Source organism: Ensifer sp. D2-11 (assembly GCF_054161295.1).
The window spans coordinates 7,501-121,187 of sequence record NZ_CP096433.1; the positions used below are offsets into that span (position 1 = coordinate 7,501).

At 63.3% G+C, this 113,687-nt stretch carries 105 protein-coding genes, 1 tRNA gene, 2 rRNA genes and 1 pseudogene (2 of these 109 only partly in view); 61 read left to right on the forward strand and 48 right to left on the reverse strand.

Going from position 1 to position 113,687, the window contains the following annotated elements; translation table 11 throughout:
- From M1D34_RS00035 to M1D34_RS00045, 3 genes are all read left to right on the forward strand, one after another.
- Nucleotides 1–1,529, forward strand: a 23S ribosomal RNA gene (locus tag M1D34_RS00035) (it extends 1,277 nt beyond the left edge of the window).
- A gap of 222 nt (nt 1,530–1,751) precedes the next feature.
- A 5S ribosomal RNA gene (rrf, locus tag M1D34_RS00040) occupies nt 1,752–1,866 on the forward strand.
- 124 nt (nt 1,867–1,990) lie between these two features.
- Nucleotides 1,991–2,067: transfer RNA gene (locus M1D34_RS00045), tRNA-Met, on the forward strand.
- Between the two features lie 109 nt (nt 2,068–2,176).
- Here the strand turns inward: M1D34_RS00045 and M1D34_RS00050 are convergent.
- Complete coding sequence (locus M1D34_RS00050; protein ID WP_498780077.1) at nt 2,177–3,124, reverse strand: sugar-binding transcriptional regulator; 948 nt, start codon at nt 3,122–3,124, stop codon at nt 2,177–2,179.
- A 381-nt stretch (nt 3,125–3,505) separates the two neighbouring features.
- Between M1D34_RS00050 and M1D34_RS00055 the strand changes: the two are divergent.
- From M1D34_RS00055 to M1D34_RS00120, 14 genes and pseudogenes are all read left to right on the forward strand, one after another.
- Nucleotides 3,506–5,133 (forward strand): annotated as a pseudogene (locus M1D34_RS00055) (ABC transporter substrate-binding protein).
- A gap of 93 nt (nt 5,134–5,226) precedes the next feature.
- The gene (locus tag M1D34_RS00060) at nt 5,227–6,240 is read left to right on the forward strand and encodes an ABC transporter ATP-binding protein (protein ID WP_153320524.1); all 1,014 of its coding nucleotides are present in this window, start codon (nt 5,227–5,229) and stop codon (nt 6,238–6,240) included.
- The gene (locus tag M1D34_RS00065) at nt 6,237–7,235 is read left to right on the forward strand and encodes an ABC transporter ATP-binding protein (protein WP_498780079.1); all 999 of its coding nucleotides are present in this window, start codon (nt 6,237–6,239) and stop codon (nt 7,233–7,235) included. Before M1D34_RS00060 ends, M1D34_RS00065 begins: the two co-directional genes overlap by 4 nt.
- A complete protein-coding gene (locus M1D34_RS00070) occupies nt 7,232–8,158 on the forward strand; it encodes an ABC transporter permease (protein ID WP_003535733.1) in 927 nt (308 codons plus the stop codon). Before M1D34_RS00065 ends, M1D34_RS00070 begins: the two co-directional genes overlap by 4 nt.
- A gap of 17 nt (nt 8,159–8,175) precedes the next feature.
- Complete coding sequence (locus M1D34_RS00075) at nt 8,176–9,057, forward strand: ABC transporter permease (protein ID WP_498780082.1); 882 nt, start codon at nt 8,176–8,178, stop codon at nt 9,055–9,057.
- Between the two features lie 11 nt (nt 9,058–9,068).
- Nucleotides 9,069–9,836 carry a glycerophosphodiester phosphodiesterase family protein gene (locus M1D34_RS00080; protein WP_498780084.1) on the forward strand — a complete coding sequence of 256 codons (768 nt, stop codon included), beginning with the start codon at nt 9,069–9,071 and terminating at the stop codon, nt 9,834–9,836.
- Nucleotides 9,837–9,903: 67 nt separating this feature from the next.
- Nucleotides 9,904–10,812: a TIM barrel protein gene (locus M1D34_RS00085; protein WP_028011466.1), complete on the forward strand. Its 909-nt coding sequence runs from the start codon at nt 9,904–9,906 to the stop codon at nt 10,810–10,812.
- Between the two features lie 390 nt (nt 10,813–11,202).
- Nucleotides 11,203–12,030, forward strand: a complete 828-nt coding sequence (locus tag M1D34_RS00090; RefSeq protein ID WP_010970318.1) for a transporter substrate-binding domain-containing protein — start codon at nt 11,203–11,205, stop codon at nt 12,028–12,030.
- A 66-nt stretch (nt 12,031–12,096) separates the two neighbouring features.
- On the forward strand, nt 12,097–13,377 hold the full coding sequence (locus M1D34_RS00095) for an NAD(P)/FAD-dependent oxidoreductase (protein WP_498780087.1): 1,281 nt from the start codon (nt 12,097–12,099) through the stop codon (nt 13,375–13,377).
- Nucleotides 13,378–13,394: 17 nt separating this feature from the next.
- A complete protein-coding gene (locus M1D34_RS00100; RefSeq protein WP_010970316.1) occupies nt 13,395–14,366 on the forward strand; it encodes an amino acid ABC transporter permease in 972 nt (323 codons plus the stop codon).
- Nucleotides 14,356–15,237 (forward strand): DMT family transporter, encoded by an 882-nt coding sequence (locus tag M1D34_RS00105; protein WP_498780089.1) that lies wholly within the window; start codon nt 14,356–14,358, stop codon nt 15,235–15,237. The genes M1D34_RS00100 and M1D34_RS00105 overlap by 11 nt, the downstream gene beginning before the upstream one ends.
- 14 nt (nt 15,238–15,251) lie before the next feature.
- On the forward strand, nt 15,252–16,007 hold the full coding sequence (locus tag M1D34_RS00110; protein ID WP_498780091.1) for an amino acid ABC transporter ATP-binding protein: 756 nt from the start codon (nt 15,252–15,254) through the stop codon (nt 16,005–16,007).
- Nucleotides 16,008–16,155: 148 nt separating this feature from the next.
- Nucleotides 16,156–16,401 (forward strand): type II toxin-antitoxin system Phd/YefM family antitoxin, encoded by a 246-nt coding sequence (locus M1D34_RS00115; RefSeq protein ID WP_498780093.1) that lies wholly within the window; start codon nt 16,156–16,158, stop codon nt 16,399–16,401.
- On the forward strand, nt 16,398–16,853 hold the full coding sequence (locus tag M1D34_RS00120) for a PIN domain-containing protein (protein WP_003535709.1): 456 nt from the start codon (nt 16,398–16,400) through the stop codon (nt 16,851–16,853). Before M1D34_RS00115 ends, M1D34_RS00120 begins: the two co-directional genes overlap by 4 nt.
- Nucleotides 16,854–16,880: 27 nt before the next feature.
- On the opposite strand, the gene M1D34_RS00125 is transcribed toward M1D34_RS00120, so the two are convergent.
- The gene (locus tag M1D34_RS00125; RefSeq protein ID WP_107608452.1) at nt 16,881–17,693 is read right to left on the reverse strand and encodes a fructoselysine 6-kinase; all 813 of its coding nucleotides are present in this window, start codon (nt 17,691–17,693) and stop codon (nt 16,881–16,883) included.
- Nucleotides 17,694–17,772: 79 nt separating this feature from the next.
- Nucleotides 17,773–18,786, reverse strand: a complete 1,014-nt coding sequence (locus tag M1D34_RS00130; protein ID WP_003535705.1) for an SIS domain-containing protein — start codon at nt 18,784–18,786, stop codon at nt 17,773–17,775.
- A gap of 218 nt (nt 18,787–19,004) precedes the next feature.
- Here M1D34_RS00130 and M1D34_RS00135 point away from each other — a divergent pair, with 218 nt between their 5' ends.
- Nucleotides 19,005–19,736 carry a GntR family transcriptional regulator gene (locus tag M1D34_RS00135; protein ID WP_003535703.1) on the forward strand — a complete coding sequence of 244 codons (732 nt, stop codon included), beginning with the start codon at nt 19,005–19,007 and terminating at the stop codon, nt 19,734–19,736.
- A gap of 191 nt (nt 19,737–19,927) precedes the next feature.
- On the opposite strand, the gene M1D34_RS00140 is transcribed toward M1D34_RS00135, so the two are convergent.
- Nucleotides 19,928–21,922 (reverse strand): putative bifunctional diguanylate cyclase/phosphodiesterase, encoded by a 1,995-nt coding sequence (locus tag M1D34_RS00140; protein ID WP_013844880.1) that lies wholly within the window; start codon nt 21,920–21,922, stop codon nt 19,928–19,930.
- Nucleotides 21,923–22,348: 426 nt separating this feature from the next.
- Here M1D34_RS00140 and M1D34_RS00145 point away from each other — a divergent pair, with 426 nt between their 5' ends.
- Nucleotides 22,349–23,392, forward strand: a complete 1,044-nt coding sequence (locus tag M1D34_RS00145; protein WP_003535701.1) for a class I SAM-dependent methyltransferase — start codon at nt 22,349–22,351, stop codon at nt 23,390–23,392.
- A 125-nt stretch (nt 23,393–23,517) separates the two neighbouring features.
- Here M1D34_RS00145 and M1D34_RS00150 read toward each other — a convergent pair whose 3' ends face one another.
- The 6 genes from M1D34_RS00150 to M1D34_RS00175 form a co-directional block, all read right to left on the reverse strand.
- Nucleotides 23,518–24,726 carry a tetratricopeptide repeat protein gene (locus M1D34_RS00150; RefSeq protein ID WP_127595857.1) on the reverse strand — a complete coding sequence of 403 codons (1,209 nt, stop codon included), beginning with the start codon at nt 24,724–24,726 and terminating at the stop codon, nt 23,518–23,520.
- Nucleotides 24,727–24,867: 141 nt separating this feature from the next.
- A complete protein-coding gene (locus M1D34_RS00155; RefSeq protein WP_003536777.1) occupies nt 24,868–25,362 on the reverse strand; it encodes a hypothetical protein in 495 nt (164 codons plus the stop codon).
- A 98-nt stretch (nt 25,363–25,460) separates the two neighbouring features.
- The gene (locus tag M1D34_RS00160) at nt 25,461–26,813 is read right to left on the reverse strand and encodes an HlyD family type I secretion periplasmic adaptor subunit (protein WP_498780098.1); all 1,353 of its coding nucleotides are present in this window, start codon (nt 26,811–26,813) and stop codon (nt 25,461–25,463) included.
- A gap of 2 nt (nt 26,814–26,815) precedes the next feature.
- Nucleotides 26,816–28,903 carry a type I secretion system permease/ATPase gene (locus M1D34_RS00165; RefSeq protein ID WP_164835152.1) on the reverse strand — a complete coding sequence of 696 codons (2,088 nt, stop codon included), beginning with the start codon at nt 28,901–28,903 and terminating at the stop codon, nt 26,816–26,818.
- A gap of 103 nt (nt 28,904–29,006) precedes the next feature.
- Nucleotides 29,007–31,061, reverse strand: coding sequence for a hypothetical protein (locus M1D34_RS00170; RefSeq protein WP_498780100.1), 2,055 nt, complete (start codon nt 31,059–31,061; stop codon nt 29,007–29,009).
- A 133-nt stretch (nt 31,062–31,194) separates the two neighbouring features.
- Nucleotides 31,195–31,746: a hypothetical protein gene (locus tag M1D34_RS00175; protein ID WP_498780102.1), complete on the reverse strand. Its 552-nt coding sequence runs from the start codon at nt 31,744–31,746 to the stop codon at nt 31,195–31,197.
- 1,009 nt (nt 31,747–32,755) lie between these two features.
- On the opposite strand from M1D34_RS00175, the gene M1D34_RS00180 reads away from it, so the two are divergent.
- Entirely contained in the window at nt 32,756–33,544 is a 789-nt protein-coding gene (locus tag M1D34_RS00180; RefSeq protein ID WP_498781670.1) for a helix-turn-helix transcriptional regulator, read from the forward strand.
- Between the two features lie 92 nt (nt 33,545–33,636).
- Here the strand turns inward: M1D34_RS00180 and hppD are convergent, their stop codons facing one another.
- A complete protein-coding gene (gene hppD, locus M1D34_RS00185) occupies nt 33,637–34,749 on the reverse strand; it encodes a 4-hydroxyphenylpyruvate dioxygenase (protein WP_498780104.1) in 1,113 nt (370 codons plus the stop codon).
- A gap of 130 nt (nt 34,750–34,879) precedes the next feature.
- Here hppD and M1D34_RS00190 point away from each other — a divergent pair, with 130 nt between their 5' ends.
- Nucleotides 34,880–35,359: an Lrp/AsnC family transcriptional regulator gene (locus tag M1D34_RS00190; protein WP_003536762.1), complete on the forward strand. Its 480-nt coding sequence runs from the start codon at nt 34,880–34,882 to the stop codon at nt 35,357–35,359.
- A 22-nt stretch (nt 35,360–35,381) separates the two neighbouring features.
- Here M1D34_RS00190 and M1D34_RS00195 read toward each other — a convergent pair whose 3' ends face one another.
- Nucleotides 35,382–35,828, reverse strand: a complete 447-nt coding sequence (locus M1D34_RS00195) for a MarR family winged helix-turn-helix transcriptional regulator (protein ID WP_028011455.1) — start codon at nt 35,826–35,828, stop codon at nt 35,382–35,384.
- 79 nt (nt 35,829–35,907) lie between these two features.
- Here M1D34_RS00195 and hmgA point away from each other — a divergent pair, with 79 nt between their 5' ends.
- The 4 genes from hmgA to purU all read left to right on the forward strand — a co-directional run bounded on the left by hmgA (nt 35,908) and on the right by purU (nt 40,079).
- Complete coding sequence (gene hmgA / locus M1D34_RS00200) at nt 35,908–37,269, forward strand: homogentisate 1,2-dioxygenase (protein ID WP_010970302.1); 1,362 nt, start codon at nt 35,908–35,910, stop codon at nt 37,267–37,269.
- An 80-nt stretch (nt 37,270–37,349) separates the two neighbouring features.
- Nucleotides 37,350–38,366 (forward strand): fumarylacetoacetate hydrolase family protein, encoded by a 1,017-nt coding sequence (locus M1D34_RS00205; RefSeq protein ID WP_003536759.1) that lies wholly within the window; start codon nt 37,350–37,352, stop codon nt 38,364–38,366.
- A gap of 11 nt (nt 38,367–38,377) precedes the next feature.
- Nucleotides 38,378–39,031 carry a maleylacetoacetate isomerase gene (gene maiA, locus M1D34_RS00210; RefSeq protein ID WP_010970301.1) on the forward strand — a complete coding sequence of 218 codons (654 nt, stop codon included), beginning with the start codon at nt 38,378–38,380 and terminating at the stop codon, nt 39,029–39,031.
- Between the two features lie 163 nt (nt 39,032–39,194).
- Nucleotides 39,195–40,079, forward strand: a complete 885-nt coding sequence (gene purU / locus M1D34_RS00215) for a formyltetrahydrofolate deformylase (protein ID WP_003536756.1) — start codon at nt 39,195–39,197, stop codon at nt 40,077–40,079.
- 375 nt (nt 40,080–40,454) lie between these two features.
- Here purU and lpdA read toward each other — a convergent pair whose 3' ends face one another.
- The 4 genes from lpdA to M1D34_RS00235 are packed head-to-tail and all read right to left on the reverse strand — an operon-like array spanning nt 40,455 to nt 45,387.
- Nucleotides 40,455–41,849, reverse strand: a complete 1,395-nt coding sequence (lpdA, locus tag M1D34_RS00220; protein ID WP_498780109.1) for a dihydrolipoyl dehydrogenase — start codon at nt 41,847–41,849, stop codon at nt 40,455–40,457.
- A 6-nt stretch (nt 41,850–41,855) separates the two neighbouring features.
- Nucleotides 41,856–43,136 carry a dihydrolipoamide acetyltransferase family protein gene (locus tag M1D34_RS00225; protein ID WP_498780111.1) on the reverse strand — a complete coding sequence of 427 codons (1,281 nt, stop codon included), beginning with the start codon at nt 43,134–43,136 and terminating at the stop codon, nt 41,856–41,858.
- Between the two features lie 3 nt (nt 43,137–43,139).
- Complete coding sequence (locus M1D34_RS00230) at nt 43,140–44,153, reverse strand: alpha-ketoacid dehydrogenase subunit beta (RefSeq protein WP_028009879.1); 1,014 nt, start codon at nt 44,151–44,153, stop codon at nt 43,140–43,142.
- 1 nt (nt 44,154) lies between these two features.
- Complete coding sequence (locus M1D34_RS00235; RefSeq protein ID WP_010970297.1) at nt 44,155–45,387, reverse strand: 3-methyl-2-oxobutanoate dehydrogenase (2-methylpropanoyl-transferring) subunit alpha; 1,233 nt, start codon at nt 45,385–45,387, stop codon at nt 44,155–44,157.
- A 180-nt stretch (nt 45,388–45,567) separates the two neighbouring features.
- On the opposite strand from M1D34_RS00235, the gene M1D34_RS00240 reads away from it, so the two are divergent.
- Nucleotides 45,568–45,690, forward strand: a complete 123-nt coding sequence (locus tag M1D34_RS00240; RefSeq protein WP_013844872.1) for a hypothetical protein — start codon at nt 45,568–45,570, stop codon at nt 45,688–45,690.
- 21 nt (nt 45,691–45,711) lie between these two features.
- On the opposite strand, the gene M1D34_RS00245 is transcribed toward M1D34_RS00240, so the two are convergent.
- Nucleotides 45,712–47,049 carry an NAD(P)/FAD-dependent oxidoreductase gene (locus tag M1D34_RS00245; RefSeq protein ID WP_498780114.1) on the reverse strand — a complete coding sequence of 446 codons (1,338 nt, stop codon included), beginning with the start codon at nt 47,047–47,049 and terminating at the stop codon, nt 45,712–45,714.
- A 170-nt stretch (nt 47,050–47,219) separates the two neighbouring features.
- On the opposite strand from M1D34_RS00245, the gene M1D34_RS00250 reads away from it, so the two are divergent.
- The gene (locus tag M1D34_RS00250; protein ID WP_498781672.1) at nt 47,220–47,615 is read left to right on the forward strand and encodes a winged helix-turn-helix domain-containing protein; all 396 of its coding nucleotides are present in this window, start codon (nt 47,220–47,222) and stop codon (nt 47,613–47,615) included.
- Between the two features lie 12 nt (nt 47,616–47,627).
- On the opposite strand, the gene modC is transcribed toward M1D34_RS00250, so the two are convergent.
- From modC to modA, 3 genes are all read right to left on the reverse strand, one after another.
- Entirely contained in the window at nt 47,628–48,701 is a 1,074-nt protein-coding gene (gene modC, locus M1D34_RS00255) for a molybdenum ABC transporter ATP-binding protein (protein ID WP_498780116.1), read from the reverse strand.
- The gene (modB, locus tag M1D34_RS00260) at nt 48,698–49,390 is read right to left on the reverse strand and encodes a molybdate ABC transporter permease subunit (RefSeq protein WP_498781674.1); all 693 of its coding nucleotides are present in this window, start codon (nt 49,388–49,390) and stop codon (nt 48,698–48,700) included. Before modB ends, modC begins: the two co-directional genes overlap by 4 nt.
- A gap of 178 nt (nt 49,391–49,568) precedes the next feature.
- Nucleotides 49,569–50,354 (reverse strand): molybdate ABC transporter substrate-binding protein, encoded by a 786-nt coding sequence (modA, locus tag M1D34_RS00265; RefSeq protein WP_027992197.1) that lies wholly within the window; start codon nt 50,352–50,354, stop codon nt 49,569–49,571.
- 202 nt (nt 50,355–50,556) lie between these two features.
- Between modA and ung the strand changes: the two genes are divergently transcribed.
- The 6 genes from ung to M1D34_RS00295 all read left to right on the forward strand — a co-directional run bounded on the left by ung (nt 50,557) and on the right by M1D34_RS00295 (nt 55,791).
- Nucleotides 50,557–51,282, forward strand: a complete 726-nt coding sequence (ung, locus tag M1D34_RS00270; protein ID WP_003528805.1) for a uracil-DNA glycosylase — start codon at nt 50,557–50,559, stop codon at nt 51,280–51,282.
- A 98-nt stretch (nt 51,283–51,380) separates the two neighbouring features.
- Nucleotides 51,381–52,151 (forward strand): precorrin-6A synthase (deacetylating), encoded by a 771-nt coding sequence (gene cobF, locus M1D34_RS00275; protein ID WP_498781676.1) that lies wholly within the window; start codon nt 51,381–51,383, stop codon nt 52,149–52,151.
- Nucleotides 52,152–52,275: 124 nt separating this feature from the next.
- Nucleotides 52,276–53,643: a precorrin-3B synthase gene (gene cobG / locus M1D34_RS00280; RefSeq protein ID WP_498780119.1), complete on the forward strand. Its 1,368-nt coding sequence runs from the start codon at nt 52,276–52,278 to the stop codon at nt 53,641–53,643.
- A gap of 2 nt (nt 53,644–53,645) precedes the next feature.
- Nucleotides 53,646–54,278, forward strand: coding sequence for a precorrin-8X methylmutase (locus M1D34_RS00285; protein ID WP_003528811.1), 633 nt, complete (start codon nt 53,646–53,648; stop codon nt 54,276–54,278).
- A complete protein-coding gene (locus tag M1D34_RS00290; RefSeq protein ID WP_107608425.1) occupies nt 54,275–55,030 on the forward strand; it encodes a precorrin-2 C(20)-methyltransferase in 756 nt (251 codons plus the stop codon). Before M1D34_RS00285 ends, M1D34_RS00290 begins: the two co-directional genes overlap by 4 nt.
- Nucleotides 55,027–55,791, forward strand: a complete 765-nt coding sequence (locus tag M1D34_RS00295; RefSeq protein ID WP_003528817.1) for a precorrin-3B C(17)-methyltransferase — start codon at nt 55,027–55,029, stop codon at nt 55,789–55,791. Before M1D34_RS00290 ends, M1D34_RS00295 begins: the two co-directional genes overlap by 4 nt.
- On the opposite strand, the gene M1D34_RS00300 is transcribed toward M1D34_RS00295, so the two are convergent.
- Nucleotides 55,755–56,555: a cobalt-precorrin-6A reductase gene (locus tag M1D34_RS00300; RefSeq protein WP_127595813.1), complete on the reverse strand. Its 801-nt coding sequence runs from the start codon at nt 56,553–56,555 to the stop codon at nt 55,755–55,757. The genes M1D34_RS00295 and M1D34_RS00300 overlap by 37 nt on opposite strands.
- On the opposite strand from M1D34_RS00300, the gene cbiE reads away from it, so the two are divergent.
- Together cbiE and cobM are read left to right on the forward strand one after the other, a co-directional pair.
- Nucleotides 56,533–57,765 (forward strand): precorrin-6y C5,15-methyltransferase (decarboxylating) subunit CbiE, encoded by a 1,233-nt coding sequence (gene cbiE, locus M1D34_RS00305; protein WP_498781678.1) that lies wholly within the window; start codon nt 56,533–56,535, stop codon nt 57,763–57,765. The genes M1D34_RS00300 and cbiE overlap by 23 nt on opposite strands.
- 38 nt (nt 57,766–57,803) lie before the next feature.
- The gene (gene cobM / locus M1D34_RS00310; protein ID WP_010970288.1) at nt 57,804–58,562 is read left to right on the forward strand and encodes a precorrin-4 C(11)-methyltransferase; all 759 of its coding nucleotides are present in this window, start codon (nt 57,804–57,806) and stop codon (nt 58,560–58,562) included.
- A gap of 44 nt (nt 58,563–58,606) precedes the next feature.
- On the opposite strand, the gene M1D34_RS00315 is transcribed toward cobM, so the two are convergent.
- The gene (locus M1D34_RS00315) at nt 58,607–59,539 is read right to left on the reverse strand and encodes a LysR family transcriptional regulator (RefSeq protein WP_498780123.1); all 933 of its coding nucleotides are present in this window, start codon (nt 59,537–59,539) and stop codon (nt 58,607–58,609) included.
- Between the two features lie 92 nt (nt 59,540–59,631).
- Between M1D34_RS00315 and M1D34_RS00320 the strand changes: the two genes are divergently transcribed.
- The gene (locus tag M1D34_RS00320) at nt 59,632–60,444 is read left to right on the forward strand and encodes an NAD(P)H-dependent oxidoreductase (protein ID WP_498780125.1); all 813 of its coding nucleotides are present in this window, start codon (nt 59,632–59,634) and stop codon (nt 60,442–60,444) included.
- On the opposite strand, the gene mnhG is transcribed toward M1D34_RS00320, so the two are convergent.
- From mnhG to M1D34_RS00370, 10 genes are all read right to left on the reverse strand, one after another.
- Nucleotides 60,445–60,810: a monovalent cation/H(+) antiporter subunit G gene (gene mnhG / locus M1D34_RS00325; protein WP_003528830.1), complete on the reverse strand. Its 366-nt coding sequence runs from the start codon at nt 60,808–60,810 to the stop codon at nt 60,445–60,447.
- Entirely contained in the window at nt 60,807–61,088 is a 282-nt protein-coding gene (locus tag M1D34_RS00330) for a K+/H+ antiporter subunit F (RefSeq protein ID WP_003528834.1), read from the reverse strand. Before M1D34_RS00330 ends, mnhG begins: the two co-directional genes overlap by 4 nt.
- A complete protein-coding gene (locus M1D34_RS00335; protein WP_003528836.1) occupies nt 61,085–61,570 on the reverse strand; it encodes a Na+/H+ antiporter subunit E in 486 nt (161 codons plus the stop codon). The genes M1D34_RS00330 and M1D34_RS00335 overlap by 4 nt, the downstream gene beginning before the upstream one ends.
- A gap of 2 nt (nt 61,571–61,572) precedes the next feature.
- Nucleotides 61,573–63,216 carry a monovalent cation/H+ antiporter subunit D gene (locus M1D34_RS00340; RefSeq protein ID WP_013844865.1) on the reverse strand — a complete coding sequence of 548 codons (1,644 nt, stop codon included), beginning with the start codon at nt 63,214–63,216 and terminating at the stop codon, nt 61,573–61,575.
- Nucleotides 63,185–63,532 carry a Na+/H+ antiporter subunit C gene (locus M1D34_RS00345; RefSeq protein ID WP_003528841.1) on the reverse strand — a complete coding sequence of 116 codons (348 nt, stop codon included), beginning with the start codon at nt 63,530–63,532 and terminating at the stop codon, nt 63,185–63,187. Before M1D34_RS00345 ends, M1D34_RS00340 begins: the two co-directional genes overlap by 32 nt.
- Nucleotides 63,532–66,441 carry a monovalent cation/H+ antiporter subunit A gene (locus M1D34_RS00350; RefSeq protein WP_498780129.1) on the reverse strand — a complete coding sequence of 970 codons (2,910 nt, stop codon included), beginning with the start codon at nt 66,439–66,441 and terminating at the stop codon, nt 63,532–63,534. The genes M1D34_RS00345 and M1D34_RS00350 overlap by 1 nt, the downstream gene beginning before the upstream one ends.
- 230 nt (nt 66,442–66,671) lie before the next feature.
- Nucleotides 66,672–69,308, reverse strand: coding sequence for a bifunctional diguanylate cyclase/phosphodiesterase (locus tag M1D34_RS00355; RefSeq protein ID WP_498780131.1), 2,637 nt, complete (start codon nt 69,306–69,308; stop codon nt 66,672–66,674).
- 157 nt (nt 69,309–69,465) lie between these two features.
- Nucleotides 69,466–71,079: a cisplatin damage response ATP-dependent DNA ligase gene (locus M1D34_RS00360; protein ID WP_498780133.1), complete on the reverse strand. Its 1,614-nt coding sequence runs from the start codon at nt 71,077–71,079 to the stop codon at nt 69,466–69,468.
- A gap of 3 nt (nt 71,080–71,082) precedes the next feature.
- Nucleotides 71,083–72,093, reverse strand: coding sequence for a ligase-associated DNA damage response exonuclease (locus M1D34_RS00365; RefSeq protein ID WP_003528849.1), 1,011 nt, complete (start codon nt 72,091–72,093; stop codon nt 71,083–71,085).
- A gap of 260 nt (nt 72,094–72,353) precedes the next feature.
- A complete protein-coding gene (locus M1D34_RS00370) occupies nt 72,354–73,307 on the reverse strand; it encodes a nucleoside hydrolase (protein ID WP_498780135.1) in 954 nt (317 codons plus the stop codon).
- A 200-nt stretch (nt 73,308–73,507) separates the two neighbouring features.
- Between M1D34_RS00370 and M1D34_RS00375 the strand changes: the two genes are divergently transcribed.
- A complete protein-coding gene (locus tag M1D34_RS00375; RefSeq protein WP_003528853.1) occupies nt 73,508–74,128 on the forward strand; it encodes a hypothetical protein in 621 nt (206 codons plus the stop codon).
- 168 nt (nt 74,129–74,296) lie between these two features.
- Here the strand turns inward: M1D34_RS00375 and lysS are convergent, their stop codons facing one another.
- From lysS to M1D34_RS00400, 5 genes are all read right to left on the reverse strand, one after another.
- Entirely contained in the window at nt 74,297–75,793 is a 1,497-nt protein-coding gene (gene lysS, locus M1D34_RS00380) for a lysine--tRNA ligase (RefSeq protein WP_003528855.1), read from the reverse strand.
- Between the two features lie 10 nt (nt 75,794–75,803).
- Nucleotides 75,804–77,261, reverse strand: coding sequence for a glutamate--tRNA ligase (gene gltX, locus M1D34_RS00385; protein WP_498780137.1), 1,458 nt, complete (start codon nt 77,259–77,261; stop codon nt 75,804–75,806).
- A 268-nt stretch (nt 77,262–77,529) separates the two neighbouring features.
- Nucleotides 77,530–78,282: a TerC family protein gene (locus M1D34_RS00390; protein ID WP_003528859.1), complete on the reverse strand. Its 753-nt coding sequence runs from the start codon at nt 78,280–78,282 to the stop codon at nt 77,530–77,532.
- Between the two features lie 166 nt (nt 78,283–78,448).
- Complete coding sequence (locus M1D34_RS00395; protein ID WP_003528861.1) at nt 78,449–79,288, reverse strand: AraC family transcriptional regulator; 840 nt, start codon at nt 79,286–79,288, stop codon at nt 78,449–78,451.
- A gap of 119 nt (nt 79,289–79,407) precedes the next feature.
- On the reverse strand, nt 79,408–80,118 hold the full coding sequence (locus M1D34_RS00400) for a TetR/AcrR family transcriptional regulator (protein ID WP_498780140.1): 711 nt from the start codon (nt 80,116–80,118) through the stop codon (nt 79,408–79,410).
- A 242-nt stretch (nt 80,119–80,360) separates the two neighbouring features.
- Between M1D34_RS00400 and M1D34_RS00405 the strand changes: the two genes are divergently transcribed.
- From M1D34_RS00405 to M1D34_RS00460, 12 genes are all read left to right on the forward strand, one after another.
- Entirely contained in the window at nt 80,361–81,572 is a 1,212-nt protein-coding gene (locus tag M1D34_RS00405) for an HlyD family secretion protein (RefSeq protein WP_498780142.1), read from the forward strand.
- Nucleotides 81,573–81,600: 28 nt separating this feature from the next.
- Nucleotides 81,601–83,190: a DHA2 family efflux MFS transporter permease subunit gene (locus tag M1D34_RS00410; RefSeq protein WP_498780144.1), complete on the forward strand. Its 1,590-nt coding sequence runs from the start codon at nt 81,601–81,603 to the stop codon at nt 83,188–83,190.
- 169 nt (nt 83,191–83,359) lie between these two features.
- On the forward strand, nt 83,360–84,445 hold the full coding sequence (locus M1D34_RS00415) for a metallophosphoesterase (RefSeq protein ID WP_498781679.1): 1,086 nt from the start codon (nt 83,360–83,362) through the stop codon (nt 84,443–84,445).
- A gap of 95 nt (nt 84,446–84,540) precedes the next feature.
- Nucleotides 84,541–85,578, forward strand: a complete 1,038-nt coding sequence (locus tag M1D34_RS00420; protein WP_153313055.1) for a LacI family DNA-binding transcriptional regulator — start codon at nt 84,541–84,543, stop codon at nt 85,576–85,578.
- A gap of 9 nt (nt 85,579–85,587) precedes the next feature.
- On the forward strand, nt 85,588–87,042 hold the full coding sequence (gene xylB / locus M1D34_RS00425) for a xylulokinase (protein WP_498780147.1): 1,455 nt from the start codon (nt 85,588–85,590) through the stop codon (nt 87,040–87,042).
- A gap of 94 nt (nt 87,043–87,136) precedes the next feature.
- On the forward strand, nt 87,137–88,447 hold the full coding sequence (gene xylA / locus M1D34_RS00430; RefSeq protein WP_498780149.1) for a xylose isomerase: 1,311 nt from the start codon (nt 87,137–87,139) through the stop codon (nt 88,445–88,447).
- 192 nt (nt 88,448–88,639) lie between these two features.
- Entirely contained in the window at nt 88,640–89,692 is a 1,053-nt protein-coding gene (locus tag M1D34_RS00435) for a sugar phosphate isomerase/epimerase family protein (protein ID WP_013844859.1), read from the forward strand.
- Between the two features lie 207 nt (nt 89,693–89,899).
- Nucleotides 89,900–91,084, forward strand: coding sequence for a Gfo/Idh/MocA family protein (locus tag M1D34_RS00440; protein WP_498780152.1), 1,185 nt, complete (start codon nt 89,900–89,902; stop codon nt 91,082–91,084).
- 323 nt (nt 91,085–91,407) lie between these two features.
- On the forward strand, nt 91,408–92,784 hold the full coding sequence (locus M1D34_RS00445; RefSeq protein ID WP_498780154.1) for a GH1 family beta-glucosidase: 1,377 nt from the start codon (nt 91,408–91,410) through the stop codon (nt 92,782–92,784).
- Between the two features lie 338 nt (nt 92,785–93,122).
- A complete protein-coding gene (locus M1D34_RS00450) occupies nt 93,123–94,199 on the forward strand; it encodes a methionine ABC transporter ATP-binding protein (protein WP_010970269.1) in 1,077 nt (358 codons plus the stop codon).
- Nucleotides 94,189–94,854, forward strand: a complete 666-nt coding sequence (locus M1D34_RS00455) for a methionine ABC transporter permease (RefSeq protein ID WP_003528883.1) — start codon at nt 94,189–94,191, stop codon at nt 94,852–94,854. Before M1D34_RS00450 ends, M1D34_RS00455 begins: the two co-directional genes overlap by 11 nt.
- A 38-nt stretch (nt 94,855–94,892) precedes the next feature.
- Complete coding sequence (locus M1D34_RS00460) at nt 94,893–95,669, forward strand: MetQ/NlpA family ABC transporter substrate-binding protein (RefSeq protein ID WP_003528884.1); 777 nt, start codon at nt 94,893–94,895, stop codon at nt 95,667–95,669.
- Between the two features lie 139 nt (nt 95,670–95,808).
- Here M1D34_RS00460 and trhO read toward each other — a convergent pair whose 3' ends face one another.
- The 3 genes from trhO to M1D34_RS00475 form a co-directional block, all read right to left on the reverse strand.
- Nucleotides 95,809–96,756 carry an oxygen-dependent tRNA uridine(34) hydroxylase TrhO gene (trhO, locus tag M1D34_RS00465; protein WP_498780157.1) on the reverse strand — a complete coding sequence of 316 codons (948 nt, stop codon included), beginning with the start codon at nt 96,754–96,756 and terminating at the stop codon, nt 95,809–95,811.
- Between the two features lie 78 nt (nt 96,757–96,834).
- Nucleotides 96,835–97,737 carry a CHAD domain-containing protein gene (locus M1D34_RS00470; RefSeq protein ID WP_107608406.1) on the reverse strand — a complete coding sequence of 301 codons (903 nt, stop codon included), beginning with the start codon at nt 97,735–97,737 and terminating at the stop codon, nt 96,835–96,837.
- Nucleotides 97,734–98,207, reverse strand: a complete 474-nt coding sequence (locus tag M1D34_RS00475; RefSeq protein ID WP_010970265.1) for a CYTH domain-containing protein — start codon at nt 98,205–98,207, stop codon at nt 97,734–97,736. Before M1D34_RS00475 ends, M1D34_RS00470 begins: the two co-directional genes overlap by 4 nt.
- 294 nt (nt 98,208–98,501) lie before the next feature.
- Here M1D34_RS00475 and M1D34_RS00480 point away from each other — a divergent pair, with 294 nt between their 5' ends.
- The 6 genes from M1D34_RS00480 (at nt 98,502) to M1D34_RS00505 (ending at nt 102,008) form a co-directional block, all read left to right on the forward strand.
- Entirely contained in the window at nt 98,502–99,140 is a 639-nt protein-coding gene (locus M1D34_RS00480; protein WP_027992175.1) for a 2-dehydro-3-deoxy-phosphogluconate aldolase, read from the forward strand.
- Between the two features lie 284 nt (nt 99,141–99,424).
- The gene (locus M1D34_RS00485; RefSeq protein WP_003528889.1) at nt 99,425–100,129 is read left to right on the forward strand and encodes a tellurite resistance TerB family protein; all 705 of its coding nucleotides are present in this window, start codon (nt 99,425–99,427) and stop codon (nt 100,127–100,129) included.
- A gap of 117 nt (nt 100,130–100,246) precedes the next feature.
- On the forward strand, nt 100,247–100,945 hold the full coding sequence (locus tag M1D34_RS00490) for a GNAT family N-acetyltransferase (protein ID WP_498780161.1): 699 nt from the start codon (nt 100,247–100,249) through the stop codon (nt 100,943–100,945).
- Nucleotides 100,942–101,154, forward strand: a complete 213-nt coding sequence (locus M1D34_RS00495) for a hypothetical protein (protein WP_003528892.1) — start codon at nt 100,942–100,944, stop codon at nt 101,152–101,154. Before M1D34_RS00490 ends, M1D34_RS00495 begins: the two co-directional genes overlap by 4 nt.
- A gap of 171 nt (nt 101,155–101,325) precedes the next feature.
- Nucleotides 101,326–101,565 (forward strand): type II toxin-antitoxin system VapB family antitoxin, encoded by a 240-nt coding sequence (locus M1D34_RS00500; protein WP_003528894.1) that lies wholly within the window; start codon nt 101,326–101,328, stop codon nt 101,563–101,565.
- Nucleotides 101,565–102,008 (forward strand): type II toxin-antitoxin system VapC family toxin, encoded by a 444-nt coding sequence (locus tag M1D34_RS00505; RefSeq protein WP_498780164.1) that lies wholly within the window; start codon nt 101,565–101,567, stop codon nt 102,006–102,008. Before M1D34_RS00500 ends, M1D34_RS00505 begins: the two co-directional genes overlap by 1 nt.
- 124 nt (nt 102,009–102,132) lie before the next feature.
- Here the strand turns inward: M1D34_RS00505 and M1D34_RS00510 are convergent, their stop codons facing one another.
- The 3 genes from M1D34_RS00510 to M1D34_RS00520 form a co-directional block, all read right to left on the reverse strand.
- Nucleotides 102,133–103,155: a nickel/cobalt transporter gene (locus M1D34_RS00510; RefSeq protein ID WP_038439279.1), complete on the reverse strand. Its 1,023-nt coding sequence runs from the start codon at nt 103,153–103,155 to the stop codon at nt 102,133–102,135.
- A complete protein-coding gene (locus M1D34_RS00515; protein ID WP_003528900.1) occupies nt 103,149–103,793 on the reverse strand; it encodes a DUF1007 family protein in 645 nt (214 codons plus the stop codon). The genes M1D34_RS00510 and M1D34_RS00515 overlap by 7 nt, the downstream gene beginning before the upstream one ends.
- Before the next feature lie 119 nt (nt 103,794–103,912).
- The gene (locus M1D34_RS00520) at nt 103,913–104,806 is read right to left on the reverse strand and encodes a LysR family transcriptional regulator (RefSeq protein WP_003528902.1); all 894 of its coding nucleotides are present in this window, start codon (nt 104,804–104,806) and stop codon (nt 103,913–103,915) included.
- A 586-nt stretch (nt 104,807–105,392) separates the two neighbouring features.
- Here M1D34_RS00520 and odc2 point away from each other — a divergent pair.
- Both odc2 and M1D34_RS00530 read left to right on the forward strand, forming a co-directional pair.
- Entirely contained in the window at nt 105,393–106,532 is a 1,140-nt protein-coding gene (gene odc2, locus M1D34_RS00525; protein ID WP_010970259.1) for an ornithine/lysine decarboxylase, read from the forward strand.
- A gap of 85 nt (nt 106,533–106,617) precedes the next feature.
- Nucleotides 106,618–107,208: a GNAT family N-acetyltransferase gene (locus tag M1D34_RS00530; protein WP_027992172.1), complete on the forward strand. Its 591-nt coding sequence runs from the start codon at nt 106,618–106,620 to the stop codon at nt 107,206–107,208.
- A gap of 96 nt (nt 107,209–107,304) precedes the next feature.
- Here the strand turns inward: M1D34_RS00530 and M1D34_RS00535 are convergent, their stop codons facing one another.
- Together M1D34_RS00535 and M1D34_RS00540 are read right to left on the reverse strand one after the other, a co-directional pair.
- Complete coding sequence (locus M1D34_RS00535; protein ID WP_013844857.1) at nt 107,305–107,940, reverse strand: LysE family translocator; 636 nt, start codon at nt 107,938–107,940, stop codon at nt 107,305–107,307.
- Nucleotides 107,941–108,070: 130 nt separating this feature from the next.
- On the reverse strand, nt 108,071–108,226 hold the full coding sequence (locus M1D34_RS00540; protein ID WP_014529910.1) for a hypothetical protein: 156 nt from the start codon (nt 108,224–108,226) through the stop codon (nt 108,071–108,073).
- Between M1D34_RS00540 and M1D34_RS00545 the strand changes: the two genes are divergently transcribed.
- A complete protein-coding gene (locus M1D34_RS00545; RefSeq protein ID WP_003528909.1) occupies nt 108,218–108,664 on the forward strand; it encodes a glyoxalase superfamily protein in 447 nt (148 codons plus the stop codon). The two genes, M1D34_RS00540 and M1D34_RS00545, sit on opposite strands and share 9 nt — an antisense overlap.
- 78 nt (nt 108,665–108,742) lie before the next feature.
- Here M1D34_RS00545 and M1D34_RS00550 read toward each other — a convergent pair whose 3' ends face one another.
- The 3 genes from M1D34_RS00550 to M1D34_RS00560 form a co-directional block, all read right to left on the reverse strand.
- Nucleotides 108,743–109,732, reverse strand: a complete 990-nt coding sequence (locus M1D34_RS00550; RefSeq protein ID WP_010970256.1) for a WD40 repeat domain-containing protein — start codon at nt 109,730–109,732, stop codon at nt 108,743–108,745.
- A 64-nt stretch (nt 109,733–109,796) separates the two neighbouring features.
- A complete protein-coding gene (locus tag M1D34_RS00555; protein ID WP_017276041.1) occupies nt 109,797–110,903 on the reverse strand; it encodes a CobW family GTP-binding protein in 1,107 nt (368 codons plus the stop codon).
- A 116-nt stretch (nt 110,904–111,019) separates the two neighbouring features.
- On the reverse strand, nt 111,020–111,811 hold the full coding sequence (locus M1D34_RS00560; RefSeq protein WP_027992168.1) for a creatininase family protein: 792 nt from the start codon (nt 111,809–111,811) through the stop codon (nt 111,020–111,022).
- A gap of 113 nt (nt 111,812–111,924) precedes the next feature.
- Here M1D34_RS00560 and M1D34_RS00565 point away from each other — a divergent pair, with 113 nt between their 5' ends.
- From M1D34_RS00565 to M1D34_RS00575, 3 genes are all read left to right on the forward strand, one after another.
- Nucleotides 111,925–112,428 (forward strand): MarR family winged helix-turn-helix transcriptional regulator, encoded by a 504-nt coding sequence (locus M1D34_RS00565; RefSeq protein WP_003528917.1) that lies wholly within the window; start codon nt 111,925–111,927, stop codon nt 112,426–112,428.
- A 108-nt stretch (nt 112,429–112,536) separates the two neighbouring features.
- Complete coding sequence (locus M1D34_RS00570; protein ID WP_003528919.1) at nt 112,537–113,559, forward strand: LacI family DNA-binding transcriptional regulator; 1,023 nt, start codon at nt 112,537–112,539, stop codon at nt 113,557–113,559.
- A gap of 73 nt (nt 113,560–113,632) precedes the next feature.
- Nucleotides 113,633–113,687: the beginning of a 2-hydroxyacid dehydrogenase gene (locus M1D34_RS00575; protein WP_498780172.1), read on the forward strand. It continues 914 nt past the right edge of the window; the window shows 55 of its 969 coding nt (coding positions 1–55); it begins with the start codon at nt 113,633–113,635; its stop codon lies beyond the right edge, outside the window.

Sequence of the window (113,687 nt, forward strand, 5' to 3'; positions counted from 1 at the left end):
GTCCTGGAGGTATCGGAAGTGCGAATGTTGACATGAGTAACGATAAAGAGGGTGAGAGACCCTCTCGCCGAAAGACCAAGGGTTCCTGCTTAAAGTTAATCTGAGCAGGGTTAGCCGGCCCCTAAGACGAGGCGGACACGCGTAGTCGATGGGAACCACGTTAATATTCGTGGGCCTGGTGGTAGTGACGGATTGCTCAACTTGTCCGGACTTATTGGATTGTCCGGGCGGGGACGCGGTTCCAGGAAATAGCTCCACCGTATAGACCGTACCCGAAACCGACACAGGTGGTCAGGTAGAGTATACCAAGGCGCTTGAGAGAACTATGTTGAAGGAACTCGGCAAATTGCACGCGTAACTTCGGAAGAAGCGTGACCCTTTTCTACGCAAGTAGGATGGGGTGGCACAGACCAGGGGGTAGCGACTGTTTATCAAAAACACAGGGCTCTGCGAAGTCGCAAGACGACGTATAGGGTCTGACGCCTGCCCGGTGCTGGAAGGTTAAGAGGAGGGGTGCAAGCTCTGAATCGAAGCCCCAGTAAACGGCGGCCGTAACTATAACGGTCCTAAGGTAGCGAAATTCCTTGTCGGGTAAGTTCCGACCTGCACGAATGGCGTAACGACTTCCCCGCTGTCTCCAACATAGACTCAGTGAAATTGAATTCCCCGTGAAGATGCGGGGTTCCTGCGGTCAGACGGAAAGACCCCGTGCACCTTTACTATAGCTTTACACTGGCATTCGTGTCGGCATGTGTAGGATAGGTGGTAGGCTTTGAAGCGGGGACGCCAGTTCTCGTGGAGCCATCCTTGAAATACCACCCTTATCGTCATGGATGTCTAACCGCGGTCCGTCATCCGGATCCGGGACAGTGTATGGTGGGTAGTTTGACTGGGGCGGTCGCCTCCGAAAGAGTAACGGAGGCGCGCGATGGTGGGCTCAGAGCGGTCGGAAATCGCTCGTCGAGTGCAATGGCATAAGCCCGCCTGACTGCGAGACTGACAAGTCGAGCAGAGACGAAAGTCGGTCATAGTGATCCGGTGGTCCCGCGTGGAAGGGCCATCGCTCAACGGATAAAAGGTACGCCGGGGATAACAGGCTGATGACCCCCAAGAGTCCATATCGACGGGGTTGTTTGGCACCTCGATGTCGGCTCATCGCATCCTGGGGCTGGAGCAGGTCCCAAGGGTTTGGCTGTTCGCCAATTAAAGCGGTACGTGAGCTGGGTTCAGAACGTCGTGAGACAGTTCGGTCCCTATCTGCCGTGGGTGTAGGAATATTGACAGGATCTGTCCCTAGTACGAGAGGACCGGGATGGACATATCTCTGGTGGACCTGTTGTCCTGCCAAGGGCATAGCAGGGTAGCTATATATGGAAGGGATAACCGCTGAAGGCATCTAAGCGGGAAACCCACCTGAAAACGAGTATTCCCTTGAGAACCGTGGAAGACGACCACGTTGATAGGCCGGGTGTGGAAGTGCGGCAACGCATGAAGCTTACCGGTACTAATCGTTCGATTGGCTTGATCGTTCCCATTGCTTATGCTCATCGAAGATGAGCATCGCAACTTTCTTTGTCCTCACGCGCGTAGCGCTGCGGACGGCGCGCGCCACAAGGCGCGACGCGCTCTGCGCTTGCGGCCTCACGGCCGCGGCGACAGACAGAAGACGTGTTCAAAACGAAGCAATCGCTTCACCAGCTTCTCAAATCGGTTCGAGCCTGCAGCGCAGGCTCAATCTTGCGCTTTGCCGACCTGGTGGTTCTGGCGGGGTGGCTGCACCCGTTCCCATTCCGAACACGGCCGTGAAACGCCCCAGCGCCGATGGTACTTCGTCTTAAGACGCGGGAGAGTAGGTCGCTGCCAGGTCTGCAAAACGCAGGATAAACAAAACCGATCATCTTCTCTCATGCATTCGGCCGATACACCGGCCGCCGACAAGCGGCCTTTCGATCGCCAGACCGAACGGAACAGACGAGATTTACTCGGATAACGCGGGGTGGAGCAGCCCGGTAGCTCGTCAGGCTCATAACCTGAAGGCCGCAGGTTCAAATCCTGCCCCCGCAACCAAACACATACACATACACGCCAAAAGGCCCGCAGCAGCGGGCCTTTTGGCGTTTGAGGGCTACCCAGCGCCGATAGGGCGGCCGTTTTGCAGCGTCGTTTCCAGTCGATATCACCTTTCCTCCGCGCGCTGCAGCATCGCCATGGCGGTCTGGGCGTCGGTGATCAAGATCGTGGGCAGCCTTGCCCGTGCCAGGGCCAGGAGAATGTCGTGCTTGTGCGAACCGCCCGAGGCAATGATGCGGCAGGGGATGCGGCGGTAGTCGTCGAACTCGGGCGAGAGCACCTGACGGTTGAGCGGGTGATCGACGGGGTTGCCTTCGGCGTCGATATACCGGCCGAGGAGATCGCCGACCGCACCGCGGGCTATGAGTTCGCTCACCTTCGTCCCTTCCGGAAGGCCATAGCGCACCTGCAGGGAGTGCTGCGACATGTCGCCGGCGCTGAGATAGGATATGTCGACGTCGCAGATCTGGCGGAAGGTCTTGCGGAACACCGACTGCGCAATCAGGGCCTCGCGCGATTGCGGAGTTTCGGCATAGATAGGCGCGACGAAGTAGTGGCATTGCGCCTTCAGCACCTCCGCGAAGCCGCGGACGATCTCGAAGGTGTTGATCTCCGAACCATGCGTCAGCCCGCCCATCATCGATCGGACATCGATCCGGGGTTCGTTGGCGGGCGTCATATGCTGCATCGTCTCGCGTAAGGTCGCTCCCCAGCCAACTCCAATGGAGTGTGGTTTCCGCGTCTGGATCAGGCGATCGAGATAGGCGGCGGCGCCGCGCCCGATGACCGCGTGGAGAAGGCGCGGATCGGCCGGGGTGGGCATGACCACGGCATCATCCAATCCGAAACGGTCGCGCAGCCGCGATTCCAGCTCGACACTCTCGACAAGGGGTGAACTAAAGTTGATCCGGACGATGCCCTGCTCCAGCGCCGCGGCAAGAAGCTCGTTCACCCTCCGGCGTGTGAGACTCATGCGCTCGCCGATCTCGGCCTGCGTCAGTCCTTCCACGTGGTAGAGCCAAGCGGCCTTGGCCATCAGTCTCTGCTGCCCCATGCACCCCCCCTGCAACGCTGCGCGTCTGGTCAGACGCATGTCATCCTTAATCGGGCAAGGCGACATGGAGAAGAGTTACATACGTCACATCAGTGTTACACATGTGAACTAATTGGCGTCTGACGACATTCGGTTGGACGCTTACCCCCAATGACTGCAGCTTCATTCATCATCGCTTTCCACTGCACGCCGACAGGGCGCGGAGTTGCGCAAGCGATGTCTCCTAGGGACCTCTGTCGGCAAGACCGTCCACAGTTTGGTCGTCGAGCCCCTGTCACGAAAGTTTCACCCAAACATCAGGAAGACGACGTCTGGCGGAACTACACCCGACGCTGAACAGCATCCGCGCGGGTGCTCGATTCCATCCAAAAGGAGAGTCTCATGCTTTCAATCAACCGCCGCGCCGCGCTGGGCCTCATGGGCGCGACTGCGGGCAGCTTGGTCCTGCCGCGCTTCGCGTTCAGCCAAGGCAAGCGCCCATCCGTCACCATCGCCGTGCAGAAGATCACCATCAACAATACACTCGACGTCTGGAACGAGCAGTCGAATGTCGGTGAGCGCGTGTTCTTCCCAAACCTCTGGGAGGGTCTGATCCTGCGCGACTGGATGGGCAATCAGGGTCCGGTTCCCGGCCTTGCGACGGAATGGAAGCGTATCGACGACAAGACCCTCGAGCTCAAGCTGCGCCAGGGTGTGAAGTTCCACAATGGCGACGAGCTCACGGCCGACGACGTCGTGTTCAGCTTCTCCGCGCAGCGCGTGTTCGGGGACACCCAGCCCGCAGGCGGCAAGACGGTCTTCGAGGATGAGCACAAGCCGGCCACCGCCAAGGAACTGCCGGCAGTCGTGCCGGGCACCGGGCGCCGCCTCTGGCCGGCGCTTGCCGGCGTCGAGGCCGTCGACAAACATACCGTTCGCTTCCACAACGCGACGCCGGACGTCACCATCGAGGGCCGCCTTTATGCCTTCGGCAGCCAGATTGCCAACCGTCGCGCCTGGGACGAGGCGGCGACCTATATGGACTGGGCACGCAAGCCGATCACCACCGGCCCCTATAGGTCGGCGAACATAAACCGGACGTTTCCTTGACGCTCGTCGCCTTCGACGACTACTGGGGCGGCCGCCCGCCGCTGGAGCAGATTCGCTTCGTCGAGGTTCCGGAGGTTTCGTCGCGCGTCAACGGCCTGCTCTCCGGCGAATACGACTTCGCCTGCGACCTCCCGCCGGACCAGATCGCTGCGGTTCAGGCCGCACCCGGATATGAGGTCCAGGGCTCGACGATCCACAACCACCGCATTTCCGTCTTCAATGTCCAGAATCCGACGCTTCAGGACCCGCTCGTCCGCCGGGCGATGACCCATTCGATCGACCGCCAGGCGATCGTCGATGCGCTCTGGTCCGGTCAGACGACCGTGCCGGCCGGCCTGCAGTTCCCCTTCTACGGTGACATGTTCGTCGAAGGCTGGGCGGTTCCGGAATATAATCCGCAGCTCGCCAAGGATCTCCTGAAGCAGGCCAATTACAAGGGCGATGCGATCCCGTTCCGACTTCTCAACAATTACTACACGAACCAGACTGCGAACGGCCAGATCATGGTCGAGATGTGGAAGCAGGTCGGCCTCAATGTCGAAATCCAGATGAAGGAAAACTGGGGTCAGATCCACGACCCGTCCGGCGCGAAGGGCGTGCGCGACTGGTCGGCCGGCGCCGCCTTCAGCGATCCGGTCTCCTCGATCGTCGCCCAGTTCGGGCCTAACGGCGAGGTTCAGCAGAAGAAGGACTGGGCAAATGCCGAGGCCAACCAGATGGCCCAGATCCTCGAAACGGAAACCGATCATGCGAAACGCAAGAAGGCATTCGCCCGCATGCTCGAGATCTGCGAGCGCGAGGACCCGGTCTACCAGGTGCTTCACCAGAACGCGGTCTTCACCGGCATGAAGTCTTCGTTGAACTGGAAGGCGGCGCCCGCCTTCGCCATGGACTTCCGCGCCGCCAACTGGGCCAGCTGAATTCGACTACGCCGTGTTCCGGCAGCCCGGCGGCTGCCGGAATCCTTTGAGGACCGGGCGGCGATGCCGCGGTCGAAACACCGGGAATGAGAAATGGGCGCTGCCAAGCCGGATCTCGTAGCATTGCGGGACCTGAAGGTCGCTTTCGATGGCGTTCAGGTTCTGCATGGCATCGATCTCAATGTTGCCAAGGGAGAGGCTGTCGGCCTCGTCGGCGAGTCGGGATGCGGCAAGTCCGTGACCTGGCTCGCGGCGCTCGGGCTGCTTCCGGGCAAGGCGGCTGTCACGGGTTCTGTCCGGATCGACGGCCGGGAACTGTGCGGGGCACGCCGCGCCGCTCTCGAGGAGGTCCGCGGCGGGCGGATCGCAATGATTTTCCAGGACCCTTCGAGCTCTCTCAATCCCGTATTGCGCATCGGCCGCCAGATCGTCGAGGCGCTTTACATTCACCGCGGTCTTCGCGGAGATGCGGCGCGCGTCGAGGCCCTGCGGTTGATGGACATGGTCGGCATTCCCGATGCGGCGCGGCGCTTCGATCTTTATCCGCACGAATTTTCCGGTGGGCAGTGCCAGCGCCTGATGATCGCGATGGCGCTCGCGGGCGAGCCGGACCTGCTGATCGCCGACGAGCCGACCACGGCGCTCGACGCGACCATCCAGGCGCAGATCCTCGATCTTCTGAACACGCTTCGGGCCGAGACCGGCATGGCGCTCGTCTTCATCAGCCATGATCTGGGCGCGGTCTCGCAGGTTTGCGATCGCGTATGCGTCATGTATGCCGGCCGGATCGTCGAAGAGGGAAGCGTGGCGCAACTCTTCTCGGAGCCGCGGCATCCCTATACGCGGGGACTGTTCGATGCCATTCCGCGGATCGACGGGCCGCGCGACCGGCTGATCCCTATCCCGGGGACCGTACCGAGCCCGAAACATCTGCCTGCGGGCTGTTCCTTCTCGCCCCGGTGCCCCCGCGCCGTCGATGCCTGCGGGAGCGACTACCCGCATCTCGAGCCCCAAGGCGACGGACGCCGCCTTGCCTGCATGCGCCCCGTGCCAGCGGTCACGCGCGGCGACGCTGAGAGAAGAGTTCCCGAAGGGCTGATGTCGTGACTGCGCTGATCGAAGCGGACGAACTCGTGCGCATCTACGAAGTCCGGCGCGGGCTCTTCGGCCGCCCAAGCCCGGTGCGCGCCGTCGACGGGATTTCGCTCGCGGTCATGCCCGGCGAGACGCTCGGAATCGTCGGCGAATCGGGGTCCGGCAAATCGACATTGGGGCGGATGCTTCTGGGGCTCGATCCGGCGCAGGCCGGCGAGGTGCGCTTCGAGGGAAGCCCTATGCCGAAATACGGTACGGCCGGATGGCGGGCGCTGCGCGCCAAGATGCAACTCGTCTACCAGGATCCGCTTGCGGCACTCGACCGGCGCCTGACGATTGCAGCGCAGATCGGCGAGCCGCTCGATATTCACCGGCTCGTCCCGAAAGAACACCAGGCCGCCCGCATTGCCGAACTGATGGCGGCTGTCGGGCTTCGCTCCGACCAGGCCGGGCGCTTCCCGCATGAGCTTTCCGGCGGCCAGCGGCAGCGGGCCGTCATCGCCCGCGCCCTTGCTTCGCGGCCGAAGCTCCTGGTCTGCGATGAGCCCGTCTCCGCCCTCGACGTTTCGATCCAGGCGCAGGTCGTCAACATGCTGCGCGATCTCCAGGAAAAGAACGGCATCGCCATGATCTTCATCAGCCACGATCTGAAGGTCGTGCGCAACATCGCCGACCGCGTCGCGGTGATATATCTCGGCCGGATCGTCGAGGAGGCTTCTTCCGACGTGATCTTCCGGGCGCCGCAGCATCCCTATACGAAGGCGCTCGTCTCGAGCGTCCCGGTCCCGGGCAAGCCGCTCGAAGGCCGGGTGATCCTGCAGGGCGAACCGCCGAACCCGGCCGATCGTCCCTCGGGCTGCGCTTTCCATCCCCGCTGTCCCGTTGCGCGCGACATCTGCCGCACGAGCGTGCCTGCGCTTCGCCGGACCGGCAACGGCCGGACGGCGGCCTGTCATGCGGTGGCGGGCGAAACCGCGTCGGTCGAGACCCTTAGGAGACGGGCATGATCCGCTTCGTTCTCGTGCGTCTGATGCGCGCCGTGATTACGATCCTCGCCGTCGTGACCTTCGCTTTCGTCGTGCTGCGCATGTCGGGCGATCCGGCCCAGGTGATGCTCGGTCCCGATGTGCCTCAGGACGCCGTCGACGCGTTCCGCAAAACCTGGGGTCTCGACCAGCCGATCTGGGTACAATACCTCGCCTATATCAAGTCCATCTTCACCGGAGATTTCGGCGTGTCGATGCGCGACAAGGCCTCGGCGCTGCGACTGGTTCTGGAGCGGGTGCCCGCGACGCTGCAATTGACGCTTCCGGCGCTGATCCTGAAGCTGATGATCGGTATCCCCGCCGGCGTCTATGCCGCGCTCCACCGCCAGAGCTTCGCCGACCGCGGCGTGATCACGCTGGCGATCATCGGCTTTACCGTTCCGTCCTTCGTCATGGGCCTCGTGCTCGTACTGATCTTTTCGGTTCTTCTGGGCGTGCTGCCGTCCGGCGGGCAGGATACCTGGATGCACGGGATTCTGCCGACGATCACGATGAGCATCGGCGGGATCGGCATTCTTGCCCGTTTCTCGCGCAGCGCCATGATCGAGGTGCTTGGGCAGCCCTACATCCGCACGGCCTCGGCGAAGGGGCTGAAATGGCGCGACGTCATCTGGAGCCATGCGCTTCCCAACGCCGCAGTCCCGATCGTCACCATCGTCGGTTTCATGGTCGGGTCGCTGATCGCCGGCGCGGTCGTGGTGGAATCGATCTTCTCCTGGCCCGGCATCGGGCGGCTGCTGATCGTTTCGGTCAGCAATCGCGACCTCGCCGTCGTGCAGTGCATTCTGCTGATCATCGCCGCGGCAATGGTGATGTCGAACCTCGTCGTCGACCTGCTCTACGGCTGGCTCGACCCGCGGCTGCGTTCGCATGCCGGGCATTAGTTCCAAGGAGATGCGCTATGGCTTCCGTTGATCTGGCAGAGAGATCGCCTCTTGCAGGATGGCTACGAGGCTCCCTTTCCTTCCTTCGCCGCAAATTGCCTCTATCGGTGGCGTTCGGCTTCCTCTGGCTCGCAACGATGATCGTCATCGCGCTTTTTGCCGGCTTCCTGCGGCCTTATGACATCACGGCGATGGACCTGACGAGCCGGCTGTCGGGGCCCGGAACGCTGAAGCACTGGCTCGGCACCGACGAGCTCGGCCGGGACGTGCTGTCGCGGCTGATCCAGTCGATCCGCGTCTCGCTGATCATCGCCTTCGGTGCGACGGTGCTTTCGGCGGTCTTCGGCACGGCGCTCGGTTTCGCGGCAGCGCGGTTTCGGGGCTTGACCGAGCATCTGGTACTCGCGCTTGCCGATTTCCAGGCGGCCCTGCCGTTTCTCATCATGTCGCTCGCGGTGCTGGCCTTCTTCGGCTCCTCCATGGTGCTGCTCGTCTGTCTCATGGGCTTCTACGGCTGGGAACGCTACGCGCGCATCGCCCGCGGCCTGGCGATCTCGGCCGGGGCGCAGGGCTATGCTGCCGCGGTGGTGCAACTCGGCGCCACTCCGGCGCGGGTCTATCTCCGCCATATCCTGCCCAATGTCGCATCGACGCTGATCGTGTCGATGACGCTGACGTTTCCGGAGATCATCCTGATGGAAAGCGGGCTGTCATTCCTCGGTCTCGGTGTGCAGCCGCCGGAAACGAGCCTCGGCAACATGGTCGGCTTCGGGCGCGAATATCTGACCCGCGCTCCCTGGATCATGCTCGCTCCGGCCGCCGTGATCATGCTCACGACCCTTTCCATCTCGCTTGTCGGCGACTGGCTTCGCGACAAGCTCGATCCCACCGTGCGTTGAGGACCAATCCCATGACGAAAATCATCGGCCACCGCGGCGCCCGCAATCTCTGGCCGGAAAACTCGCTGACGGGTTTCCGCAATGCGCTGCGGCTCGGCGTCGATGCCATCGAGTTCGACGTGCACCTGACCGATTCAGGAGAGTTGCTCGTCATTCACGACGCCGCGCTCGACAGGACCGTACACGCGACCGGACCGGTGCGCCGGCTTTCTCCCGCGGGGCGGCTCGCGACGCGGTTGCGCGATACGGACGAGAGTATCCCGACATTGAGCGACGTGCTGGGCATACTTGCAGCCAGGGACGGACTTCACTTGCACGTCGAGATCAAGTCCGACGAAATGGGAACACCTTACCCCGGCATCGCCGCCCGAGTAGCGGCGGAACTGCGGCGCTTCGGCGTCGACCACCGCTCCCATCTCACGTCTTTCGATATATCGGTCCTCGAGGAGTGCCGCCTCCATGCGCCGCATGTCGCGCGTCTCGTCTCCGTCAATGCCGACTGGGCGGCGCGGCAAGGCGGCCTCTCTGCCTTTCTCCCGGCCGCCGACGACCTCGTGGACATCGTAGCGATCCACCACGAACTGATGGCGGACCAGTGGGAACTCATCCGTAGCTCGGTGCCTATGGAGCGGCTTTGCGTATGGACCCTCAACGAGGAAGCGGGCATCCGCCGCTGGCTCGAAAGGGGGATCGGGCATCTGACCTCGGACAGTCCCGATCTGGCGCTCGGCTTCCGTGACGCCGAAGTCGCATCAGTGCGCTTAGAGGAAAAGTTATAGCGGTTTCCGACCGGAAACGCGTATTTTCTAGTCCGGTCGTAGCCGGTCATCTCAATGGGGACAATCAATGAGCAATATCATCGCAACCGGCTTCAGTTCGGGTTCCGTCGACGGCGAACTGGAGAGCCTCGAGGCCGACCTGCGCCGACTGAGGGAACTCGGCGTCGACACGGTCGAGCTTGGCCTGACCAGCATCGACCTCATCGCCGGCGGAAGACTGATCAAGGAGCGCGTGGAGCGGCTTGTGGCGCTGACCCGCCAGTTTCCCTTTCGCTACACGGTTCACGGCCTCGTTTCCTCGAACTTCATGGATCCGGCAACGGCGGCCTATCAGCTGGAGGCGGCAAAGGCGCTGGTCGAGATCTGCGATCGCATCGGCGCCGGCATCATCGTTCAGCACGGCGGTCACCTGCGCGCCGAGCAGCTTTTCGAGCGGGCGGAGGCAGACCGGCGCGAGCGTGACGCTTTGTTCGAGCTCGCGGAATTCGCACGCCCCTACGGCGTGCGCATCGCGCTTGAGAATATCTTTTCAACGGCGCCGGGACAGTATCGCCAGACGCCGGCCGAAATCGCCGAGACGGTGAGGGCCGTCGACCATTCCAATCTGGTGGCGCTGATCGACTTCAGTCATGCCTATATCGAGTCCACCTATCGCGGCTTGAATTTTCGCGAGCAGATCCGCGCCATGGCGCCCGTTGCCGGACACCTCCACGTCCACGATTCCTTCGGCCGCCCGCAGGCCTTTTATCAGGCGTTCTATCCGCAGGAGGCGACGGCACTCGGTATCGGCGACCTGCACATGCCGCTCGGCTGGGGCGACATCGACTGGGAGGATATTTTCGGTGAACTGGATTTCCTGCCCGAGACAGTGCTGATGATGGAGATCGGGCCGCGCTATCGCAATGAGCAGGCCGAATGCCTGAAGCGTGCTCAAGGGCTGATGCTGCTCAGCCGCACCGCAACGGCTGCCGAGTGATCGCCACCTGAAGTTGTCATTGCTGCGTAGGCGGGGCTCTGGCGGATGCCGGGCTCCGCCTTTCCGCGTCCAGCCCTTGGCGCGCTTTCAGGATAGTGTGTAGAGCCTGGCTCCACGCCGTCGCGTTCAACGCCGCCTTATTCCTTCGCACTCCGGCCGAGTCCATCACCGATTCGCATAGTCTCATCATTTCGTTTCATGGCCGCGTGCGCCATGCGGCCTTGACACCGCGTCAGTAGGATTTACTAATTCAGTTGTCAGACATCTTATAACTGGGAGCACGCTGCATGTTCCGTGGATCATGCAGCAAGTCGAAGTGCTACAGCGACCATTGCGCGCCTTGCGAGAGACGCGACGCTGTAGGGCTGGCTTATCGAAGAGGAGGATTGCGTGAAAGGACTATTTGCAAAGCTCGCTATCGGCGTTGCCGCACTGGCGTTCGTAACCGCCGCACAGGCGGGTGAGACGCTCGACCGGGTCATGGGCAAGAAGGCCATGGTGGTCGCCACCAACAGCGGCTGGCCGCCCCAGAGCTATCTCGACGACAGCAACGAGCTGGTCGGTTTCGACATCGACGTGTCCAAGGAGATCGCCAAGCGTCTCGGCGTCGAAGTGAGCTTCGAAACGCCCGACTGGGCGACGTTGACCGGCGGCCGTTGGCAAGGGCGCTACGATCTGGGTGTTGGCTCCGTCACCCCCACCAAGGCGCGTGCCCAGGTCATCGATTTCGCCGGCATCTATTACTTCAGCCCCTATGTTTACGTGCTTCACAAGGACAGCCAGGCGAAATCCGTCGCGGACCTGAACGGCAAGATCATCGGGGTCGAAACGGCGACCACGTCGGAAGATTTCATCCGCCGTCAGCTGGAGATCGATGCGCCGGGCCTGCCGCCGATCGAATATAAGATCGAGCCGGGCGAGATCCGCACCTTCGCCGATTCCATGCTGCCCTTCGACGATTTGCGCCTTGGCGACGGGGTGCGCCTCGATGCGGTCATCGCGCCGGAGCAGACCGCGCTCAACGCGGTGAAGAACGGCTATCCGCTGCGCGTCCTCGAGGGCGAGTATGCCTTCAGGGAGCCGCTTGTGGTCATCGCCGAAAAAGTCGATCCGGACTGGACGAAGAAGGTGGGTTCCATCATCGACGAGATGAAGAAGGACGGCACGCTCGCGACGCTGACCACCAAGTGGTACGGCAAGGACTACAGCGCCGACTGAACCGATACCTGCGGGGGGCGGCTCGCCGCCCCTCCGCTTGCCACCGCGGTCGACGGGCGAGAGAAAATGTCCTATCCCAATACCTATTACAAGCAGACAATAGCCGAAACGAATGTCAGACCGCCCCTCTCCGGTACGGTCGAATGCGATACCGTGATCATCGGCGGCGGGCTCGCCGGTCTGACGACGGCGTTGCAGCTGGCGCGCGCCGGGCAATCGGTGGTCGTTCTCGAAGCGGAAAGCGTAGGCTTCGGGGCGTCCGGCCGCAATGGCGGTTTCGTCAGCCCGGGTTTTGCCACCGGCAGCGACAACATCGCCCGCATGGCCGGGACCGAGGCGGCGCGGCAGATACACCGGCTTTCGATCGAAGGCGTCGAATTCGTCCGCGAGACGATCGAGGCGCTGAAAATCGACGGCGCACGGCCCCAGCCCGGCATCACGAGCGTGTTGCGCTACGACGACGGAGGCAGCCTGAAAGCGCATGCCGACGAGATGAGGCGCATCTACGGCTATGAGCTCGACTATCTCTCCACCGGCGAAGTCCGTTCGGTGCTGAAGTCGAATCGATATTTCCACGCCTTGCGCGACCCCAAAGCCTTCCACATGCATCCGCTCAACTATCTTCGCGGACTGGCGCGCGAGATCGAACGGCTGGGCGGACGGATCTATGAAGGTTCGGCGGCGACCGGGAGCGTGCTCGACGGTGCCGAGAAGACCGTGTCCACGTCTGGCGGCCGTGTCAGAGCGCGTCATGTCGTGTTCACCACCGGCGGCTATACGGGCTCCCTGAACGGGCGGCTGAAACGTTCGTTCCTGCCGATCGCGACCTATGTCATGCTGAGCGAGGAAGCGCCGGAACTCATTCGTACCGCCATCGCCACCACGGACGCGATCGGCGACAACCGCCGCGCCGGCGACTACTACCGCCTGGTCGAGGGCGGGAAGCGCCTGCTTTGGGGCGGGCGCATCACCACCCGTGCGGCCTCACCGGCAGCCTTGGCCGGGGAACTCCGGGGCGAAATGGTCGGGACCTATCCGCAGCTCAAGGATCTGAAGACCGAGCTTGCCTGGTCGGGACTGATGTCCTACGCGCGCCACCTCATGCCACAGATCGGCGAGATGCAACCCGGCGTATGGCATTGCACGGCCTTTGGCGGCCATGGGCTGAACACGACCGCCATCGGCGGGAAGCTGGTGGCCGAAGGCATCCTTGGTCAGTCCGACCGCTACAAGCTGTTCAAGCCATTCGGGCTCGTCTGGGCCGGCGGCTATGCCGGTCTGGCGGTAGCCCAGCTCACCTACTGGAAACTGCAAGCTCAAGACTGGTGGCGCGAGCGCGCGGCCTGAATGCCGGAGAGAACCAAATGATCGGTCGTATGATTCTGACTTATCCGGATGCAGCGCGGCGCACCGGGACGTTTCTCCTGCTCGCGCTGATAACCCTGACGGTCTACAGCCTGGGTGTCAGCCCGGCCTGGATCGGCCTTGTTCTGCCGACGAGCTCGGAGTGGCTGGCCGCCAATCCCGCGCTCGGACGGCTGGTCGGCGCGGTGATGATCGCGGTGATAGCGGCGCTGAACTGGAAGGCCCTGCGGCAGCTGCCTCGCCGCTGGCAGGTGGCCGGCGTCTGGCTGGAGCTCTTCGCGCTCCTGATGCTCTTCTTCTATTCCTTCAATCTTTCCTTTGCCTTTATCGCCAAGAAGCTCAGCTTCCTGATCTCGCAGGGCGTCGTCACCACGCTCTACATTTCGGTGATCTCGATCGCTGTCGCGACCGTCATCGCGCTTGTGGGCGCAATTGCGAAACTGTCGAAGAACGGTGTGATCTACGGTCTCGCCACCTTCTACACGTCGCTCTTTCGCGGCCTGCCGCTCCTGATGCAGATCTATATCATCTATCTCGGTCTGCCGCAGGTGGGTTACGTCATCAGCGCCGTGCCGGCCGGCATCCTTGCGCTCTCGCTCTGCTACGGCGCTTATATGACCGAAATCTTCCGGGCGGGGATCGAGAGCATTCCGCGGGGGCAGACGGAAGGTGCGACCGCGCTCGGCCTGAGCCCGAGCCAGACGATGGGGCTGGTGATCCTCCCGCAGGCGATGCGTGTGATCATTCCGCCGACCGGAAACCAGTTCATCGCGATGCTGAAGGATTCCTCGCTGATCTCCGTCGTCGGCGTCTGGGAACTGATGTATCTCGCCCGCACCCAGGGACAGACCGAGTTCCGTCACATCGAAATGCTGATCACGGCCTCCATGATCTACTGGATCCTTTCGATCGGCCTCGAATATATGCAGTCCCGTGTCGAGGCACGGTTCGGACGCTTCAATGTCCGTTGACGCGACTGTCGCGCCGGCCGCGGGCGGCATGCCGCGCAACCTGCGCGCTGCCGCCCTGGGCTTCCTGGCCTTCGCCATGTTTTCGGGCACGGATGTGCTGGTGAAGCTTCTCGCAGAGCGCTTCGAGGTGCCGCAGGTGACCTTCATGGTGACGCTTGCAGCGCTCGCGATGCTTGCCGTCTACGCCGGCGTCACCGGCACAACGGCGTCGCTCAGGCCGCGTCATCCGGGGCTCGCGCTCCTGAGGGCGTTCCTGCTCGCCGTCGATACGCTTCTGATCCACTACGCATTTTCGGTGCTGCCGCTGTCGGAAGCCTATCTGCTCGCCTTCCTCACTCCGGTTCTTGTGGCGGTGCTGGCCTTCGCCCTGCTTGCGGAACGCCTGTCCATGCTTGCCTGGTGTGGCGTGGTCGTCGGCTTCCTCGGTGTTGCGGTTGCGCTCAGGCCGGGGATCGCGCCGCTCAATCTCGGTCACGCCGCGGCGGCGGGGTCGGCTCTCGTCTTCGCGCTCTCGCTCGTGCTGCTGCGCCGCGCCAAGGCGACGGAGAGCGACCTTGCCCTCGTCTCGACGCTGCTCGTGGTGCTCGCCGCGGTCGCGCTGGCCGTTGCGTCGATCGGCGGCGGACTGGCGCCGGTCGGGCCGGGCGATCTGCTGATAGCCTTCTTCGCCGGCCTCTTCATGCTCGGCGGTCATCTGCTGCTGGTGCGCGCCTTCCGCATGGGCGACGCCTCGGTGGTTGCGCCTTTCCAATACAGCCAGATCGTCTGGGGCTGCCTCTACGGGGCGCTGTTCTTTGCCGCCCCCATCGAACTGCACACGGTCGCAGGCGCGCTCGTCATCGTGCTTTCCGGCTGGCTCGTCCTGAAATAATCCTGGAGACAACAATGCCAACATCGATCGACATCGCTTCGCCGGAGATCACGCTCAGCGGCGTACACAAGTGGTACGGCCAGTATCATGCCCTTGACGATATCAACCTGTCCATCGCGCCGCGGGAGAAGGTCGTCATCTGCGGACCCTCCGGTTCCGGCAAGTCGACGCTGATCCGCTGCGTCAACCGGCTCGAGGCGCATCAGCAGGGCCGCATCGTCGTCGGCGGCGTCGAAGTCGGCGAGGATGAGCGCAAGGTGGATGCCATCAGGCGCGAAGTGGGAATGGTGTTTCAGCAGTTCAATCTCTTCCCGCATCTGACGATTCTCGAAAACTGCATTCTGGCGCCGATGTGGGTCAAGCGCTTGCCGCGCGCCCAGGCGACGGAGATCGCGATGGACTATCTCAACCGCGTGCGCATTCCGGAGCAGGCCAACAAATATCCGGGCCAACTTTCGGGCGGGCAGCAGCAGCGCGTGGCGATCGCGCGGGCGCTCTGCATGAATCCGAAGGTCATGCTCTTCGACGAGCCGACCTCTGCACTCGACCCTGAAATGGTCAAGGAAGTGCTGGACACCATGGTGGCGCTCGCAAACGACGGCATGACGATGGTCTGCGTCACCCACGAAATGGGCTTCGCACGCCAGGTCGCCGATCGGGTGATCTTCATGGACCAGGGCCGCATTGTCGAAGAGGGCGAACCGGACGAATTCTTCGCGCATCCGAAGACGGATCGGGCGAGCCTGTTTCTCAGCCAGCTCCTGCACTGATGCATATGGCAGGATTTGTGCGCACCCATCGCTGCTCGGGCAAGCTTTGGCCGAGGCAGGCACTGGCTGGCGATACCGATCATATGAAGTTGCGGAGCGCGTCGCCTTCCATTATTGTAGGCAATATAACTACTGATGAGGTATTGCCGTGGAAGAAGCCGTTTCGGCAGCGGATGCCAACCGCAAGTTTTCTCTTATCCTGCGCAGCGTGCGGGAGGGGCACAGCTATGTCGTGACGAGCCACGGACGGCCTGTCGCGCGCATCGTTCCCGCCGCCAAAAGCGATAACGCGGTTTCCGGTGCGCGAACAGCGCTGCTGTCGCGCCTCGAACGTCAGCCCGCCGTGATTGCCGGGCGCTGGGCCCGCGATGAGCTTTACGAGGACGAGCGGTGAGGGTCGCGCTCGACACCAACGTCCTCGCCTATGCGGAGGGCGTCAACGGTATCGAGAAGCGGGATATCGTTCTGGAACTGGTGCGCAATCTGCCGCAGGAGGCTGCCGTCATTCCCGTTCAGGTGCTTGGAGAACTGTTCAATGTTCTCGTGCGCAAGGCAGGAAGGTCACGGGCCGACGCCCGCGAGGCCATTCTAGGCTGGCGAGACGCCTTTTCGATCGTCGGGACCTCGCCCGAAATCATGGTGGCGGCGGCTGACCTCGCAACCGATCATCATTTCGGCATCTGGGATGCGGTGATCCTTTCCGCCGCCTCGCAGGCCGGTTGCCGGCTGCTGCTGTCCGAAGACCTTCAGGATGGCTTCACATCGGGCGGCGTAACAGTCGTCAATCCCTTTGCGTCTCCGCGTCATACGTTGCTGGAGTCATTGTTGGGAGGGGGCGAGGCATAGGAGTAATCCGTCCCATTCGCCGCGCCGTCAGATCGACTGCGGTTCCTGCGGAAAGCCGCCGACATGCGTGCATGTATTCGCGGCCAGGTCCCTGCCGGCCTCGAGGCATGCGGCAAGGGCGCGCCCTTCCAGGCGGGCGGCGATGAAGCCGGCGATGAAGCTGTCGCCGGCGCCGGTCGTGTCGACGACTTCTACCGGACGAATGCCCGCGGACGCTACCTCGGCGCCGTCGCTCGCGAGCGAGCCGAGCGCACCACGCGTGACCACCGCGAGGCGGGCTCCGCGCGCGAGAAATTCGCCGGTCAGCCTCTCTGCACTCGTTTCGTCCTCGCCGGCCGATCCGAAGGCGATCGAAAGGCCGTCGACTTCGAGATCTGCGGCTGCCGCATTGACCGAGACGTCCTGGGAGACGCTGACGCCTGCGGCAGATAGTGCACGGCGCAACAGGCCGCCGTCGTCCAGCCAGCCGATATGCACATGGTCCATGGTCTTCAGCAGCTCGATCTCGCCGGCATCGGGGCGGTATCCGGCGCAGGCCCCGAAGTCTTCATGGACGAAGATGCGGTCGCCGGCAGGCGTAACGTCGATATCTGTGTAGGCCGTGTTGGTGTCGCGCGCGAGCAGGTGATCGACATTGACGCCGTTTGCAAGCAGCAGGCGGCGAACCTGGGCGCCGTCGGAATCGCGGCCGACGGCGCCGAAATAGAAGGAGCCGTGGCCGAGCCTTGCAAGTTGAACGGCGACATTGATCGCGTTGCCGCCGACATAGGATTGGCGAAGTGGCGCGCGATAGCGGTCGATGCAATTGTCGCCGACTGCGGCAAATCGGAAGGAAGTCATGGCGATCTCTTGTCCTGCGGCGTCACGGCCGCGAATGCGGAAGCAATTGCGGCCGTGCTAGTTTATCGGGCGTCCATGCTCAATAGGCCACGCGCTTGTAGTAACGCCGCGTCGTCAGCGGGTGGTTGCGCATCACTTCGAGGTGTGCGCTGATGCGCTCGAGCACGGTTGCGAGAACGATCGGCGAGACGAGGCCGCGTACCTCTTGCGAAATGCCGGGCAGCGCAAAGTCGGCCGTGTCGAGCACGGTCAGCCTGTCCGTGTAGTTGGGCGCGAAATTCTGCACCCGGTCGGCAAGCGGCCGCAGCGCGTCCTCGCCCTTGAAGAGGATGACGCTGACGCCCTTTTCCACGAGCTCGAGCGTCCCATGGAAGAAGTCCGAGGCATGGACCGGGCGTGTCCGGATCCACTGCATCTCTTCGAGGATGCACATGCCGTAGTAGAAGGCCTCGGGCCAGGCGTTTCCGGCGCCGGTGACGATGTGGTAGTCGGAGCCCGCCAGAACGCGGGCGAAGGTCTCGGCCTTGTCCTCGTAACCGCGCTTCACTTCGAGGAGAAGCCCAGGAAGTCTTTCCAGTTCACCGGCGATCTGGTCGTAGTTCTCGATCTCGCCGCGGTGACGCATGATCGACAGCGCGATGAACAGGGATTGCAGGTAGAAGGACTCGCAGGACGTGTCGTCTTCGGCAAAGTTGACGAAGGCATGGTCGCCGCCCTTGCCGAGCGGCGTTTCCTCGTGACCCACCAGCGACAGGACCGTCGCGCCGGCCTCCTTCGCCTTTGCGAGCAGAGCCACGCTCTCCTTGGTCGTGCCGGAGAGCGACGGAATGACGACGATCGACTTTTCCGTCAGGTTGACCGAACCGGTGATGAAGAGCTCAGCCGGCAGGTCGATGAAGGCCGGAAAGCGCGACCTGCGCTGGAGCAACTGGGCGGCCGGCTGCATGAGAATGGCGGCACCGCCGGTCCCGAGGAAAAAGACGTTCTCCGCACCCTTTTCAAGGCAGGAGACGACGACGTCGTCCAGGCGTTGACGCAGGGCGACGGCGCCCGACTGGATGCGTAGGAATCTCTGTTCGTCAAAATTCAGCATGGTTCTCTCTCGACAGGTGGTGGCGATCGCCGGCTGGTGCCAACAATGTTGTAAGACAACTGACAACATCGCATGAAAATGTCAAGGGAGATAATCGGCCGAATGCACCTTCTGCCAGCGAGTTCCAGCAAGGGTATAAGCTAGAAGAGCTGTCCCTTGACCTTCCTGGATTTGTCAGACAAGAAGGATCATATTTTGCCGTCATTGGGAGAGAGGAATTGCCCGAGCCCCTTCGCGACACGCGCACCCTGGTCATACAGCTTCGCGACCGCATCGCCGATCTGATCCGGGAGCAGGGGCTCGCTCCGGGCGACAAGCTTCCGACGGAGGCGCAGCTGACGGAGCGTTTCAGGATATCCCGCCCGGCGCTGCGGGAGGCATTGAAGCTACTGGAACAGGATGGCGTCATCTATGTCGAACACGGCCGCGGCCGGTTCGTTTCGGCGGCGTCTGCGGTCCATGTCGAAAGGCCGATCACCGTCTTCGAGAGCGTCACCGACATGACGCGCCATTACGGCTATGCGACCGTCAACAAGGTACTCTCGATCGCCGAGGAAATGCCCGACGCGGTCACGGCGGGGCAATTGCGGCTCGCAAGCGGCGAACGTGTCATCCGTCTCGAGCGTCTGCGTCTGCACAAGGACGAGCCGATCCTCTATTGTCTCGACTACATCCCGCGCAGCATCATTCCGAGCCGCCTTTATGACATCGAATGGGGCGGCTCGCTGCTCGATCTGCTCGACCAGTATAGACACCGGCCGCGCATGTCCGCTGCTACGGTCACGGCGGTGATGCTTCCGGAGGACGTGGTGGAGCGCAACGATCTGCGGGATTTCGGGCCGGCGCTGCTGATCCGCGAGACCTGTTTCAATGCGAGCGGCGTGCCGGTCGTTTATTCCGTCGACTACCACCGCGGCAGCCATTTTTCCTTCAGCCTCGCGCGGAAATAGCGATCCGGGGTCGCACAGCGGTTGCGAAGATCTTGAGGGAAGCGTCCTTCCCTCCGCCCTTGCCGGTCGGCCCAATCAGAGCGGGATGAGGAAAAGTGTGTGCGGTTTTCCGCCCGCATCCCGCGTCTCCACCTCTTGGAATCGGTCACGTTCATGCTTTTAGGTCGACCCGACCCTAAAAACATCGTGATCTAATGCGGCCTCGCGCGGCTCCGGCGTTTGTCCGTCGGCGGAGGGGTCTGGAAATTTCGCGCAGGCGCGGGTCGCCCCACATGGAAGCCCTGGACGTGGTCGATCCGGAATTGCCGCATGAGCGCGAGCTGTTCCTCCGTCTCGACACCCTCGACCAGGATCTTGTGCCCGCGGTTTCGCACCAGGCCGATAATGTCCCTGAGCATCGCCTTGCCCTTGGGCGTGTCGCAATCGTGAAGGAACGATCGGTCGATCTTCACCGTGTCGAAGTCGATCAGGCGCAGCCATGACAGGCCGGCGAAGCCGGTTCCAAAATCGTCGAGCCATATTCTGATGCCCAGCGTCTTCAAATCGGCGATGCAACGCAGGATATCGGAATGCATCTCCATCTCGAGCCCCTCGGTGATTTCGAAGGCGAGCCTGCTGCCGGCCACTCCGGTTTCGCCGAGAATGGCCGCGACGGAAGCTGCGAAGCCTGGCGATCTGAGCTGGATCGGCGAGACGTTCACGCTGACGACGGGCACATGCTCGCTTGCCAGGAGTTCCTGGCACACCATGCCTATGACCCAGCGGCCGAGATCGAGAATGGCCCCGGTCCTCTCGGCAATCGGCACGAAGAGGCTCGGAGGGACGGACGTGCCATCCAGCATCTTGAGCCGCATCAATGCCTCGACCGCGTCTACCCGGCCGGTGGCGACGTCACGTATGGGCTGATAGACGAGTGAGACGAGATTCTGGTCGATCGCAATTTTCAGGAGCGCGGCGATGTTCTCGCTTTCGTCGCTGCTTTGCGGGTCGTTCGGATCGAAGAGGCGCGCGCAGTTACGGCCGTTGGCCTTTGCCCCGTAGAGAGCGCGATCCGCTTCATGGATCAGCCTCTCGAGCTTCGAACCGATCTGGTTCCGGGTGAAACCCGCGCCGACGCTCACCGTCACGATCGACATGCCGTCGCGGCGCTGTTCGTGCGGCAGCGCGAGCGTCTCGACACTGTGCCGTACGGCTTCCGCCAGATCCGCAGCCTGCTCCCGCGTCTTCAGCCGTGCGAGCACGATGAATTCCTCGCCGCCATAACGGCCGATCGAGCCATCGTACGGCGCGATCGACTCCTTCAGTGCATTGGCAACGAGAACGAGGCAGCGATCGCCTTCCTGATGGCCGTAAAAGTCGTTGTACCGCTTGAAGAAATCGACGTCGATAAGGATTGCTGCGAAGCTCTTCCCGCCTCTTTGCCAGTCGCTCCAATAGTCCCGGAGCTTCTGGTCGACCGCGCGACGGTTGTCGAGGCCCGTGAGCGAATCGGTATGCGACAGCCGCAGCAGCGCTTTTCCGCGGTCCGAGGCTTCCTTCTGCTGGATCTTCGCCTCGAAGGCATTGAGAAAGACCTTGTAGCGCTCCCGGTTGAGCTTCCAGTTCACATAGGACGTGAAGACGAAGCACGAGACGTAGAAGGTTCCGAAGGCGACCTGATAGGACACGCTTTTCGGTATATAGAAAATCAAGGCGAGAAAGAACGTGGCGAGGACGATTCCCGAGGTTACGACCGACAGGCGAAAGTGAAAACTGAAGAATAGATTGGCGCCCATCATGAATATCGCGCCAAAAATCATGTAATAGGAAATACTCTCGGTCTGGCTGGTCATCAGCGACGGGAACAGCCAACCCCAATAGCCCGCCACGAGTGCCCCTGCGCAGGTGAGATCGAACCACTTCGTCTCGGCATCCAGCCGAAACAATGTCTCGATGGCGGCAATCGCCGTAGCGCCCACCGCAAGGCGTGCCAGGATTGCATAAAACGCGACATCCGGAACGAGCAGGATATCCGTGGCCGCGAACAGCAGATAGACGGCCACGGCCACCCAGAGGCCCTGGCGGCTTGCCATCCGGCGCGTGACTTCGCCTTCTCTCCGGTAGAGCGCTTGCAGCTCTACAGATTGCAGTCTGGGCGGCTGCGCCTGCAGATCGATCTCAATTACCTCGGCCAACGTGTGCCTCATGCACCGATCCCAATCGCTTTGCGCCGCCCGCCGCGAGGCTGAAACTCCTTGCGGCGATCGGCGCGTCCTGGATCACGATGATTTAGATCGGATCGACCTGAAACCATGAACGTGATCGATTCTAAAAAGTTGAGACGCGGGGCGCGGGTGGAAAACCGCACACACTTTTCCTTATCCCGCTCTTGTCGTTTCACGCCCCATCCAATCCCAACAAGCCCTACGAAGACAGCCAGAAACGTCCGGCACAATAGTCGAGGCAAATTAAGTTTTGCTGAATTGGCAAAGATCAGAAGAGTGTTCAATAGTGTATTGAAACAATCCAATGGCTGTTTTTATTAACCATATTATTCGAAAACTTGAAACCCGGCTGGCGCGGTGCCGCGTCCTGCGCATAATGTTAACAAACAGTTAACGGATGAGTAACGCGTGAGCCAATTTCAGATCGTACTAGACGGCGAGAGCCTCATTACGCCCGCCGCCATCGCAACCGAATTCAATTCCCAGAGAATCGAGTTTTACGAAGAACAGCTGGCGACAGGAAAGGCCGAGATTGCGCTGATTTTGAACATCGCGCAGCAACAGTTCGGACAAAGGCGAGACCCTGCGGAAATAATACATAGGATTGCCGGGTCTCTTCATGAGGCGCGCAACAAGTATCAGCCGAGCGTCTGGCAGGAGCTGATACCACTGGTGCAGAATCACGCGGTATCGGACTTCTTCCTGCAGGACCCGTTTACGCGCTGGTCGTTCGAAAAGCCCCGAGGTTATTCCGGCGACGCCCAGTTGCTCGACTTCATCTATGGACATCCGAGCATTGCCGGGGAGGTCGCAAAGGCCACGCCGCTCGGGCGAGCGCTCTACGATTACACCAAGGAGGCCTCGTCTTCGGTGGCCGTGCGGGAGCGGCGCGACCTGCTGACGCGCCATGTCGATGAGATTGCGGCGACACGGGGAGGGGAGGCCGAGATCCTGACGATCGCGGCCGGGCACCTGCGCGAGGCCAACCGCTCGGCAGCCTTGCGGGAGGGAAGCCTGAAACGGTGGGTCGCCCTCGATCAGGATCCGCTGAGCGTCGGTTCGATCGCGCGCGACTTCATGGGAACACGCATCGAGGCAGTCGACGGGTCGGTCAAAAGTCTTCTCACCAGGTCACAGGAGCTCGGCCAGTTCGATTTCATCTACGCCGCCGGGCTTTACGATTACCTTACCGAAAAGGTGGCGGTGAAGCTCACGCGCAGATGCCTGGAAATGCTGAAGCCGAACGGGGTCTTCCTCTTTGCCAATTTCGCGCGCGACATCCATGTCGACGGCTACATGGAAACTTTCATGAACTGGGCGCTGCTGCTTCGATCGGAGTTCGACATGTGGCAGATCATCCATGCCAGCGCTGACAGGGAAGCCATCGAAGCGCGCGTGCAGTTCGGTGCAAACCGTAACGTCGTCTACGGCATCATTCAAAAGCGTTCATAAGGCAGAGCGGGAGTGCGTGCGGTTTTCCGCCCGCATCCCCCTCCAACCTGTTGGACTCGTTCACAGCGACTGCGCGCGCCCCGGCAGGGCGCGCCGCTGTGGCGGGGTGCAAACAGGAACCGGCTTCAGTGCTTCAATTTCGAGGCCTTCCAGCCATATGTCGAGGGTGTCGCATGAAGATGGGCCGATGAGCCCGCGGGCAGCAGAGGTGTCAGGAGCGGCTGCGCAGCCGCCGTCAGCCGAATGGCATCCTCGTGCGCTTGCGTCTCCTGTTCCGGCTCCGTCTCTTGCTCCATGCCGGCGATACCCTTCAGGCGGATCAATATCTCCTGTGCCCTTGTCTTGCAGAGGAAGTGGTTCGCGTCATCGGATACGATGTCGTGGAAGCTCTGGAAGGTGGCGATAGCGGCATCCCTTTGGCCTGAAGCCAAGCGCGCGACCGCGAGTTTATAGCGCAGGATGCCTCGATGCGGATAGCGGGCAAGCAGCTCTTGAAACGTCTTGCCCGCCTTGCGGTAGGATGCCTGCGCCATTTGCGTGTCGCCGAGCCAGTGGAGAACGTCGTCCGCGTTCGGCACCGCCGGCAGCAAAGTGCGATAGAGATGCTCCGCCTCCACATAGTCGCCAACGTCGCTCAAGAGATGCGCAAGGCGACAGCGTGCCTCGATATGTCCCGGAACGGTGCGGATCAGCTGCCGATACCCCGCTTCGGCTCCGTCGAAGTCGCCGAAGGCGTGCAGCGCCACCGCCCGCTCCAATACGATGCCGAGGCTGCGGCGATTGAGACAGTCGCGCAGGTTCCTGCCCGTGAGGGTTCTGAGAAGCATACTGCGGAGGCGACGCCCGCAGGCGTCGATCCTCTCTCCCTCGTCGGCGGTGTCGACGCGCGCAAACTCCCCTTCGGGAAAGGCATCGAGCAACCGGTCGAGCCGCGCCGAGGCCGCGCCGCAACGGTCGAACCGGATGCTTGTCCAGTTTTCGGAAGCGAGGATGCCGGCGAATGCGTCTGCCGCCTCGCTTTCAAGGCCAGGTGTGCAGAGGAAACCGGTGCGTCCGGTTCCGTGATTGCCGATCATCAGGATTTCGTCGACGAAGAGTCCCGTGTCCTCGTCCTGAGAGGTCGCCAGCTCGAGCGGCAAGAACGCGTCGTACCGTTTTCCGGCGGCGCGGTGCTTCCAGGCCAGAATGAGCCACCTCTCGCGGTGCGGAAGGTATTCCTGCAGCCAGGGCCAGGAGAGAAAAGCGTGCGCTTCCGGATCTGAACGATATATCTTGTTCCAGTTTCTATGATTTTTTTTAAATTCTTCGATGCAGTCGATAACGTGGACTGTCATTGTCGCCTCTTTGAGGCAGTATACTCGATACTCGCCAAAATCGTTACGTTAGTGAATAATTGAATATAATAATGCTTCTATTCAGTATACACCGTCCAACTGCGCAGGACAACCACCGAGTGCCGGTATTCGGCTGCTCCCCTATATGGAGCGCTCGTCGAAGTTCGGTCTCGATCGAATGAACGTCCACAGACGTTTGCTGATATCGGTGATCTCGCGGACCGCATTGTCGAGACGCGCCATCTCGCGGGCATCGAGCTGCTCGACCTTGCCGTAGCGCACATCCTTCTCGCCTTCGACGAGCCGCATCAGCTGCGTGCTCGAAATCTCGCCCTGCTCGTCGACGGAGTAGATGCAGTGATTGTACTTGTTGCGCATCTTCGATTGCTGCTTCAGGCGCAGGGTTATGGCGAGCACCTCGTCGCGAGTCGCCACGGGGATCCGCGGCAGCTTCGCCAGACGCTCTGTCAGATCGATACGCGCGCGGGTCGTATTCAGCGTCAGGAAAACGACGATGGCCGCGTCCTTTTCCACCCCCAGAAGGTGGGCGATCACGTAGATCAGCAGGCTTTCGGTGTTGGTCCACACGTAGTTCAGGCGACCAACGAGCAAAAGCACATCCTGTGCAGCCGCCATGGCGATCTCCAAGCGGTCCCGAGAATGATGCGCCAGGACCGGATTTGCGCAATTGCATTTTCCGCCGATCGAAACCGGCTTCCATCGATGTCCTGCATTCAGGTCTCCTTGAACGCGCGCGACATGCTGTCTGTGATGGGCTTCGTCAGATATTCGAAGAAGGTGCGCTCCGAGGTGGTGATCAGCACCTCGGCCGGCATGCCGGGCACGGGGTGGAAGCCGTGGATGCGTCCGATCTCGCTCGCCGGCACTTCGACGCGCACGATATAGACGTCGCGCTGCTGGCCGCCGGCTACTTCCTCCTCGATCGAATCCGCCGAGACGTAGAAGACCTTGCCTTTCAGCACCGGCGTCGTGCGGCGATTGAGTGCCGAAAGCCGGATCGTCGCGTCCTCGCCGACCTTGAGCTGATCGATGGCGGTACGCAGCAGCTGCGCCTCGATGATCAGCGGCACATTGGCCGGCAGGATCTCCATGATCGGCTTTCCGCTTGCGATGACGCCGCCGGCCGTATGGAAGTAGCTGCGTACGACGGTGCCGTCGACAGGCGAACGGATGGTGGCGCGGCCGAGCACTTCGGACGCCTCCCGAACCTGCTCGCGTACGCTGTCGAGATCGGCCTCGGCCGCTTCGAGGCCGTCGAGCGCCGCCTGCTTGTTGGTATTGACGGCGATGACCGCCTCCTGGCGGTAGCGGTCGATCTGCGTGTAGCTCTCCTTGACCTCGGATTCGAGCCGGCCGATCTCGCCGATCGCGTCGGCGATCGCGCGGTCCAACGCCATGAGTTCCGGGCGCCGGATCAGGCCCTTGTCGGCGAGCTTGCTCTTGGCCTCCCGCTCCTCGTTGAGAATCTCCAGCTGCCGGTTGAACGATGCCTGCTGCAGAGCGTATCCCCTGGCCCGGAATTCGAGCGAACGGATGTTCTGGTCGATCAGGTTCAGCTGGTCGCGCAGCTTGATCTTCTTGCTCTGAAAATTGACGTTCTGGCTTTCCATGATGGCGCGAACGTCGGGATCGTCGGCCTGTCGGGCGACAATTTGGGGTACGCTGAAGGCGTCTTCGCCCACCGCCTCCGCCCTCAACCGCCCGACGACTGCCTCCAGGCGGAGGCGCTTGAGGTTGAGCATGCGTGCGTTGGCCCGGGCGACCGTCTGGTCGAGCTTCACGAGAATGTCGCCGGCCTTGACCTTGTCGCCCTCGGCGACCAGCAGTTCCTCGATGATGCCGCCTTCCAGATGCTGGACGATCTTGTTGTTGCCGTTGGCGACGAAGCTTCCCTGCGCGATGATTGCCGCGGCGAGCGGTGCCGCGAAAGCCCAGTAGCCGAAGCCGCCGAAGGAGATCGCGATCAGCGCCAGGCCAAGCAGAGTGTGGAGCCGGATCGAACGGGGGACCTCGGCATACCAATCCGCCGGATTTCGAGGTTCGCCGCTCCGCTTGTCGCTTTGCATCGTCACTCTCCGTGAATGCGGGACTGCCCGCGTTCGCCTTCGGCCTTTGCGCCAAGCGCGGCGAGCACCTCGTTTCGGGCGCCGAACATCGCCACGGTGCCTTCGTGCAGCACCATGATCTTGTCGACACATTGCAGGAGAGCAGGGCGCTGCGTGATGGTGACGGTGGTGATGCCCTCCTTCCTGGCATGCAACAGCGCGCGGGCAAGTGCGGCCTCGCCATTGCTGTCGAGGTTCGAATTCGGCTCGTCGAGGACGACGAATTTCGGATTGCCGAAGAAGGCGCGCGCCAGAGCTATGCGCTGTTTCTGACCGCCCGACAGCGGGGCGCCGTCGGCGGCGACCACGGTCTCGTAGCCTTGCGGAAAGGTTGCGATCAGTTCGTGCACGTCGGCGAGCACCGCCGCCTCATAAACCAAGCTGTCGTCGACATCGTCGCGCATGCGGCAGATATTGGCCTTGATCGTTCCCGGGAAGAGCTGGACGTCCTGGGGAAGGTAGCCGATGCTTTCGCCGAACTGGCGCTGATCCCAGTTGCGCAGGTCCATGAGATCGAGGCGGACACTGCCGGACGTGGGCAGAATCGAGCCGACCAGCATCTTGCCGAGGGTGGTTTTGCCGGAGCCGGAATTGCCGATGACCGCAAGCGATTCCCCCTTTGCCAGCGAAAAGGAGATGCCGTTCAGGATCACCCGCTTCTGCGGCGGCGGGACGAAGAGGATGCGCTCGACGTCGAGCCTGCCTTCCGGCTTCGGCAGGCGCAGCCGCGGGAAGTTCAAGGGCGAGGTGAGCAAGAGCTGCCTGATGCGCTGATAGGCGGCACGGGAGTGATTGAGCTGGTTCCAGCCCTCGATGGCTCCTTCGACGGGCGCGAGCGCACGCCCGGCAATGATCGAAGCGGCGATCACCATGCCGCCGGTCAGTTGCCCTTCCATCGCCAGATGCGCTCCCCAGCCGAGAAGCGCCACCTGGGTGAACATCCGCACGGCCCTGGAGGCGCCGGTGAACATTATGTTGCGGTCCTGAGCGTAGACCTGCGCCTTGAGCGAGGCCGCCGTCTCCTGGCCCCACATCCTCACCGCTTCCGGAATCATCGCCATGGCATTGATGATCTGGGCGTTGCGCGCCATCGAGTCGAGATGAAAATTGGCCCGGCCGAGCGAGGCATTGGCTTCGCTGAACGGTTTTGTGGTCGCCTTCTGATTGAGATAGGCGATGACGAAGAGAACCGTACAGCACAGGATGACGATCATGCCGAGTTGTGGCTGTATGAGGTAGACCACGATCACGAAGAGCGGTGTCAGCGGAGCGTCGAGGAAGGCGGTGAGCGTGCCGGAGGTGATGAAGGCGCGAAGTTGCTGCAGGTCGCCCAATATCTGGTAGTCCCGGCCGCTTCCGTGCAGCGAGGCTCGGGCTGCCGCACTGAGGATCGGTGTGCCGAGCTGGACCTCGATTTCGACGGCGGTGCGCATCAGGATGAAGCGGCGGATCGCGTCGAGAATAACCTGGAGCGCCACGGCGCCGAGCACGGCGATCGTCAGCATGACCAGCGTGTCCTGCGAGCGGCTGGTCAGGACCCGGTCGGATATCTGGAACAGATAGATCGGGATGGCCAGGACCAGGACATTGATGGCCAGGGTGAAAGCGATGACGATCAGCATGTTGCGGCGGACAGCGGCCATGCCGTTGTGCAGGCTGGCGGCGAAGTTCGCCGGTCCCATGCGCTTGTGAAGCGTGCTCCGGCCACCGCCGTTTTCACTCGCTTGCCCTTCACCCGTTGCGCTCGGTTCAACCGGGCGAAGGTCGCCTTGCTTCATCGGGCCCGGATCATTGTCGATCGTTCGCGGCAGCCCTGGGGGTTGCCGTCGTCCCACCTTGGGAACCTCGCCCTCGTTGCGGCACGCATCGGTCGATGCCGATGCTTGCTCTCGCTCCGAGAAGCTTGCCGCGGCTGCCTTTCCGTCCGACCCTGACCGCTTTCCGAAGCGTGTGACAGCCTCGGCTTCGGCCGTCCCGGGCAGCTCCAGCCGTGCGACATCGTGGCGCTGCGGCTTGCCTCGCCCGGCATACCACTTCGACATGTCGTTCATGCTCGCTCCCCTGCGCTTGCGCTTGAAGTCGTTTCGGTTCGAACCGTCCAACGGGTCTTCCGCTCGAACCTGTGGAGTCCCAAGGGCTCGAAGCGGATCGGCTTCAAGCCAGTATCGTATGCATGACGTCGCTCCACTGGCTCCCGGACTGGTCGGTGCCGACATCGCCGTCCATGTCTTTGCCTTGCTGCGCCGTATCCTCGCCGATAAAGGCGATGAGTTCGGTCGTCAGACCGCCACTTTCCCGCTGAAGGTCCGGCATCCCGTCGACTATTCCCGATTGAATGAGCACCGCGTCGGAATAGGATCCGCCTCCGACATAGGTCGTCCCGCTGGAACCGTCGAAGTCGATGATTTCGGCGACATTGACGACGGCATTGTTGCCCGTATGCACCGTGACCGAGGCCTCCGATCCATCTTCGAGCACCTTGCCGGCGGCATACGAGACGGCATCGGCGTCGCCGAGAATGCTGACCTGTTGGACGATCGTGATGTCGTAGAGATTGCCGGTGATGAACAGGATGTGCAGGTCGGCATAGCCCTCGAAATCATGGTCGCGCAGGAGTTCGTCCGGCAATGTGCCGTCGCCCTCGCGCATCCGGTCTGCGGCCTCGTGAAAGTAGTCCGGCATCGTCTCGAAGCCGCCGCCGGAGCTCACGTTTTCGATCGAGGCCATGTTCCAGACGAGATTGCCGCCCGTGTCCAGCGTGATGCCGTTGCCGGCGGATATGCCTGCGATCTCGTCATTGTCGTAGAGGATCGAGATCTGGCTGATGACGTTGAGATCGACGAGCCGGCCGCCGACGAGGACCAGATCGTAATGCTCGGCAATGCCGAGGAACGATGCGACGTTCACTGCCGTGTTGCCGCCGCTGAGTACGGTCGTCTCCGCACCCGTCCTGGTGACGGTCAGCCTGTCATTGTCGCTGACGAAGTTGTACTGCTCGATCCAATGGACGAGGGAAAGGTCGCCTTCGACGACATTCACCTGCCAGCTTTTTGGGAATGTCGGAGATTCGGCCGGAATCTCCGGTTCCCCAGGGAGGCTCGCCCCGGATTCTCCTCCCCCGAAGCTTGCTATGTTCAGTGCGACGGTCGTGGTCATCGTCGCGCATGTACCGGAGATGGCGCCGTCGAGCGTGTCCCTGTCGGCATAGACGTAGGATTGCGAGATGACATCGATTTGATGGTAGTCGCCCATCACGGCGGTCACGGGTGCGGCCGCGGCAGTGCCGACGACGCTGGCAACATTGGCGACGACATTGGTCCCCGCGTCGATGTCGAGGTCGCCGTTCTGAAGCGGTTTGTCGAGGGGCGTCTCGGCGGGGTGCGCGGTGTGCTCTCGCCCGGGAAGATTGTCGCGCAGTTCCGGCGCGGTCTCGGCGCGGGTGCCGTTGACATAGGTGCCTTCAATGCGCTCTGCGATGAGAACGGCATCGCCCGACTCGTTCTTCACCAGTTCGTCCGGAGAGGCGGCTTGCGGAAGGTTCTCCGGTCCGCCTGCCGCGGGCGCGGCCGGAACGGCCTGTTGGCTGGTGCCCGCCATGGAGGCAAGTGCTTCAAGGTTCGCCACCCCTGCGGCGATAGAGGAGGGCACATCGGCGGCGCCGATCTGCGCGAAGGGCGAGGCTTCAAGGGCTTCCGCGAGAAAATCTTCGAGCGTTTGGTCGACATGCGTCAGGTTGCGCGGTTCCACAAGCATGCCGGTCAGGTTCACGACATCGTCGTCATGAAGGGTGCTGGCCTGATAGATATGGCTGAACACCGGGTCGGGACCCGCAGGAGGCATCGTACCCGACGCTTCGGGGCCGTTGCCGGAGATGCCGTGGTCCTCCCGGGACCGGACATCCACCTGTCCGGCTTGCGCCGCGCCGGCCGGTTGGTCGAGGTGATGCCGTGACGGGGCGGCATGATCGGCGGAGTCGAGCCGGGCGATGTCGTAAGTCCGGAGTTCGTAGGAGATATCGGGATCGTAGCTTTTCAACGCGAAGTCAGACCGGAAATCAGGCGATTGTACGTAGTCGGAATCTTCCTTTTGCACAGTCTTCGGGGTTTCATATCCCTGCAGGTATTCAAATCTTATACGCGCGTCATCGATAGCCGTGTTGAACAGCCCTATGAAATGCGCAACGATCTCGTTGATCTTCTCCGAGTGCATTGTCCGATCCTTCCCCTTTCCGCAGCAAAGGGTGCCTTCGACCTCTTTTTTTCTTCAAACGGGTACGAGTGAAGGAAACGTGCGGGCGTTCGCCCGCGATCGGTCTTCCCCGTTGCACGGCCGGAGCATCCGGTCATTCGACGTCGCCATCCGACCCCGCCTGGATCACGCCCGGATCGCCAACGGTGGTGCTGACGTCGGCGTTGCTGAGAAGGTTCGCGCCCTGGACGATTTCGTGGTGGAAGTCCGGATTTACCGGGCCTGGCGGCGTCTCCGTCGAGGGTTGGGACGCATCCTCGCCCTTGAGATCCCAACCATCCGGGGCGAGGCCGTCGCCACCAGGCTCTCCGCTACCTGCGCCGGGATCGGCATTGCCGCTCTTGCTGACGTCATAAGCACGGTCCTGATCGGCGAGGCTATTGGCCTGGGCGAGGCTGAACCCGGCTTCGTAGATGCTGGCGCCATTGCCCAGAACATTGTCGACGTCAAGGGAAAAGGAAAAGCCGTCGCCGAGGGAGAAGGCAAAGTCGCCCCCGGCGGTCTCGGTGAGACTGGTGCTGCCACCGGCAACCGATCTGCTGGACGTGTTCGTCGCTACGCCATCGGCAAGCGCACCCGTCTTCAGCTCGTCATCGGCACTGAAGTTGTCGTGGAGCCCAAGATTCTTCTGTGAGGAATCGGGCATAAGCACTTCCTCATAAGAGGGGGAGCCAGCACCGAAACCCTTCATCTTTTATAGGATTCTTGAGGCGCTGGCTCTTTTGGCGGTTTAGCGGAAATGAAATCTTCCGTCTCTGCTTGCAATGTCATTTTAGCGCGATACTAAGCGCCTAAATTTATACGTATGATAAATTCATAGTCATAAGATTTGGCATATAAACGTAAGTATCTATACTTCCGATCTTCTACGCGAAACAACGACCGAAGACGCACAAAATGTTGGTGCGACCATTGGAGTGTGATCTGGAACGCTATTGAGTGAAAGCTACCTATTGTGGTTATGAGACTGGCACCGGCCGTCTCGGAATTTTCGCCTTATATTCGATGCGCCGCAACCGAAGCGCTCGTTTCGAGCGCAGCTCGCGCTTCCCTCGCCATGCCTGTGCATATACATTGATCCAGCCGCTGCGCTAAGCAGCTGAAAATACGCAAGAATGTTGATCGGAGTCGTGCAGGTCGTTTGCCGGGGCCCGCTTGGAACGCGGGAGTGAAGGCCGGCTGCAGGAATCCGTGGCGGAAAGTGCGCCGGCCACCTGCGTCAGCACCCGATCGAGTGTATTGGCCGCGGCCCGCATTACCTTCGCGATAATCCGATGTGAGTATCGACCTGGTCAAACGGAGTGGCGAATACTTGTCCGAGTTACTGCGAAGAACTTCGCGGGACTGACGTGGCGTAAGGTGCGGCACCCCTCAAAACCGAGGGCCCGGCGAAAGGCGCGAGTGGCGTTGCCGATCCCGTACGAATTTCGCGGATTCGCCCAAAATTGGTTCGTTCTTGAACGATTTAGACAGGATTGTGGCCGCCACCTAATCCTTTTGGGCGGTTTTACATCCCCCATATTTACGATACATTAGCCAACATAAATTCTTTTTTTCCAGAAATTTTTTTTATCCAAGCAATTTTCACAACGCGGGCCTTTCTCCACATGGGTAAAAAACCCGTAAAAACCAAGGGGAAGTCCGAGGAGGGGATAATGTATCGTGCGAGTTCGGGGTTGGGCGGGTTCGAAGACAGCAAAAGTGTATTACCGAAAAAAAGCAAAATAGTCATGCTAGCCAGGACGGACCTCTTCGCCGAGTGTCTGACCCAGGCGATCGGCGCGCGTTTTCAGGACCGGGAAGTGGTGCGGCTTTCGGACGCCGACAGCCTTCTGGACGGCAACCTCGTAGATGTGACGCTGGTCATGCTCTACCGCGTGCCGACGGCGAACTTTCCGTCGATCATCAGGATGATCCATGAGTTTCATCCGAAAGCGGCGATCGGCCTGCTGGTCGACAACGCGGAAGGGCTCGACGCGTCGGTTTCGCACCTGGTCGAGGAGGGGATGATCCACGGCGTGTTGCCCCTGAATCTCCACCTCGATGTCTGCCTCACCGCCATCGACCTCCTGATGAAGGGCGGCGAACATTTTCCCGCCGCACTGCTCAGGCGCCTCGCGCCAAAGAATCCTGGAGAGCGGGACCTCGCCACCCGGAACGAGACGGCTTCTGAAAATGTCGATCCGGATCGCAGGAAAGGATTTGGCCAGGTCGTCCTTACGACACGCGAAATCCAGATTCTCGATCTCATCTGCATGGGCACGCAGAACAAGATCATCGCAGATCGCCTCGGGCTGTCCGAAAACACCGTCAAGGTGCATGTGCGCAACATCTACAAGAAGATGAACGTGCGCAATCGCACCGAGGCGGCCTCCCGCTATTTCAGAAACGACGGAGGCATGGGCCCTTCCCTCACGCCCTCGCCGACGCGCTGGCGCAACTGACCGTTCGACCCTAAGACAAGGCTGCCGGGCGGCGTCTCTACGGCGCCGCCCGGCAGCTCTATGTTTCCGGCCATACTGGACATCAGCAGCCGCTATTCCGCGGCCTCGTGGCCAAGGACGCCGCGCCGGATCTGGTCGGCTTCGATCGATTCGAACAATGCGCGGAAGTTGCCTTCGCCGAAGCCCTCGTCGCCCTTGCGCTGGATGAATTCGAAGAAGATCGGTCCGATCACCGTTCGCGAGAAGATCTGCAGCAGGATCTTCGTCATGCCGCCATTCACCACGCCCTCGCCGTCGATCAGGATGCCGTGTGTCCTCATCCGGTCGATCGGCTCGTCGTGGCCGTGAACGCGCTGATGGGACATTTCATAATAGGTTTCCGGCGGCCCCGGCATGAACTTCAGGCCGTTTTCGGCGAGTTTGTCGGTCGCATCGTAGATCGCCTCGGTACCGACGGCGATGTGCTGGATGCCTTCGCCTTTGTACTTCTTCAGATATTCCTCGATCTGGCTCGTGTCGTCCTTCGATTCGTTCAGGGGAATGCGGATCTTGCCGCAGGGCGAGGTAATCGCCCGGCTGACGAGGCCGGTGATGCGGCCATCGATGTCGAAGAAATGGATCTGCTTGAAATTGAACAGTTCGCGATAGAAGGCCCACCACTTGTCCATGTTGCCGCGATAGACGTTGTGGGTCAGGTGGTCGAGATAGTAGAAGCCGACGCCGGCCGGCTTCGGATCACGCTCTCCCAGCCATTCGAACTCGGCGTCATAGGCCGATCCCTTTTCGCCGTAGGCTTCCACGAAATAGAGAAGCGAGCCGCCGATGCCGACGATCGCCGGCACGTCCAGGCACTTGTCGTTGCCGGTATAGGCTTCGGCGCCCTTGTCGACGGCGTGCTCGAAAGCATGCTTCGCGTCGACGACGCGCCAGGCCATCGACGGGGCGCAGGGCCCGTGCTCGCCGACGAAGCGCATTGCATGCGATCCGGCTTCCGCATTCAGGACATAGTTGATATCGCCCTGCCGCCAGACGGTGATGTCCTTGGACTTGTGCCTGGCGACCGGCGTATAGCCCATACGGCCGAAGAGCTCCGCAAGCTTCTCCGGCTCCGGGTGGGCGAACTCCACAAACTCGAAACCGTCCGTCCCGGCGGGGTTCTCCGCCGAAATCGCGGGGGGCGGTGCGTCATGTGGGAACGGGCCCATCGTCAGTCTCCTCTTATCCTCCAAACTCTGCTGGATTATGGCGCAGTTTCGATGCATGGTGCTTGTATTCTTGCGTGATTCAGCAGGATCGGCGCATGAATTGTGCAGAGAAGCGTTTGAGGGTGCATGAATGGAGCTGCTTGACGGATTCGATCTCAAGATCCTGAGCGAACTGCAGCGCGACGGTCATCTGACCAACAACGAATTGTCCGAGCGCGTCGCGCTGTCTCCTTCGCAATGTTCGCGCCGGCGTACGCGCCTGGAGGCGGAAGGCTTCATCACCGGCTACCAGGCGCAGATCGACCGTCAGAAGCTGGGGCTCGATCTGATGGTGGTGATTTCGGTCACGCTGGCCACGCACAATCGCGACAATGCCAAGCGTTTCGCCAATCTCGTTTCGGCTCTGCCGGAGGTGCTGGAGGCCTACGCGCTGACTGGTGAAATGGACTACCATCTGCGCGTCGTGACGCCGGATCTTGCCGGGCTCTCCCGCTTCGTCAACGAGGTGCTCCTGCCGCATGACAGCGTGCAGCACGTCAAGACATCGATCGTACTGGAGACGCTCAAGAGTTTCGAGGGGCTGCCGATACCGGCGCGGATGAAGGGGTAAGCGTTAACCGTCCGCACCTTTGCTAGCGGTCATTGATCGCCCGCTCCACGGCGCCCAGGCCCTGCGAGAGCGCCTTCATATTCTCTGCCCCAAGCACGGAATGCAGCTCCGCCTGATAGTCGCTCGCAAGCTCGGTCAGCTCCCTATAGGCCTGCCGGCCCGCCGGCGTCAGCGCCAGATGCTCGAAACGGCGGTCCCGCCCGTCCTCCTCGCGCTTCAGCCAGCGGCGCTGCTCGAGGCTGAAGACCGCGCGGCTTACTTTCGTCTTGTGCATGGTGGAGTGCGCGCCGATTTCGGTTGCCGTCATGCTGCGGCGGGAGCTGCCGAGTGCCGCAAGCGTTCTCCATTCCGGGCGCGTCAGCTGGTATCGCGCTTTGTATTGTGCGGCAAAACGGAGGGCGACGAATTCCGCCGCCCGGTTCAGCCGATAGGGCAGGAAGTTCTCCAGTTCGAACCGCTCCTCGGCCATGGCTTTCCTTCCTTGATAGTTACAAAACAGACAGTTACGCTTGTAACTAATATAGCGAAGGAATGAGGAGGCTCAAGCCATGTTGGAGAAGGCGGAAAAACAGCGGCGGGCAGGTTCGGGTCAGCAGCGCGCAGCCGGCTATATGCCTGGATTCGGCAACGACTTCGAGACGGAAAGCCTGCCCGGAGCGCTGCCGCAGGGGCAGAACAGCCCGCAGAAATGCAATTACGGCCTTTATGCCGAACAGCTTTCCGGCTCACCCTTTACGGCACCCCGCGGCACGAACGAGCGCTCCTGGCTCTACCGGATCCGACCGAGCGTCCGCCACACCGGACGCTTCCGCAGGGTCGACTATCCGCATTGGAAGACAGCGCCGCATGTGGGCGAGCATTCCCTGGCGCTCGGGCAGTTGCGCTGGAGCCCTTTGCCGGCGCCCTCGGAAGCGCTGGACTTCCTTCAAGGCATCCGCACGATGACGACGGCGGGCGACGCGCTGACGCAAGCCGGCATGGCCGCGCATGCCTATGCCTTCAATGCCGACATGGTGGACGACTATTTCTTCAACGCCGACGGCGAGTTGCTGATCGTTCCCGAAACGGGCGCGATCCAGGTTTTCACCGAACTCGGCAGGATGGACGTGGAGCCGTCCGAAATCTGCCTCATACCGCGCGGCATGATGTTCAAGGTCACTCGCCTCGGAGAGGAGAAGGTCTGGCGCGGTTACATCTGCGAGAATTACGGCGCGAAGTTCACGCTCCCGGATCGCGGCCCGATCGGCGCCAATTGCCTTGCCAATCCGCGCGACTTCAAGACGCCGGTCGCCGCCTACGAGGACAAGGAAACCCCCTGCCGGGTACAGGTGAAGTGGTGCGGCTCGTTCCATATGGTCGAGATCGGCCATTCGCCGCTCGACGTCGTTGCCTGGCACGGCAATTACGCGCCCTACAAATACGACCTCAAGACCTTCTCGCCCGTCGGCGCGATCCTGTTCGACCATCCCGATCCGTCGATCTTCACGGTGCTGACGGCGCCTTCGGGAGAGGAGGGGACGGCCAATGTCGACTTCGTCATATTCCCGCCCCGCTGGCTGGTCGCCGAACATACGTTCCGCCCGCCCTGGTATCACCGCAACATCATGAGCGAGTTCATGGGTTTGATCTACGGGCGCTACGATGCGAAGGAGGAAGGATTCGTTCCGGGCGGCATGAGCCTGCACAACATGATGCTGGCGCACGGGCCGGACTTCTCCGGGTTCGAGAAGGCTTCCAACGGCGAGCTGAAGCCGGTGAAGCTCGACAACACCATGGCTTTCATGTTCGAGACCCGCTTCCCTCAGCAGCTGACGACGTTTGCCGCAGAGCTCGACACGCTGCAGGACGACTACATGGATTGCTGGTCCGGCCTCGAACGGAAATTCGACGGCACGCCTGGAATCAAGTGACTTCCGCCGCCGAACCGTGACATGCTGCAAATATCCGCGCCACCCGGCGAGGATCAACAACGCATCGGGAACACCACTCCATGAAACTCGCGACGCTGAAAGATTCCACCCGCGACGGCAAGCTCGTCGTGGTCTCGAAAGACCTGACCCGCTGCTCCGAGGTGGGTCATATCGCCCGCACGCTGCAGGCTGCGCTCGACGACTGGGCGCATGCGGGTCCGCGGCTGGAGCGCGTCGCCGAGGGGATCGAGACCGGGGCGCAGCCGACCATGCGATTTCATGAGCACGACGCAGCCTCGCCGCTGCCGCGTGCCTTCCAGTGGGCGGACGGTTCGGCCTATGTCAATCATGTCGAGCTTGTCCGAAAGGCGCGCAATGCCGAGATGCCGGCAAGTTTCTGGACCGATCCGCTGATCTATCAGGGCGGTTCCGACAGTTTTCTCGGCCCACGCGATCCGATCCTGATGGCCGACGATGCCTGGGGCATCGATATGGAAGGCGAAGCCGCTGTCATCGTCGACGACGTGCCCATGGGTGCGACGCTCGATGAAGCAAAGGCCGCGATCCGCCTAGTCATGCTCGTCAACGACGTCTCCCTGCGGGGCCTCATTCCCGGAGAACTCGCCAAGGGCTTCGGCTTCTATCAATCGAAGCCGTCCTCCGCCTTCTCGCCGGTCGCGGTGACGCCGGAGGAACTCGGCGAAGCCTGGGATGGCGGGAAGCTGCATCTGCCGCTTCACGTCGATCTCAATGGCGAGCCCTTCGGGCGGGCCAATGCCGGTATCGACATGACCTTCGATTTTCCGCAGCTGATCGTGCACGCCGCGCGAACGAGGCCGCTTTCGGCCGGCACGATCATCGGCTCGGGCACCGTTTCCAACAAGCTCGAGGGCGGGCCGGGCAGGCCGGTTTCGGAAGGCGGGGCCGGCTATTCGTGCATCGCGGAATTGCGCATGATCGAGACGATTGAAGGCGGGGCGCCGAAAACGCAATTCCTGAAATTCGGCGATGTCGTCCGCATCGAGATGAAGGATCGCACCGGCCATTCGATTTTCGGCGCCATCGAACAGAAGGTCGGAAAATACGAGCGCGGCTGAGGCCGGGCAGGGTGGAGACGGGTGTGGCGAACGAAACCGTGCTTTACGACTATTGGCGCTCGTCGGCGAGCTACCGGGTGCGGATCGCCCTCAACCTGTGCGGCGAAGCCTATCGCTCCGTCCCGGTCGACCTGCTCGCAAAGGCTCATCGCGCGCCGGAGCATCTCGCCCGGAATCCGCAGGGATTGGTGCCGGTGCTCGACATCGACGGCGAGCGCCTCACCCAGTCGCTCGCCATCATCGAATATCTTGCGGAGACGCGGGATGGGACGGGTCTCCTCCCGGCCCATCCCATCGACCGGCAACGCGTCCGCGCGCTTTCCTATGCCGTGGCGATGGATATCCATCCCGTCTGCAATCTCGGCGTGGTCGCCCGTGTGATGGCGGGCGCGGGCGACGGCGAGGCCGCGCGGCGCGAGTGGATGCAGAAATTCATCGGCGAGGGTCTCGCTGCCTTCGAGCGTATGCTGGACCACCCCGCGACCGGTGCATTCTGCCATGGCGATCGTCCGACGATGGCGGATCTCTGCCTTGTGCCCCAGGTCTACAATGCGCGGCGCTGGGATGTCGATCTTGCGGCCTGCCCGCTTCTGGTCGCCATAGATCGCCGCTGCGCCGGCATCGACGCCTTCCAGAGGGCGCATCCCGACCGCGCAAAACCTTAGATCCCCGTCGGGATGCGATTTCGTCATTCCGGACCTCGTGTGGCCTGTTCCGCCAAGCCGATGTCGCGAATGGATCGGCGGGCCGCAGATCGCCAAGCTAGTTTTTGCGCGACTGCCCGTGTAAGGGGGCGCGTGGGAACACCTCAAAACGAGAGATTCATCGATGAAGAGCTATGTGCTGACCGTCAGCTGCAAATCCACCCGCGGCATCGTCGCCGCCATCACCGGCTATCTCGCCGAAAAGGGCTGCTATATCAGCGACAGCTCGCAGTTCGACGATTTCCAGACGGGCCTGTTCTTCATGCGCCTCACCTTCATCAGCCAGGATGGCGCCAAGCTCGAAGAGCTGCGCGAAGGCTTCGAGCCGGTGATCAAGCGCTTCGAGATGATGATGGAGATCCGCGATTCCGAGGAGCGCATGAAGGTGCTGCTCATGGTGTCGCGCTTCGGCCATTGCCTGAACGATCTTCTCTATCGCTGGAAGATCGGGGCGCTGCCGATCGACATCGTCGGCGTCGTTTCCAACCACTTCGACTACCAGAAGGTGGTCGTCAACCACGACATCCCCTTCCACCACATCAAGGTGACGAAGGAGAACAAGCCCAAGGCCGAAGCCCAGCTGATGGATGTCGTCGAGCAGACCGGCGCCGAACTGATCGTGCTGGCCCGCTACATGCAGGTGCTTTCGGACGCGCTCTGCAAGAAGATGTCGGGGAAGATCATCAACATCCACCACTCCTTCCTGCCGTCGTTCAAGGGGGCGAACCCCTACAAGCAGGCCTATGAGCGCGGCGTGAAGCTGATCGGCGCGACGGCGCATTACGTCACCGCCGATCTCGACGAGGGTCCGATCATCGAGCAGGATATCGCCCGCATCACCCATGCGCAGTCGGCCGAGGATTATGTCTCGATCGGCCGCGACGTCGAAAGCCAGGTGCTGGCCCGGGCCGTGCACGCCCATATCCACCACCGCTGCTTCATCAACGGCAACCGCGTCGTCGTCTTCCCGCCGAGCCCGGGTTCCTACGCCTCGGAACGGATGGGGTGATCGTCAATCCTTGCCAACATTGGCATTACAGCGCCGCGCGTCTTATCAGACGCGCAAAGGTGGCTGTAAACATGCAGTAGCGGTCACCCACCCCCTCAACCGCCTGCCGGCACCTTCTCCCCGCAGGCGGGGAGAAGGGATATGCCGCGCCCGCTCGCTCCCTCGAACGGGCGGGGAATGCGGGATTCAGTTGGCGCCGCTTGTCCCTTCTCCCCGCTTGCGGGGAGAAGGTGGCGGCAGCCGGTTGAGGGGCAATCCCGACCGAGGGAGGTTGAGGCGGTTGGGTTCCCGAGGGATGAGCAGTATCCGCCGCGCCAGCCCGCAAGACGTGCGTGCATGCCGTAGGCGGCGCGCGGGAGGGGTTCGGGCGTCGCTTCAAATATGCAGAGCGTGCCCCAACGTCTTGAGGGCTGCCTCCTGGAAGGCTTCCGATTGGGTCGGATGCGCATGTATGGTGCCGGCGATGTCCTCCAGCCGCGCGCCCATCTCGATCGCCAGCGCAAAAGTCGCCGAAAGTTCCGAAACGCCGTGGCCGACAGCCTGGATGCCGAGGACCAGGTGATTGTCGGCGCGGGCGATGACCCGCACGAAGCCGTCCTCGGAGAGCGTCGTCATGGCGCGGCCGTTTGCCTGGAAGGGAAATTGGCCGATCTTGACGTCGATGCCGGCGGCGCGCGCCTCTTCCGGCGAGAGGCCGGCGCCGACGATTTCCGGGTCGGTGAAGCAGACCGCCGGAATGCAGCGCTTGTCCCAGCTCCGCTTATGCCCGGCGACGATTTCCGCGACCATTTCGCCTTGTGCCATCGCCCGGTGCGCAAGCATCGGCTCGCCGGTCACGTCGCCGATCGCATAGACGCCGCGCATCGAGGTGCGGCATTGGTCGCCGATGCGGATGAAGCGGCCTGAGCGGTCGAGGTCGATTTCCTCCAACCCCCAGCCATCCGTCACGGGCCGGCGGCCGACGGTGACGAGGACCTTCTCCGCCGGGACCTCGAAGGCGCGGCCGTTCTCCTCGGCAAGCAAGCCCCGCCGATCGGCGGAGAGCCGTTTGGCCGCGGTGCGGGTGAAGACCTCCACACCGAGATCGCCGAGCCGCTTCATCACCGGCTTCGAGAGATCGGCATCGTATTGCGGCAGGATCCGGTCCAGCGCTTCGAGCACGGTGACCTTGGAGCCCAGCTTGGCAAAGGCGGTTCCGAGTTCGAGACCGATATAGCCGCCGCCGATGACCGCGAGCGTCTGCGGCACGTCCGTCAGCGCCAGCGCTTGGGTTGAGGAAATGACGCTTCCGCCGAAGGGGAGGTCGGGAAGCTCGACCGGCGCCGAACCGGTCGCGATTACGATTGCTTCCGCCCGAATGCGCTGGAGCCCGGTTTCCGTCTCCACATCAACGGTCTTGCCGTCGACGAAGCGCCCTTCGCCGATGACCGCCTTGACGCCCGCCTTCTTCAGGAGCCCCGTGACCCCGCCGTTCAGCCGTCCGACGATGCCGTCCTTCCAGGCGATCGTTCGCCTGAGGTCGATCGCCGGAGCACTCAAGGAAAGGCCGAGCGGGCTCTTGCCCGAGGCAGCCGCGCGCAGCCTGTGATATTCGTCCGCCGCATGGATCAGCGCCTTCGACGGAATGCAGCCGACATTCAGGCAGGTGCCGCCGGCCTTCGCTTTCTCGACGATCACCGTGTTGACGCCGAGCTGGCCGGCGCGGATCGCCGCGACATAGCCGCCGGGTCCGGCGCCGAGAACCAGGAGCTTGCAGGAGATTTCCTTCATGGACGCCTATCCTTCAACGAAAATCAGCGCCGGCGTTTCGAGCAGCGTCTTCAGGCGCTGGACGAAGACCGCGGCATCCCAGCCGTCGATGACCCGGTGATCGAAGCTCGACGAGAGATTCATGATCTTGCGCGGGACGAATTGTGCGCCGTCCCAGACGGGACGCACGGCGATCTTGTTGACGCCGACGATCGCCACCTCCGGATGGTTGATGACCGGCGTCGAAGCGATTCCGCCGATAGCGCCGAGCGAGGAGATGGTGATGGTCGAGCCGGTGAGTTCGTCGCGCGTCGCGGTTCCGGTACGGGCGGCGTCCGCCAGCCGGTTGAGCTCGGCCGCGCAGTCCCATATTCCGCGAGCCTCGGCATGGCGCACCACCGGAACGGTCAGGCCGGCGGGCGTCTGGGTGGCGATGCCGATATGGACGGCGGCGTGGCGGTGGATGATGCCGGCATGGTCGTCGAAAGTGGCGTTGACGCCGGGCTGCTCGGCGACGGTCTTTGCCAGCGCGCGCATCAGGAAAGGCAGGATCGTGAGCTTGGCCTGCTCGGGCTTGCGGTCGCGGTTCATCGTCGCGCGCAGATCCTCGAGCGCCGTCATGTCCACCTCTTCCACATAGGTGATGTGGGGGATGCGTGAGGTGGAGAGCGACATCTTCTCGGCGATCCGGCGCCTGAGGCCGGTCATCCTGACCTCCTCGACGGCGGTCTTGCGGACGAGGCCGGTCTGAGCCAGCAGCGGCTCGGCGCCACGGCTGATGAAGAGATCGAGATCCTCATGGGTGATCCGGCCGGCCGGCCCGGTGCCGGCTACCTGCCTGAGATCGATGCCGCTCTCTCTGGCGCGCAGCCGCACCGCCGGGGAGGCGAGCGGCTTTGCCGAAAGATCCGGCGCTTCGCGCGGCGCCGGTGCGGGTTTCGGCGCAGGCTTTTCAGGCTGCGGCGGCGCCTTGGCCTCGGGCCGGGAGGAGACGGCGACGGGCTCGTCCAACACCTTTTCGGCCAGCGCCTCCGGGACGCTGTCCGGGGCAGCTTCGCCCGCCTCGCCGGCGGTCTCGATCCTGACCAGCGGCGCCTTCACCGCGACCGTGTCGCCGACCTCCGCCCCGAGCCACAGGACCTTGCCGGTGACGGGCGAAGGGATTTCGACCGTCGCCTTGTCGGTCATGACGGCGGCAAGCACCATGTCTTCGCGCACCGGGTCGCCGGGCTTCACATGCCATTCGACGAGCTCGGCCTCCGCGACACCTTCACCGACATCCGGCATCTTTATGATGAATTCACCCACGGGTCAGCCCTCCATCGCTTCGGCGAGCGCACGCCCGACGCGTGCCGGACCGGGGAAATAATCCCACTCCTGTGCGTGCGGATAGGGCGTGTCCCAACCCGTTACCCGGACGACCGGGGATTCGAGGTGATAGAAGCAGTGTTCCTGAATGAGGGCGGCGAGTTCGGCACCGAATCCCGAGGTCAGTGTCGCCTCGTGCACGACCACGCACCGCCCGGTCTTCTTCGCCGATTGCACGATCGTCTCGAGGTCGAGCGGCAACAGACTGCGCAGATCGATCACTTCCGCGTCGATACCGGTCTCCTCGGCCGCCGCGAGCGCTACATGCACCATCGTACCATAGGCGATGACGGTCACGCCTGAGCCCTTGCGGCGGATCTCGGCCTTGCCGATCGGGATCGTATAGTGACCGTCCGGAACGTCGCCGAGCTCGTGCTTGGACCAGGCCGTGACCGGGCGTTCGTGATGCCCGTCGAAGGGGCCGTTATAAAGCCGCTTCGGCTCCAGGAACATCACCGGGTCCGGGTCCTCGATCGCCGAGATGAGGAGGCCCTTGGCGTCATAGGGATTCGACGGCACGACGACCTTCAGCCCGCAAACATGGGTGAAGAGCGCCTCCGGGCTCTGGCTATGGGTCTGCCCGCCGAAGATGCCGCCGCCCGTCGGCATGCGCACGACGATCGGGCAGGTGAAGTCGCCGTTCGAGCGGTAGCGGATGCGCGCAGCTTCCTGCGTGAGCTGGTCGTAAGCGGGATACATATAGTCGGCAAACTGAATCTCGACGCAGGGTTTCAGCCCGTAGGCGGCCATGCCGATGGCGGTGCCGACGATGCCGGACTCGCTGATGGGGGTGTCGAAGCAGCGCGTCTTGCCGTATTTCGCCTGAAGCCCCTGTGTGCAGCGGAAAACGCCGCCGAAATAACCGACGTCCTCGCCGAAGACGACGACATTATCGTCGCGCGCCATCGACACGTCCATGGCGCTGCGCACCGCTTCGATCATCGTCATTCTGGCCATGTCAGTACCCCGCCTTCTGCCGTTGACGGCGGATATGCGGCGGCATCTCGGCATAGACGCCTTCGAAGATATCCCGTACCGACGGCCTGCCGCCGGCATGAAGCGTTCCGTGGCGTTCCGCTTCCTTCTGCGCCTGTATCACTTCGTCCATGATTTCCGCCTCCGCCTGCGCATGCCGCTCCTCCGACCAGGCGCCGCGCAGGATCAGGTGTTTCTTCAGGCGCAGGACCGGGTCGCCTAGCGGCCAGGCTTCCGATTCGGTTTTCGGGCGATAGGCGCTCGGATCGTCGGAGGTCGAATGGGCGCCTACGCGGTAGGTCACGTATTCGATCAGCGTCGGACCGAGATTGAGCCGCGCCCGCTCGGCCGCCCAGCGCGCCACCGCATAGACGGCCAGATAGTCGTTGCCGTCGACCCTGAGCGCCGGAATGCCGAAGCCCAGACCCCTTGCGGCGAAGGTGCCGGAACCGCCTCGGGCGATGCCCTGGAAAGTGGAGATCGCCCACTGGTTGTTGACGATGTTGAGAATGACGGGCGCCTTGTAGGTGGAGGCGAAGACCAGCGCGGAGTGGAAATCCGACTCGGCGGTCGAGCCGTCGCCGATCCAGCCGGCGGCGATCCGCGTATCGTTCTTGATGGCGGATGCCATGGCCCAACCGACGGCCTGGACATATTGAGTGGCGAGGTTGCCTGATATCGTGAAGAAGCCATGCTCCTTGGAGGTGTACATGACGGGCAGCTGCCGGCCGTGGCAGGGATCGAGCTCGTTCGAGAAGATCTGGTTCATCATCTCGACCATGGGGTAGTCGTCGGCAATCAGGAGCCCCGCCTGGCGGTAGGTCGGAAAATTCATGTCGCCCTTGCGAAGCGCCTTGCGGAAGGCGCAGCTCACCGCCTCCTCGCCGAGATGCTGCATGTAGAAGGACGTCTTGCCCTGACGCTGCGCCATCAGCATGCGCGCGTCGAAGGCGCGCAGCAGCATCATGTGCCTGAGACCCGTCAGCAGTTCCTCATCGGAAAGAAAGCCGGCCCAGGGGCCGACTGCCTCGCCCTCGCGGTTGAGCACCCGAATGATCGAATAGGCGAGGTCGCGGATCTCCTCGGGGTCCACATCGACGTCCGGCCGGGGTACAGAACCCGCCTTTGGTATCTTCACGTTGGAAAAATCGGGCAGATCGCCCGGCCGGACGGCCGGTTCGGGGACATGCAGGCTCAAGCGGCTGAATTCATCCATGCGGGTTCCGGCCTCCCTTCCGGATTGCGCGTCGCGCAACTCGATACCCCGGAAGAACGGCGCCGCCGTCTGGCGGTTCCGGCTGGCGTCTGGGGTTCCTCCGCCCCGCCTGCCATGCCGCTACGGCCTCCCGTTCTCCCGACAGGATATGGGCACAGACTGCCACGAGTCAGGGGCCAGATGAAGGGCTTTCGCCGCCGCGCCCGGCTGCTGCGCGAAGAAAGACAGATTCGTGCCGGCACGCATGCGGCACGCGTTGGCACGCCCATGCCGGTGCTGGTGGCGGGTAATTTTCTTTCGTGAGACCGGCGGGCGACCGGCCCCTCAGACCGGTGGCGCGATCTCTATCGGGCTGCCATCGGCAAAGCGAGAAAGGCGGAACGCGGAGGGATCGACGATCGGCGGGTTTCCGGTGACGAGATCGGCGACGAGATGTCCGGCACCGGGGCCGATGCCGAAGCCGTGACCGGAGAAGCCGGTGGCGATGACGAGGCCCGGCAGCTCTTGCGCGAGCGAAATGACCGGCACGACGTCCGGCGTGACATCGATCAGGCCGGCCCAGATCTGCACCGGCTCGACGGTACGGAGCTTTGGAAGGGCCATTTTTGCTTCCTCGAATGCCTTGAGCACGGATTTCGGATCAGGCCGCGGATCGAGGATGCGGTGGCGCTCGAAGGCGCCAGGCCGATCGAGGGGCACGGATGCGATTTCGAAAAGCTCGCGCCAGCTCTGGGCGCTCAAGCCTGCCTGCACGGCTTCGCCCTCGGCCCGTCTCGCCGCGCGAAAATCGCGGAAGAATGCGAGTGTGTCCGGCACAAGCGGATGCAGATTGGCACCCGCGGTGGCGATCGTGTAGCCGCCGTCGATGCGTTTGCGATAGGCGTAAGTCGCCGTTGCGCCTGCGCCGTCCGGGCCGCCCTCGACCGGAGCGGTCCTGAGCACGGTGTTGCGCACCTTCAGCTGCGGCAGCCGAATGCCGAGGCCCTTGCAGAAGAGCCGCGACCAGGCGCCGCCAGCAAGCACCACCGTTGACGTTTCGATGCGGCCCTTTTCGGTGACGACGGCGCTTACCCGACCCGCACTCTTCTCGATCCCCCGCACCGCACAGCCGGTCACGATGCGTGCGCCGGCGCGGCGTGCTCCGGCCGCGATTGCGGGCACCGCTTTCTGCGGCTCGGCTCGGCCATCGCTCGGCGTATAGAGCGCGCCTTTGTAGCGGATCGCCGCTCCGGCCATGCGCTCCCGGGTCTCGTCGGCGGTGAGCTGGCGGCTGTCGACGCCATGCGGCTTCGCGATCGCGAGCCAGGCATCGCGGTTGGCGACGTCCTGCTCCGTTTCGGAAATATAGAGAATGCCGCTCCGGCGAAATCCGGTCTCGCCGCCGACGCGCGCATCGAGCGTGTCCCAGATTTTCAGCGCCTCCATCGCCAGCGGAATCTCGCGCCGATCGCGGCCCATGACGCGCACCCAGCCCCAGTTGCGGCTCGATTGCTCGCCGCCGAGAACGCCCTTCTCGCAGAGGACCACCTTCACGCCGCGCTCGGCGAGAAAGAGCGCCGTGCTCGCTCCGATGATACCGCCGCCGATGATGACGACGTCGGCACTGCCGGGCAGCGAAGGATCGGTTTCAACGGGGTCGAGAGCGGGGCCGGGCATGATCATCTCTTGGGTTTGTTCAGCTGTTTCTATCGCTGCATCCAATGTCGGCTTCGATCAAGCCTGCCCGGCCGGTTTCGGGCGGCGATGCACAGTTCCCGCATGCCCGAAGTTCCCGCATGGTCTTTGAGCGGTCGCGCCTTCCCGTCTCCTGCGCGAGGCTTTATGTTCGCTCCATGCGCGACACCGAAGCCGACCTCCGCCCGATCCTCCGCATCGACTTCCCGCCGGACGACCGTCTCGGGCGCGGCAAGATCATGCTTTTGGAACGCATCCGCGAGACCGGCTCCATTTCCGCTGCCGGGCGGGCCATGGATATGTCTTACCGGCGTGCCTGGCTACTGGTCGACGCCTTGAACCGTATGTTCAAGGAGCCGGCGGTCGACTCCCAGCGTGGCGGCAAGCAGGGCGGCGGCGCCGTCCTCACCGCTTTCGGCGAGATGCTGATCGAGCGCTTCCGGGCGATGGAGGCCAAGGCACAGGCGGCGATTGCGGACGATCTCGATTGGCTGGACGCCATGCGCGACTGCAATGGTGCTCCGCAAGAGGAGCCAGCTGGAAAGCCGTTCTAACCATTCGCTTCTCTAATAATCGAGCGCGACGGTCTTGACGACGGCGTGCACCTGCTTCCCCGGCCGCAGGTCGAGCGCATCGCGGGAAAGGGTCGTGACTCGCGCGGCAATGACGTTGCCGCCGCAGTCTACGCGCACGTCGATGCTTCCTTGCCGCGGCGAAGAGAGGCCGACGATCGTTCCCGAAAGCACGTTGAGGGCGCTGATGCCTTCCGGGCGGCGGGTCGCCAGCATGACGTCGCGCGCCGCGATGTAGAGGCGAAGTCTCTGCCCGGGCTCGGCGACGAGATGCGGCACGCGGATCAGGCAGTCTCCGGCGCGCACCACAGTCAGTTCGTGGCCTTCGTCATGACTGTCGACGATGCCCTCGATCAACGCGCCGGCTTCTCGCCGGCCGGCGGCGGATGTCGGGAACGGCTCGTTCAGAACGGCCGCCGTTTTGCCGGAGGCCTTGACCCGGCCGTTTTCCATGACGACGACGCGCTCCGCCAGCCGCGCCACTTCAGCCACCGAATGACTGACATAGACGATCGGAATCCGCGTCTCGTCGCGCAGCCGCTCCAGATAGGGCAGGATTTCGGCCTTTCTGGCGTCGTCGAGCGCGGCGAGCGGCTCGTCCATCAAGAGCAGGCGGGGGAAAGCGAGCAGCGCCCGGCCGATGGCGACGCGCTGCCGCTCGCCGCCCGAGAGCTTCGAGGGCATGCGATCGAGCAAATGGCCGATGCCGAGCATTTCGACGATCCTGCCGAATTCGGGCCCTGACCGCGCCGCGCCTGCGAACCAGCGGCCATAGGCAAGATTTCCGCGGACGCTCAGATGCGGAAAGAGGCGGGCTTCCTGGAACACATAGGCAAAGCGGCGGCGGTGGACGGGAGTGAAAAGCCGGCGCTCACTGTCGGCGATCACATCGCCGTCGAGCACGACGCGGCCCTGATCGGGCCGGAGGAGGCCGGCGATGATGTTGACAAGCGAGGTCTTGCCGGAGCCGGAGCGGCCGAAAAGAGCGGTCACCCCGCCCTCCGAGCCGAAGGCGGCGTCGATCGCGAAGGAGCCGAGACGAAGGCGCGCTTCGACCTCGAGCCTCATGCCGCCACCGTCCGCCGCGCCGCTGCTGAAGCCATGGCTTCCGAAAGCATCAGCGCCGCCATCGAAATGACGACCGAGATCACGGCAAGGCGCATCGCGCCGGCGTCGCCGCCCGGCACCTGTGTGAAGGTATAGATCGCGGCGGAAAGCGTCTGCGTCTCGCCGGGAATATTGGAGACGAAGGTGATGGTCGCGCCGAATTCGCCCATGGCCTTGGCGAAGGAAAGGACCATGCCGGCGAGAATGCCGGGGAGGATCAGGGGCAAGGTGACCGTCAGGAAGATCCAGGCGGGGCTCGCGCCGAGGGTACCCGCCGCCTCTTCGAGCTTGCGGTCGACTGCTTCGATCGACAGCCGGATGCTGCGGACCATCAAGGGGAAGCCCATTACCGCGCAGGCGAGCGCCGCTCCCGTCCAGCGGAAGGAAAAGACCAGGCCGAAGTTCTCCGCGAGAAATGCACCGACCGGTCCGCGCCGGCTGAAAAGGAGCAGCAGAGCGAAGCCCGTGACTACCGGCGGGAGGATCAGCGGCATATGGACGAGGCCGTTCAGGAGCGACTTGCCCCAGAAGCGGCCGCGCGCAAGTATCATCGAGACGAGGAGCGCAGGCGGGAGGCTCGCAAGCATCGCCACGGTAGCGACCCGCAGGCTCAGGCGGACGGCCGTCCACTCCGCGTCGCTCAATGCCATCCAGTCCAAGCTCGTACTCCCGTTCCTGACGCGCCGTGTCATGCAATCATTCGCTAGATCACGTTCATTTTTTCAGGTCGAGTCGGCCTGAAAACATGAACGTGATCGAGTCCAAGAAGTTGAGACGCGGAATGCAGGCGGAAAACCGCACACACTTTTCCTCGTCCCGCTCCAGTTTCTATTCCAGAACCGTGAAGCCCTCGGCCTGGAAAAGCGCCGCCGCCTCCGGCGAGCGGACGAATTCGAGGTAGGCGGCGGCATCGGCATTCCTGCTGTCCGCGGTGATCGCGACCGGGTAGATGATTGGCGGGTGGCTGTCCTCGGGGAAGGTGCCGACCACTTTCACATTGGCATCGGCTGCGGCGTCGGTTCGGTAGACGATGCCGTAGGGCGCCTCGCCACGCGACACGAGGAGGAGGGCGGCGCGGACGCTTTCGGCGCCGGCGACCTTTCCGGCAACGTTCGGCCACAGCCCAAGCTTTTCCAGCGCGGCCTTGCCATACTTGCCGGCGGGGACGGAATCCACGGCTCCCATGGCCAATCGCCCGTCGCCGAGAAGACCGGCGAGGTCGAGACCCGGCTCGATCTCGACAGCCGGGGCGTCCGACTTGCCGGAGACGAGGACGATGCGATTGCCGAGCAGGTTGGAGCGCGTGTCGGCCTTGATCAGCTTCTTGTCGGCGAGATAATCCATCCAGGCAAGATCGGCCGAGATGAACACATCGGCGGGCGCGCCCTGCTCGATCTGTTTCGCCAGCGCCGAACTCGCCGCATAGGACACGATCGCTTCCTTGCCGGTCTGCTTGAGCCATTCGCCGTTGATCGCATCGAGCGCATTCTTGAGGCTCGCCGCTGCGAACACGGTGACCTTCTCCGCCGCCTGGGCCGGTGCAAAGGCCGCTCCCGCCAGGACCACGCCGAGCGCCAGTGATATGGCCTTGAGCCAGTCTCTTCTCGTTGTCACACCCAAGTCTCCCCGTTCGTGATATTTCCCAAGATATAACGCTTCGGTATTTTGGTTACCGCTATATTCGTAGAAATACAATGCGGCCGTTGCGCCGTAATCAAAATCGGTGAACCGATGGGGCGGAGACTACGCGAGCGCTTGCGATAGGCGCCCAGGCGTCTAAATTCCGGAATGGGACCCAAGGAGGTGGACGATCCACATGGACGCGACGATCAGGCTGGAAGAAAGCTGGAAAGCCGTTCTGGGCGGGGAATTCCGCCACGGTTACATGGCCGAGCTCAAGCGGTTCCTGCTGGAGGAGAAGCAGCAGGGTCGGCAGATTTTTCCGAGGGGCGTCGAATATTTCCGTGCGCTCGATCTGACCCCGCTCGACAGGGTACGCGTCGTCATCCTCGGCCAGGATCCCTATCATGGCGACGGGCAGGCGCATGGGCTCTGCTTCAGCGTTCGTCCGGGCGTGCGCACGCCCCCTTCACTCGTCAACATCTACAAGGAATTGCAGGAAGACCTGGGTATTCCGCCGGCGCGCCACGGCTTCCTCGAAAGCTGGGCGCGCCAGGGCGTGCTGCTTCTGAACAGCGTGCTGACCGTCGAGCGTGGCCGCGCGGCCTCGCACCAGGGCAGGGGCTGGGAGCGCTTCACCGACGCCGTAATCCGGGCGGTCAACGAGCAGGCGCAGCCCGTCGTCTTCATGCTCTGGGGCTCTTACGCACAACGCAAGGCCGCTTTTGTCGATCGTTCGCGTCACCTCGTGCTCACCGCACCGCATCCGTCACCCTTATCGGCCCATGCGGGGTTCTTCGGATGCCGGCATTTCTCCAAGGCGAACGCGTTTTTAACGTCCAAGGGGTTGGATCCGATCGATTGGCGGTTGCCGGAAGATCCCCCCTTGGCCGTCGAGCGGCAGATGGCGCCGAACTGCTGACGCGGCCGTAGCGTTTGCCGTCGCGAATGGGCCTTGCACCCGCCGCGGCGATCCGTCAAAGACTGCGCGACTATGCGGGTGGCGCGATGGGAGACGGCATGCGACACATCCTGATCATCGGTATCGGTGCGGGCAACCCCGAGCACATGACGGTTCAGGCGATCAATGCGCTGAACCGGGCTGATGTGCTCTTCATCCCGACCAAAGGGGAGAAGAAGACCGAGCTCGCCGAGCTGCGCCGCGGGATATGCGCCCGTTACGTGACGCGGGCCGGCAGCCGCACCGTCGACTTCGCCGTGCCCGTCCGCCGCACCGAAGGCCGCAGCTACGTGGAAAGCGTGGACGACTGGCATGCGGGCATTGCCGCCGCCTACGAGGCGCTGCTGGAGAGCGAGCTTGCGGAAGGGCAGACCGGCGCCTTCCTCGTATGGGGCGATCCGATGCTTTATGACAGCACGATCCGCATCGTCGAACGCGTGAAGACGCGCGGCCAGGTCACCTTCGGCTACGACGTCATTCCGGGCATCACCAGCCTGCAGGCGCTCTGTGCCAGTCATCGCATACCGTTGAACCTCGTCGGCAAGCCGGTGGAAATCACCACCGGCCGGCGGCTCGCCGAAAGTTTTCCGCACAGGAACGAGACGGCCGTCGTCATGCTCGACGGCGAGCAGGCGTTCCGGAAGATCGAGGATCCGGACGCCGAGATCTATTGGGGCGCCTATCTCGGCACGCCCGACGAGATCGTCATTTCAGGGCGCCTCGCCGAGGTGAAAGAGCAGATTCTCGAAGCGCGGGCCGCCGCGCGCGAGCGGATGGGCTGGATCATGGATATCTATCTGCTGCGCAAGGGCGCCGATTTCGAAGAGTAAACGGCATTGCCGTGCTCTTGGCCGGGGATCTTTGATCTCTCTCGACGCGCCCGCCTGTGATATAGGCTCGATCGATCAGTCCTGCCGTGATGGCTCCGAGACACCGAAGGATCACCGAAGACGAATGACAAGCTGCGCCGCTCCACGAGCCGACCGATCTGCGACCGGCACATCGATGCGCCGCGGGAGCTGTCCCTCGCTGGCGGCGCCGATGCAGACCGGGGACGGCCTGCTCGTGCGGCTGCGACCGGCGGGCGACGGTCTGACGCCGGCGGAGATGAGGGCGATTGCCGGTGCGGCTGCGAGATGCGGCAGCGGGGTCATTGAGGTCACCGCACGCGGCAACCTGCAGATACGCGGCCTGACGCCGGAAAGCGTTCCGGCGCTCGCCGAAGCGATAGGGGCGGCGGAGATAGCCATCGCCGAAGGGGTCGCGATCGAGACGCCGCCGCTTGCCGGATTCGACCCGGACGAAATCGCCGATCCTCGCCCGCTCGCCCGCGCGCTGCGCGTGGCGATCTCCGGCGCGGGTGAGGCGCTCAGGCTTGCGCCGAAACTTTCGATCGTCGTGGATGGAGGCGGCCGCTTTCACCTGGGAAGCCTGACCGCCGACCTGCGTGTCTCTGCGCTCGAGCATGAGGGCGGCGTGCGATGGCTGTTTTCGCTCGGCGGGACGGCGCGTTCGGCAAAGCCCGTCTCGCTCCTGGAATCGAAAGATATCGTCCCGATGGTTCTCGAAATCCTGGGAGATCTCACTGCGCGCGGTCCCGCTTCCCGCGCCCGCGAGCTCGATGCCGATCTTCTTCGGCAGCGCGCGGCCGCCGGCGATGTCCTGCCGCGCGTGGACGGTCCCGTTTTTTCGCCGCCACCGGCGGGCATCCACCACTTCGGCGGCGCCGGCACCGTGCTTGGCATCGGGCTGGCCTTCGCGCAAACCGATGCGGGCAGTCTCGTCGCATTCCTCCGGCAGGCGGAGGAACTCGGCGCAAACGAGATACGCTTGGCACCCCCGCACGGTCTGTTCGTCCTCGGTCTTTCGGGCGAAACGGCGGCCGTTGCGCAACGGCTCGCCTCTGCGCACGGCTTTCTGGTCGCCTCCGACGATCCGCGCAATCACATAGCCACCTGCGCGGGCCTCGCCTGCGCCTCGGCGCGGATGGACACAAAGGCGATGGCGAGGCTGTTGGTGGAAGCTTCGCCGGACCTCCTCGACGGTTCGGCGACGGTGCATCTCTCCGGCTGTCCCAAGGGTTGCGCCAGCCCCACGGCGTCGCCGCTGACGCTCGTCGGTGCGCCATCAGGATATGCGCTTGTCGTAAATGGCACTGCTTCCGTCGCGCCGAGTGCCTACAGGGATGAAAACGGAATAGGATCTGCGTTCGGCGCGCTGAACGCGCTCGTGCGGGAAAACAAAGACGCTGGCGAATCGGCGCTGTCCTGTCTTACACGGCTCGGGACCGCGCGCATCGCCGCCGCGTTTGAACAGGGATAGAAATGCCTGATTACGATTACATCCGCGATGGCAACGCCATCTATGAGCGTTCCTTCGCGATCATCCGCGCGGAAGCCGACCTTTCCGGATTTTCGGAGGAGGAAGCCGATCTCGCCATACGCATGGTGCATGCCTGCGGCTCGGTCGAGGCGGTGCGCCAATTTGTGTTCTCGCCCGGCTTCGTCTCCGCCGCGCGCGCGGCGCTGAAAGACGGCGCGCCGATTCTCTGCGACGCCGAAATGGTCGCCCATGGTGTGACCCGCGCCCGGCTGCCCGCCGGAAACGAGGTGATCTGCACGCTCCGCGATCCGCGCACCGCGGAGATTGCGACCGAGATCGGCAATACGCGTTCCGCCGCGGCGTTGAAGCTCTGGGGTGAGCGGATGGCTGGCTCCGTCGTTGCGATCGGCAATGCGCCGACCGCACTGTTCTATCTGCTCGAGATGCTGCGCGACGGCGCCCCGAAGCCGGCGGCGATCCTCGGAATGCCGGTCGGTTTCGTCGGTGCGGCCGAATCGAAGGACGCGCTCGCCGAAAATTCCTATGGCGTTCCCTTTGCGATCGTACGTGGCCGCCTCGGCGGCAGCGCGATGACCGCCGCCGCACTGAATTCTCTCGCGAGGCCGGGCCTGTGAGCGGCGTGGAATCAGGCCGGCTTATCGGCGTCGGAACGGGTCCCGGCGATCCTGAACTCCTGACCGTAAAGGCGGTCCGGGCGCTCGGCGAAGCGGATGTCGTCGCCTATTTCGCCAAGGCCGGACGCAACGGCAACGGCCGCGCGGTGGTCGAAGGTCTTTTGAAGCCGGGCATGACCGAATTGCCGCTCTACTACCCGGTGACGACCGAGATCGACAAGGATCATGACGCCTATAAGCGCCAGATCACCGACTTCTACGACGCCTCGGCCGAGGCCGTCGCGGCGCATCTTCTCGCCGGACGAACAGTCGCGGTGCTGAGTGAGGGCGATCCGCTTTTCTACGGCTCCTACATGCACCTCCATGTGCGGCTTGCCGGCCGTTTCCCGGCCGAGGTCATTCCGGGCATCACCGCAATGTCCGGCTGCTGGTCGCTCGCGGGGCTGCCGCTGGTGCAGGGCGACGACGTGCTCTCGGTTCTCCCCGGCACGATGGGCGAGGGCGAGCTTCAGCGCCGCCTTGCCGACACGCAGGCCGCGGTCATCATGAAGGTCGGCCGAAACCTGCCGAAGATCCGCCGGGCGCTGGCGGCGGCAGGCAGGCTCGAGGCGGCCGTCTATGTCGAGCGCGGCACCATGAGGAATGCAGCGATGGTTCCGCTCGGCGAGAAGCCGGACGACGAGGCGCCCTATTTCTCGCTGGTGCTTGTTCCAGGCTGGAAGGACAGGCCCGGATCGGAGGGCAGGGCATGACCGGAAAGCTCTTCATCGTCGGCACCGGCCCCGGCAATCCGGCACAAATGACCCCCGAGGCCGAAGACGCGATTGCGGTCGCTACCGAGTTCTTCGGCTACGGCCCATATCTCGATCGACTGCATCTTCGGGCTGATCAACGGCGCATCGCTTCGGACAACCGCGAGGAGCTCGACCGCGCCCAGGCAGCGCTCGCGCGCGCCGCAGCCGGGGCGGATGTCTGCGTCGTCTCCGGCGGCGATCCCGGCATCTTCGCGATGGCGGCCGCCGTCTGCGAGGCGATCGACAAGGGGCCGCAGGAATGGCGTGAGGTCGATCTCACGATCACGCCCGGCGTCACCGCAATGCTCGCGGTCGCAGCCCGGATCGGGGCACCGCTCGGACACGATTTCTGCGCCATGTCGCTTTCCGATAATCTGAAGCCCTGGGATGTCATCACCCGGCGGTTGAGGCTTGCCGCCGAAGCGGGGCTCGTCATCGCGCTCTACAATCCGATCAGCAAGGCGCGTCCCTGGCAGCTCGGCGAGGCCTTCGAGGTACTGCGGCAGGTGCTGCCGGCCCAAGTTCCGGTGATCTTCGGCCGCGCCGCCGGGCGGCCCGACGAGCGCATCGCGGTCATGCCGCTCGGCGAGGCCGACGCCGGCCGCGCCGACATGGCGACCTGCGTGATCATCGGTTCGCCGGAGACGCGCATCATCGCCCGCGAGGGAAAGCACGACCTCGTCTACACGCCGCGGTCCTTCACCGGAGAAAGCCATTGACGGATGCGTTCGAGCGCCTCGTCACAGTCGCCGACCGATTGAACGTCGGCAGGCTTGTGGCGCTCGACCATCACCACCTCGATCCCGAGCTGACGCGCCGCCGCTATCTTGCCGTAGGTGGCCGCGCCGCCGCTGTTCTTGGCGACGATGACGTCGATCCCGTGACGTTCGAGCAGTTCTGTTTCGTCGGCCTGCGCAAAGGGGCCGGAGGCGAGGATGGCGGTGACATCCGGCAGATCGAGCGGCGGCATCACCGGATCGACGCTGCGCACGACGTAGCTGTGCTGCGGCGCCCTCTCGAAATGGAAAGCCTCCTGCCGGCCGATTGCCAGAAAGACGCGGCGCGGCGCCTCGCCCAATGCGGGAACCGCTTCCGCGACGCTTCCGACGCATGTCCATCGATCGCCGGGTTCTGCAGCCCAGGCGGCGCGGCGGAGCGCGAGGAGCGGCGTTCCGGTCATCTTAGCCGCCGCGGCTGCGTTGAGCGAGATGCGGGCGGCGAAGGGGTGCGTCGCATCGATCAGCAGGGCGATGTTTCGCTCGCGCAGGAAGACGGCGAGCCCTTCGGCGCCGCCGAAGCCGCCGGTGCGCGTAGGAAGCGGCTGCGGGCGGGGATCGGCGGTACGGCCGGCAAGCGAGATCGCCGTATCGTAATAGGGTTCGGAGACCAGGCGCTCTGCGAGCTGCCGCGCCTCGGTCGTTCCGCCCAGGATCAGAATGCGAGGTCTGCCCGTGGCTGACATGTCGAACAGCGGCTCGGCCATCGTCGCTCCCTGGCTCATCGTGATCGGTATCGGAGAAGACGGTGTAGCCGGTCTCGGCGACGAGGCCAAGCGCCTCATTGAGGCCGCTCCCGTCGTCTTCGGCGGAGCCCGCCATTTGGAACTCGCTGCGCCGCTGATCGGTGGCGAACGCCATATCTGGCAGAGCCCGTTTGAAAGATCGGTGGAGGCGATCGTCGCCCGTCGCGGCAGCCCCGTCGTTGTGCTCGCCTCCGGCGATCCGTTTCTTTACGGCGTCGGCGCCACGCTGGCGCGCCGCGTAGATGCCGCGGAAATGCACACCATCCCCGCGCCGTCCGCCTTCAGCCTCGCCGCTTCCCGGCTCGGCTGGCCGCTGCAGGAGGTCGCGACCGTTTCGCTGCACGGCCGTCCGCTCGATCTCATAAGGCCGCATCTTCAGCCGGGCGCGCGCGTCCTGGCGCTGACCTCGGACGAGAGCGGGCCGAAGGCGCTTGCCGGGCTGCTTGCAGAAAGCGGCTTCGGTCAGTCACGGCTTACGGTTCTCGAGGCGCTCGGCGGCGCCAGCGAGCGTGTCTCCCGCCACCTCGCTTCCGGCTTCGCGATGGAGGAAATCAACGCGCTGAACGTCTGCGCGCTTGAGGTGGTGGCCGATGCCGATGCACGCGTTCTGACGCTTGCGAACGGCCTGGACGAGCGGCTTTTCGAGCACGACGGCCAGATCACCAAGCGGGAGGTGCGGGCGCTGACCCTCTCGGCACTCGCGCCGCGCAAGGGCGAACTCCTCTGGGACATCGGAGCCGGCTCAGGCTCGATCGCGATCGAATGGATGCTTGCCGATCCGGCGATGTGCGCCGTCGCCGTAGAGGCGTCGTCCGAACGGGCTGCGCGGATCGGCCGCAATGCGGTCCGCTTCGGCGTTCCGGGGCTTGTGGTCGTCGAAGGGCAGGCGCCGGAGGCGCTGCGAGGGCTTCCGCGGCCGGAGGTGATCTTCATCGGCGGCGGCGGCAGCGAGCCCGGCGTGATGGAGGCGGCGATTGCGGCGCTCGCGCCCGGCGGACGTCTCGTCGCCAATGCCGTGACGACGGAGATGGAAGCGGTGCTGCTCGCCCGACATGCGCAGTTCGGCGGCTCGCTGATCCGCATCGACATCGCCCGGGCCTCGCCAGTCGGCGCCATGACGGGCTGGCGGCCGGCCATGCCGGTCACGCAATGGTCGTGGATAAAGGCGTGAGCCGATCTTCGAACCATGCTTTTTCGAGAGGACAGATCATGACGGTTCATTTCATCGGCGCAGGCCCGGGCGCGGCAGACCTCATCACGGTCAGGGGCAGGGACCTGATTGGCCGCTGCCCCGTCTGCCTCTACGCCGGTTCGATCGTATCGCCCGAGCTCTTGCAATATTGCCCGCCGGGCGCCCGCATTATCGATACGGCGCCGATGTCGCTCGACGAGATCGAGGCGGAATATGTCCGCGCCGCCGAAGCCGGCGAGGATGTCGCCCGGCTGCATTCCGGCGATCTCTCCGTCTGGAGCGCGGTGGCAGAACAGATCCGCCGGCTGGAGAAGAATGGGATCGCCTACACGATGACGCCGGGCGTCCCCGCCTTCGCTGCCGCTGCCGCGACGCTCGGCCGCGAGCTGACGATCCCGGCGGTCGCGCAGAGCCTGGTGCTGACCCGAGTCTCCGGTCGTGCCTCGCCGATGCCGAACAGCGAGACGCTCGCCGCCTTCGGAGCCACCGGTTCGACGCTTGCGATCCATCTTGCGATTCACGCGCTTGGTCAGGTGGTCGAGGAGCTGACGCCGCTTTACGGCGCCGACTGCCCGGTCGCGATCGTGGTCAAGGCTTCCTGGCCGGACGAGCGCGTCGTCCGCGGCACGCTCGGCGACATCGCAGCCAGGGTTGCGGCGGAACCGATCGAACGCACTGCGCTGATCTTCGTCGGACCGGGCCTGGAAGCATCGGATTTCCGCGAGAGCTCGCTCTACGACCCGACCTATCAGCGCCGGTTCCGCGGGCGCGATTGAACGGGCGGGCATCGTTCAAAGTGCCACAGCGGAAAGTCGGCTGATCATTGCCCGTTCGGCGAACGGTCCATTCCCGGGAGCTTGCCGATCTCATTTGCGAGGAAGTCGATGAGAAGGCGGACCCGGGAGATGCCGGCGCGTTCCGGTACGATCAGCATGTTGAGCGGCACGGAAGGAAGCGAATAGCCGGGCAGCACCGCCTCGATCCTTCCGGCCTCCAGAAGATCGCCGACAAGCCATCGATGCGCTGGCACGATTCCGCGTCCGGCGATGAGCGCTTCGCGCACGGCCAGGCCATGGTCCACTCTCAAGCGCCCGCCGAAGGGGACGGCGTGGTACTTGCCATCCCGCCCCTGCAGGGCGAGTGTTTCGCTGCCTGACACATTCGACATCCGGATGCCTTCGTGCCCGATGAGCTCCTGCGGAGTGGCCGGTCTTCCGCGCTCCGCGAGGTAGGCCGGCGCTGCCACCAGCAGCCGCCGGCTTTGGCCAAGCGCTTTCATCCGCATCGAACTGTCGCTGACAGGCCCCAGGCGGATCGCCACATCAATCCCCTCCCGCACGAGGTCGACGCGCTCATCGCTGAGGCTCAGGTCGATGCCGATCTCCGGAAAAAGGTCCTGAAAGGCGAAGATCAGCCGGCTGACATGCAGCACGCCGAAAGCCGCCGTGCAGGAGACCCGGATCGTACCGGCTTGAGCGCCGCGCGTGCGGCGCACCTCATCGCTGGCCTGCTCGACCAGGCGCAGGATCTCGACGCTTCGGGCGTAATAGCGGTTGCCTTCGTCGGTCATCATGACGCGCCGGGTCGTCCTGCTCAGCAAAGGCACGCCCACGGCCTCCTCAAGCTCGCGCAGGTGGCGTGTTACGGTCGATTGACCTACTCCGAGTTCGCGCGCGACTGCACTGAGACTCCCACGCTCCGCCACGCGGGCGAAGGTGCGCATGCGCTCCAAGGTGATGTCGGATTTATCCATTATTTGGCATAATCTTATGCATTCTCCAGAGGTAGCGGATTAGACGAGCGTTGGCTACCTAGAGGTTCGAAATCTCACCAGGAGAATGATCCATGAAAATCCTGCTCGTCTTTGCCCACCCGGAATCGCGCTCGCTCAACGGAGCGCTCCGCGACGTCGCGATCGAGGAGCTCACGGCCCAAGGTCACGAAGTGCTGGTCTCCGATCTCTATGCCGACGGTTGGAAATCCGAAGTCGGTCACGCCGACTTCCCTCTACTGCCGCCGGATGCGCGGCTCGTGCCGGTCGCGGCGTCCAAGAAGGCCTTCGAAGCCGGCGCTTTGACGGAAGATGTAAGGGCGGAGATCGAAAAGCTGCTGTGGGCGGACTTTCTGATCCTTCAATTCCCGCTCTGGTGGTTTTCCATGCCTGCCATTCTCAAGGGCTGGGTCGACCGGGTATTTGCCTACGGCTTCGCCTATGGCGTCGGCGAACATAGCGACAAGCGCTGGGGCGACCGCTATGGCGAAGGCAGCCTGGCAGGCAAGCGCGCCATGCTGATCGTCACCGCCGGCGGTTGGGAAGAGCACTATTCGGCGCGCGGGGTGAACGGACCGATCGACGACCTTCTGTTCCCGATCAATCACGGCATCCTCTATTATCCCGGCTACGACGTGCTTCCTCCCTTTGTGGCTTATCGCGCCGATCGCCTCGACGAAGCCGGATTCACTGAGGTCGCTGAGGGTCTTCGCGAAAGGATGCGGACGATCGGGACCGTCTCATCCATTCCCTATCGGCAGCAGAATGGCGGAGATTATCTCATTCCGAGCATGCAGCTCCGCCCCGGGCTGGGAGATTCGGCTGCGTCCGGTTTTGCGCTTCACCTGGATGAGACGCGGGAGGCGTTCCGTCAGGCGGGCGAGTAGCTATTCTTCACCCGGTGCGGGTTTCTGCTTACGCGGCACGCCCTGCCGTTCCTCGAAGCGGTCGCGGTAGAGGGTCGCCTGGCCAAGCAGCATCAGGGTCACGGGCGTCGTCACCGTCACGAAGAAGATGATCAGAACTTCGTGGAATACCCAGCGGCTCTGCAAGACCGCGAAGCAGAGGATCGAGGCGAGGCAGAGGAGGATGGTGCCGCCGCTGGTCGCGATCGTCGGGGCGTGCAGGCGCGCGTAGAAATCCGGCAGGCGCAGGAGCCCGAGCGATCCGATCAGGGTGGTGGCGGCGCCGACGAGCATCAGCCCGCAGACGAGGAGCGCCGCCCATGGCGGAAGGTCGGTCAGATGGCTCATTCGATCACCTCGCCGCGCATGAGGAACTTTGCCAGCGCGATCGACGAGGCGAAGCCGATCACAGCGATGATCAGCGCCGTTTCGAAATAGACCGTATTCGCCGTGCGGATACCGAAGGTGATGAGCATCAGCATCGCATTGATGTAGAGCGTGTCGAGACCGAGAATGCGGTCCTGGGCCCTCGGTCCTCTGGCCATGCGGTAGAGCGCGAAGGCCATGGCCAGCGCAAGCATGGTCTGTGCGACGAGCACGGACCAGACGACGGCAAGCTCCATCATTCGAATATCTCCTTCAAGTCGGCCGCATAGCGCGTGATCGTTTTCCGCCACAGGTCCTCGTTTTCGATGTCGAGTACGTGGAAGAGCAGAATCTTCTGGCGACGATCATATTCGAGCCATGCGGTGCCCGGCGTCGCCGTGACGACGCAGGCGAGCAGCGCCAGGGCGTTCTCGTCGTCGAGATCGAGGCTGACCGTCATGAAGCCCGCATTAACCGGACGCCTGCCTGCGCGCAGGATGATCAGCGTGACGGCGATATTGGAGCGGATGACGTCGCCGACGACGCGCAGGATGAATCCGGCGATCCGGCTCCAGCGATGGAGACGCGAGCGGGCGGGCTGCAGGTTGAGCGTCACCCATGCGAGAACCGTGCTGACCACCAGGCCGAGGACGATAGAGCCCGGCGTCACGGACTGGCTCAGAAGCAGCCACATGAGGAGGAGCGCGATCGAGAGCAGCGGGTAGGGGAACCAGGTACGCATCGCTACTGGCTCCCGGCCCGCGGCGCCGAAAGCACGCGCTCGCTGTGGGTGAGCGGCGCGAGCAGATCGTCAGCCGTCGCCTGCATGTAGCGCATCGCGGGTCCTGCCTGCAGGCTCAGGAAGATGCAGGCGCCGAGCAGGACGACGACCGGCGTGATCTCGATCACGACGACCCGCGGGATCGTACCCTCGATCGACGCCCAGAAGGTTCGGATGCCGATGCGGTTCATCGCGATCATGGCGGCGAGACCGGACAGGATGAGGAGAGTGACATAGGTCCAGTCGGCGGCGGACATTGCGGTCGCGAGCTCGGCGGCCGGCATGTCGAAGAGGCCGCTGATGAGCGCGAATTTGGCGATGAAGCCGGAGAGAGGCGGCAGGCCGGCGAGCAGCAGGGCACAGAGGCAGAAGCAGAGGCCGAGAACGGCCATTGTGCCGGGAATGGCGGCGCCGACCTCTTCCTCCTCCTCGTCCTCGTCGAAATCGCCATAGGCTTCCATCGTCACCGCCAGAACGTCGGCGCCGGCGTCCCGGCCGCGTTCGACGAGTTCGATCAGCAGGAAGAAGGCCCCGATCGTCAGTGTCGAGCTGACCAGATAGAAGAGTGCGCCGGCGAGCATTCCGTCGTGGCCGAGGCCGACCGCGGCGAGCAGCGTCCCCGAGGATACGAGAACGGAGTAGCCCGCAAGGCGGCCCATTGCCTGCGAGGCGAGTACGCCGATGCCGCCGAAGGCGATCGTCAGCATTCCCCCGGTGACGAGCCATTCCTGGCCGAAACCGGACGATGCGCCCGCCGCGGTGCCGAAGACGAGCAGATGCAGGCGGATGATGACGTAGATGCCGACTTTGGTCAGGACCGCGAAGACGCCTGCGACCGGCGGCGTCGCCGCGGCATAGGCCGTCGGCAGCCAGAAGCTGAGCGGCCACATGCCCGCCTTGACGAGGAAGGCGACGCCGAGGATGGCCGAGCCCATTTCGACGAGCGTTCTGCTTCTGGGTTCGAGGGCTGCGAGCTTCGTTGCGAGGTCGGCCATGTTGAGCGTGCCGGCGGCGCCGTAGATCAGGCTGACGCCGATCAGGAACAGCGCCGAGGCGGCGAGGTTGACGGCGATATAATGCAGCCCCGCCTTCACGCGCAGAGGACCGGAGCCGTGCAGGAGCAGGCCGTAGGAGGCGGCCAGCATCATCTCGAAGAAGACGAAGAGATTGAAGAGGTCGCCCGTGAGAAATGCGCCGTTGAGACCGGCTACGAGAAGCTGGAACAGCGAATGGAAGTGATGCCCCGCCGTGTGCCACCGCGCCATGGAATAGGCCTGCGCGGCGAGTGCAAGGCCGCTCGTCAGGCACAGCATCAGGGCCGACAGGCGGTCGAGCACGAGGACGATACCGAAGGGGGCGGGCCAGTTGCCGAGCTGATAGACCCCTGATCCGGGGAGGCTGCCGGTGCCGGCCGCGGCAAGTCGCATGAGGATCATCGAGAGGATGAAGACGACGAGCGTGGACGCGAAGCCGATGGCCCCCTTCAATGTCCGGTCGCGCTCGTTGATCGGGATCAGCACCGCGGCCACGGCAAGCGGCAGGAGGATCGGCAGGATGAGAAGATGATCGAGCCAATCAGTCACCGCGCTGCTCCCTTCCGTCCACATGGTCGGTTCCGGTGAAGCCGCGGGAGGCGAGGAGCACCACGAGGAAAAGTGCGGTCATGGCGAAGCCGATGACGATCGCCGTCAGCACCAGTGCCTGCGGCACCGGATCGGTATAACGGGCGAGATCGCCGACGCCGCCTGGATCGAGGATCGGCGGGGCGTTCACCCGCAACCGGCCCATGCCGAAGATGAAGAGATTGACGGCGAAGGAGAGCAGCGAAAGCCCGATGATCACCTGGTATGTTCGCGGCCTCAGGAGAAGATAGACGCCCGATGCGGTCAGCGTGCCGATCCCGGCCGAAAGAATGAGTTCCATTAGCGTACCGCCTCCTTGTCGGAGCGCGCGGCCTTCGCATGCGCACGCGGTGCACGGACCGACTGGTGCGCCAGCGCGATCAGGATGAGAACGGTGGCACCGAGCACCAGCGAGAAGACGCCGAGGTCGAAGAGGATCGCGCTTGCGAGCGGAAACTTGCCGACGACCGGCAGGCTTGCATATTGCGCGTGGGAGGTGAGGAACGGATAGCCGAAGAACCAGGATCCGACGCCCGTGGCCGTCGCCACCAGGAGACCGATGCTCATCCAGCGAAGCGGATGGATGCGGAGCCGTTCCTCGACCCAGCGGGTGCCGCCGGACATATATTGCAGGATGAAGCCGATCGACATGGCGATGCCGGCGGCAAAACCGCCCCCCGGCAGATCATGTCCGCGCAGGAAGAGAAAGGCCGCGAGCATTCCGGTGACCGGAAACATCCAGCGCATGATCACCGCCGGGATGAAGAGGTATTCGGCGACGCTGTCGCCGGCGGCGCGGTCGGGGTGATCGTCGTCGAAGGCGTTCTGCACTTTTTGCTGCTCAGGGGCCTCCAGGCTGTCGGACTGAGGTCGGAAGCGCAGGAGAAGCGCGAAGACCGTGAGCGCCACGATGCAGAGCACGGCGATCTCGCCGAGCGTATCGAAGCCGCGGAAATCGACGAGGATGACGTTGACGACGTTGGTGCCGCCGCCCTCGCGATAGGCGCGCTCGAGAAAATAGCTGGCGATGGTTTCGGGAAGGGGCCGCGTCATCACCGTGTAGGCGATGAGCATCATTCCTCCGCCGGCGCCGATCGCCAGCAGCAAGTCGCGCAAGCGCCTCAGGCGGACCCGGATCGAGATGTCTTCCGCCGCCACCGGCTCCTCGATGCGCTTCGGCAGCCAGCGCAATCCGAGGAGAATGAGCACGGTGGTGACGATCTCCACCAGGAGCTGCGTGACCGCAAGATCGGGTGCGGAAAGCCAGACGAAGGTAATGCAGGTGACGAGCCCTGCTCCGCCGAGGAGCACCAGCGAGGCGAGACGGTGGAATTTCGCCTGATAGGCGGAGCCGATGGCGCAGGCGATGCCGATTGCCCAAAGCAGGGCGAAGGCGGGATCGATGCCGCGGATCACAAGCGGCGGCAGTTCGAAATTGCCGAGAAGAAGCGGCGATGCCCCCGCCGCAAGTGCCAGGAAGACGAGGAGACGCATCTGCGGCTGCAGGCGGCGCGTGCCGAGCCGCTGTTCGAGCCATCGGGCCCACTTCCAGGAAAGCGTCACCAGAACGCGCTCGAAAATGCGCTGACCCTGGAGCAGCCGGAAGACCGGCGGACCCTCGACGGCCGTCGCCAGATAGGAGCGCATCAGGAAATAGAGACCGATGCCGCCTGAAAGCGCGACGAAGCTCATGATCAGCGGAATGTTCCAGCCGTGCCAGACCGAAAGGCTGTAATCGGGCGTTCCCTCGCGCAGGACCGAGAGAACGGCCGTGTGAAGAAAGGGACCGATCGTCTGGGCGGGAATTATACCGACGACCAGACAGGCGAGAACGAGGAAGTCGACCGGCGCCCGCATCCAGCGGGGTGGCTCATGCGGCTTTCTCGGGAGGTCTGCCGGGGGCCGGCCGAAGAAGACGCCGTGGATGAAGCGGAGCGAATAAGTGACTGCAAACATGCCCGCGATCGTCGCCACGTACGGCGTGACCGTGTCGAGCGGGTTGACGAGATGCGTCTCGATCGCCTCGGCAAAGAACATCTCCTTGGAGAGAAAGCCGTTGAGCAGCGGCACGCCGGCCATGGCGGCACTCGCCACCATGGCGAGCGTCGCGGTGATCGGCATGAAGTGGAACAGCCCGCCCAGCCTGCGAATGTCGCGGGTGCCGCTTTCATGATCGATGATGCCGGCCGCCATGAAGAGCGAGGCCTTGAAGGTCGCGTGGTTGACGATATGGAAGACCGCGGCGACGGCCGCCAGCGGACTGCCGAGGCTCAGGAGAACGGTGATGAGCCCGAGATGACTGATCGTCGAATAGGCGAGGAGTCCTTTCAGATCCTGCTGAAAAATCGCGAAATAGGCGCCGAGCAGGAGCGTTGTCAGTCCCGCAAGGCCGACGATCCAGAACCAGGCTTCCGTGCCGGCCATCACCGGCCAGAACCGCACGAGCAGGAACACGCCGGCCTTCACCATCGTTGCCGAATGCAGATAGGCCGAAACCGGCGTCGGGGCCGCCATCGCGTGCGGCAGCCAGAAATGGAAGGGGAACTGGGCGCTCTTCGTCAACGCCCCGAGCAGGACGAGGACAAGCACCGTGCCATAGAGCGGATGGTTGCGGATCGCGTCGCCCGAGGCGAGGACCGCGTCGAGTTCATAGCTGCCGACGATTTTGCCGATGATTATCAGGCCGACGAACATGGCGAGGCCGCCCGTGCCGGTAATCGTCAGCGCCATGCGGGCGCCGTCGCGGGCGTGTGCGTTATGGTGCCAATAGCCGATCAGCAGGAAGGAGACGATGCTGGTCAGCTCCCAGAAGACGGCGAGCAGAATGAGGTTGCCGGAAAGGACGACGCCCAGCATCGAGCCCATGAAGGCAAGGAACAGCGCGAAAAACCGCGGGACCGGGTCCTCCTCGGCCATATAGTAGCGGGCATAAAGGACGACGAGAACGCCGATCGCCGTGATCAGCGCCGAAAAAAGCCAGGCGAAGCCGTCCATCCTGAGGGTGAAGTTCAGCCCGAGTTCCGGAACCCAGTCGATCCGGTAATGGAGGACGCCGCCCGAGGCGACGTAGGAATAGAGGCCGACGGTCACCAGGAAGCAGACAAGCGCGATCGCACCTGCGAACCAGGATATCGCACCGCGCTGATCGGACGGGAAGAAGATTGCAATGAGGCTTCCCGCGAAGGGGACAAGAATGAAAACAGAAAGCAATTTCTCCGCGTATTCGATCGTTTTGTCTCCTTGCGAGTGTATTGGAGGTCGGGACTTCGGTCCCGCGAGGACTGACGCCGGACGGGTCACGCGGACGAGGTCCGCGCGTTCGCATAAGCGGCAGAAGGCATATGTTTTTATGACTATTTTCCGGACGGCTGCCAAGCCTTAGCAGCAAGAAAAAGCCGCGTATGTGCAGTCCGCCTCTGAAGGCGAGGGCCGGATACCGGTCAAGCGGCGCGCCACCGCCGCTCGAAGACGAAAGTGGCAAGATCGTTGGCGTTCATCGGCCGGGCGAAGGCGTAGCCCTGCAGACCATGGCATTCCATTTCCTTGAGGATGCGGGCGTGCTCGAGGGTTTCGACACCTTCGGCGATCACTTCGATCCCGAGCGATGTGCCGATGTCGATGATCGATGCCACGAGCCGGCGCTCCGCCGGAGAGGAGAGAATAGGCAGCACCAGTTGCCGATCTATCTTCAGGCGGCGTGGCGTCAGCTTCAGCAGGCTCAGGATCGAGGCATAGCCGGTACCGAAGTCGTCGATCTCGATGTCGATGCCGAGTTCCTTGATGCGCCGGATGTTGGACATGACCGTCACATCGTTCTCGTCAAAGGAAATCGATTCGAGCAGTTCGAAGGAAAGCCGCCCCTCGGGTATGGAGAGCGCCTCCAGCCGGGCGATCAGTCCCTCGTCTCTCAGGCGCGGATAGGAGAGGTTGACCGACACCTTCGGCACATAGATGCCGTTTGCCTCCCAGCGATAGATCTGAAAGAGCGCCTGTTCGAGGATCTTCTGATCGATCGCCGCGACGACGTTGATGTCCTCCGCCGTCTTGAGAAAGGCGTGCGGACCGAGGAGCCCCTTGGTGGGATGATCCCATCGCGCGAGTGCCTCGACGCCGATGATGTCAAGCGAGCTCGGACAGAACTGCGGCTGGAAATATGCGACGAATTCGTTCTGCTCGAGACCGCGCAGGATCTCGTCGGCCGTCTGTTTCGTCTGGAGCACGGCAGTCTTCAGTGCACCCGTAAAGGTCTCGTGCCGGTTGCGGCCGCGGCGCTTGGCCTCGTAGAGGGCGATATCGGCGTTGACGAGGACCTGGGAAAGGTCATCCGCCGCATCGGTTTGAGCGGCAATGCCGATGCTCACGCCGATGCGGCATTCCTGATCTTCGTAGCGGACCGGAACGCTCATCGCCTCGATCAAGCGGGAAGCCAGCGCCGCGTCTTCGTCGCAGCCGCCGCTTGCGCGAATGATGACGAACTCGTCGCCGCCGATGCGGGCGACGAAGTCGTCCTGGCGTGCATTGTCCCGCAAAAGGCTTGCCGCATGCTTCAGGATCTCGTCGCCGGCTGCATGGCCCATCGTGTCGTTGATCTGCTTGAAACGGTCGAGGTCGATATGGAAGATGCTGATCTTCGCCTTTGCGTCGGCCCGTCGGCTGCGGTCGAAGAGAATCTGGTCCAGGAAGCGGCGATTGGGCAGGCCGGTCAATGGATCGTGCAGGGCGTTGAATTCCATGCGATGGCGCGCCGCCTCCAACTCGGCACTGTGGGCCTCGGCGAGGCGTTTGGCCTCCGAAAGCGTCGCGCGTGTCTTCACGTCGGCCGTCACGTCCCAGTTGACGCCGACGATCTTCCTGTTGCCGTTCGTGCCGGCATAGGTCGAGCCGATCGCACGGATGTGGCGGACTTCCCCATCCGGAAGGCGGATGCGGAATTCCGTGTTGTATGCGCCGCCCGTGGCGAGCGTTCCGGCGAATTCCGCCTCGGCACGGGCGAGATCGTCCGGATGAAGCGTGTTCCGCCAGTCCTCGTAGACCTCGCGCATAGACGATCCGATACCATAGAGCTCCTTCATGCGGCTGTCCCACAGGAGCGTGCCGCTGTCGACGTCGAGCTCCCATATGCCGATCTTCGAAGTGTCGAGCGCGATCCTCAACCGGTGCGAAAGCTCCTGAAGCTGATCCTTGCTCTGCCTCAATGCGCGAAAGTTCGCCTGCCGCTCCGCCATGAGGCGGCCGGCGACGATCATCGGAGCGACGATCATCAGGCCGCCGAATGCGATGAGGAAGCGGACCTGCCAGGCATTCTGCGGTGTCGTCGGCCACCCGCCTTTGGGGATCGCGGCCATGCGCCAGGAACCGCCGGGCAAGGATACGCTCATCTCGACAGGGGCGTTTTCGAAGATTGCCGGGTCGCCGAAGAAATGCGGGCCGCCGCGCCCCGTGCCGTCGCGGCCGGCAATGGCGATGTCGATGTCGAGCGCCGGCGATGAAAGGCCACTGTCGCGATAAAGGCGATCGACATCGATCACCGCTGAAACGACGCCCCAGAAGCGGCGGCCGCCTTCCGGACCGGTGGTTACGGGAAAGCGGCCGATCAGCCCGCGACCGCCTTGCACGAGGTCGACCGGGCCCGCGAGCACCATCTCTCCGGATGCCACCGCGCGCATGACGGAACTGCGTTGTTTGTCGTTCGTGCGGTAATCGAGGCCGATCGCCTTCTCATTGCCCGTCAGCGGGTAGACCATCGCGACCACCAGTCCCGGCGCGGCGGCGATGTTGCGGAGCTGCGATCCCGCGCCGAAGACGCTACGCGCGAGTTCCCCGAAGCGCTGCTGCTGCATGTCGGGTTCGGTCCCGATCGTGGCGATCAGGCCTTGGACCAACTGGATATTGCCATTGACGCTGCTCTCGAGGCTCGAGCGTATCGGGTTGAGCGCGTCGGCGACTTCGGAGCGCAGCCGCGCTTCCGAAACGATCCGGTTCTGATTGTCGGCGAGAACCCCGGCAACGACCACGACAAGGGCCGCGATGACGGCCGGAAGGTAGCTGGGGGTGAGAAAGCGCGACAGAGGGGACATGGCATGGTGCGGCTTCAAAAGAGCAATTCCAGGACGAGGCGCGCCCAAAAGGAGGCGGGGACGGCATGCAGCAAGCCGGATAATTCCAGACTCTCCTTAACAAACCTTCATTCGGGGTTCCTGAAATAGCTCTCGGTAAGGCGTGGTCGCAAACGCTTCAGCGTTGCGTTCCCATCATCGCCTGCAGTGTCTCGAGCCTGTCGGCGTCGCGAGGCAGCTTGTCGGGTCTGAGGCGGGCAATCCGCGGGAAGCGCATGGCTACCCCGGATTTGTGACGCGTGGAGCGGTTGAGGCCTTCAAAGGCTACCTCGACGACGAAGCCGCTGTCGGGTTCGGCGCGCACCGCGCGCACAGGGCCGAAGCGTTCGACCGTATTGTCGCGCACGAAGCGATCGAGAACCTCGAGCTCGGCATCGGTGAAGCCGAAATAGGCCTTGCCGACGGGAACGAGGCTCGTCCCGTCTTCACCCTCCGCCCAGACGCCGAAGGTGAAATCGGAGTAATAGCTGGACCGCTTGCCATGGCCACGCTGGGCATACATCAGCACGGCGTCGATATTGAAGGGCGCCCGCTTCCACTTGAACCATGGCCCCTTGGCCCGTCCGGCCATATAGGGCGAATCCAGCCGTTTCAGCATGACGCCTTCGATCACCGGATCGGGCGGGTTGGAGCGCAGCTCGTCGAGCTCCTTCCAGCTTGAAAAGCCGACGAGCGGCGAGAGATCGAAATGCTGCGGCGAGGCCGCTTCGATCAGCGACGACAGGGCTTCGCGGCGCACACGAAAGGGCTCGGGCCTGATATCGCGCTCGCCGGAAAAGAGAATATCGTAGGCACGAATGAAGGCCGGATACTCGTCCATCAGCTTGCGGCTGACGGTCTTGCGGTTCAGCCTTTGCTGCAGGTCTGCGAATGTGCCCGTGGGGCGGTTGCTGCGCATCGTTCCGCCGACCAGAAGCTCGCCGTCGATGACGCCCGCGATATCGGCAGCTTCGATGATCTCGGGAAAGGCCGAGGATATCTCGTCGCCGCTGCGCGAATAGAGGCGTCGAGCCCCGTCGACATTGGCGAGCTGGACGCGGATGCCGTCCCATTTCCACTCGGCCGCGAAGTCGGCCGGATCGAGCCCGTCGAGATCGCCATCGCCGACCGCTGTTGCAAGCATCACCGAATGAAAGACCGCAGGTGTCTTTAGCACCGGCATCTCCGCCTCACCGGTGAGCCAGAGGAAAAGGGGCAGGTATGGCGGCTCCAATCCGTGCCAGAGCGTTTCGATCTCGCTCACCTCCTTGCCGCCCATCTCCGCCAGTGCCTGCTTCGCGAGCCGTGCCGAGACCCCGATGCGCAAGCCTCCTGTCGCGAGCTTCAGGAGGGCGAAGCGGCCGGAGGTGTCGAGCCGGTCCAGAAAGTCGCGGACGAGCGAACGGACCTCGGAGCGGCCGGCCCGCTGCAGCCGCTCGACAACCTCGCCGAGCGGAATGTCCTGAAGGGCGACGTCCGGCGGCGGCTCCCAGGCGAGAGAGACCGTTTCCGCGAGGTCGCCGACATAGTCGTAGGAATAGTGGAACAGCACGTCGTCCATGCGCTCGAGCAACAGGTCGCGAATGAGGGCAGGCTTCACCGTGTTGAGCGAGAGCGTCCCCGCGATCGCTGCCAGCGCATAGCCGCGGCTCGGATCGGGTGCGCCGCGGAAATAGTCGACGAGCAACCGGATCTTGGCGTTTCGCTGCGGCGTCAGCACGAGCCGGTCGAGCAGTTCGGCAAATGCTTTCATCGCTCACTCTCCCTCATCGTCGTAGCCGACAAGGTGCAATGGCCGTGCGGGTATGCCCTGCAACTGGCACCAGCGGACCAGCGCCTCCTCGCGCCCATGCGTGACCCAGACTTCGGCAGGCGCGATTTCGCGGATCGTGGCCGTGAGCTCGGCCCAGTCGCAATGATCGGAGATGACGAGCGGCAGCTCGACGCCGCGCTGCTTGGCGCGCTGGCGGATGAGCATCCAGCCGGAGGCGAAAATGGCGAGCGGATCGGCGAAACGGCGAGCCCATCGCTCGGCAAAAGCCGCCGGAGGCCCGAGAACGATGGCACCGGCGAGGTCCTGCCGGTTTTCCGGACCGAGCGTTGCCGGACGGATGTCGCCGAGATCGATCCCCTGGCTCTGGTAATATTCGCAGAGCCTGGCGAGTGCGCCATGGATGTGAATCGGTTCGTCGTAGCCCTGCTGGCGTATGAGCGCGATGAGGCGTTGTGCCTTGCCGAGGGCGTAGGCGCCGACCACATGCGCGCGCTCGGGAAATTGCCGGAGAGACTGGAGGAGCCGGGCGATCTCTCCCTTGTCGTCCGGGTGGTGGAATACCGGCAGGCCGAAGGTCGCTTCCGTGATGAAGACGTCGCAGGCGACCGGCTCGAAGGATGGGCAGGTCGGATCGGGCCGTCGCTTGTAGTCGCCGGAAACCACGATCCGCGTTCCGTCTGCCTCGACGGAGATCTGCGCCGAGCCGAGCACATGGCCGGCCGGGTGGAAACGGACACGCACGCCGCCGATCGAAATCGTTTCGCCGAAGCGCGCGACGTCGCTCGCGCCGCAGAAGTCGTCACCATATCGCAGGCGCATGATGTCGAGCGTCTCGCGCGTCGCGAGCACATGGCCATGTCCGGCGCGCGCATGGTCGGAATGTCCGTGGGTGATGAGTGCCCGTTCGACCGGTTGCACCGGGTCGATATAGAAATCCCCGTGTTGGCAGTAGAGACCCTTGGGGGCGGGAAAGAGCAACGCGTCCGGCTTCATACGGATAAAGATAGCCGGCGGCGGCGCATCTGCCAGCTATCGGAGCCAAGTTTTTCGTTGCAACCGCGAGGGACCCCTCACCACAAGGGTGAGGGCTCTCCTCGGGTTTTGCCCCTCACCCTAACCCTCTCCCCGCAAGCGGGGCGAGGGGACGAGTTCGCCTTGGTTCGTCGAGGCTGACGCAGATGCACAACCGTGTCCCCTCGCCCCGCGCGCGGGGAGAGGGTTAGGGTGAGGGGCAGGGTTGAACACCTCAAGCTTCAATTGCCGTCCGCGAGCGTATCGCCGATGAGTTTCAGCACCGCTTCGGAGTCGATTCCGATGCACGCCTGCTGGCTTGGGAAGCCGTCCCAGGCGTTCGGTGGAAACAGGCGTGCATCCGGCTTTTGAACGGTCTGGCCATCGGCGATGCCGCCGCAAAGCACTCGGATGGCGCCGCTGCGGGTCTGGAAGAGTTCGGGCGCGACGACATAGGCGCAGGCGCAGCTGTCGTGCACGATCATGCCGTCATCCACATGGTGCTCGTAGAAGTCGATGTAGAATTGCGAGATGTCGGAAAGAAGCCTCGCCGGTGCGCCACCGCGTTCGGCGATATCGGAGAGCATGGCACGGCTCATCACCGTCTTCGTCGTCACGTCGAGACCGATGACGGTCACCGGCCATGGCGCCGTCATCACCACATCGGCCGCTTCCGGGTCGCCGTGGATATTCGCTTCCGCCGCCGGCGTGATGTTGCCGGGAACATCGAAGGCGCCCCCCATGATCACTACCGCCTTGACGAGGGTGGCGATTTCCGGATCGTCGCGCAATGCGCGCGCCAGGTTGGTCATCCGGCCGACGGCGACGAGCGTCACTTGCCCGGGATTGGCGCGCACCGTGTCGATGATGAAGCGGTGGGCAGGACGAGGGTCGAGCGGCAGGTCTATCTGCGCCGGCACATCGATATTGCCGAGCCCGTCATCGCCGTGAATGCCTGTCGGCCATCCGACATGCGGCCGGCCGGCATCGAGCGTCTCGCCGATGCCCTTGGCAACCGGTGCGGCAATATTCCATGCTCCTTTGAGGAACAACGCATTGCGCGTCGTCGTCTCGATCGAGGCATTGCCGAAGACCGTGGTGATGCCGACCAGCTCTATCGCCGGGTGACGGTGCAGAAAGAGGAGGGCCATCGCATCGTCGACGCCCGGATCCGTATCGAAAATAACCTTGTGCATACCGCCTCTTCCCTGGTTCCGGGGAATTCCCGCCTACAGCGACGTTGTCCATGGCGCAATGGACAAGCTGCGGGCGAAAGTCAATCGCTGAGCGCCTGCCGGAGGCCTCCGCTTAAACTTTCCGAAAGGTGGTTCGACTATCTTCGAAGACGCCTGCGGGCCTTTCTTGCGACCCTTTACGACGACAGCGGAGCCACCCCTTGAAGGCCATTCTCAGCAAATTGCGCCCTTCGAAGCGGCTGGTGATCATCCTGTCCGCCGCCTTCGGGGTCTCCGCCGCATCCGGCGGTGCCGCGGTCTATGTCGGTCGGGACAAGATACTGACCCGCTTCGCGGGACCTTCCGTTTCCGGTCTCGACTGCACGGCGCTCCGGACCTTGAAGCTCGACCATAAGGGGCAGCGTTGGATCCGCATGCATGTGAAGACGGACCGGGCAAGCGGGCCGGATCGGATCAGGACCGCCCTTCGCGTCGCAGGCGCCCTCGCCAAAAAGGAGGAGGCCGATCTTTATCAGGTGGTCGTGCTCGATGCGGCAGGTCCGGAGGATCGCGCAAGCGTGCGCGGCGCGGCGATCGGCGCGGAGGTGCTCTTCGCTCCCGGTCCGCGGAGCGTGCCCGGTATGGATGAGCCCTTCCGCGCCTCCTATAACGAGGCCGCGGCCAACGCTGCCGGCAGGTTCCACGGCAAGGTCGTGACGCTCGAACTGGACGACGTCCGCGCCATCATGGCCAAGATGGACGATCGCTCGATGTGCATCGATCCGTCGGCAACGGGCGATGTCGCGGCCGTTGCGCCGGCCGAGGAGCAAGCGAGTCATTAAGGGAAGAGCCCTCCCCAACCCCTTCCCACAGGTGGGAGGGGCTTAACGTGCCGCGCCTGATCCACCGACTCTCAACGCACCGCACGCTCGGACGCTGCGAATGGCACCGGTCGGGAACCGCGGGCGCCTAGCCCCCGCCCCGTGTGGGGAGGGGCCAGCTCCAAAGTGTCAATCGGCCTTCTGGCGGCGGGCCGGGAAGAGGATGATGTCGCGGATCGACGGCGAGTTGGTGAGCAGCATGATCAGCCGGTCGACGCCTATCCCCAATCCCCCGGCGGGCGGCATGCCCTGGTCCATGGCATCGAGGAAGTCCTCGTCCAGCGTCTTTTCCTTCTCGCCGCGGGCATGCGCCTGTTCCATCTGCTCGACCATGCGGGCGCGCTGCTCGACCGGGTCGTTGAGCTCGGAAAAGGCGTTGCCGATCTCCCAGCCGTTGCAATAGGTCTCGAAGCGCTCGACGAGCCGCGGCTCGCCCGGCACCTCCTTGGCGAAGGGCGAGATGTCCTTCGGGAAGTGGATGACATGAGCAGGCTGGATCAAGGTCGCTTCGACCTTCTCCTCGAAGAGGAAGGCGAGCACTTCGCCCCAGGTCGCGTCCTTCTCGATCTCGACACCGGCGTCGCGAGCCGCCTGCCGGGCCTCCTCGTCGCTCTTGAGGGCAAGGAAATCGATTCCGGTCGCGTCCTTGACGGCCGCCGGCATAGAGACGCGCGGGAACGGCCCCTTGAAGGAGAGCTGCTTATCGCCGAACTCGAATTCCGTCTTGCCGTGAACCGCAAGCGCCAGGGTCTCGAACATGCGCTCCACGAGACCCATCACGTCCTCGTAGTCGGCATAGGCCCAGTAGCACTCCATCATGGTGAATTCAGGATTGTGCCGGGTCGAGACGCCTTCGTTGCGGAAGTTGCGGTTGATCTCGAAGACCTTGTCCGTCAGGCCGGAAACGAGAATGCGCTTCAGGTAAAGCTCGGGCGCGATGCGCAGATACATGTCGAGCTTCAGCGTGTTGTGATGCGTCTTGAAGGGCTCGGCCGTCGCGCCGCCGTAGATCGGCTGCAGCATCGGCGTTTCCACTTCCATGAAGCCTTCGTCCTCGAGGAATCGGCGCAGGCTCGACACGATGCGGCTTCGCTGCTGGAAGCGCAGCTTCGATTCCTCGTTGACCATGATGTCGAGGTAGCGCTTGCGGTAGCGCGTCTCGATGTCGGCAAGCCCGTGATACTTCTCCGGCATCGGCAGGAGCGACTTGCAGAGCATGGTGATCTCTTTGGCGTTGACAGTCAGTTCGCCGCGCTTGGTGCGGCGCACCTCCCCGGTGACCCCGATGATGTCGCCGAGATCGATCATCGGCAGAAGCGCGCGCGCCTCTTCCGGTGCCGTATCCTTGTGCGAAAATATCTGGATCTTGCCGGAGGCGTCATGAAGATCCATGAACATGCCGGAATTGCGCGAGGAGAAGACGCGGCCGGCCACGGTTACCGTTTCGCCGCTTTCGGTATCGGGCTCCAGCCCGGCGTATTTCTCCGCGAGTTCCGCATTGGTGAGCGTACGGTGGAAATGCGCGGGATAAACGTCGCCGATCTGCTGGCGCAGCAGGTCGAGCTTCTGGGAGCGCACTTCCGTCGCGTCGGAGGAGAGGCCGGCTGCCTGTGTCTTGTCGGTCATGGTCTTGTCCTTACTTTCCACTGCCCGCCATGGAGGCGACGACCTGCGCGGCGACCTTCAGCCGCTGGCGCACGACCGAACGGCCGAGCAGTTCCATCGAATCGAACAGCGGCAGCGAGCGCTGCGAGCCCGAGCAGGCGACGAAGAGCGGCGCCACCACGGCTTTCAGCTTCTTGCCCATGCGCTCGGCGCTGGCGCGCAGCTCCGTCTCGATCGATTCCTTGTTCCATTCCAGGATCTTTTCGAGATCCGGCTGGACGGTGTTCAGGATTTCGAGCATCTCCTCGGGCGAGGCCTTCACGCCGGCAAAGGCGGCGGGCTGCAGGCCGAGATCCGACTTGAAGAGGAAGGCGGCGAGATCGGGAAGTTCGCCGAGCTTCGAAATGCGGGTCTGAGAGAGCTTCAGACCTTCCTTGAGCCGCTCGTTGTCCATCGCCCAGGCGAGGACGCGGGCTGCGAATTCCTCTTCGGAGAGCTTCTCGCGGATCCAGCGCGCGTTCAGCCAGTCGAGCTTCTGGATGTCGAAGATCGCACCGGCCTTGGACAGGTTTTCCGGATCGAATTTCTCCGCCAGCTCCTCCATCGTCAGCAGTTCTTCGCCTTCGGCGATCTGGATGAAGAACAGCCCGAGGAAGTTCATCAGCGCTTCCGGCAGGTAGCCGAGCGCCGTGTAGTAGGAGATGGAGGTCGGGTTCTTGCGCTTCGACAGTTTCGACTTGTCGGCATTGCGCATCAGCGACAGATGCATGAAGACAGGCGGCTCGAGACCCAGATACTGATAGATCAGAATGTGCTTCGGCACCGAGGCGAGCCACTCCTCGCCGCGCGCGACATGGGTGATCTTCATCAGATGGTCGTCGACGACGTTCGCCATGTGATAGGTCGGCATGCCGTCGGCCTTGAGCAGCACCTGCATGTCGACGGCTTCCCACGGGATCTCGACATCGCCATAGACGCCGTCGCGGAACTTGCAGGAGCCCTCGGTCGGGATCTTCATGCGCACGACGTGCGGCTCGCCGGCGTCGACGCGCGACGTCACTTCCTCGGCCGAGAGGCTGAGGCAGAGGCCGTCATATTTCGGCGGCTTGCCGGCGGCGCGCTGCGCCTCGCGCATCTGCTCCAGCCGCTCGGGCGTGCAGAAACAGCGGAAACCGTGGCCGTGCGCGACGATCTTCTCGACGTAGGGCTTGTAGATGTCCTTGCGGTCGCTCTGGCGATAGGGGCCGTAGGGCCCGCCGATATCAGGGCCTTCCGACCATTCCAGTCCGCACCACTTCAGCGCGTCGAGCACCTTCTTCTCGAATTCCGGTGTCGAGCGCGTCGCATCCGTGTCCTCGATGCGCAGGATGAATTTGCCGCCGTGCTTCTTGGCGAAGAGATAGTTGAAGAGCGCGATATAGGCGGTGCCGACATGCGGCTCGCCGGTGGGGGAAGGTGCGATACGCACCCGGACTGCAGAATCTGCCATTGTCTTTGCCCGTCTTGACGTGCTTTCGGGGCCCTTTGCCGGAGTGCTTTCCAGCGTGCGGGCGCGCATTTTATGGGAAGGAAAGGCCCGCAAGGGTTCCGCACCAGCGGTTTAGCCAGGCAATTCCAGTCGGCAGGCGTGAGACCATAGAAAGCCCTGCATGTCAACGGAAAGCCGCGAGCGGCAATGTCGTCGTCTCGCCGCCCCCAACGAGCAAAGATCACCGCGAAGGCCCGCATTGCGATGCGGGCCTCGATGTGTCGTGCTTCTATTTCGTTCTTGCGGTCTGCCGCTTCATGCGCGCGTTGCGGGCGACCATGTTGAGAACCTCGACCAGTGCGGAGAAGGCCATGGCCGCATAGACGTAGCCCTTCGGCACGTGGAAGCCCATGCCTTCGGCGATCAGGGTCGTGCCGATCATCAGGAGGAAGGCCAGCGCCAGCATGACGATCGTCGGATTTCTCTCGATGAAGTTCGCAAGCGGGTTCGCTGCAACCAGCATGACGGTCACGGCGACGACGACGGCGACGACCATGATCGGCAGATGCGGGGTCATGCCGACGGCGGTGATGATGCTGTCGACCGAGAAGACGAGGTCGAGAAGCAGGATCTGGCCGATGGCGGCCGCGAAGCTGTTGATCGCGGAGCTGGCGATGAAATCCTCTTCATGATCGCTCGGATCGACACTGTGGTGGATTTCCTTGGTCGCCTTCCAGACGAGGAAGAGCCCGCCGGCGATCAGGATCATGTCCTTCCAGGAAAAACCGTGGCCGAAGGCTTCGAAGACCGGCTGCGTCAGTTGAACGATCCAGGCGATGGTGCCGAGCAGTGCCAGCCGCATGATGAGTGCAAGGCCGATGCCGATGCGCCGGGCGCTGACGCGGTTTTCCGGCGGCAGCTTGTTGGTGAGGATCGAGATGAAAATGAGGTTGTCGATGCCGAGGACCACCTCCATTACGATGAGTGTGATGAGGGCGATCCAAGCCTCGGGGCTTTGAGCAAGCGTGAGGATTTCCTGCATCGGCAACTTTTCCTTTTCGGGACACGACAGATCGCGCAGTATTTAGGGATACTTGCGAAAGTCGCAAGCGCCGCCGCGCTTTTCGCGGCGACGTTGTCGGCTCCAGGTGATCGAAAAGGTGGAATTCTCGAAGGAAAGCCGGCTGCACCCGTCCGTGCACCGGAAATCAGCCCTTCAGTGGCACCCAGATCTCGACCGCACCCATGCCGGAATGCGGATCGAAGCGCTCGTCGTAGCGTTCCATCAGGTCGGGCAATTCGCCGTGCCGATAGCCGGACTGCGGAAACCAGGTCGTGAAGATGTGGTGGGCCGTGTTGGCGATGCCGGAAATGTGCCCGCGATGGACAAAGATCGCGTAACGCTGCCGGGGCAGCTTGAGTGTCGAAAAGCCGCTGGGCAGCGCCTCGGCGTCCCGTATCTCGGCCGCAGCCATGTAGCGGAAGCGGCCCGCTTCGCCGTCCGACTGGGTGCAGACGCCATAGGCGATATTGCCGTGCTGGCCGGGAATGCTGCCGAAATAGGCGTTGAAACGCTGCCAGAGGGAAGGGATGCCTTCGGTGCGGTTGTAGTCATAGGTCTCTGCGAGACCGGCGAGAAGAAGCCCCGGGCTTTCCTCGAAGCGCGGCGGTTCGATCTTCAAAGTGCGTGCGTCGTCCATTCTGATCGGCTCCAAAAGCTCGACATTGCGGACGTGCCTCTGCTTGCGTATCGACTCGGGCGTCACCCCGAACTGCTCGCGAAAGGCACGGGTGAAAGCCTCGTGCGAGCCGTAGCCCGCCTCGAGGGCCACTTCGAGAATGCTGGATGTGCCGTTGGCGAGGGCAAGCGCGGCGCCGCTTAAACGCCGGCCGCGGATATAGGCACTGATCGAGCGGCCGGCCGAAAGCCCGAATACGCGCGAAAGATGATAGCGCGAAAGGCCGGCGGCCGCGGCGACATCATCCAGTGATATATCCTCGGCGAAATGGCTTTCAATGAACCAGATCGCCCTTCCGATGGCACTCATCGTCACTCCCTTTGTGGACACGCAAGGTCTTACGGCCTTTCAGGCGAGCGCGTTTGATCGCAATTGCTGGATTGCAGGAAGATGGTACGGCATGTCGCGGCGGCAAGGCACCGTCGCTTTTACTCCTTGCCCGTCGTCTTTCCGTAGGCGGCCAGGAAAACGCGGATGGCGGATCTGACGTTCTTTTCGATGCTTTCGGCCGAGACGGCATCGCACATGCCGAAAAGGCGGCCCTTGAACATTCCGGCCATGGCGAGATCGATGAACTGCTTTGCGGCTATTTCCGTGTCTTCGATCGAGAGCATGCCTGCCGACACCTGCTGGTCGAGATAGGCCTTGAGCACGGTGTATCCGTTCTCCGGCGTCGCAGTGAAGAAGCGCTGCGCCAGCCGGGGCATCCGGTCGATCACGCCCAGTACCGTGCGCATCGCGCGGATCGTGTAGTCCGACGTTATGCTCGTCACCAGTTTCACGCCGAAAGCGTGAAGCGCCTCCTCGATCGGTTCATTGCCGTTCAACGACTGCTTGACGCTGTTGACGATAATGTTCCGCTCGCGCGCGATGAGCGCCGTGAACAGGTCTTCCTTGTTCTCGAAATAGACGTAGAGCGTGCCCTTGGAAACGCCGGCCTCGCGCGTGATGTCGTTCATGCTGGCCGCGTCGAAACTGCTCCGCATGAAAACGCGTTTGGCACCGTCGAGAATCCGCTCCCGTTTGACCGGGTCCTCGCCGGCCGCGTGCCGCCCTCCGCCTGAAGGGTTTTCCTGCTGGGGATGCTCCAGCCGATCCTTCAGGGTCTTTTCCTGCTCTGCGCTCTTCGCTGATACCATGGCTGCCGGACGTATCCACTCCTTTGATCGCGCGCGTCGCGGTGACCGCGGACGCATTCTGTCCAAAATCACTATCGCAGACAATTCCGGGAAAAACTGCGGGTGCGGACAAAACTTTTCGTCAACTTCATCGAAATCGAACCGACCGGTTCGATTTCCTCTTGATATGCGGCGCGAAAGGCTCTATGTCAAGCTCCATCGAACCGAACGGTTCAGTTCAATCTCAATCCAATTGGTGGTCCATGTCCGCTTCCAGCTCTTCCAGCGCTGCCCGTGTCCGTCCCGTCGGCGATGATTTCGAAGTAATGGATACTCATTCGGCCGAGGCCAAGAGCCCCGGGACCGGCGAGGCCGCAGCCGCAGGACAAGCGGACGCGGAGATCTCTGCGTCCCCGAAGAAGCGCCGCAAAATCCTTCCGGTGCTGGGTCTCGTGCTCCTCGGTGCCGCCGGCTGGTACGGCTATGATTGGTGGACCAACGGCCGTTTCCTGGTCTCGACGGACGACGCTTACATAGAAGGGGACATCGCGACGATTTCGCCCAAGGTGTCCGGCTATGTCGCCAAGGTCGATGTGGTCGCCAACCAGCATGTAAAGGCTGGCGATCCGCTGGTGACGCTCGACGACGGAGATTACCGCATCGCGGCCGAGCAGGCCGAGGCGCAGATCGCCACGCAGAAGCTCGCCCTCAGCCGTTTCGACGCGCAGATCTCCGGCGCAAAGGCGAGCCTCGCTCAGTCCGAAGCGCAGACGAAGGCGCTTGAGGCGACCGTCCGCGGCGCCGAGCTGGCACAGAAGCGCGCCAGCGAGCTGCAATCGAAGTCGTTCGGGACGGATGCATCGCGCGACAGCGCCCAGGTCGCGCTCGATCAGGCGCGCGCAAATCTAGCCGGTGCCGAGGCCAATATCGCTGCGGCCAAGGCCAATATCACCGTGCTCGAGGCCCAGCGGATGGAAGCGGAAAGCACGATCCGCTCGCTGGAGCTTGCCCGGGACAAGGCAGACCGCGACCTGGGCTTCACCATACTCAAGGCGCCCTATGACGGTGTCATCGGCAATGTCGCGGTCCAGGTCGGCGATCTCGTCTCGGCCGGCCAGCGGCTCGCCGCGCTCGTGCCGACCGATCAGCTCTATATCGACGCCAATTTCAAGGAGACGCAGATCGCGCATCTGGTGCCGGGCTCCAAGGTTGAGATCCATGTCGACGCCTATGAGGATCACCCGATCGAAGGCACCGTCGCATCGATCTCGCCGGCCTCCGGTTCGGTCTTCTCGCTGCTGCCGGCGGAAAACGCGACGGGCAACTTCACCAAGGTCATCCAGCGCGTTCCGGTGCGCATCACGCTGCCGGCCGATGTGCTGGCGGAAGGGCACCTGCGCGCCGGGCTGAGCGTCGTCGTCGACGTCGATACCCGCACCGCACCGGAACAGTCGAAGGTCGCTGCGGCGAAGTAAAGGGCTGCAGGCCTGAGGAGTGGCGGAAATGGCCGCAACAGCAACAGCGGGCGCGGCTGCGCCGAGCCTACCCAAGGCCGAGGAGCATATGGACCCGCGGCGGCTCATTGCCTTTTTCGCGATGGTCATCGGCATGTTCATGGCGATCCTCGACATCCAGATCGTCTCCGCCTCGCTCGCCGAGATCCAGGCGGGCCTGTCGGCCGGGTCTGACGAGATCGGCTGGGTGCAGACCGCCTATCTGATCGCGGAAGTCATCATGATCCCGCTCTCGGGCACGCTTGCCCGCATCGTCTCGACGCGGGTGCTCTTCTCCGTGGCCGCGGCCGGATTCACGGCTGCCAGCGCTCTTGCCGCCACGGCCACCAATATCGAACAGATGATCGTCTACCGGGCGATCCAGGGCTTTATCGGCGGCGGCATGATCCCGTCGGTCTTTGCCGCAGCCTTCACCATATTCCCGCCGTCCAAGCGCAACGTCGTCTCGCCGATCATCGGGCTCATCGCGACGCTTGCGCCGACCATCGGCCCGACGGTCGGCGGCTATCTGAGCCATGCCTTTTCCTGGCACTGGCTGTTCCTCATCAACGTCATTCCCGGCATCGTCGTCGCGACGGTCACCTGGATCTTCATCGATTTCGACAAGCCGGAACTCGGATTGATCAAAAAGTTCGACTGGTGGGGACTTCTCTCCATGGCGATCTTTCTCGGCTCGCTCGAATACGTGCTGGAGGAAGGCAATGCCAATGACTGGTTCAACGACGAGCACATCGTCATGGGTGCCGTCGCCACCACGGTCGCCGCCGTCGTCTTCTTCTATCGGGCGTTCAAGGTCGATTTCCCGGTCGTCGATCTCAAGGCCTTCGCCAACCGCAACTTCACCTTCGGCTCGCTCTTCTCCTTCGTCATGGGGATCGGCCTTTACGGGCTCACCTATCTCTATCCGCTCTATCTCGGGCGTATCCGCGGCTACGACTCGCTGATGATCGGCGAAACCATGTTCGTCTCGGGTCTCGCCATGTTCCTGACGGCGCCGGTTGCGGGCTTCCTCGCCGGGCGAATGGACGCGCGGGCGATGATGACCATCGGCTTTGCCGGCTTTGCCGCGGGCACCTGGCTGATGAGCCAGATGACCGCCGACTGGGATTTCTGGGAGCTGCTCGTTCCGCAAATCCTGCGCGGCTGCTCGCTGATGCTCTGCATGGTGCCGATCAACAATATCGCGCTCGGCACCCTGCCGCCGGCTCGCATCCGCAATGCGTCGGGACTCTACAACCTTACGCGTAACCTCGGTGGCGCGGTCGGGTTGGCGGTCATCAACACGATCCTCACGCAGCGCCAGGATTTCCACTACGCCCGGCTCGCCGAGCACGTGGAATGGGGCAACCCGGTCGCCGTCGAGCGGATGCGCAACATCGCCTCGACCTTCGCTGCACACGGCCTCGACGGAACCACGGCTGCGGTCAAGCAGCTGGCGGCGATGGTCCAGCAGCAGGCGGTGATCATGTCCTTCATCGACGTGTTCGTATTGCTGACCGTCCTGTTCCTGTCGATGATCGCCGGCGTCCTGATGATCGCCAAGCCACAAGGCGCCGGCCCCGGAGGCGGCGGGCACTAGAGCGGAATAAGGAAAAGTGTGCGCGGTTTTCCGCCCGCATCCCGCTCCAGCGCTTTACTCGCTTTCGAGATCGCTGCAATATCCCGTCTCGTCGAAGCTGTCGGAGGCGCGCGGAGCAACGCGCGGGCGGCGCATGAACGATCGTCCTTGCCTACGGCCTTCGCGGCGGATGTTCCTCGCCGGTGCGGTCGGATTCGGCCTCTCGATGACGGTGGGCGGCAGATTTCCAAGGGCAGCCGGCCCTCCGGTCGACGTGACCTTCCTCTTTGCCGCGGATATCCATGCCTGCCTCGTTTCGACGGACGGCTTGGCGCCGAACTGCGACGCGGAGGGCAAGACCGACGCCAGCCTCTTGCGCCATGTCGCCGCACTGAACGCACTTGCGGCACAGCACTGGCCGCATGCCATTGGAGGAAAGCCGAGCGGCCTTGCCAGCACGGGCACGAGGATTTCGCGTCCGCTCGGTCTGGTGCTCGGCGGCGACATCACCGACGATGGCGGCGGCCAGGTTCGCCAGCCCCGCGAGGGGCGGCAATTACAGCAGTTCCAGAGCCGATACGAGCAGGCGCCGGGCCCGCACCATATCCACATTCCCGTTTATGTCGGCCTTGGAAACCATGACCTCGACCAGGACGGGCCGCCGCCGAATGCCGACTGGTATCGCCGGGAACTGCGAGACTATGTCGAGCTTACCCATCGCCGGACCGTTTTCTACAAGCCGCCGGTGCCGGTCGCGAATTACGATCCGCTATCGGACAGCTATTCCTGGGACTGGGGCGGTCTTCATCTCGTACACTTGCAGCGTTTCGGAGGCGACGAGAACAAGGGCGCGGTGAGCGGATTGCCGTGGCTCAAGAGCGATCTCTCCTCCCATGCCGCCGATGGCCGGCCGGTCGTCCTCTTCCAGCATTATGGCTGGGACGCGTTTTCGACCGAGGCCTGGGATCCGCCGGCAAAGACCTTCGACGACAAGGGGGAGGGCGAGCCGCATTGGTGGAGCGCCGACGAGCGCCGGGCGCTGCTCGATCACCTGCAGGGCTACAATGTCGTCGGCCTCTTCCATGGGCACGAGCATGACCGCGTTATGGCTTACAGGGTCGGCGAGATCGACGTCTTCAAGCCCAAGGCGGCCTTCCTCGGCGGTTTCGCGGTCGTGCGCGTGACCGGCAGCTTCATGGATGTAGCCTTCGGCGAGGCCGAGGGCGAGCATGGCCACGTCGTCTTCACGCAGGCCTTCAGCAAGCGTTTCGATTGAAGCGACATTCCGGAACGTCCATTCGATCGCCCGCCCGGAGTTTTCTGATTTACGTACATCAAAAATTCCTCTAATGGGTTTTCCGGGAGGAAGAGATGCGACCGACAGTTCACGATATCGCCGCCGAGGCGGGCGTCAGTCTCGCCACCGTCGACCGGGTGTTGAACAATCGTCCGGGCGTGAGAAGCGTCACGCGGGGCAAGGTGGAGCGCGCGATCGCCACGCTCGGTTATGTTCGCGATGTCGCCGCTGCCAATCTTGCCAAGAGCCGCAGCTATCCCCTGATCTTCATCCTGCCCGCCGGCGAAAACTCCTTCATGCGCGGTCTCGAGGCGGAGGTGCGGTCGGCGATGTCGCGTTCCGCGACCGAGCGGCTGGATATCACCATCCTTTCCGTTCCGGTCTTCGATGCACCGGCGCTCGCCGCCGCACTACACGACGCGCGTGAGCGCCGACCGGCGGGTGTCGCGGTGGTTGCCGTCGACGCGCCGGAGGTGACGGAGGCGGTAAAGCGGCTCCGCGAAGACGGCATTGCCGTCGTTACGCTGGTCTCCGATCTGCCGGGGTCGGGGCGCGACCATTTCGCCGGCGTCGACAATGTCGCCGCGGGCCGTACCGCCGGCAGCCTGATGGGCCGGTTTCTCGGCGGCGGCGAAGGGCCGGTCGCAGTGCTCGCCGGCTCCATGCTGGTACGCGACCATCGTGATCGGCTGGAGGGTTTCCAGGCTGTCATGAGCGAGGATTTCGCCTCGCGCCGGATCCTGCCGGTGATAGAGGGGCAGGACAATCCGTCTCTGGTCGAGACGCTCGTCGGCGCGCTTCTCGGGCAGCATCCCGACCTTGCCGGCATCTACAGCCTCGGTGCCGGCAATCGCGGCCTTGTCGCCGCTCTCGAAAAGGCGGGCAAAGGAAGGGCCGTTTGCACGATCGCGCATGAGTTGACGCCGCACAGCCGCGCCGGACTTCTTTCCGGCACGATCGACGCGCTGCTCAACCAGAATGCGGGCCATGAGGTCAGAAGCGCCATCCGGGTGCTGAAAGCAAAGGCGGACGGGCTGCCGGTCATCGCGGCGCAGGAGCGCATCCGCATCGATATTTTCCTGAAGGACAACCTGCCGCTCGAGCAGGAATAGGAGGACACCATGTATCTCGGACTGGATCTCGGCACGTCCGGCGTCAAGGCCATGCTGATGGACGGCGAGCAGCGGATCATCGGCTCCGCCAGCGGCGCGCTCGACGTCGACCGGCCGCATCCCGGCTGGTCGGAACAGGATCCGGCTGACTGGATCCGCGCCGCCGAGGAGGCGATCGCCCGGTTGAGGGAAACGCATGCGCAAGCGCTTGCAGCCGTCCGCGGCATCGGCCTTTCCGGCCAGATGCACGGTGCGACATTGCTCGACGAAGGCGATGCGGTGCTGCGGCCATGCATATTGTGGAACGACACCCGCAGCTTCCGCGAGGCGGCGGCGCTCGACGGCGATCCGCAGTTTCGGGCGCTGACCGGCAACATCGTCTTTCCGGGCTTCACCGCACCTAAGCTCGCCTGGGTGCGCGAAAACGAGCCGGAGATCTTCGCCAGAGTTCGCTGGGTACTGCTCCCGAAGGATTACCTGCGCCTCTGGCTGACCGGCGAGCATATGTCGGAGATGTCCGATTCGGCCGGCACGTCATGGCTCGATACGGGCAAGCGCAAATGGTCGGCGAGCCTGCTTGCCGCTACTTATCTCGAAAAACGGCAGATGCCGGACCTCGTCGAAGGCACCGATGCAGCCGGGACTTTGCGGCCGGAGCTCGCTGCGCGTTGGGGGATGGGACCTGGCGTCGTTATCGCCGGCGGTGCGGGCGACAACGCAGCCTCGGCCTGCGGCATGGGGACGGTCGGGGAGGGGCAGGCCTTCGTCTCGCTCGGCACTTCCGGCGTGCTTTTCGCGGCCAATGCAAGCTATCTCCCCAACCCGGAGAGCGCCGTCCACGCCTTCTGCCACGCGCTGCCCAACACCTGGCACCAGATGGGCGTGATCCTCTCGGCGACGGACGCGCTGAACTGGCATTCCGGCATCACCGGCCGGAGTGCCGCAGAACTCACCAATGAACTCGGCGAGAGCCTCAAGGCGCCGGGCTCCGTGACGTTTCTTCCCTATCTCTCCGGCGAGCGCACGCCGCACAACGACGCGGCGATCCGCGGCGTCTTTGCCGGCCTCGGGCACGAAAGCTCCCGGGCGGTGCTTACGCAGGCGGTGCTCGAAGGCGTTTCCTTCGCGATCCGCGACAGTCTCGAGGCACTGCGCGCGGCCGGCACGAAGCTCACGCGGGTGACGGCGATCGGCGGCGGTTCGCGCTCGCGCTACTGGCTGAGCTCGATCGCGACCGCGCTGAACCTGCCGGTCGACCTGCCCGCGGACGGCGATTTCGGCGCTGCCTTCGGCGCGGCGCGGCTCGGCCTGATCGCCGCCACCGGAGCCGACCCGGCCGCGGTCTGCACCGCACCCGAGACGGCGGAAACGATCGCGCCGGAGGCATCGCTCGTGCCCGCCTATGAAGATGCTTACCAACGCTATCGCCGGCTTTATCCGGCGATAAAGGAAGCGGCGCTGTGAGCAGTTTCGGCGCATCCACCAACTGCCTTCCACCCGATAGCCGGCTCCGTCGCGAACGGTGCCGCCAATTCACAATCCATGAGAGGAGACTGTCGTGAGCACGGGATTTTTCGGCGATATCGCCAAGATCAAATATGAGGGACCGGAAAGCACCAATCCGCTCGCCTTCCGCCATTACAATCCGGACGACGTCGTCCTCGGCAAGCGGATGGAGGATCATCTGCGCTTCGCCGTCGCCTACTGGCACACCTTCGTCTGGCCGGGCGGCGATCCCTTCGGCGGGCAGACCTTCGAACGCCCCTGGTTCAAGGATTCGATGGAAGCCGCCAAGCTGAAGGCGGATGTCGCCTTCGAATTCTTCCAGCTTCTTGGCGTACCCTACTACTGCTTCCACGACGCGGACGTGCGCCCGGAGGGGCGGAACTTCGCCGAGAACACGAGCAATCTCAACGCGATCGTCGATTATTTCGCCGGGAAGCAGGAAGAGACCGGCGTCAAGCTGCTGTGGGGCACGGCGAACCTCTTTTCCAACCGCCGCTTCATGGCGGGGGCTGCGACGAACCCGGACCCGGACGTCTTCGCCTTTGCCGCCGCGACGGTGAAGACCTGCATCGACGCGACGCAGCGGCTGGGCGGCGAGAACTATGTGCTCTGGGGCGGACGCGAGGGCTATGAGACCCTGCTCAACACCGACCTGAAGCGCGAGCTCGATCAGCTCGGCCGCTTCCTCAACCTGGTCGTCGAATACAAGCACAGGATCGGCTTCAAGGGCACGATCCTGATCGAGCCGAAGCCGCAGGAGCCGACCAAGCACCAGTACGACTACGACGTCGCGACCGTCTATGGCTTCCTCAAGAGATACGGCCTCGAAAACGAGGTGAAGGTCAACATCGAGCAGGGCCACGCGATCCTTGCCGGACATTCCTTCGAGCACGAGCTGGCGCTCGCCAATGCGCTCGGCATCTTCGGTTCGATCGACATGAACCGCAACGACTACCAGTCCGGCTGGGACACCGACCAGTTCCCGAACAACGTGCCGGAAATGGCGCTCGCCTATTACCACGTGCTTGCGGGCGGCGGGTTCAAGACCGGCGGCACGAACTTCGACGCGAAGCTGCGCCGGCAGTCGATCGACCCCGAAGACCTGCTGATCGGCCATATCGGCGGCATGGATTGCTGCGCGCGCGGCCTCAAGGCGGCCGCGAAGATGATCGAGGACGAGGCGCTCTCCGCACCGCTCGAAGCGCGCTACGCCGGCTGGAACGTGCCGGAGGCGAAGAAGATGCTCGACGGCGGCTTCTCGCTCGAGGAGATCGAGGCCTGGGTGCTGAAGTCCGACGTCAACCCGCAGCCGAAATCCGGCAGGCAGGAGCTTCTGGAAAACGTGGTCAACCGCTACGTCTGACGGGTGCGGGAAATCCTTTTTCGCGAGGGGCGCGCAAGCCGATTGCCCCTCGCGAAGAATCTGCTAGCTTCTGGCTCCTGCAACGTTGCAGGTGTATCAGTCGCTGCGAATTCGCGGGCCGGAAGCACTGGAAGTCAACGGTCGGCCGCAGGGCCGGCACATCGGACACCGCTCCATCAGGGAGGAAGTTATATGAAGACGATCAAAGGACCGGGGCTGTTTCTTGCGCAATTCGCCGGCGATGCCGCACCCTTCAATTCTTGGGATTCGATCACCAAATGGGCAGCCGATTGCGGTTATAAGGGGGTGCAGGTCCCGAGCTGGGACGGCCGGCTCTTCGACCTGAAGAAGGCTGCGGAATCGAAGACCTATTGCGACGAGGTCGCCGGCAAGGCGCGCGACAACGGCGTCGAGATCACCGAGCTTTCGACCCACCTCCAGGGCCAGCTCGTTGCGGCGCATCCCGCCTATGACGAGGCTTTCGACGGTTTCGCCGTTCCGCAAGTTCGCGGCAATCCCAGGGCGCGCCAGGAGTGGGCGGTCGAGCAGGTGAAGCTGGCGCTGACCGCCTCGAAGAACCTCGGCCTCGGTGCGATGGCAAGTTTTTCCGGCGCACTCGCCTGGCCCTTCGTCTATCCGTGGCCGCAGCGCCCGGCGGGCCTGGTGGAGACCGCCTTTGACGAGCTCGCGCGGCGGTGGAAGCCGATCCTCGACCACGCCGAGGATTGCGGCGTCGACGTGTGCTACGAGATCCATCCGGGCGAGGACCTGCACGACGGCATCACCTATGAGATGTTCCTGGAGCGCACCGGCAACCATGCCCGCGCCTGCATGCTCTACGACCCGTCTCACTATGTGCTGCAGTGCCTCGACTATCTCGAGAATATCGACATCTACAAGGACCGCATCCGGATGTTCCACGTCAAGGACGCGGAGTTCAATCCGACCGGACGCCAAGGCGTCTATGGCGGCTATCAAAGCTGGGTGAACCGCGCCGGCCGCTTCCGCTCGCTCGGCGACGGTCAGGTGGATTTCGGGGCCGTCTTCTCGAAGATGGCCGCCAATGATTTTGCCGGCTGGGCCGTGGTCGAGTGGGAATGCTGCCTGAAACATCCGGAAGACGGCGCGCGCGAAGGCTCCGAGTTCGTGAAGGCGCATATCATCCGCGTCACCGAAAAGGCCTTCGACGATTTCGCCGACAGCGGCACCGACGAGGCGGCGAACCGGCGGATGCTGGGAATCTAAGTGAAAACCCCTCCCCAACCCCTCCCCACAAGGGGGAGGGGCTTACCCTGTGGCTTCCGCCGGCATTAATCACGACGTCGATTATTGCGAATCCGTCGAAACATGGATGGAGCGGCTCGGCACAAGTGAGCCCCTCCCCCTTGTGGGGAGGGGTTGGGGAGGGGCAGTGACGGCAATTCACGCGAACTCTTCAGGAGAGAAAGAACGATGGCTATCGAGGGAAGCAGTACTGAAACGCGTCAGAAGCGCATTCGGCTCGGCATGGTGGGGGGCGGATCGGGCGCCTTTATCGGCGCGGTGCATCGGATCGCCGCCAGGCTCGACGATCACTACGAGCTTGTCGCCGGCGCGCTCTCGTCGACGCCGGAGAAGGCCGAGGCTTCGGGCCGCGAGCTCGGGCTCGATCCATCGCGTGTCTATTCGGATTTCAAGGAAATGGCGATCCGTGAGGCGAAGCTGAAGAACGGCATCGAGGCGGTGGCGATCGTCACCCCTAACCATGTTCACTATGCTGCTGCCAAGGAATTCCTGAAGCGCGGCATCCACGTCATCTGCGACAAGCCGCTGACGTCGACGCTCGCCGACGCGAAGAAGCTCAAGAAGGCGGCCGACGAAAGCGATGCGCTCTTCGTGCTGACGCACAACTACACCGGATATCCGATGGTGCGCCAGGCGCGCGAAATGATTGCGAATGGCGACATCGGCGCCGTCCGCCTCGTGCAGATGGAATATCCGCAGGACTGGCTGACCGAGAATATCGAGCAGTCCGGTCAGAAGCAGGCCGCCTGGCGCACCGACCCGGCGCGCTCCGGCGCCGGCGGCTCGACCGGCGACATCGGCACGCATGCCTATAATCTCGGCTGCTTCGTTTCCGGGCTCGAGCTCGAGGAGCTCGCCGCCGATCTCGACAGCTTCGTTGGCGGGCGGCAGCTCGACGACAATGCGCATGTGCTGATGCGCTTCAGGGAAAAGGACGGAACGCGCGCCAAGGGCATGCTCTGGTGCAGCCAGGTGGCACCCGGCCACGAGAACGGCCTGATGGTACGCGTCTACGGTACCAAGGGCGGTCTCGAATGGACGCAGAAGGATCCGAATTACCTCTGGTACACGCCCTTCGGCGAGCCGAAGCGTCTGCTGACGCGCGCCGGCGCAGGAGCTTCGCCGGCGGCGGCACGCGTATCGCGCATTCCGTCCGGCCACCCCGAGGGTTACCTCGAAGGCTTCGCCAATATCTATTCGGAAGCGGCGCGGGCGATCTACGCCAAGCGCAACGGCGGGAAGGCGGATCCTTCTGTCATCTATCCGACGATAGACGATGGCATGAAGGGCATGGCCTTCGTCGATGCCTGCGTGCGTTCCTCGGAGCGCAACGGCGCCTGGATCAAGGTCTGAACCTTGCAAGCCGGAGCATTTCCGCGATTCGGTGAAAGTGGAAATGTTCCAGAGCGGGATGAGGAACAGTGTGTGCGGTTTTCCGCCCGCGTCCCGCGTCTCAACTTCTAGGAATCGATCACGTTCATGTTTTTACGTCGACCCGACCTAAAAACATCGTGATCTAGGGAAGGGCGGGAACACCTCGCCCTTTTTCATTGACATTTGCCACCGCGGCCTTAGGCCACGTCCTCAGACGAGGGCGAGACCTCCCATGGTCCGCCTTACCATTGAATCGAACGCAGCCATGCCTTCGGTCCGGCTGCGCAGACGATGAGGCCTGAATGATGATCGAAGCCAAGAAACTCGCAGCGCGCTTTCCCGGCGACTTTGTCTTCGGCGTTGCAACCGCATCCTTCCAGATCGAGGGAGCCAGCAAGGCGGATGGTCGCAAAGCCTCCATCTGGGACGCCTTCTCCAATATGCCGGGGCGCGTTTACGGGCGCCACAACGGCGACGTCGCCTGCGACCATTACAACCGGCTGGAGCAGGACCTGGACCTCATCAAGAGCCTCGGCGTCGAGGCCTACCGCTTCTCGATCGCCTGGCCGCGGATCGTGCCGGAGGGCACGGGGCCGATCAACGAGAAGGGCCTCGACTTTTACGACCGCCTCGTCGACGGACTGAAGGCGCGCGGCATCAAGGCCTTTGCGACCCTCTATCACTGGGACCTGCCGCTGGCGCTGATGGGCGACGGCGGCTGGACGGCACGCACGACCGCCTATGCCTACCAGCGTTACGCCAAGACCGTGATCGCGCGTCTGGGGGATCGTCTCGACGCGGTCGCGACCTTCAACGAACCGTGGTGTTCCGTCTGGCTCGGCCATCTCTACGGTGTCCATGCACCGGGCGAGCGCAACATGGATGCAGCACTTGCCGCACTGCACTTCACCAATCTCGCCCACGGGTTGGGGGTCGCGGCGATCCGCTCGGAACGGCCGGAACTGCCGGTCGGCATCGTCATCAATGCCCATTCGGTCTATCCCGGCAGCAACAGCGCCGAGGACAAGGCCGCGGCAGAGCGCGCCTTCGAACTCCACAACGGCGTCTTCTTCGATCCGATCTTCAAGGGCGAGTATCCGGAGGGTTTCCTCTCCGCGCTCGGCGAACGCATGCCGGCGATCGAGGACGGCGACATGGCAACGATCGCCCAGCCGCTCGATTGGTGGGGGCTCAACTATTATACGCCGATGCGGGTTTCGGCAGACCCCGCGAAAGGCGCCGAATATCCGGCGACCGTCAATGCGAAACCTGTCAGCAACGTGAAGACCGATATTGGCTGGGAAGTCTATGCGCCGGCTTTGGGCAGCCTGGTGGAGACGCTCAATGCGCGCTACAGGCTCCCCGACTGCTACATCACCGAGAATGGCGCCTGTTACAATATGCGCGCCGAGAACGGTACCGTCGACGATCAGCCTCGGCTCGACTACATCTCAGACCACCTCGCCGTCACCGCCGATCTCATCGCCAAGGGTTATCCGATGCGGGGCTATTTCGCCTGGAGCCTGATGGATAACTTCGAATGGGCCGAGGGCTACCGGATGCGCTTCGGCATCGTTCACGTCGATTACGAGACGCAGGTCCGCACGATCAAGAAAAGCGGTCGCTGGTATAAGGACCTGGCGGAACGGTTTCCAAGCGGCAACCACAAGCCGGGATGATGCCGGAGCGAGCGGACGGCAGTTCTGCACAAAAAGAGTAGACTTTTGCGTCGCGCCCTGGGGGCTCCGGAAAAACGTACCTGTAAAAGGGCGCGCCCGCGCGCCATAAGAACCACATGCTCCTTGGCATGGCAGGCATGCCGAGGAGGCGTTGAACTGACCGGTTGGCCGATGATAGAGAGTTGCTCCACGTTTCGAATGCGTTGTCGAATGTCCGTCTGACGAGGCGACGTTTTTTCCGTGCCGGCCCTATTTAGCAAGGGACCGGAGTTTCGAACATCCGAGAGCATCATGTATCCTCCTATCGTTTTGATCCCTCCTGCGGGGGCGACCGGACAATGACCCTTCCTCGATCCGAGATATCGGCCGGTGATGCGGTCGTCTTCGACGCCGTGTCCAAGCGCTTTCCGGCCTCCGGCGGAAATACGGCCTTCACTGCGCTCGACAATGTCAGCCTGGCGGTCGCTCGCGGCTCGATCACCGGTATCATCGGCCGTTCCGGCGCCGGCAAATCGACGCTGATCCGGCTGGTCAACGGCCTCGAAAAGCCTTCGAGCGGCAAGGTGTTCGTCGATGGCGTCGATGTGGGTGCGCTGGACGAGGCGGGCCTGCGCGATCTCCGCCGCTCCGTCGGCATGATCTTCCAGCATTTCAACCTGCTTTCCTCGCGCACCGTTTTCGGCAATGTCGCGCTGCCGCTCGAAATCGCCGGCATGGATCGGCGCGCGATCGAGCAGCGTGTGCGCCCGCTTCTCGAACTCGTCGGTCTTGCCGACAAGCACGGGCGCTACCCGGCGGAACTTTCCGGCGGCCAGAAGCAGCGCATCGGCATCGCCCGGGCGCTTGCGACCGAACCCAAGCTGTTGCTCTCGGACGAGGCGACCTCGGCGCTCGACCCGGAAACGACGCAGTCGATCCTGGAACTGCTGAGACGGATCAATGCGGAACTGGGCCTTACCGTTCTGCTCATCACCCACGAGATGGAGGTCGTGAAGGCGGTTACCTCCGACGTGGCGGTGATCGACAAGGGCGAGATCGTGGAGCGAGGGCACACTTTCGATGTCTTCACGCATTCCAGGCACGAGACGACGCGGGCACTCCTTTCCGGTCTGGCGGGTTCGAAACTGCCGGAAGCCGTTGCCAGAGGCCTGAAGCCGGCGGCGGCTAGCGGCGATCGCGTCGTGGTGCGCCTCACCTTCTTCGGGGCAGCGGCGGAGCGCCCGCTGATCTCGCAGCTCATCCAGTCCGTCGGCGCCGAGGTCAACATCATCGCCGGCACGATCGACGAGATCGGCGGCAAGCCCTATGGCTCGCTCGTCGTCGCCTATGGCGCCGATGCCGAAACCTCGGGCAAGGCGGAGCGCTTCTTCACCGAGAACGGACTGGTCACGGAGGTGCTCGGCTATGTCGCCTGATCTTCTGCTTCGCATAGGCAGCGCCACGCTCGACACGATGTACATGGTGGCGATCGCCGGCCTCGTGGGCTCGTTGATCGGGCTGCCGATCGGCATCTTCCTGGCGACCAGCGGCAAGGGCGAGCTGTTTCCCGCGCCCAATGTCAACCGGGCTGTGGGACTTGTGGTGAACGCGACGCGGTCGACGCCTTTCATCATTCTCGTCGTCGCGATCATTCCGTTGACGCGCCTCATCACTGGCACCTCCATCGGCACCAAAGCGGCGATCGTTCCCTTGACGATTGCGACCATTCCCTTCGTCGCCCGACTTGTCGAGGCGGCGATCCGCGACGTCGACAAGGGGCTGATCGAGGCGGCGCGCGCCATGGGCGCCACCCCGATGCAGATCGTCTTCAAGGTCCTGCTCGCCGAATCACGGCCGGCGCTGACGCTGGCGCTCACCATGACGATCGTCAGCCTCATCGGCTATTCGGCGATGGTCGGCGCCGTCGGCGGCGGCGGTCTCGGCGACCTGGGCATCCGCTACGGCTACCAGCGCTTCATGCCGGACGTGATGCTCGTCGTGGTCGTCGTGCTCATCGTGCTCGTACAGCTCGTCCAGAGCGCCGGCGACCGGATGGCGCGGCGCTTCGACAAGCGCAGCCGCAAGACCTGATCCTTTCCAAGACACCAAACAGCAACAAGGAGACATCCATGAAAAAGTTGATTCTCGCGGCGGCCTTCGCCGCCCTGGCTGCCGGCACGGCGCTTGCGGAAACCATCAAGGTCGGCGTGACCCCGGGCGAGCATGCCGAGATCATGGAGAAGGTGAAGGAAGTCGCCGCCCCCAAGGGCCTCGACATCGAGATCCTCGAATTTTCCGACTACGTGGTTCCCAACCAGGCGCTCGCCGACGGCGACCTCAATGCCAATTCCTTCCAGCACCAGCCCTATCTCGACAACCAGATCGCCGATCGTGGCTTCGACATCGTCAGCGTGGGCCTGACCATCACCACGCCGATGGGCGTCTATTCGAGCAAGGTTAAGAGCCTCGATGAGCTGGAGGACGGCGCGACGATCGCCATTCCGAACGACCCCACCAATGGCGGCCGCGCGCTCCTGGTTCTCGCATCGAAGGGCCTCATCAAGGTCAATCCGGATGCCGGGCTCAAGGTCACCCCGGCCGACGTGACGGAAAATCCGAAGAACATCGAGTTCGCCGAGCTCGACGCGGCCCAGCTGCCGCGCTCGCTGGCCGATGTCGACGCGGCCGTGATCAACACCAATTACGCGCTCGAGGCCGATCTTCACCCGAAGGAAGACGCCATCGCCATCGAAAGCGAGAAGTCTCCTTATGCCAACGTCATTGCGGTGCGTAGCGCAGACAAGGATGCGCCCTGGGTGAAGACGCTCGTCGAATCCTACCACGACGACAAGGTCAAGGCCTTCATCGTGGAGCACTTCAAGGGTGCGCTCATCCCGAGCTGGTGAGCGGCGTTTGCCCCCTCTCCTCGGGTCTAACCCGAGGACTAACCCTCTCCCCGCGGGCGGCCACGGCATGCCCCTCAACCGGCAGGCGGTTGAGGGGCATCGACCGGGTGAATCCGGTTAGACTGAACCAAGCAAAGCTCTAGCTTCCGAGGTGCCGCGCGCCGCGCTTCTTCGCAAGCATGATCTGCCTCTGCCTCTGGCGGTAACGCTCGCGATCCTCTTCGGTGCGGGTGTCGTGGCAGTGGATGCAGGAGACGCCTTCCTCGTGAAGGGGCGACTGGAGGTCCTCGGGCGTCAGCGGCTGGCGGCAGGCATGGCAGAGCGTGTGTTCGCCTTCCTGCAGCCCGTGGGTGACGGACACGCGCTCGTCGAAGACGAAGCAGGCGCCTTCCCAGAGGCTCTCTTCCGGCGGTATTTCCTCGAGATATTTGAGAATGCCGCCCTTGAGGTGATAGACCTCCTCGAAGCCCTGTTCCTTCATGAAGGCCGTCGCCTTCTCGCAGCGGATACCGCCGGTGCAGTACATGGCGATCTTCGGCTTGTTGTGCAGGCCGCTATTGTTGCGCACCCACTCGGGAAATTCCCGGAAGGTCTTGGTCTTCGGGTCGACGGCTCCCTGGAAGAGGCCGATGGCCGTTTCGTAGTCGTTGCGCGCGTCGATGACCAGCGTTTCCGGATCGGAGATCAGCGCGTTCCAGTCCTTCGGCTCCACATAGGTGCCGACCACCTTTTTGGGGTCGATGTTCTCGACGCCCATGGTGACGATCTCCTTCTTCAGGCGCACCTTCATGCGCAGGAAGGGCATGGCCGAGGCCCGGCTCTCCTTGTGTACCAGGCCGGCGAATTCCGGCTGCGCGCGGACACAGGCAAGGACCGCCGCAATGCCTTCTTCGGTGCCGGCGATCGTCCCGTTAATGCCCTCATGGGCCAGAAGCAGCGTTCCCTTCACCCCATTGGCATCGCAGATCGCCTGCAGCGGCTCGCGGAAATCGGCGAAGCGCGGAAAGGATACGAAATGGTAGAGGGCGGCCACCAGAAACTGGCCCGGCGTCTCCGGGCGGCGCGATGTCGTGAGCATGTCGGTCATGCGGCACGCAAATACAGGTTTCGGGCGCCAAGTGCAATTGCGGCGAATCACGCCTGAGCGCGGCTTTCAGTAAGTGTTCTACCTTCCGGCTTCGAGCCAGAGCAGTTCGAGGGTTCGGCTCTCCCTCCGCGGCCGGTCGAGAAAGACCGCATCCGCGCGCTTCAAGGCCTCACGTCTCAGCTCGTCCTGCCTGGCGACGACATTCGAAAGAAGATGCTCCCTGCTGTTGCCCGCCAGGTCCGGCCGTTCGTCGACAAGCGACATCAATGCGGAGATGTCGTTCAGATGGCCGAGCACATCCACCAGTTCGCCGGCCTCCGTTCTTTTCGCCCGCATTGCCGACGGCCAGGCCTCGCGAAGCAGGGAGAGCTGCATCCGATAATCCTGTGCGCCCTTGCGCAGGTCGTGAAACAGCGTCGTATCGGAGCTTGCCGCACAGGCCGCCCTGGCGCGTGCGGCGCGGCGCAATGTCTGCCGCCAGCCCTTCGCCAGGCGGCGTGCGGATTTCCGCCTGCCGTCATGGAAGGAAACATGGGCGAGTGCGGCGTGCGCCTTTCGGCAGTTGACGATGGTTTCTTCGATCTTCCGGTCGAGATCGCCTTCGTCTTCGGCAATCCGGTCGCGCCGGCTTGCGAGGATCGAGCAGATTTTGTCGAGGGCCAGCTGCTGCTCCTCGCTCGCCGCGTGCCGGCGCAGATATCCGGCATTCTCGACAAGCGCTGCCGCATCGCGGAATGTCGAGAGACTGCGTGCCATGGCGCGGAAGCGGGCGTTTTCCTGCCTTTGGAAGAGTGGCGCATCCGCGGCCACGAGGCGATAGAGCGAGCGCAGGCGCTTGAAGCCCTTGCGTGCATCGTGGATCGCTTCATGCACGCCTTCGGGTTGGACCTCCAGCATCGCGATCGCGCGTTCGATCTGTTCCCCTCCGACGGCGCGGAAGTCCTCTGTAAAGGGGCGCTTCGGATGGAAGGCAAAGGTCATGTCTGCGCTTCCAGCAGTCCTTCGGTGGCAAGCGCCTGATTGGAGTAGCGGCGATCGCCGGTGATCTCGCGCCCCAGCCAGGCCGGCAGGTTGGGCAGGTCCGTTTCCCGCTTCATTTCGACTTCGGCGACTGTGAGCCCTTCAAGCGCGCCCTCATAGACGTCGACCTCCCAGGTGAAACCCTTGTGCGGTATCCGGAAACGCCGCTTCTCGATGACGATGCCGATCGCCTGGGTCAATAATTCCCGCGCGTCATTCATGGGGAGATCGTATTCGTACTCGTTGCGGACGAGCGCCGATTTGCCGATCTTGATGGTCAGGCGTGCCCGCTTGTTGCCGTGAATGCGCACGCGTACGGAGCGGTCTTCCATGGTGACGACGTACGCCTGACGTAGCCTGATGCCCTTGTCCGCGTGTTGCCGCCAGCCATCGGTGGCGACTAGAAACTTGCGCTCAATCTCCTTTGCCATGGATCTCCTGCCATTTCGAGAAGTCGGCCGGCACAGACTACCGTTTAATCGATGTCGCTCAAGTCTTGTCCCTTCGATCACGATGATTTTAGATCGGATGGACCTGAAATCGTGAACGTGATCGATCCCGACAAGTTAGAGCGGAAGCGGGCGGAATAGCGCGAAGAGTTTTCCGCGGCGCGATCTACCGCAGATGGTTTCTCTTCGGCGGCAGAGTAGCTTTCAGGCTCGACAACCGCAGACCGGCACGCTATGCGAGGGGCATTATTCAATCGTTTTAAAAGGACGATCGGCATGAGCGCGAAAACGGACAAGCTTCTCTCCATCCTCAAGCTGCAGCCGGTGGTTCCGGTCTTGGTGATCGATGATGCGGCGTCGGCGGTACCGCTCGCGCGGGCGCTGGTCGCCGGAGGCCTCAAGGCGATCGAGATCACCTTGCGCACCCCGGCCGCACTGGAGGCGATCCGTGCCGTCGCGAATGAGGTTGAGGGCGCCGTTGCCGGTGCCGGCACCATCCTCAATGCCGCCCAGTTCGAAGAGGCCGTCGCGGCCGGGTCGCAGTTTATCGTCAGCCCCGGCACGACGCAGGAACTGATCGACGTCGCCAACGATCACGAGGTGCCGCTGCTTCCGGGTGCTGCGACGGCGAGCGAGGTCATGGGGCTGCGCGAGGAGGGCTACGATGTGATGAAGTTCTTCCCGGCCGAGCAGGCCGGAGGCGCTGCCTATCTGAAGTCGCTGTCGTCGCCGCTCGCAGGCACCATGTTCTGCCCGACCGGCGGAATCTCGCTTGCCAATGCGCGCGACTACCTGACGCTTCCGAACGTCGTTTGCGTCGGCGGCTCCTGGGTTGCGCCGAAGGACCTGGTCGTCAGGGGCGACTGGGCCGGCATCACCAAGCTTGCGGCCGAGGCCTTCGCGCTCAAGGGCTGATCCTAGTTAGAGCGGGACGAGGAAAAGTGTGCCGTTTTCCGCCTGCATCCCGCGTCTCAACTTCTTGGATTCGATCACGATGCTTTTAGGTCGACCCGACCTAAAAGCATCGTGATCCAGCCGGCACGCGATGGAGGAAGGCCGGCATTCGTCCGGCCATTTCATTCTTCACGCCGGTTTGTATTTCCGTGGCAACGTTCCTATGTCTCAATCGGCCAACGACGGAGCGCGGGGTGGGGCGTTCATGCCTGCCATCCCGCATTGACCGAAAAGGAGCAAGCCTGATGTTCGACGCGAAGAAATTGCTGGATCAGTTCCTGGGATCGCAGGTGCCCGGCGCCGGAGGGACCGTCCGCGGCCGGGCGGATCAGGTGACCAAAGTCGCGAAAGACAATCCGCTTGCCAGCGGCGCGATCGCCGCGGTCCTGCTCGGCACGAAATCCGGACGCAAGCTGGCCGGCAATGCCGCCGTCCTCGGCGGTCTCGCCGCGATCGCCGGCCTCGGCTATCAGGCCTACAAGAACTACCAGTCCGGCAAGGAGCCGGTGGCCGAGCCCGCACCACGCGCACCGGCGCAGTTGCCGGCGCCGCCCGCCGACTCCGGCTTCGCCGCGCCGGAAGCGCTGAGCGACGACTTCGCGCTCGTTCTGGTGCGCGCCATGATCGCCGCCGCGCGCGCGGATGGCCATATCGACGGCACCGAGCGCGGCCGCATCATGGACAAGCTATCCGTTTCGGGCCTTTCCGCGGATGCGGCGGCCTTCCTGGAAGCGGAGCTCGTCAACCCGATCGATCTCGACGCCATCATCTCCGCCGGGAAGACGGAGGAGGAGCGGGTGGAGATCTATACGGCCTCCCGTCTCGCGATCGAGCCGGACGGCCGGGCCGAGCGCGGCTATCTCGATCTGCTTGCCGGGCGGCTCGGCCTGGCCGATGCGCTCGTCGACCACATCGAGGCGACGGTTTCTGCGGCAAAGATTCCGGCTTGAACTAATTCATGAGCGGGCGTCGATCCGTTCCGCTCATGGGTCGCATCACGAGTTTGAATTTGTCACCGCCCTGCGTCTGTCCTATGGCCAGTGCGAATGCAAACGCGGGAGCAGTTGATGCGTGATCTTGCCCACTGGAAAGGATGCCCGGCGCCGAAACCGGTGCTCATCGAGGGGCGATACGTCCTTGTCGAGCCCTATGATCGGGCGAAACATCTGAACGCCCTCTGGAGCGATGCCTTCGGCGGCATGGCCATCAACCCTCTGCTTAAATATTTCTCCCAGGAGGATTTTTCGGGCATAGAGGATTTCGACACCTGGTTTTCGGCGGTTCAGCAGAAGTCGGGCTGGGTGACCGAGGTCTTTCGCGAGAAGGCGAGCGGCAAGGTCGTCGGCATGGCAAACTACATGCGCGCCGATCCCGCCAACGGCGTCGTCGAGGTCGGCGGCGTCGCGCATGGGTCCGCCATGGCGCGATCGCCGCTTTCGACTGAAGCGCACTATCTCATGGCCAGGCATGTGTTCGAGGACCTCGGCTATAGGCGCTATGAATGGAAGTGCCACAGCGAAAATCAGGCGAGCCGCACCACCGCGGCGCGCCTCGGCTTCACCTTCGAAGGCATTTTCCGTCAGCACATGGTTTCGAAACGCGCTAATCGCGATACGGCCTGGTTCTCGATGATCGATCGCGAATGGCCGCTCATCAAGACCGCTTTCGAGCAGTGGCTTTCGCCCGACAATTTCGATCGCGACGGACGCCAGAAGCAGCGCCTCGAGGATATCCGCGCAACGCTTGCGCAGGAGGGACGAAGGTGAGCACGCCCGAGAAGGAGAAATCGCCCGCCGTCGCGGCAGCCATCATTCTGCTGGTGGTCGGGATCGGCTTCTTCGCGCTGCCCTCGATCATGGTGAGGCTCGGCGACATATCCCCATGGCTTGCGGCCGCGGTCGGCTGCCTATTCGTGATAGCCTTCTTCCTGATCTTCTGGCTGCGCGCCCGGTATCAGCGCCGAAAGGGACTGTGAGTCTCCGGTCGGCTATTTCCGCATATTCTATTGAAGGTGCGGGTGCTGCGGGTCAGTTCGGATACCTTCAAGAGCGGGTACCGACATTCTCGTCGAACGTGCCAGCGTAAACTGCTTCTGGTGAGGATATGAAAAGAAGGATATTATAATATCCTCGAAAGGATATGCTGTATGCCGCTCTATATCAAGGATCCCGAGGTCGACCGGCTGGCCGAGGAGCTTATCAGCCTGACCAAATCCAGCAAGGTGGATGCGGTCAAGGACGCGCTCAAGCATGAGATAGCCAAACGTAAGGCCGTTCTTCCTGTCCGAGAACGCCTTGCAAAATCCCTTGCCATGGCGCGCGAGGCCGGTCCCTTTGCCCCCGGCAACCACAAGCGGGAAACCGACGACATGTGGGGCGATGACTGATGCTGTTCATTGACGCCTCGGTTGTCGTCGCCATTCTGGCCGAGGAAGAGGATGCCCCAAGCCTGATCGATCGGCTCGAGCAGGACGGCGGCCCCTACTACGTCTCGCCCGTCGTGCGGATGGAAGCGACCGTATCGCTCACGTGCCGATTGGCCGAGGCCGCAGGCAGGGGTGGACCAGCAACACCCGAGATGATGGACACGGCGCGCCGTCTCGTCGAGCAGTTCATCTCCGACCTCGATTGCAAGGAAGCGATGATTTCTGGCGACGTTGGCGCCAAGGCGCTTGATGCCGCGCGGCAGTTCGGCAAGGTCATGAACCACCCCGCCAAGCTGAACATGGGCGATTGTTTCACCTATGCCTGCGCGCGGGCTTACCGTACCCGAATTGCCTATAAGGGTGACGACTTCACCTATACCGATCTCGGCTGGCATAGCCATTAAGGTCTATCGGAAAGCCACGCCAAACCCTGGGGCGCGGCCTACCCCTTCTCGCCGTCAGAACGGGGAGAAGGTCGCGGCAGCGAGATGAGAGGCGGTTGCGGGTGGAATGTTCTTCCGAGGTAACTCAGCTCTGCAGCGCCGCGCCCAGGAGCACCAGCCCGAGCAGCAGGACAAGCAGCGCACCGGCGATCTCGATGCCGTTCGAGATGCGTGCCGCAGCCGAATCGCTGGAGGCATAGCGCACGGCAATACCCTTGGCCGTCACGGCCATGGTCGCCAGGATCGAAACGGTGATTGCCGTGCCGATCGACATGGCGAAGACCGAAAGCACGCCGCCGAGATAGAGCCCGTTCAGGAGGGCGAAGGACAGCACGATCAGCGCGCCGGAGCAGGGCCGCAGGCCGACTGCGACGATCGCCGACCAGGCTTCGCTGAGCGCGAAGCGGTCGCCCTTCAGGAGCGCCGGATCGGGTGCATGGGCGTGGCCGCAGGTGGCGCAGACCTCGCCGGGCCCGTGCGCATGGTGGTGATCATGATGATGATGCTCGTGGCCGTGGCTATGACCGTCATGGGCATGCACCGTGGCCGGGGCAGGGGCCGGACGCAGCATCGATCGCAGCTTGCGGAAGACCAGCCAGCCGCCGAAGGCCGCGATCAGCGCATAGCTCGCGATTTCGAGTGCACGGGTGGCGTTCGTCATGCTGATCGAGGAGCCGCGCAGCACGAGATAGACGGCGCCGATCAGGAGGATGGCAACGACGCCCTGCAGGATCGAGGAGAGGAAGGAAAGCAGCACGCCTCTCTTCAGTTCCGTCTCATTGGCGATCATGTAGGAGGAGATGACCGCCTTGCCGTGGCCCGGACCGGCGGCATGGAAGACACCGTAGGTGAAGGAAAGGCCGATCAGGGACCAGAGCTGCCACGGGTTATCGCGCATGTCCTTGAGCGCGTCGGTCAGCATTCGGTAGAAGCCCTGCTGCTCCATGTTCACCCAGGAAAAGAACCCGCCAAGGAAGCCCGTCGTCCGGATGGAAGGTTCGGCAGTGCCGATGCCGAGAGGCGACTGGGCGGCGGCGACGGTTGCGGAAAAGGCCGTCAACAGGAGGGCGGCCACGATCAGGCGGCCGGCGTTGCGGGCATTCAGCATGTGATCTCGATCCTGGTTGCAAAGAGCTTCGACGTGTCGGTTCCGGTCGGATCGTTCCAGAAGGCGTCGGTCAGCGTGTCCTTGTTCTCCGCCAGCACTTCGTCGGGATCGGGCCGCACCACCTGATGCTGGCAGGCCTCGATCTTGTCGCCGACGACGGAGAGGTCTTCGTCGGTCGGGAAGTCCATGGCGGTATACATGGTCGGGTCGTAGACGCCGAAGGAAAGCTTGCCCTTGAGCGGCATGGTCTCGGCAGGCTTGACCGCAAACATCATCAGGAGCTGGTTATCCTTGTAATCGACGGTGATGCTGTCGGGTCTGTTGACCTTCACGGATTTGCCGTTGTCGGAAATCGACGTGTAATAGTTGTACTCCGCCAGCGACTCGAGCACCGTCTGGCCGACTTCCTTCAGTTCATCCGGGTCGAGCGTGGCGTTCGCGTTCTTGTCGAAGTCGAGAACGACGCTTGCCGAAAACAGCTCGTCGAACCGCCAGACATTCCTCAGCTCGCCGATCCCGCCCTTTTCGTCGGAGACGATCTCCAGGCGAGCTTCCGCGAATATATGCGGGTGGGCGAAGGCGAGAGCGGGCGCGAGGAGCGTCGCAAGGCCGGCCATGACGATGCTTTGTGTTTTCATGGGAATGGGAATCCTTTCGGCCGGGGCCGCGCGAATCGTCCCCGAATGTACCGTAAATGAGACGGAATTGGGACTTGCAGCGCATCGTTTCCACCGGGTGAGGAAGGATCGCAGTCGCATCAGCGCGTGCTGCGGAACCAGCTGTGGAGGAAGTCGACGAAGGTGCGAACCTTGGTCGGGAGGTAACGACGATGCGGATAGATGGCGTAGATGCCGCGATCCTTGGGCAGGAAATCGTCGAAGAACGTCACGAGCTCGCCGGCAGCGATCTTCGGCCGGGCGATGAAATCGGGAAGGACCGCCACTCCGATGCCGCTCACCGCGGCCCGCGCCGCGGCAAGCGGGCTGTTGACCTCGATCTGCCCGCTGACCGACACCGTGAATGGCGAACCGTCCTTTTCGACGAAACGCCAGCTCGAATAGGACCGGCCGTTGGTGTCGAGGATGCACGGCAGCTTGGAAAGTTCGCTCGGATGCCCGAGGGGGCCGGCCTTGGCCATGAAATCCGGCGAGGCGCAGACCAGCACCTGAAAGTCGTCGAGCTTGCGGGCGATCAGCGTCGAGTCCTCGAGCCGGGTGATTCGGATAGCGACGTCGAATCCTTCCTCGACGAGGTCGATGAACCGGTCGTCCGAGACGATGTCGAGCGACAGTTCGGGATGCTCCTTGCCGAAGTCGATCAGGGACTGGCCGATATCCGCATCGACGAAAGTCCTCGGCACGGTGATTCGCAATCGGCCCTTGAGGTCGGAATTGTTGGCACGCACGAGATCGGCGAGGTTGTCGATCTCCTTCAGGATCTCCGATGCGCTGCGGTAATAGGTGTGTCCGGCCTCGGTCAGCGAGAACTGGCGCGTCGTGCGGTTCAACAGCAGCGCGCCGAGCTCGTCCTCGAGTTCGCGCACATATTTCGACAGCAGCGCCTTGGATTTGCCGATGCGCCGGGCCGCGGCCGAAAAGCCTTCCGCGTCCACGACATCGATGAAGGCGCGGATGCGGGTCAAGGTATCCATGATTCGTCTTTCTCCGGCATGCAGGCGAAAACGCTCTTGGTAGACGGGTCTCCGGTTCCCGCCCGCACGCACGGCCCTGCTGCGATCGTTCAGCCAAAGTGAACACTGGCGCCGTTGCCCGGTCCAGAAAAAATTAGCGGCGAGATGGAAAAAACTCTTGATTACGACAATGATTTTTCTTACCTACGCCTTGCCCAAAGTCGCACGTGCCTGTGGGTGTCCGCCGACCCTCGATTAGGTGAGGTTATCGGTAAGGTACCTGGAACTAACCCCTCCAGTCGCTATTCCGGCCAACCGGGAAATGCGAGGACATCTTGAAGCAACGACGGTGCGGGCCTTTCTGGTGTCTGCCGGCTCTCCAACAGCCGGGGTTACTGAAGAGGCACACCTTCATTGCCGGAAGTGCGGTTGGGTTATTCCCTCCAATCCATGGCAGACAAAGCCGAATCCTAGCCTTTGCGGGCTTTGATTCAAATTCGCGCATCGAGCGCATGCATGGTTCCGGGGTCTCCACCGGCTGGTTCCAGTGCAGGCGCGCGTATGCCCTTTGTCCTCCACAGTCGTGGAGTCTAATGGATCGGGGAATATGGCCATGACCACCGCACGTATCATCGACTTCCTCAACACCCGACGACCCGAAGGTCCTTGCCTCGTTGTCGACCTCGACGTCGTGCGCGACAATTTCAAGGCCTTCCGTCATGCGCTGCCCGACAGCGCGATCTATTATGCCGTGAAGGCAAACCCGGCACCGGAAATCCTGCGCCTTCTCGCCGGCCTCGGCTCCAACTTCGATTGCGCGTCCGTCGCCGAAATCGAAATGGCGCTCGATGCCGGGGCGACGCCGAACCGCATCTCCTATGGCAACACCATCAAGAAGGAGCGGGACGTTGCGCGCGCCCATGCGCTGGGGATCAGCCTCTTTGCGGTCGACAGCCACGAAGAGGTCGAGAAGATCGCGCGCGCCGCTCCCGGTGCCCGTGTCTTCTGCCGCGTGCTGACCGATGGCGAAGGCGCCGAATGGCCGCTGTCGCGCAAGTTCGGCTGCGTGCCGCAGATGGCGGTCGACGTGCTCGTCTATGCGCACCAGCTCGGGCTCGTCTCCTACGGCGTCTCGTTCCATGTCGGCTCGCAGATGACGAAGCTCGACGCATGGGATGCGGCTCTTGCCGATGCCAAGCGCGTCTTCGTCCAGCTTGCCAAGCAGGGCATCGAGCTCAAGATGGTCAATATGGGCGGCGGCTTCCCGACGAAGTACCTCAGGGACGTTCCGTCGGCCGAGGCCTATGGCCAGGCGATCTTCGGCGCGCTGAAGAAGCACTTCGGCAACAACATTCCGGAGACGATCATCGAGCCGGGCCGCGGCATGGTGGGAAATGCCGGCGTGATCAAGGCGGAAGTCGTTCTCGTGTCGAAGAAGTCGGACAACGACAGCCACCGTTGGGTCTTCCTCGACATCGGCAAGTTCGGCGGTCTCGCCGAGACGATGGACGAGGCGATCCGCTATCCGATCCGCACGGCCCGCGATGCCGATGCGATGGAACCCTGCGTGCTCGCCGGCCCGACCTGCGACTCGGCAGACGTGCTCTATGAGAAGAACATGTATCCGCTGCCGATCTCCCTGACGATCGGCGACGAGGTTCTGATCGAAGGCACGGGCGCCTACACGACGACCTACTCGGCCGTCGCCTTCAACGGCTTCGAGCCGCTGAAGGCCTATGTCATCTGATCCTGCTCGCTCCCGTTCACGCGGGAGCGGCTTTCACAATTCATGTCCGGTCCGCCTGAAGCGGTTTTGATGACGGGAGGCCCAGATGGCCGCTGTTGTTGATTCCTTGCGCGCGTTCTTCGCGCCAACCACCTTTGTGATCGACTCGGAAAACCCGGGCGATGTCGTTGCGCGCGAGAACCTGCTCGACCGCGCCATGGGCGCGGGTCGCCGCAGGAAATCGTCGGAGAAGCTGCGTCGCGGCCGCGTGCCTGCCGAGGGCCTTGCCCTTGTCGCCCGGGATGCCGACGGTCACGTCATCGGCACCGTGCGCCTCTGGAACGTCGAGGCCGGCGTCAACCGCGAGGGCCAGCCGGTGCCGGCGCTTCTGCTCGGCCCGCTTGCGGTCGATCCGGCGCATGAGGGCAAAGGTATTGGCGGCATGCTGATGCGCGCGGCGGTCCAGGAAGCCAAGAACCGCGGCCATGGCGCTGTCCTGCTCGTCGGCGACGCCGCCTATTACGAACGTTTCGGCTTCTTCGCGCAGCGCGCGCAGCATCTCGTCATGCCCGGTCCTTTCGAGCGCAATCGCTTCCTGGCGCTTGAGCTCAAGGAAGGCTGGCTCGACGGTGCTGCCGGGATGCTGGTCGCCAGCGGCCGGAAACTCGCATTGCCGCCGCTTCGCCGCGCCGCCTGAATTTCTCCGCCTCTCACCCTGCGGAGGTGGATTATCAGCAGCGCTCCTGCCGTCCTTCGCGGCGGGAGCGCTGTTTACGCACTTTTCCGAAGTGCTCTAATTCGCAGCGCGCCGATAGAGCGCCAGAGATCCGGCGAGCGCCAGCAGTGCGCCGCCGCAGATGCGGTCGAGCCAGATCGCGCCGGAGCGCCTCATGAAGCGCACCGCCTGCGACCCGAGCAGGGCGTAACCGAACATCACCACGAAATCGATCGACGCGAAGACGATGGCCAGCATGGCGTATTGCGGCGCCTGCGGCAGGGCGGGATCGATGAATTGCGGCAGAAAGGCCGAAAAGAACAGATAGCCCTTGGGATTGGTGACGGCGACGAGGAAGCTCTTGGTGAAGATGGAGCGCGTTGCGCCGGAATCCGCTCCCTGCGGCGCTTGCGACGGGAGTTCCAGCGTTCCGCGCGATCGCAGCAGCATGACGCCGAGATAGGCGAGATAGGCGGCGCCCAGCCATTTGACCACGGAGAACCAGAACTCCGACGCTGCAAGCAGTGCACCGAGCCCGAGTGCGACCGCGCCGATCAGCACGAAATCCGAGAGCATCGCGCCGATCATTCCTGCCGTTGCCCGTTTCACGCCAAAACGCGAACCATTGGTGAGCGCGAGAAGCACGGTTGGTCCAGGCGTTGCGATGCCGATGAAAGCGACAAGCGCGAATGCGAGAATGGTGACTTCGCTCATGATGTCCTCCCTAGATCACTTTTCCTCATCCCGCTCTTGGCGACGCCAAGTCGTCCCATAGCTGTCGCGTGCGTGCAAGTGGCCATCGCCGGCGGCCCGCGCGTTTGACAGCCTGCATGGTTTCCCCTATTCAGGCGCCGGGCGAGGGCCCCTGCCGTCCGCGAGCGTCAAGCTTCGGTGAAGTCTCTCTTTTCGACACGGTCACGCCGAGCGGCATGCTGCCGATGGCAATGCGGACACCCATCCAGAAATGCATGCCGTAACAGGAGACCCTGTCATGACGCATGAATTACGAAGCCTTCCCTCGCTCGATGCGCTGAAGGACCAGGCCAGACGCCTGAGATCCCGGCTTGCGTCGGAGGGTGACGAAGTCACCCACTCCAAGTCGCTCGAGCTGGTCGCCGCCCAGTATGGCTATCGCGATTGGAACACGCTGCACGCGGCCGTCGGCAACCGGCCTGCTTTCAACCCATGGATGCTCGGGGCGCGGGTCAAAGGCCGTTATCTCGGCCAGGCTTTCGAAGCGGAAATCCTCTCGGCCCAGGCGATCAGCGCGAAACCGCGACGTTATCGGCTGACGTTCAAGTTCGACGAGCCTGTCGACGTCGTCACATTCGAGAGCTTCTCCGCTTTCCGACAACGGGTCACCGCCACCATCGATGAAAGCGGGCGGACGGTCGAGAGGACCTCGGATGGGCGGCCGCATCTTGAACTGGAGTGGTGAGGAACAGGCGGCGCTGGCCCTCATCCGGCTTGCCCCCGCCTTTTCGCCGCAGCGGCGGATTGCATGCATTCACGCCTGCTACCCGGCGATATCCACCACACCGCAATCGCCCGCCGCCGATCCGAAGGCGAGTTGGCGGCCGCTCTTGTTCCAGGCCATGGCGGTGATCGCGCCATTGCCCGGGCGACGCAACAGCACTTCCTTGCTGTCCGCGAAGCGGGCGGCGAGGATCATGCCATCCTCATAGCCGATGGCGACGATATCGTCTGCCGGGTGGCAGGCGACTGTCGTCACCATTATGTTGGCGCGGGTGCCGAGCTCGAGCGGCGCCTTGCCCATCGGTCCGTCCTTGCCCTGAAACGGCCAGACGATCGCTGCCGGCGCGCCGGACGAGGCGAGCCACTTGCCCTTCGCAGACCAGGAGAGTGACTTCACCTTGGCCGGATAGCCGGTCATGCGCATGTGCCGCGCCTCGGCGCCGGGCTTCGCGTCGAGCTTCCAGCCATGCAGCGCATTTTCCTGCATTGCGGTGACGACGAAGCGTCCGTCGGGAGAGAAGGTGACGCCTGTGTGGGCGCCCTTCCATTCGAGATCGACCGGCTGGCCTGCCATGGCCACCCAGTGCAGCGAGACGCCGTTGTATCGCGCGGCGGCGATCCTCAGGCCCTTGGGTGCGAAGGCGATGCCTTCGACGGTCCGCTGCTCGGGAAATTCCCTGGTGGTACCGTCGGAAAGGCGGACATGCGTCGTCTTGCCGTAGGCGTAAGCGACCGCACCTTGCGGTCCGGCCGCAACTTGCGAGATCCATTTGCGACCCGTGTCGGCAACGAGGCTCGCCGTGCCGTCTGCCGAAATGCGCATTACCTTGCCGTCTTCGCCGCCGGTCAGCAGCGTGTCGTTCGCCTCGTCGACAACGAAGGACAGCAGCCCGTCATGTGCTTCGGTCGTCTTGTGGCCGTGATCGAGCCGGTGGATCGTGCCGGCGGCCCCGGCGAAGAAGGGAACATCCTTGAGGAAAGCCACGCCGACGACGTGGCCTTCGAGATCGAGCGGAGCGACGGTCGGCATCAGTTGGACGGGCTTTCTTTTTTCATCATGAACTTATCCCGAAGCCGGGCGCCATCTTCCGGGATCATGCCTGGACTTCGCACGCCTTGAAGGTGCGCTCGATCTTCTCGCGGTCGAGATCGCGGCCGATGAAGACGAGCCTGCTTTCGCGCTTCTCGCCGTCTTTCCACGGGCGCTGGTGATCGCCTTCGATGATCATGTGAACGCCCTGGACGACATAACGCTCCGCATCGCCGGCAAAGGCGATGATGCCCTTGAGGCGCAGGATGTTCGGACCGTCGGTCTGGGTGATCTTCTGGATCCAGGGGAAGAAACGATCCGGATTCATTTCGCCCCCGCGCAGCGAAATCGACTGCACCGTCACGTCATGGATCGGCGAGGGACCGTCGTGATGGTGATGGTGATGGTGGTCGTGGTCGTGATCATGATCATGATCATGATCATGATGGTGGTGATCATGATGGTGGTGATCGTGGTCGCAATCGGGACCGCAAACGTGGTCGTGATCCTCCTGATCGAGGAAGTGGGGATCGTTTTCGAGCGCCCTGTCGAGATTGAAGGCCCCCTGGTCGAGCACCTTTCCGAGGTCGATCTCGGAGCGCTGCGTGCGATAGATACGGGCGGACGGATTGATGACGCGCACGGTCGCCTCGACGCGCTCGAGTTCCTCCGGCGTCACGAGGTCGGTCTTGTTGAGGAGCACCACGTCGGCGAAGGCGATCTGGTCCTCGGCCTCGCGGCTGTCCTTCAGACGCAGCGGCAGGTGCTTGGCGTCGACGAGCGCCACGACGGCGTCCAGTTCGGTCTTGGCGCGAACGTCGTCATCCATGAAGAAGGTCTGCGCGACCGGCACCGGGTCGGCAAGGCCGGTGGTCTCGACGATGATCGCGTCGAAGCGTCCGGGACGGCGCATCAGTCCTTCGACGACACGGATCAGGTCGCCTCGAACGGTGCAGCAGACGCAGCCGTTGTTCATCTCGTAGATTTCCTCGTCGGACTCTACGATCAGGTCGTTATCGATGCCGATCTCGCCGAACTCGTTGACGATGACCGCATATTTGCGGCCATGATTCTCGCTGAGGATGCGGTTCAGAAGCGTCGTCTTGCCGGAGCCGAGATAGCCCGTGAGCACGGTGACGGGGATCGGCTTCTGCGCGGATGTTTCGGTCATGGGAACCTCGAGGGTTGGCGATGCGCCGCGGGCATCGATGGTTGGGTTCTCATATAAGAGATGAGGTGGCGATGCGCAAATACAGACCTGTGTCGCGATCGACGGGGGAGAAAAAATCAGTCGAGCTCGCCGGCATCGAAGGCGTTCACATCCTCGAGCAGCTCGATGATGCCTTTTGCCGCATGCGCAAGCAGCGCTTCGCCGCGCTCGGCGGTGGCGGCGGCGGCATTGCCGGCGACGCCGTCTGGGTTCAGATCCGACATCTTCCAGCCGAAAGCGTGCGGGCCGTAAGCGCGCAGATGCTTGAAGGAAAGCGCGAATTCGCCCTGGCGCGAAGGGAAGGCGCGGGCCTTCGCCATATCCACCTTGTCCGGATGGAGCGCCAGCATGACCGAGGTCTCGATATCGCCGCCATGGATGTCGACCGCCTTGTCCTTGGCGCTGATCCAGCCATCCGGCTGTCCGAAGCGTGTCCAGCTCGTCGCCACGGCCAGCATCCTGAAGCGTATCCGCGCCTCCGTCGCTACGATGGTCATCAGGGGCGAATTGCCGCCATGCGCGTTCAGCATCACGAACTTGCGGATGCCGAGTCCGGCGAGCCCCTCGGCGATGCCGAGCCAACGTTCGATCGCCTCGTCATAGGCGAGCGTGCGAGTGCCGGAAACATCCATGTGTTCGATCGAATAGCCGACCGGTTCGACAGGCAGGAAGGTCACGGGCAGTGCTTGGGGGAGTGCGGCGATGACGCGCTCGACGATGCCCGCCGCGATCAGCCGGTCCGTTTCGAAGGGGAGATGCGGCCCGTGCTGTTCATGTGCGCCGAGCGGGAGCACCGCGATCCAGTCCCGCCGCTCGACGGGTTCGAGTGCGGCGGAATTGTCGGTCCATCGGGGCTTCGGCAACGACATTTCTACTCGGCCCTCGGCGTGGTTTGTCGTAAAATCGTTATTTGAGTCATACAGTTCGTAAACTCAAGCCTTATTGCTATAAGTGTAGTGTAGGGGATTCGGCGGGAGGTCCAATGGGCAAGAAGAGCAAAGCCGAAAGGAAGGGCAAGAACGGCAAGAAGAAGGACGAGATCGTCGCCGAGGCGAACGATCACGATCTTGCTTCGGTTCTCGTCCAGGCGGCCCGCTCGATGCGCACGGTGCTCTCTCGCAATCTCGTCGCAAGCGGCCTTTATGCCGGGCAGGACGGCGTCATGCTCGCCCTTGCCGAAACCGACGGGCTCACGGCCGGCGCGCTGGCGGGCAAGCTCGGGGTTAAGGCACCGACGATGACGCGCACGATCGGCCGCATGGAAGCGCAGGGCTTCCTCGAACGCCGGCCGGACAGGGACGATGCCCGGCTGACCAAGGTCTATCTGACAGAGCTCGGCCGTGATCGTCTGCAGATCATCGCGGAAGCGGGCCAGCATTCCGAGAAGCTCGCAACACGCGGTCTGACCGACAAGCAGGTGCGCACCCTCATGAAGCTCCTGCGCGCCGTCGACAGCAATCTGCAGGCCGCCAGAGCTGCGGATTGAGCCGGGGTTTGAGAACCGGGCGGCTTGAACTTCCCGATTGCAGCGATAATTTAAACAGTTTAAAGGAATTTAAACTGGCTGACGGCAGCGACTGCAACGGGGGATATGGTGGCGCAAAAGGTCAAGCTTTCTACAATCGCGGAAACACTCGGCCTTTCGACGGCGACGGTATCCCTGGCATTGCGCGACAGCCCGCTGGTGGCGGCGGTCACACGCGACAAGATCAAGGAACAGGCGCGCGCACTCGGCTACATCTACAACCGCCGTGCCGCAAGTCTCAGGACGTCGCGCTCGGGCATCATCGGTGTCGTCGTGCACGACATCATGAACCCGTTCTACGGTGAGATCCTCAAGGCGATCGAGGCTGAGCTCGATCGCGACAAGCAGACCTTCATTCTGTCCAACCACTACGATTCCGTCGAGAAGCAGCGCGATTTCATCGAGACGCTGCTGCAGCTCGGTGGCGATGGCGTCATCATGTCGCCCGCTATCGGCACGCCGCCGCAGGACATTCAGCTTGCCGAGGACAACGGCATGCCGGCGATCCTGATCGCCCGCTCGATCGAGGGGCTCGATGTCCCCATCTTCCGCGGCGACGACGCCTATGGCATTTCGCTGGCGACCAATCATCTCATCGGGCTCGGCCATCGCTGCATCGCGATGGTCGGGGGAACGGACCAGACCTCGACCGGCCGCGACCGCTACCAGGGCTACGTCAACGCGCTGCGCAAGGCGAATATCGAGGTCGACCCGGACCTGCGCATCCCGGGGCCGCGCTCCAAGCAGGGCGGTTTCGAGGCCGCGGTGCATCTCCTTTCGCTGCCGCAGAAGCCCACCGCGGTCGTCTGCTGGAACGATCTCGTCGCCATCGGCATGATGAACGGCATTGCCCGCGCCGGCCTCGTGCCGGGCGTCGACATCTCCGTCACCGGCTACGACGATCTCGAGGAAGCGTCGATCGCGACGCCGGCGCTGACGACCGTCTGGAACGGCCAGGCGGAGGTGGGGCGCAGTGCTGCGCGCGCGCTCCTGGACAAGCTTTCCGGCAGCCACGAACCCGACGGCATCCATCTGATCAAACCGGAAATGCGCATCCGCCAGTCGACCGGCCCGCTGCGCGTAACGGCTTGATCGATCCCTCCGAGTCTGAACAGGATGCGTGAGTGTTCGTCCGCATTCCCGCCATGTCCGGAAAGGAAACCCGATGAGTCGTCCTAGAATTCTCGTGCCCGGCAAGATCAACCCGAGGGTCCTCGAAC

Coding starts and splice junctions, on each gene's coding strand:
- M1D34_RS00175 (WP_498780102.1), bottom strand. CDS start 31,746: ATGCCCGATTCCTCACAGAAGAATCTTGGGCTCCACGACAACTTCAGT.
- lysS (WP_003528855.1), bottom strand. CDS start 75,793: ATGACCGACAAGACACAGGCAGCCGGCCTCTCCTCCGACGCGACGGAA.
- M1D34_RS00130 (WP_003535705.1), bottom strand. CDS start 18,786: ATGCTGAATTTTGACGAACAGAGATTCCTACGCATCCAGTCGGGCGCC.
- cbiE (WP_498781678.1), top strand. CDS start 56,533: ATGTCGAACAGCGGCTCGGCCATCGTCGCTCCCTGGCTCATCGTGATC.
- cobM (WP_010970288.1), top strand. CDS start 57,804: ATGACGGTTCATTTCATCGGCGCAGGCCCGGGCGCGGCAGACCTCATC.
- M1D34_RS00540 (WP_014529910.1), bottom strand. CDS start 108,226: ATGCGTCATGACAGGGTCTCCTGTTACGGCATGCATTTCTGGATGGGT.
- M1D34_RS00315 (WP_498780123.1), bottom strand. CDS start 59,539: ATGGATAAATCCGACATCACCTTGGAGCGCATGCGCACCTTCGCCCGC.
- M1D34_RS00355 (WP_498780131.1), bottom strand. CDS start 69,308: ATGTCCCCTCTGTCGCGCTTTCTCACCCCCAGCTACCTTCCGGCCGTC.
- M1D34_RS00420 (WP_153313055.1), top strand. CDS start 84,541: ATGCGACCGACAGTTCACGATATCGCCGCCGAGGCGGGCGTCAGTCTC.
- cobF (WP_498781676.1), top strand. CDS start 51,381: ATGCGACACATCCTGATCATCGGTATCGGTGCGGGCAACCCCGAGCAC.
- purU (WP_003536756.1), top strand. CDS start 39,195: ATGAAGAGCTATGTGCTGACCGTCAGCTGCAAATCCACCCGCGGCATC.
- M1D34_RS00370 (WP_498780135.1), bottom strand. CDS start 73,307: ATGCACAAGGTTATTTTCGATACGGATCCGGGCGTCGACGATGCGATG.
- modC (WP_498780116.1), bottom strand. CDS start 48,701: ATGAGGCTCGAGGTCGAAGCGCGCCTTCGTCTCGGCTCCTTCGCGATC.
- M1D34_RS00300 (WP_127595813.1), bottom strand. CDS start 56,555: ATGGCCGAGCCGCTGTTCGACATGTCAGCCACGGGCAGACCTCGCATT.
- M1D34_RS00170 (WP_498780100.1), bottom strand. CDS start 31,061: ATGCACTCGGAGAAGATCAACGAGATCGTTGCGCATTTCATAGGGCTG.
- M1D34_RS00320 (WP_498780125.1), top strand. CDS start 59,632: ATGAAAATCCTGCTCGTCTTTGCCCACCCGGAATCGCGCTCGCTCAAC.
- M1D34_RS00480 (WP_027992175.1), top strand. CDS start 98,502: ATGAGCGCGAAAACGGACAAGCTTCTCTCCATCCTCAAGCTGCAGCCG.
- xylB (WP_498780147.1), top strand. CDS start 85,588: ATGTATCTCGGACTGGATCTCGGCACGTCCGGCGTCAAGGCCATGCTG.
- M1D34_RS00400 (WP_498780140.1), bottom strand. CDS start 80,118: ATGGTATCAGCGAAGAGCGCAGAGCAGGAAAAGACCCTGAAGGATCGG.
- M1D34_RS00105 (WP_498780089.1), top strand. CDS start 14,356: ATGTCCGTTGACGCGACTGTCGCGCCGGCCGCGGGCGGCATGCCGCGC.
- M1D34_RS00140 (WP_013844880.1), bottom strand. CDS start 21,922: ATGAGGCACACGTTGGCCGAGGTAATTGAGATCGATCTGCAGGCGCAG.
- M1D34_RS00240 (WP_013844872.1), top strand. CDS start 45,568: ATGAAGGGCTTTCGCCGCCGCGCCCGGCTGCTGCGCGAAGAAAGACAG.
- M1D34_RS00190 (WP_003536762.1), top strand. CDS start 34,880: ATGGAGCTGCTTGACGGATTCGATCTCAAGATCCTGAGCGAACTGCAG.
- M1D34_RS00165 (WP_164835152.1), bottom strand. CDS start 28,903: ATGAACGACATGTCGAAGTGGTATGCCGGGCGAGGCAAGCCGCAGCGC.
- hmgA (WP_010970302.1), top strand. CDS start 35,908: ATGTTGGAGAAGGCGGAAAAACAGCGGCGGGCAGGTTCGGGTCAGCAG.
- M1D34_RS00435 (WP_013844859.1), top strand. CDS start 88,640: ATGAAGACGATCAAAGGACCGGGGCTGTTTCTTGCGCAATTCGCCGGC.
- M1D34_RS00150 (WP_127595857.1), bottom strand. CDS start 24,726: ATGACAGTCCACGTTATCGACTGCATCGAAGAATTTAAAAAAAATCAT.
- M1D34_RS00345 (WP_003528841.1), bottom strand. CDS start 63,532: ATGGAACTCATTCTTTCGGCCGGGATCGGCACGCTGACCGCATCGGGC.
- M1D34_RS00230 (WP_028009879.1), bottom strand. CDS start 44,153: ATGGCCAGAATGACGATGATCGAAGCGGTGCGCAGCGCCATGGACGTG.
- lpdA (WP_498780109.1), bottom strand. CDS start 41,849: ATGAAGGAAATCTCCTGCAAGCTCCTGGTTCTCGGCGCCGGACCCGGC.
- ung (WP_003528805.1), top strand. CDS start 50,557: ATGGACGCGACGATCAGGCTGGAAGAAAGCTGGAAAGCCGTTCTGGGC.
- M1D34_RS00295 (WP_003528817.1), top strand. CDS start 55,027: ATGACCGGAAAGCTCTTCATCGTCGGCACCGGCCCCGGCAATCCGGCA.
- M1D34_RS00340 (WP_013844865.1), bottom strand. CDS start 63,216: ATGTGGACGGAAGGGAGCAGCGCGGTGACTGATTGGCTCGATCATCTT.
- M1D34_RS00155 (WP_003536777.1), bottom strand. CDS start 25,362: ATGGCGGCTGCACAGGATGTGCTTTTGCTCGTTGGTCGCCTGAACTAC.
- M1D34_RS00395 (WP_003528861.1), bottom strand. CDS start 79,288: ATGAGTGCCATCGGAAGGGCGATCTGGTTCATTGAAAGCCATTTCGCC.
- M1D34_RS00415 (WP_498781679.1), top strand. CDS start 83,360: ATGTTCCTCGCCGGTGCGGTCGGATTCGGCCTCTCGATGACGGTGGGC.
- modB (WP_498781674.1), bottom strand. CDS start 49,390: ATGGCATTGAGCGACGCGGAGTGGACGGCCGTCCGCCTGAGCCTGCGG.
- M1D34_RS00245 (WP_498780114.1), bottom strand. CDS start 47,049: ATGATCATGCCCGGCCCCGCTCTCGACCCCGTTGAAACCGATCCTTCG.
- odc2 (WP_010970259.1), top strand. CDS start 105,393: ATGGCCATGACCACCGCACGTATCATCGACTTCCTCAACACCCGACGA.
- cobG (WP_498780119.1), top strand. CDS start 52,276: ATGACAAGCTGCGCCGCTCCACGAGCCGACCGATCTGCGACCGGCACA.
- M1D34_RS00505 (WP_498780164.1), top strand. CDS start 101,565: ATGCTGTTCATTGACGCCTCGGTTGTCGTCGCCATTCTGGCCGAGGAA.
- M1D34_RS00110 (WP_498780091.1), top strand. CDS start 15,252: ATGCCAACATCGATCGACATCGCTTCGCCGGAGATCACGCTCAGCGGC.
- M1D34_RS00545 (WP_003528909.1), top strand. CDS start 108,218: ATGACGCATGAATTACGAAGCCTTCCCTCGCTCGATGCGCTGAAGGAC.
- M1D34_RS00530 (WP_027992172.1), top strand. CDS start 106,618: ATGGCCGCTGTTGTTGATTCCTTGCGCGCGTTCTTCGCGCCAACCACC.
- M1D34_RS00205 (WP_003536759.1), top strand. CDS start 37,350: ATGAAACTCGCGACGCTGAAAGATTCCACCCGCGACGGCAAGCTCGTC.
- M1D34_RS00565 (WP_003528917.1), top strand. CDS start 111,925: ATGGGCAAGAAGAGCAAAGCCGAAAGGAAGGGCAAGAACGGCAAGAAG.
- M1D34_RS00440 (WP_498780152.1), top strand. CDS start 89,900: ATGGCTATCGAGGGAAGCAGTACTGAAACGCGTCAGAAGCGCATTCGG.
- M1D34_RS00050 (WP_498780077.1), bottom strand. CDS start 3,124: ATGGGGCAGCAGAGACTGATGGCCAAGGCCGCTTGGCTCTACCACGTG.
- M1D34_RS00285 (WP_003528811.1), top strand. CDS start 53,646: ATGCCTGATTACGATTACATCCGCGATGGCAACGCCATCTATGAGCGT.
- M1D34_RS00180 (WP_498781670.1), top strand. CDS start 32,756: ATGTATCGTGCGAGTTCGGGGTTGGGCGGGTTCGAAGACAGCAAAAGT.
- M1D34_RS00535 (WP_013844857.1), bottom strand. CDS start 107,940: ATGAGCGAAGTCACCATTCTCGCATTCGCGCTTGTCGCTTTCATCGGC.
- M1D34_RS00520 (WP_003528902.1), bottom strand. CDS start 104,806: ATGGATACCTTGACCCGCATCCGCGCCTTCATCGATGTCGTGGACGCG.
- M1D34_RS00080 (WP_498780084.1), top strand. CDS start 9,069: ATGACGAAAATCATCGGCCACCGCGGCGCCCGCAATCTCTGGCCGGAA.
- M1D34_RS00455 (WP_003528883.1), top strand. CDS start 94,189: ATGTCGCCTGATCTTCTGCTTCGCATAGGCAGCGCCACGCTCGACACG.
- M1D34_RS00360 (WP_498780133.1), bottom strand. CDS start 71,079: ATGAAAGCATTTGCCGAACTGCTCGACCGGCTCGTGCTGACGCCGCAG.
- M1D34_RS00475 (WP_010970265.1), bottom strand. CDS start 98,207: ATGGCAAAGGAGATTGAGCGCAAGTTTCTAGTCGCCACCGATGGCTGG.
- trhO (WP_498780157.1), bottom strand. CDS start 96,756: ATGACCGACATGCTCACGACATCGCGCCGCCCGGAGACGCCGGGCCAG.
- M1D34_RS00490 (WP_498780161.1), top strand. CDS start 100,247: ATGCGTGATCTTGCCCACTGGAAAGGATGCCCGGCGCCGAAACCGGTG.
- M1D34_RS00075 (WP_498780082.1), top strand. CDS start 8,176: ATGGCTTCCGTTGATCTGGCAGAGAGATCGCCTCTTGCAGGATGGCTA.
- M1D34_RS00460 (WP_003528884.1), top strand. CDS start 94,893: ATGAAAAAGTTGATTCTCGCGGCGGCCTTCGCCGCCCTGGCTGCCGGC.
- M1D34_RS00100 (WP_010970316.1), top strand. CDS start 13,395: ATGATCGGTCGTATGATTCTGACTTATCCGGATGCAGCGCGGCGCACC.
- M1D34_RS00450 (WP_010970269.1), top strand. CDS start 93,123: ATGACCCTTCCTCGATCCGAGATATCGGCCGGTGATGCGGTCGTCTTC.
- M1D34_RS00410 (WP_498780144.1), top strand. CDS start 81,601: ATGGCCGCAACAGCAACAGCGGGCGCGGCTGCGCCGAGCCTACCCAAG.
- M1D34_RS00335 (WP_003528836.1), bottom strand. CDS start 61,570: ATGCGTACCTGGTTCCCCTACCCGCTGCTCTCGATCGCGCTCCTCCTC.
- M1D34_RS00070 (WP_003535733.1), top strand. CDS start 7,232: ATGATCCGCTTCGTTCTCGTGCGTCTGATGCGCGCCGTGATTACGATC.
- M1D34_RS00250 (WP_498781672.1), top strand. CDS start 47,220: ATGCGCGACACCGAAGCCGACCTCCGCCCGATCCTCCGCATCGACTTC.
- M1D34_RS00390 (WP_003528859.1), bottom strand. CDS start 78,282: ATGCAGGAAATCCTCACGCTTGCTCAAAGCCCCGAGGCTTGGATCGCC.
- M1D34_RS00235 (WP_010970297.1), bottom strand. CDS start 45,387: ATGGATGAATTCAGCCGCTTGAGCCTGCATGTCCCCGAACCGGCCGTC.
- M1D34_RS00550 (WP_010970256.1), bottom strand. CDS start 109,732: ATGCCGACCGTCGCTCCGCTCGATCTCGAAGGCCACGTCGTCGGCGTG.
- M1D34_RS00470 (WP_107608406.1), bottom strand. CDS start 97,737: ATGACCTTTGCCTTCCATCCGAAGCGCCCCTTTACAGAGGACTTCCGC.
- mnhG (WP_003528830.1), bottom strand. CDS start 60,810: ATGAGCCATCTGACCGACCTTCCGCCATGGGCGGCGCTCCTCGTCTGC.
- M1D34_RS00085 (WP_028011466.1), top strand. CDS start 9,904: ATGAGCAATATCATCGCAACCGGCTTCAGTTCGGGTTCCGTCGACGGC.
- M1D34_RS00095 (WP_498780087.1), top strand. CDS start 12,097: ATGTCCTATCCCAATACCTATTACAAGCAGACAATAGCCGAAACGAAT.
- M1D34_RS00060 (WP_153320524.1), top strand. CDS start 5,227: ATGGGCGCTGCCAAGCCGGATCTCGTAGCATTGCGGGACCTGAAGGTC.
- M1D34_RS00365 (WP_003528849.1), bottom strand. CDS start 72,093: ATGAAGCCGGACGCGTTGCTCTTTCCCGCCCCCAAGGGTCTCTACTGC.
- gltX (WP_498780137.1), bottom strand. CDS start 77,261: ATGGCAGATTCTGCAGTCCGGGTGCGTATCGCACCTTCCCCCACCGGC.
- M1D34_RS00510 (WP_038439279.1), bottom strand. CDS start 103,155: ATGCTGAATGCCCGCAACGCCGGCCGCCTGATCGTGGCCGCCCTCCTG.
- M1D34_RS00405 (WP_498780142.1), top strand. CDS start 80,361: ATGTCCGCTTCCAGCTCTTCCAGCGCTGCCCGTGTCCGTCCCGTCGGC.
- M1D34_RS00560 (WP_027992168.1), bottom strand. CDS start 111,811: ATGTCGTTGCCGAAGCCCCGATGGACCGACAATTCCGCCGCACTCGAA.
- M1D34_RS00555 (WP_017276041.1), bottom strand. CDS start 110,903: ATGACCGAAACATCCGCGCAGAAGCCGATCCCCGTCACCGTGCTCACG.
- M1D34_RS00330 (WP_003528834.1), bottom strand. CDS start 61,088: ATGATGGAGCTTGCCGTCGTCTGGTCCGTGCTCGTCGCACAGACCATG.
- M1D34_RS00195 (WP_028011455.1), bottom strand. CDS start 35,828: ATGGCCGAGGAGCGGTTCGAACTGGAGAACTTCCTGCCCTATCGGCTG.
- M1D34_RS00515 (WP_003528900.1), bottom strand. CDS start 103,793: ATGAAAACACAAAGCATCGTCATGGCCGGCCTTGCGACGCTCCTCGCG.
- M1D34_RS00500 (WP_003528894.1), top strand. CDS start 101,326: ATGCCGCTCTATATCAAGGATCCCGAGGTCGACCGGCTGGCCGAGGAG.
- M1D34_RS00160 (WP_498780098.1), bottom strand. CDS start 26,813: ATGCAAAGCGACAAGCGGAGCGGCGAACCTCGAAATCCGGCGGATTGG.
- M1D34_RS00485 (WP_003528889.1), top strand. CDS start 99,425: ATGTTCGACGCGAAGAAATTGCTGGATCAGTTCCTGGGATCGCAGGTG.
- M1D34_RS00125 (WP_107608452.1), bottom strand. CDS start 17,693: ATGACTTCCTTCCGATTTGCCGCAGTCGGCGACAATTGCATCGACCGC.
- hppD (WP_498780104.1), bottom strand. CDS start 34,749: ATGGGCCCGTTCCCACATGACGCACCGCCCCCCGCGATTTCGGCGGAG.
- M1D34_RS00445 (WP_498780154.1), top strand. CDS start 91,408: ATGATGATCGAAGCCAAGAAACTCGCAGCGCGCTTTCCCGGCGACTTT.